Below are 115,343 nucleotides of genomic sequence, written 5' to 3'. Positions count from 1 at the left end.
AATATCTGGCATCTAAAGGCAACAGAGTCTCAATGGTGACTCTGGATTGTGGGCAAGAGGATGAGCAGGAGTTACATGGAATTCGTGTATTGAAAACGTTTCATTTACAGGATGGTGTCCCTTTCGTCCGATTTGTCTATCCACGCTGGATCAGTATATGGAATGCACTAAGGAAGGCGGATGCTGATGTCTACTACCAGCGTTGCGCTTCCATGAGTACTGGCCTGCTTGCATTGTTTTGCAGGAAGTATGGAAAAAAATATATATTTGCTTCTGGTTCGGATACGGATTTCGACCCGGGAGGACTTATAATAAACAGCAGAAGGGACAAATACTTATATAACTACGGATTGAGGCGCGCAGATCTCATAGTTGCGCAAACTCATACTCAACGGCAGTTGCTGAAAGATAACTACGGAATGGACGCTACAGTTATTCCAAATGCATGGTGGAGTGAGGTAATAGAAAAATCCGGTAATTGCAATGTGAGAGGTAGATATAACCTGTGGGTCAGTACCATGCGAAGCTGGAAGCGTCCGGACATATTCCTTGATTTGGCTGAACAATTGCCAGGCCAGGAATTCGTGATAGTTGGAGGCGCTGCATCAGGTGAGCAGGCGTTATTTGAACGTATTCGTGCCAAGGCAAAAAAAATGTCTAACGTAACGTTCAAGGGGTTTGTACCATTTAGTCAGGTTGGTGTTTATTTTGATGAAGCGAAAATGTTTGTTAACACATCCGATCCTAAAGAAGGATTCCCGAATACATTTCTTCAGGCATGGCAAAAAGGAGTTCCTGTAGCGTCGTATTTTGATCCTGATGGCCTGATCAGGAGTAATGATCTTGGTATGGTCGCATGTGACTTTAAAGAAATGGTCAGGAATCTGGCTTGCCTGGATAACGATAACGCGCTATATACGAGAATGAGTGAAAATTGCTCTGAATATTATTCAAGTCATCACCGGATAGACGTGCTAGGTGAAAAGTACCTCTCGCTTATGGCTGGACTTTTAAAGTGAGTATGCAGGCAAGGCCACGAATTATGCATGTGCTGACCTCGCTTGGTGCAGGAGGCGCAGAAACAAACCTCCTGGCATTGTTGCGAGAATTCGATCATCAGGAGTTTGAGCATGTCGTTGCCTTTGGTGGTGAAGGCGGAGTGCTTGAGCCAGAGTACATTGCTACAGGTGTGACACTTCTTAAACTCTCCCGGAAACCACTGAGTTTAAGGTCGCTGCTAAATAAAAAGGAAATAATAAGACTAATTCGCGAAATGCCACCAGATCTTCTTCACTGTCATCTTGATCTTGCAAACTTGGTAGGGCTTTTGGCCAAGAAAGACCTTGGTATTCCTTTGCTTATGCACTTCCATGGATTTGGTATTGTTCCATCGCGAATACTACCAGGAAAGTCGCACATGTATAAGGTATGGAATGTTATTTCCATGCTATATCGATACTGTGACAAGGCGATTGCAATATGCAGGTTCCAGTATCAATTCCTGGAGCGTATCCATATAACAAAGAAAAAGATTGTACTGATACCAAACGGGATTAGCTTCAATGACGCATCCTTGAATAAAACAGAAGAGAAGGATAAATATAATTTCATAAGCGTTGGGCGATTTTATCCTCAGAAAGATCATGCGTTGTTGATCAGATCATTTTGTGAGTTGATAGAACGTGTTCCTGATGCTCGACTGCTCCTTGTAGGAGACGGGCCATTACGTGGAAAGGTGGAAGAACAAGTTAAGGCATTGGGCCTTCAGGGCAAGGTTAAGTTTCTTGGAGTAAGAAGAGATATCCCTGAGCTTCTTGTTAATAGCGATTGTTTTATTCTGAGCTCCAGCTGGGAGCTTCACCCTATAACTATATTGGAAGCAATGAAAGCAGGCTTGCCGGTAGTTTCGACGAGTGTAGGCGGGGTCCCGGATACGGTGAGTGATGGGGGCACTGGCCTCCTGGTTAAGGTTGGAGACCAGGAGGCACTTACAGAAGCTATGTATACGCTGTCCAGTGACAGGGTAAAAAGCAGAAGTATGGGAGTGAATGGTAGGGCACTTGTGGAAAAAGAATTTAACAACAAAGATGTCTGTAAGAAACTGGAAGATGTATACAGAGAAATGCTGCCATCAGAATCAGCCTGATTGATAATATATAGTCCTTGCATTACAGGCTATTTAAAGTGAAATAACAAGGTGGGTTAGTTACTAATGAGGCTTTTAGATGATCTTGATGCATATGCCTTTAGAAAAGGTTGGCCAAAATGGGCTGTGGTGTTAGTACCCTTTGTATACCCCTGTAGCTGGCCAATTATTGTGTATCGTTTTGGAGCTTGGGTGGTCAGGTTAAAATACAAATGGCTGAAGATACCCCTATACATAATCTACTTCCCGCTAAAGCGATTGATGGAAGTTTTGACTACAATCGATATATCTGAGTATGCAGAAATAGGAAAAGGATTTTATATTGCACATTTGGGTAACATCATTATAGGCCACCATATCCGGATTGGCGAGCATGCTTCAATGCACCAGGGGGTGACAATAGGTGGCAGTGGTAAAGGGGGTAGGTTCCCAAGCATAGGCGATCGTGTTTATTTTGGCGCGGGAGCAAAAATACTTGGCCCGGTCGAGATAGGCGATAATGTTGTAATTGGAGCAAACGCAGTTGTTAATAGGGATGTTGCAGACCAAGCAGTTGTTGCTGGCATACCAGCAACAACAATCAGTGATCGGGGCAGTGACGATTTTATACATTTCCGTGGAAAAGAGATAACTTCCGAATCATCTGATGACTAATCATAGAGACATGGGAAGAACTTCTTCACGTTGGATAATAGTTCTCAGTGCTGCACGATCCGGCTCGACGCTGCTCAGCGTTATACTTGGTGCGCATTCACGCATTATCGCCCCACCAGAATTACATCTATTGCGCTACAAAACATTTGAGGAGTGGAGAAACAGCTATCCAATGGCGTTACGCAGTCTGTGCGTTTTGATGGAAAAACTGGGAGAGAAAAGTGATACAGGCTCTATAGAGTCAAGATTTTGCGGAATGCAGACTGTTGATATTTATAGAGAAATAGTCGGGCATGAGAATCGTGGTAAATTACTGGTTGATAAAAGCCCCAGCTATGGTCGAATGGGTGATGATATAAAGAGGCTGGAGGAAATCAAGCCGTTCTATATTTGGTTGATCAGGCATCCCCTGGGCGTGATGGCATCGAGAACTGATCGTCAGAAAGTGCAGATGAAACAACGCAGAAATGAGCTGTCATTATTAAAATATTATTTCCTTGCTCTTAAATACAAGGTGCAGACTCTACTCGGTATAACAACTCGCACCCAGCTGGAATATTGGAAGGAAGTGCATACTTGTTTTGAGAAGCATCTGTCAGGAGTAAGCGATGATAGAAAGCATGTCGTGCATTTTGAGGATCTGGTGCGTAATCCAGAGGTTGTTGTGAAAGACTTATGCAATAAGCTCCAGATAGATATACAACCCAGTATGCTGGATCCAGTCAAATCAGTAACAGATGATTTTGAGTGGGGGCTTGGAGATGAGAAAATACATAAACACAAGAAAATTGATTCTGGCGTGGCAGATGATTGGAAAGACAGATGTGATGCTTCAGTGCTTAATGGAGAAATCAGAAAACTGATGGAGCGAATCGGAGTGATCTGCTGAGTGAAGGATTTTAGTACTTGGAGATCAATACCATGTAATACACTTAGTGAGTTCTAATTATACTATTGGTACTAGATGAATGATAAAGGGTAGGAATATATCCGAAAAAAAGTTTCAGATGGACGCACTGGATGGACTTCGGGGCTTGGCAGTAATGCTAGTATTTTTGAGCCATACGAGTAATGGTGGGTATTTTCTGATTCCATTCCTTGATATGGCGAGAACTGGGAAAAGCGGTGTCATGCTGTTTTTCGTTTTAAGCTCATTCCTTCTAACCCATGCATTTCTTATAAAAAGTGAGTCTGCTTTCAGTAAGGATAGCTTGCTTAATTATTTATATCGCAGGTTCCTTAGAATATTTCCATTGTATGTGGTGTATCTCACGGCAGGCTTGGTGTCCACGTGGTTAATTCGGCAATGGCCAGGTAAAATTGACATTGGTATCCCTTTTGCGCTGAGCTTACAGGAGTATCTGGCACATATTCTGTTGCAGCAGGGTAAAGGCGTTACCTGGAGCATCATGGTTGAGTTCAGGTATTACTTTATCCTGCCAGTTACTGCATTTATTTACATAATTGCATTCAAAAAGAAGTTATTTCCATCGATTCTGTTTACCGTAGCATTGGTGAGTATGTTTTTACTTGCCTGGCCACAAAGTGAGGTTGAAAGTAATGATTCCAGGCTATGGCCATATATACCGGTATTCCTTACTGGCTCAGTTCTAGCATTAATACATTACAGCTGGCAGAAGTGCGCGCTGTCAAAAATCAAGTATATGCCGCTCGTACTCGAAACAAGCGGTATTCTTGGCATTATATTTTTGGTTTTACTGATACCTTCGGTTGCTTCAATGCTCCATTATGGAGAAAGGCAGTTTCACATGCTGCATGGGCAGTTTATTGTGCATGGGGTCGTCTGGGCTCTGGTTCTGTTTTGCTGTATCAACGGCGCAGGCCTTATGAGAAACATATTTGAGAATAATGTCCTAAGGTATCTCGGCTTTGTCAGTTTCAGTATTTACCTGATTCATCCTATGGCTATATCGATGGTGATGAGATTGCCAGTCGAGGTTGGCTCAACAGTGCGAGGTTGGCTGATGTTGATGCTGACAGTAGGGTTGGCACATATCTCGTATAAGCTTATAGAGGTGCCTACATCAAGGCTTAGGTATCCTGTGAAGATACTGCAGTATCAAAGATAGATATTTTACGCTATGAACACCCATGAGCCTGCACGATATTGGTATAAACCAGGCTGTGGACCAACTACGGATGCATTGTAATAAATCAGCATTCCTTCGACTGGGTTTGGCGCGACCCTGTTTTGTGGTGGCAAGATAATTCCAGGAATACATTCAACACCTGTAGTGTCCTGTAGTCCCATGCTAATCTTTGCGGCTGTATCTGTACTGGTAGGCCGTATTGTTGGTGTCTGACTGCTGACGTCTAGCTGGAGGCCATTTAGACTTCCGCCATCATCCAGCTGAAATCTCCCGCCCTTCTGCCCAATTTGAAGTGTTCCGTTATTAATCCACAGAGACCTGGGAAACACAGCTTCAGCGTCGCCGATAGTCGCTGGTGTAACACCATCACAACCAATAAATGTGCGGTCCCGGACTTCGCCTGCTTCAATATAGCTATTAGTGACACCTAAAACATACGCGCCAAAATAATTATTATTTGTTGGTACATTAAAGCCTGTGCCGCCGTGCTCTTCAATTATTCCTGTTTCAAGACCTTCCAGGTCAAACCCAAGAAGTGTGTTCCTGCGAGCATTTCTCAAGTGAATGCCGGTTGTGCCAGCTTTGATTACTGCGCCTCCATGAATCTCAACCTTGCTCATGAGAATATTATTTATTACAAGATCGGTATCGTCTGGACCAAGCAGTTTGATGCCTGTTGTGTTATTGGAGAAAAGGAATATATCAATGCTTGATAGTTTTGAGTCGCCATAATTAAATGGTAACTCGGTTTGCCTTGTGTTTTGGAAGATTATGCCATTTCCGGTTAACGTGTCCGGTTTGAGTGTGCTTCCCAGAAAGCCTAGTAATACATTCTCGATACGGGCCAGATTTACACCATCCAGGTTTATTGCCCAAGTTGTGATATCTCCCCCCGAGATCAATAAGTCTCTCAGGTGAATTGCACTCTCGGTTACTTTAATGCCATCACCGTTAGTATTACTGTAGTTTGGCATGGCAAGTTTTAGGGATTCGATTCCTGAATAGGAATTAGTCATGGCTATGCCATCATTTGGGTGCAAACATTTGATTGTTGTTGCCCGGCGTCCTGAGCCTTTGAGAATTACATTTAAGGGTATGGTTAATGTGTTGCTTATGCACTGGTATTCTCCCGGTGCTACAAGAACAGTTCCGCCGCCAGCAGCTCCGGCATCCTGGAGCCCTTTTGCAATTGAGCCTTCTACGCTTGGGTCGTCGTGAGGAAGCGTAGTGTCAGAAACCGGAATGACCTTGTAAAGCTCATCAAAGTTGGACTGGGCTTTGATAAAAGCATCTCGTAGAGTATCTCCGTCGCCTTGGTTTCCTGGGTCAATACCGACTTGAATATCTTTTTGTGTCATTGTTCTGTTCCTGAATTTGAAAATATATTTTGACTGATAATGTAATATTATCAGTATAGAGAGGCATGCTTCGCGCACATTTGTAATTCAGACTCCCCATACACTACAGATTATTATCAACTAAGTCGTCTTTCAGAAATAAGTGATTTTCTTATCGATGCGTAAAGAAGATTATGTTTCCGGGATCTTGAACTTTATATATGAGTTGACGATAAATATTTCCTTTAATGATTTAAAGGGTATGAGACTCACAAAAATTTCTAATGTTGACATCAGTATTGGCTTGTTCGGGAAGCGGTTTATCTGCTGAATTTCCGTTTCCCAGGGAATGCTATCAATCATTGACTTGTATTCAAAATAGGAGAGCTTGTTAACACCAGAACCTTCGATATCCTGGTAAGTTTCTACTGAGCCTGACAGGCCATAAAGATTTTTAAAGACGCTAAGTATGGTGCTTTCTGAAAATATTAGATGTATCCACGGTATCTTACACTTACTTCCAAAGTGCGGTCCATATGGGCTTTTGTAGAATGGAGAGAACCCTATATATATTTCACCGCCAGGGTTGGTGATTGAGTACATTGAATGTAGAACGTCTATAGGTGATGGGACATGTTCCATCACATCACGTGAAAAAATAATATCGACTGACTGTGCGGGAATTTTATTTATTAGATCTTTGATGTCAGTATTGTCGATATAAGTCGCATTTTCGTATCCATGTGAACTATGTAGCTTTTGCGATGACGTAAGCCGGTTCTCTGATATTTCGAGGCAATATACATGCTTGGCACCATTCTCAAGTGCATACAAACTGTCGTAACCGAAACCACATCCGTAATCAACAACGATTTTATCTCTGAAATTGGGTATTAGTAAGTCAAATCTCTCCCAGTAGCTTTCCCATTCCTTCATTTTATTGGTTTGTGTTTCTTGCTGTGGAATGTTATTGCTCGCAGCTGCATTCCATCCCTGAGTATTTCTATTGCAACATAGAGAGAAACATTTCTCTGCGAAACTAAACTGGTTGCCCATAGTTAACTTCCCGAAATAAACTGATCAAATTTTAACAAGAGAGATTTATATTCTATTACAAACCACTGCTATAGAGCCATTTTGCACAGGATGTGTGATAAGTGGTTAAAATTACATACTAAATACAGCTTGTGTGTGATTGCTTAGTCAAGAAATGAATCAAACTGTGTACCCCGCAGTGCATCTGAAACTTCTTCATAGTTCTGTATTAATTCACTTATCGGGTAGGGATTGTTCTTTACAAGCTCTGATGTTAATCGTGAAAAATTATTGATAGCGAGGAACTCTAAAATAAGCTTCGCCTGTGCATCCCTGTCTGATACAAATGATTCATAGGAGATTTCAATGTACGGATTATTTCTAAAAAGCGAGCAGTAGCTATTGATATTATCGCTTATCTTTTTCATCTCACGCATTGCCATCTCTGGGTGAATTATAACTTTTGTTTTTTCAAGAGTCTTGCTGCTGTGATGTATACCGCGAGCCTGAGCAATGCACGCAGAAAGAATCGTGCGCAAGTAGTTTTTTCTTATCAGGTGGATAATGTGGACGTTATTTTCAAGTAGCCAGTTTGTTACTTCAGGAAAGCGTTTGGCCTGGCTGTACATTAGCTTGAAACCCGCGGCAGATACATGACTGTCTGCTGAGAAGATTCCCTGCAGGTATTTGTCGACAAGCGACCCCCTGTTAAATATATCTGTAACTCTTCTTCCCAGAGAAGAGCTGCGATACATCTGGTATGAGTCACAGTTCCGGTTTTTTTGCAGGAAGATCTCTCTGTGACATGTGATCAGCGGATGACTGGCCAGGGATGTGGCGAGAAATGCAGAGCCGGATCGCTGTGTGCTAAGGATAATAAACTTTTTCATTTGTCTGATTCGTTGTAGGTATATTGAGGCCTGACCTTTTCCAGTCTACTTCTATATGTGGGCTTATCAGGCTGGTGTTATCGAGCGGCTTAAACTTCCTGTAGCACTTTATTCTGGCATATCTTCCTGGCAAGCTATCGTATCCCATGGACATAAGGTATGCCAACCGGTGGCAACCATCACCCATATAGTATTTTGCCCCTGTTGTGAGCCCGCTATCAGTTGGAAGAATGGTTTCGCCAGTGCAAGGTAATATTGGATGACGGGTGTCAAAGTCGTTCTGCTCTATCGTGTCGAATAAAATAGCAGATCGCTTTATGCGGTCTTTGAAAGCGTGTTCCAGTGCGCCTGGCGCAGAAACGAGATCGGGGCGAAATCGGTGAACAAGTACCGTGGTAAACCATTGGAAGTAGATATGTTCCTTCGCACGGATGAAGAATGTATTGAAGTCAGAGTGATACTCTGATCTGAATTCTCTATAAAGACAGAAGAATTCCTTACGTATGACAATATCGTAGCGCAGGGGGTATACCAGTGAGGCAATATCGATATTTTCGGGAGCGTCTTTTGCGTCGACCCAGTGCCAGTAATTGCCTATCCTGGCACCTCTGCAGATGGCGTCTTTGACATACCGAAGTTTTGTTCCAAATCCAAGTCCCATGGTTTGTTGACCATAAATCAGGTTATTAGTGTGGCTAAATTGGTTTACGATAGTAAATGTTCGAATGCAGTATTCTTCAATGCGTCTTCTATCTCTGAATAGTTTTCGATGATATCTCTTAGTGAGTCAGGATTAATCTTTACCAGGTCAGAGTGTAGTGGCGACTCATTGTGTAGCCCGAGAAAAGGAAGTATACGCTCTGATTCCTTCTCCCTGTCGGCTGAAAAATTTTCGTAGCTAACTTCAAGGTATGGTGCGCTGGAAAATATATTTCGCATGCGCTGAATCTGACCAGCCCGTTTCTCCAGTTGCGCCAATGTTTCAGCAGGGTCGAGGCGGATCGTTACAATCTTTATTGTGTCCCCGGTGCGAGGATGATGCATCTTGTGTAGAGGTGCAGTAATAGTTGAAATATAGGTTTTTAAGATATTTTCGCGTACGAGATGTATCACTTTAAGTTGTTCTGACTGAAGCAGCTTTACAAGTTCCGGGTATTGCTCTGCCTGTGCATAGATTAGTCGAAATCCTTTAACGCTCTTGTCAGGGGGTGAAGCAAAAATCTCATCATTCAGGAACCCCCTGATCAGATCCACGCGCTGAAAATGAAACTGAAGACGTCTTGTCAGATTTGCTGTGCGGTAAAGAAAGAACGTGCCACTATGGTGGTCGGGGGTAGGATTTTTGATGCGCCTTTCTTGCCCAAAAGCCCGTTTTACGCAAGATACATCTGGGTGGCTGGTCAGGGCATCAATAAGTAGTGTTGTGCCTGAGCGGCGATCGGAAAGTATAACGAATTTTTCCATTGTAAAATTTAACCTTGAATGCCTGTTTGGAAAATCTTTTACAGTTCGAGTTTAACTATAACCAAAATCCGGATTAAGCTGCTTCATGCACTTATCGAGATACTTTATGTCACTATTGCCGATATAGTTCATGTAGCTAGGAAGGTCCCACTTCTGCTCTACGGCAGAATCTTCTGTATAGGAGTTTAATTGAGGCCCTAATCCTGGGAGCTGTTCGTTTTCTATCAGTCTTGTAGTGTCGCTAATATTCTTCAGCGAGCCGGCCAGGATTTTGCTGTCAATCGGCGTATCCAGAAAGTTGAGAGTACGTTCAATTTCAGGTTGGGTATTTGCCAGATAATCCTCGTACCGAGTCAACATAAACTTTTTATATGTGTGACGTAATCCATACCCGGCATTCATGAAGCGAATGATGCGATCTATACCCATAACAGGGTGCCTGAGAAATTCAGGAAAACTGAGTTCTGCTGCCTCAGCTATGTTTGCCCGTTTTATAACCTGAAAATAATAGGTTAAGGCTACATTTCTTGGATCGCGAACGTGAAGGATAACAGACTTTTTTGCAAGGTTCTCCATCATCTCCCTGGTTTGCTTGAAGCTTGCCGAGCGCGGCATGGCGTGGGTAAAGATTATTCTGGGAACCTGTCTCTTTTTCCCTATTCTGACGAGTGGCGAGAATGTAATTTGGCCATGAGTAGCGTAATAATGGGAATAGTAGTCTGCAAGAGTGTTTTTTATCCAAGTTTTACCGCTTTTGGGGAAAGAAAGCGTAAAATACTCACTGCGATGCCAGAGATAAGCATTATAGATTCTTCGTATCATGGCATGGTCTGCAGAGAGTATCTTATAATGTATTGATATAAAAGAAAAAATACATATATTTTCAACGTGGTACTTCCTTTGCTCTGTTACAGAAATCTAAACGCTGTGATATCACAAAAAATTATATCACCGGGTTATTTCGGCCTAGGCATGAGAAACATTATCCTACGCAGGTATCCTCACGAGTAATCAAGTACTAAACATAAAAAATCCTTAAAGATCCTTAAAGGCTTATTGTGATTTTATATTAATAATATAATACTTTCGTTTTTGCTAGGCTGCATCAAGCAGGTTCGTAATTATCAAAACCATGTTAATAAACAATACTGCCTAGCTAATCGGGTGAAACGTGGCTGGTTTTAGATTCTAGGGATAAGGACATAGAGTATTCGTTATGTCAGTAAGCATTGTAGGCAGTAAGGTATATTGGGTTGATCCTTGGAAGAACTTGTTCTTGCTTGGCGTAGCAATTGTTTTCTTGTTACTTGCATTCAGAGAGCAGTTCGATTACCTGCTGTATATGTGGTTTAACAAGGAGGAATACAGCCACGCGGTAATGATCCCATTTATTAGTGCCTTTCTGATCTGGCAAAGGGTAGACAGATTGCGGCAAATGCCATTTGAGGGGTCATGGACCGGATTCTGGGTGGTATTGGCAGGTGTCGTGCTGATGTTTCTTGGCAGGCAGAGCGCGCTGGCTGTTCTCGTTAATTATGGGATGCTGGTTACGTTATTCGGCCTGGCACTTGGTTATTTGGGGTGGCAGGCCTTCAAGGTGGTGTTTGTCCCGCTTCTGATCCTGTTCTTCATGATACCGCTGCCGGGCTTTATCTACGTTGGGCTGTCTAACAAGTTGCAGCTGGTTTCTTCCGAAATCGGGGTATGGTTCATCCGGCTGTTCGGGATCAGCGTTTACCTGGAAGGTAATGTCATTGACCTGGGTTCGTACAAGTTGCAGGTTGTCGAAGCATGCAGCGGGCTACGTTACCTGTTTCCGCTGGTCACGCTGGGATTCATTGCAGCCTATTTCTTCCAGGGCGCACTCTGGAAGAGGCTTCTGATTTTTATCTCGAGCTTCCCTATCACGGTCCTGATGAACAGTTTCAGGATTGGTCTTATCGGTGTCACAGTAGAGTACTGGGGTATTGAGATGGCCGAAGGCTTTCTGCACGACTTCGAGGGCTGGGTGGTATTTATGTCCTGTCTACTCGTGCTGGTCGCAGAAATGTGGATACTTACCAAGATAGGGTCTGAGCGCAAGACGCTGAGGGAGGCATTCGGTCTCGAATTCCCAAGCCCTCCGGAAGAGGGTATTCCATTTGTTAAGCGCAAGCTTTCATACCCTTTGATGGCTAGCGCAGTCATTCTTGCATTTATTGCGTCGTTATCGGTTTTGATGCCTGATAAGGTCGAGGAGATTCCTGCACGCAAGTTATTTGCCGAGTTCCCGTCACATCTGGGTGAATGGCGGGGAAAGCTTAACCCGCTCGAACAGATATATATAGATGCACTCCGTTTTGATGATTACGTACAGACTCAGTATGTAAACTCTGAACAGGATAGAGTCGGATTGTTTGCAAGTTATTACGCGTCGCAGATAACAGGAAATATGCCGCATTCGCCCCGGGCATGTCTTCCCGGTGGTGGCTGGAATATTGTCGACTTGAAACAGAAGGTTATCAGCAATGTCCAGCCGGTAGGGAGCATTCAGGTCAACCGGGTTATTATCCAGAATGGTGAGTACCGGCAGTTAGTTTATTACTGGTTCCAGCAGCGTGGCAGATATATTAGTAGTGAGTACCTAGTGAAATGGTATGTTTTCTGGGATTCACTCGTTAGAAATCGTAGTGATGGTGCCTTGGTTCGGTTGACTACTTTTATCCCTCCAGGCGAGAAAATTGAAGAAGGTGACAAGCGGCTGGAAGCTTTTGCCAGAGAGTTGGTGCCTGTGTTGAAAGAGTACATACCTGATTAGTGGGGTGGAAGTGCAAGCCTGACAGGTCGCGTGTAGCGGTTCTGAATGATCCGCCTGTATGAAATTTCGACTTGTGGTATCGGTAGGCTGGAAATTCTTATGTTGTTGTTTTCTGGGTTTTTAATTTCGCTGGTATTGACCATGATGCTGATACCGCCACTGATGCGTATGGCGGTGCGGCTTTCTGTCGTTGATACTCCGAATGAAAGAAAGGTGCACACTGGCGTAATTCCACGTATCGGTGGTATGGCAATGGTGGTCGGTGCCTGTATCCCGATTCTGTTATGGCTACCGCATAGCCAAACCATCGTATCTTTTCTGTATGCACTACTTATTCTGCTGGTCTTCGGCGCCTGGGATGACAGTAAGGAAATCAATTACAAACTGAAATTCCTGGGCCAGTTTCTTGCGGTCAGCGTAGTGGTATTCGGCGGAAATCTGAATATTGCAATTTTCCCCTTTGCCGGTATGGATCCGGTGCCGATGTATTTGTCTGTTCCCGTTACAATCATATTTCTTATAGGTGTGACTAACGCGGTAAACCTTTCTGACGGCCTTGATGGTCTGGCCGCAGGTGTGGGATTGCTTTCACTTGGCGCCATTGCACTATTGGCGCAGCTGGGGGGTGGTCAGGAAATTGTCTTGATATGTTTTATTGTGGCAGGAACCATTTTTGGTTTCCTGCGCTACAACACTTACCCTGCTCGCATATTCATGGGGGATACCGGTAGCCAGTTTCTGGGATTCACGATCGGTGTGTTATCGATCATCCTCACCCAGCAGGTCAACACAGCGCTGAATCCCCTGCTTCCACTATTCCTGGTGGGCCTGCCTATTGTCGATACGCTATTTGTAATGTCCAAAAGGATCAGCGAAGGGCGCTCACCTTTCGCCGCTGACAAAAACCACATGCACCATCGTCTGCTTGCTCTGGGTATGGCCCACTACGAAGCGGTCAGCGTAATCTATATTTCCCAGCTGATATTTTTGCTGGCAGCATTCCTGCTCCGCTATCAGTCGGATGTGGTGGTGTTTCTGGCGTACCTCGGGCTAACGGGCGTGTTGCTCGGTGGGCTGTTGTTATTACAGGCCAAGAAGCCGGAAGCCGGTTGGGAGCGGCTCACCCGGAATATCTCCCGACTGGACCGCAGTAGCAAGCTCCGGGATTGGGCGCTTCGGGCTGTAGGCTGCGGGGTACCAGCCTACCTGTTGGTCGGTACACTTCTGATACCGGATGTGCCGACTGACATCGGCCTTGGCTCGTTGGCACTACTGATTATATTGCTTGTCAGGCTGGCATGGGCGCCGCATTTGCGGTTTATCTCATTGCGTCTGCTGGTTTTTCCGGGTATCGCTTTTGCCCTCTATCTCGGACTGCGCGACCCGGAGGCTACCGCGTTGTTGTCGCCGGTTGTGAGTATCGGCTTACTTATTGTACTGTTGGCGCTTATGTTGTTTGTTATCCGATCGACAAAAGATCAGGCATTTCAAACAACTCCGACGGATCTGTTGGTTATTGCACTGGCAGGTGGTACGGGTGTGCTGTATCAGCAGGGTATGATTGAAGCAACGCTGGTGCCGGTAGTGCTCGGTATTGTGGTGCTGTTCTACGCGGCAGAGCTGATTATGCGAAACATGCGAAAGACCTGGAACTGCTTTACGCTGGGTATGGTGCTTGTTTTAACAGTGCTGTCATTGAAGTTACTGTAAAATCCGGATTCGCAAGAGGTAAGTGTTTTGGCCAGGAAAGAAAAAAATAAAGTGGCGCTCATTACCGGTATCACAGGTCAGGATGGCGCGTATCTCGCAGAATTTCTCCTTAAAAAGGGCTACGAAGTCCACGGAATCAAGCGTCGCGCCTCTTCCTTTAATACAGACCGCATTGATCACCTGTACCGGGATCCGCATGAGTCGGACCGCAAATTTATACTTCACTATGGCGACCTGACCGATTCCACCAACCTGATCAGAATAATCCAGGAAGTCCAGCCGGATGAGCTGTATAACCTTGCGGCCCAAAGTCATGTGGCAGTATCGTTTGAAACACCGGAGTACACGGCCAACTGTGATGCATTGGGTACGTTGCGTCTGCTGGAGGCTATCAGGATCCTGGGTCTTGAGAAAAAGACAAAGTTCTATCAGGCCTCGACCAGTGAACTGTTTGGCAAGGTGCAGGAAATTCCCCAGAAGGAAACTACACCTTTTTATCCGCGTAGTCCTTACGCCGTGGCCAAGATGTATTCCTACTGGATCTGCGTCAACTATCGTGAGGCGTATGGGATCTATGCCTGTAACGGTATTCTGTTTAACCATGAGTCACCCCTGCGTGGTGAAACCTTTGTAACCCGCAAGATTACGCGTGCTGTTGCACGCATCAAGCTCAAGCTCCAGGACAAGTTGTATCTCGGCAACCTGGATTCAAAACGTGACTGGGGCCATGCCCGGGATTACGTCAAGATGCAGTGGTTGATGCTGCGGCAGGATGAGCCTGATGACTATTGTATTTCCACCGGCGTTCAGTATTCCGTACGTGACTTCGTCAATGCCGCTTTCAAGGAAGTCGGTATCTCCGTTCGGTGGGAAGGACAGGGTAAAGACGAGAAAGGCTATGATGCCGAGACCGGTGCGTTGCTTGTAGAAGTTGATCCGCGTTACTTCAGGCCGACCGAGGTCGAAACTCTGCTGGGTGATTCCACCAAGGCAAAAGAAAAACTGGGCTGGGTGCCAGAGATTACCCTGGACGAGATGGTAGCCGAGATGGTGCGGGGTGATCTCAGGATTGCCGAGCGTGATGAGCTGTGTCGCCGTGAAGGCTTCGAAACGTTTGAGTACAACGAATAGACAGTGCTGATGGATAAGGGCGACAAGATATATGTGGCAGGCCACCGCGGCCTGGTGGGTTCGGCAATCGTGCGGCGCCTGCAGGCCGATGGGTATGACAATCTACTGTTGCGTACCAGCAAAGAACTGGATCTTCGTGAGCAGGCTGCAGTGAGGGCGTTCTTCGCTGAGAAGAAACCGGATTACGTGATCCTGGCTGCAGCAAAGGTTGGCGGCATTCTGGCTAACGACACCTACCCGGCAGACTTCATCTATGACAACCTCATGATGGAGGTGAACATTGTTGAAGCAGCTCACCGCCACAACACGAAAAAACTCCTGGCCCTGGGTAGTACCTGTATCTATCCCCGAATGGCGCCGCAGCCGTTAAAAGAAGAGTACCTGTTGACAGGGCCGCTGGAGCCGACGAATGAGTGGTATGCCGTCGCTAAAATCGCAGGCATAAAGCTTTGCCAGGCTTACCGGCGGCAATACGGTTGCAGTTTTATTGCGGCCATGCCAACCAACCTCTATGGGCCGGGTGATAATTTTGATCTCAAGAATTCCCACGTTCTTCCGGCATTGATCCGGAAGTTCCATGTGGCCAAAGAGAATGGGGATGCCTCCGTCACGCTGTGGGGCACCGGGAAACCCTTGCGTGAGTTTCTGCATGTTGATGATTTGGCTGACGCTTGTCTCTTTCTCATGGAAAATTACGATGATGAAGAGATTATAAATATTGGCGTCGGTGAGGATCTGAGTATCGCTGAGCTTGCCGGCATTGTTCGCGATGTCGTGGGTTTTGAGGGGGAGATTGTGTACGATGCGTCAAAACCTGACGGAACGCCACGCAAGCTGGTGGATGTGAGCAAGATAACCGGGCTTGGGTGGCATGCCAAAACAGGGTTGCGCGACGGGGTGGCGCAGACCTATCAATGGTTCCTGGATAATCAGGCGGAGTTGAGAGGGGTGGGGTGATTTTTACGCACTTGTCATTGCGAGCGCAGCGCGGCAATCTCTTACAGTCTGGTGCCAGACCTAAAAAGATTGCCGCGCTCCGCTCGCAATGACGAATCAAGTATTCCCTTGAAATTAAATATTCCATAATAAGATCTGGAGATAAAGCATGAAGGTATTCAACAGCCTGTTACAGAAGCTGCTAATTGTTGCCCTGACGGTGGGCGTACTGTCTGCCTGTGGTGGTAAGGAAGAGCGCAAGGCCAAGTACCTTGAGCGAGGCAAAGCGTATCTGGCAGAGAAAAATTACGACAAGGCAAAAATAGAGTTCAAGAATGTCTTGCAGATCGACCCCAAGGACGCCAAGGGTTATTTGTTCCTGGGACAGGTCGAAGAAAAGCAGAAAAACTGGCCAAAATCTTTTAGTGCATACAAGAAGGCCCTGGAGCTTGACCCTGAGCTGGTTGAGGCACGGATTCGTCTGGCAAACTTCTACCTTGCGCAGGCATCTGTTCTGAAAGGGAGAAAGGACGAGACGGGTGCCGCCAATGCGTTGGGCCTGGTCCAGGAGCAAATCAAGGAAATCCGTGCAAGAGAGCCAGAAAATCCCGAGCTGCTGACGCTGGAGGCAACACTGTGGCTCAATGACGGAGAGAAAGAAAAGGCGATATCGCAGCTGGAAAAGGTCATTCAGCGCGAGCCGGGTCTGCAGCAAGCGGCGATACTTCTGTCCGGTCTTTATGACCAGGCGAAGCGGGCGGATGATGCAGAGGTTGTTCTGGTCAATGCAATCAAAGCCAGCACAGAACCCGTGGTTTTGCAGCAGCGACTGGCCGCACATTATATAAACCAAAAACGGAATGACAAGGCAGAAGAAGTACTGCGCCAGATCGTAGATGAGAATCCCGACGAATTGAATTACCGTGTTACTCTGGCTTCATTTCTGAGTCGGATCGAGCAGAACGACAAGGCTGAGCAGGTTCTGGCTAAGGCAATTGCAGCCGACCCGGAAGACGTCCAGCGCTACCTGTTGCTGACAGAGTTTCTGTCGTCGCGCAGGAGTAAAGAGGCGGCCATCGAAAAACTCAAGCAGTTTGTTCAGCAACATCCTCACATGACAGAATTGCAGTTGTCTTTGGTAAAGCTTTATTTGACTAATGAGCAAAAAGACGAGGCCAAACGGGTATTACAGGCCCTGATCGATAGTCAGGGTCTTGAGCCTGCCGGCGTGAGGGCGCGCGTCGTGCTGGCGCAGATTCTTGCAGGCGACAATACCAACGATAAACGAGTATCTACCTTGTTGAAAGAAGTGCTGGATAAAAACCCTCGTGACAATGATGCCTTACTGTTAAAAGGCAAGCTTGCAGCTAGCAACAAGGACTACACTGGTGCCATCAACAGTTTCCGTTCCGTCCTGAAGGACCAGCCAAACAATGCGAAGCTGCTACTGCAGCTTGCGGCTGCGCATCTGGCAAACAAGGAAAGGGAGCTGGCCCTGGATACTTTACGCCGGGGTGTGGAGAGTAATCCGAAAAGCCCAGAGTTACGCCTGTCCATGGCTCAGCTGCTTGCCCAGAATGGCGACATTGATAGTGCTCTTGAACAGCTGGATGTCATACTTAAAGTTGATAAATATAACCAGCCGGCGTTGAAGGCCAAGTTCGGTTTACTGTCACGTAAGGGTGACTCGGACGGTATGGAAGAAGTCACTAAACTGATGCAAGAAGGTGCGCCTGAAAGTGAAGATGGTTATGTGCGAGAAGCACGCCTGCGGTTTGCTCAGAAAGATTTTGAGACTGCTATAGATATTTTGGACAAAGTGCTGGCGAAAAACCCGAAAAGTGTTGCGGCGCTAATGGCAAAGTCCGACATACTGGCTGCGCAGAAACGTTACGCGGAGGCAATCAATGTGGTTGACCAGCTCATAAAGATTCGTCCAGACTATGCGGAGGGCTATTACCGCAAGGGTCGGTTACTAGCTGAGCAGGGCGATATGAGTGCTGCAATCAGCCAGTATGAAACGGCATCTGAAAAAGCACCCGACTCAGTTGACGTGCTCACTGCGCTGGTAACCCTTCAGGTGAAACAGGGGCAGATAGAGCAGGCCAAACAACACCTGCAGACTATTTTGCAAGAAAGCCCTGAGCACAAATCAGCGAATGATTTACTTGGCATGGTCTATATGGCCAGGAAGGATTTCGCTGGTGCTGAAACAGCTTTCAGGAAGCAACTTGAAATTAACCCAAACAGTTCCACCGTCTACCAACAGCTGGCGCAGGCGCGTATGGCAAAAGGAGATCTTGCTGGTGCGGCACAGGCATATGAAGACGGACTGAAACAGTTACCTGACGATCCCGGCTTGTTGATCGGCCTGGCCGGAGTGCGTGAGAAACAGCAAGACTACGATGCCGCCATCGCTGCTTACAAAAAGGTACTCGAAAAACAGCCAGGCAACGCTGTAAGCACCAACAACCTCGCCGCCCTACTCGCCGACCACCGCAGCGACGAAGCAAGCCTGGCCAAAGCAGTTGAATTGGCCGCTACGCTGGAAAAAACCAACCAGCCCGCTTTCCTCGATACCGCCGGCTGGGTCTACTACCGTAAAGGTGACTACAACAAGGCTGTCGCGATTCTCAAGACCGTAGTTGAGAAGGCGCCCCAGGTCCCTGTCTTCCAGTACCACCTTGGTATGGCGTACTACAAACAGGGCAACAAGGACGCCGCGCGCGAGCATCTTGAGAAGGCGACAAGTGGCGATTACGAGTACCAGGGCATCGATGAGGCCCGTGCCACGCTCAAGACATTGTAAAAAATAGCCTCATCGCTCGTTCTTCAGAATGGGCGATGAGGCTAAAGTCCTGAAAAAATCTGCCGAAAATCATAGTCATGCCGCAACACGGATAGATCGGCGTGGATTTTCACTTCTGCTCCGATCTGTCAGACTGGCCGACATTCCTGCGTAGCGTTATAGTCAGCAGCCTGTTTCCGCGTGGCGCCGCAGGCTATCACCAGCGCGCCACAACAACACTCGGACGATCACTGGATGGATAACATCGGGGTAATCAGTTACGCAGTCGGTGCCGTGGTTTTCCTGGTCACGGCGCTGGTGCTGATGACCGGCCAACGTAACCGGCCGCACAAGACTGCGCTGATGCTGGCCTCGTGGGTCAGCGCCTTGTGGATGGGAGCGACAGCAGTAACGACCCACGGCGACAAGCCGGCAATCCTGTCTTATCTGCTCGAACCCTTGCGAGATCTGTTTCTGCTTGTCTTTGTTGTGCGTGTGCTCAGTGCGGCATATACGGATGTCAAAGAGTCCTCCGCTTATTTCCGGCGCACGGTCAGCATGCTTTCCGGCTTCACCCTGCTGCTTACAACACTGGTCATGTACCGTGGTGTGTCCGGTAGTGCATCCACTGTTTTTGCCGGCATCGATCTTTTGCCTGCCGGGTTCCTCGTTATGGCCGTTGTGGGGCTCGCGCTTGTCGAGCAGCTTATCCGTAACGCAAGGCCAGAATCCCGCCGCTCGGTGAAATATCTTTGCATTGGTCTCGGCGCTATCTTCGCCTACGACTTTTACCTCTACTCGCACGCCTTGCTGTTTGGCGGTGTTGACCCGCTGCTCTGGGAGGCGCGTGGTTTTATCAATGCCATCGTGGTTCCCGTCATCGGCGTGGCCGCAGTCCGTGATCCGCAATGGTCACTGGATATTTTTGTTTCACGCCGTGTTGTGTTCCATACCGCCGCACTACTGGGTTCCGGCCTGTACCTGCTGGCGATGGGCGTTGGCGGTTACTTCATCCAGCAGTATGGCGGGACCTGGGGCACAGTGGCCCAGGTTATTTTCCTGTTCGGCGCTGTCCTTATGCTTATGGTATTGCTGTTTTCCGGGCAGCTGCGCGCCAGGCTCCGGGTCTTCATTAACAAACATTTCTTCCACTACAAGTTTGAATACCGTGAAGAGTGGCTGCGCTTTATCTACACACTGACATCATCCGAGCCGGATGAAAAACTCCGCGAGCGAACCATCAAGGCACTTGCCGAGGTGCACGAATGCCCCGGTGGCGCCCTGTGGCTCTACCGTGAGGCGGGACAATACCGCCCGGTAGCCAACTGGCAGATGTCGGTCGACAACAATGACATGATGGTGGGGGGAGACAGTACACTGGTCCATTACATGCGTGACCAGGAGTGGATCATCAACTGTGAGGAATACCGCCTGTCACCGCATACCTACAAGGACCTGCAGTTGCCGGCGTGGCTGGACAGGGTCGAGGATGCCTGGCTGATTGTGCCGCTGATATTTCATGACAGGTTATCCGGCTTCATTGTGCTTGCCCGTCCCCAGATGACGCACTCCATGAACTGGGAGGATTACGATCTGCTCCGGATTATGGGCCGGCAGTCGGCCGCGCATCTTGCACAGCTGGACGCGGCGCAGGCCTTGTCACAGGCGCGTCAGTTCGAGGCCTGCAGCCGCCTGTCGGCCTATGTGATGCACGATCTCAAGAATCTGATCGCACAACTGTCACTGGTGGTGTCCAATGCGGCGCGACACAAGAACAATCCACAGTTTATGGAAGATGCCATCCAGACGGTCGAAAACTCGGTAGACAAGATGAACCGCCTGTTGACCCAGCTACGGGCAGCCCGGGACCCCCAGGAAAACCTTGCCCTGGTCGATGTCTGCGAGACGTTGGGCGGTGTGGTTAAAATGATGTCGGCGGGCAAGCCGTTGCCCAAACTCGATTGTCAGGCCACGGGGCTGCAGATCCAGTCCGACCAGGACCGGTTCGGTGCCGTGATCGGTCATGTGGTGCGAAATGCCCAGGATGCGACACCGGATGACGGAATGGTGATTGTCAGACTATTCAAACAAAACGATTATGCGGTGATCGAAGTGCAGGATACCGGGGAGGGTATGGATGAGACCTTTATTCGCGATCGTCTGTTCAAGCCGTTTGATACTACCAAGGGAAAATCCGGAATGGGAATAGGAGTTTACGAGACCCGTGAATTTATACGCAGTCTCGCCGGAGAGGTTGAGGTATTGAGTCGCGTCAACGAGGGGACGACCTTCAGGTTGCGAATACCGATTAGCGAAGAGCTAAAAAATAGTGTAAAGTCGTCCGACAATAGCAATAGCGGAAGGGCAGATGACCACCGACTCAAGGAAATTGCTGGTTATTGAAGACGACCCGGGATTACAGACGCAGCTCAAATGGTGTTTCGAAGGTTACGACGTCATTATCGCGGGAGATCGCGAATCCGCTCTCGCCGAAATTGAAAAACACCATCCCCCTGTCGTAACGCTGGATCTTGGCTTGCCGCCCGATGCGGAAGGCACCCGTGAAGGCTTCCATGCGCTGGAAGATATCCTCGCCCATTCACCTCATACCAAGATCATTGTCGTGACGGGCAATAACGACCGTCAGCATGCACTCCAGGCCGTGAGCATGGGGGCCTACGATTTTTTTTATAAACCCATCGACGCCGACCTGCTTGGCTTTATCGTCAATCGCGCCTACCGCTTGCGCGAAATCGAGGATGAAAATCAGCGCCTGCATGTGACGGGTGGTGAATCACCCCTGGAAGGCGTTATCACCGGTAGCCCGCAGATGCTCAAGATGTGCCGGACCGTGGAGAAGGTCGCGCCGGCCGATGCGACGGTATTGGTGCTCGGTGAATCCGGCACCGGCAAGGAGTTGATTGCACGCTCCATTCACACGCTCAGTGGCCGTGCCGATGAACGCTTTATAGCGATCAATTGTGCGGCAATACCCGAGAACCTGCTGGAAAGCGAGTTGTTCGGTTATGAGAAAGGTGCCTTTACCGGTGCGGTGAAGACAACGCCCGGCAAGATTGAGACTGCAAACGGCGGCACGCTGTTTCTTGATGAGATTGGCGATATGCCGATGCCGTTGCAGGCCAAGTTGTTGCGCTTTCTGCAGGAACGGATTATCGAACGTGTCGGTGGCCGGCAGGAAATCCCGGTCGATGTGCGTGTGATCTGCGCGACCCACAAGGACCTGCCGCAACTGGCGCGGGAAAGCAGCTTTCGTGAGGATCTGTACTACCGTATCAGTGAAATCACCGTCCGTATCCCGGCATTGCGCGAACGGGAAGGCGATACGCTGTTACTGGCGCGCGTGTTCCTGGAGAAATTCAGTAAACAGATGGGCAAGCAGCAGCACCGCCTCAGCAAGGACTCGCTGGCCGCAATCGAAGCGTATCCCTGGCCGGGCAATGTGCGTGAGCTGGAAAATCGCGTCAAGCGTGCCGTCATCATGGCCGAGCACAAACAGATTTCAGTGTCCGACCTGGAACTGGGCGGGGCCGGTGTCGATGATACACGCACCTTCAATCTGCGCGAGATTCGTGAACAGGCAGAGCGTCAGGCTATCGTGCGCGCCATGGGTCACGTGGGCGGCAAGATCTCCCAGGCGTCCGAGCTACTCGGTGTCAGCCGCCCGACCATGTACGACCTGATCAAAAAATACAACCTCAAGTAATCCCCTCCATACCGTCATTGCGAGCGCAGCGCGGCAATCTCCCACAGTCTGGTGTCAGATTCAAAAAGATTGCCGCGCTGCGCTCGCAATGACGGGGTTTATGGCTGTCAGGGTTTTTGAACTTTCCTGATGACCTCAAGAAATTCATCCGGTTTCTTGAAGCCCACCACGCTCAAGTCTTTCCTTTCCTGTCCTTTCGCATCAAAGAACAGAATGCCCGGTGGCCCGAACAGTCCGAAGCGTTTCAGCAGTGCCTTGTCGTCGTCGTTGTTCTCGGTCACGTCCGCCTGCAGCAAAACAAAGCTTTCCAGCGCCTGCTGCACACGGGCATTGCCGAAGGTGTATTTTTCCATTTCCTTGCAACTGACACACCAGTCGGCATAGAAGTCGACCATGACCGGTTTGCCGGCGCGTGCCGCCGCATCGAGTTCACGCTGCAGGTCCGCGAGCGAGTGAATTTGTTTGAAGGAAATCTCGTGGGCCTGTACGGCAATAGCCTGGTTGCCGCCACCACTGCCGATACCCGCCAGCGGGCGCAGTGGATCACTACCGCCGCTGGCGGCGCCGACCAGTAACAGTACGCCATAGGCCAGTGACAGGAGACCAACACCTTTCCACAGGCGTGACCAGCCGGTGGCTTCAACCGGGAGACCATCCGCAGCGTGCAGGTAAACCGCGGAAACAATCAATAACGCGGACCACAAGGCCAGCGTCAGTGACGGCGGCAGTATGCGCTCCAGCAGCCAGATCGCGACGGCCAGCATCAGTACACCGAATACAGCCTTGACCCGATCCATCCAGGCGCCGGCTTTGGGCAGTAATTTACCGGCGCCGATGCCGATGGCGATCAACGGTGCGCCCATGCCCATGCTGAGGGTAAACAATGCCAGCCCGCCAAGTACGGCGTCGCCAGTCTGGCCAATGTAGATCAGTGCGCCGGCCAGGGGTGCAGCCACGCAGGGGCCGACAATAAGTGCCGACAGGAAACCCATAATAGCGACACCAACAAGGCTGCCGCCCTGCTGACGGTTGCTGACGCTGGAAAGCTTGTGCTGAATGAATGACGGCATCTGTAGTTCATAAAAACCGAACATGGAGAATGACAGCAGTACAAACACAGTCGCAAAAGCTACCAGTATCCAGGTGTTCTGGAAGGCGGCCTGCAGGTTCTCGCCGAACAGGCCTGCAACCACACCCGCCACGGTATAGGTGGCCGCCATGGCCAGCACGTACACCAGCGACAGGACGAAGCTCTTGCGAACGGTAATCGATGAACCCTGGCCGACTATGATCGAAGACAGTATGGGGATCATCGGGAACACGCAGGGTGTTAATGACAGCAACAGCCCGAAGCCAAAAAATGCCAGCAGCGTTGCGATCATGTCGCCGTCAGCCAGGCGTCGTGCAATGGCGTCCTGCTCGCTGAGAGAGGTGGTTGCTGGCTTGCCGGCAGGTTTGTTGTCAGCTGGCGCGGTTGCGGCGGCACTGCTGCCGTCGGCAGGTGGCAGCATCAGCTCGATATGTTTACTCATCGGCTGGTAGCAGACACCCGCTTCTGCACAACCCTGGTATTTCACTACCAGGGTGACCGGTGTGGCGGGACCGGCTTCGCGTCGCAGGGCCAGAGGTACATCCACCACTTCGTGATACACCTGTATTTCGCCGAAGAATTCGTCCTGTTTCAGTTCGCCCTCGGGCATCTGTACGGGGAGGAGTGAAACGCCTTTTGCAGGTTCAAGTGCGAATTCGAACTTGTCCCGGTACAGGTAATAGCCTTCCGCGATCACCCAGCTGGCGGCTATGTGGTCTGCATCCTTGACCAGTACGTCGACACGGAATGCTTCGTCTGGCGGCAGTAGCGCACTCTCGTCATCAAAACCGAGATCGGTGCCGAGTGCATTCAGTGCGCCAAGCGCTGAACCGGTGCTGGACGTTTGGGCGGCCGCTGCGTCGGGCAGTAGCAGAGATACTGTTCGGGTCTGTGGTGGATAGCAGACACCCATATCCGCGCAGCCCTGGTAGGTGGCCGTAAAATCCAGCTGATTGCCTGCGCCGGCCTGGCGTGTAACGGGAATGTCGATGCGGACCTTTTTGCGGTAGGTTTCGACCGTGCCGAAGACCGGGTCCTTCTTTATTTTGGCGGCGGGAAAGTCTGCCGGCTCCAGTACCGCCTTCCCGTCACCGGCGCTGAATTTGAACTTGTCTTTATAGAGGTAGTATCCGTCAGCGATTTTCCAGTCAGCCTGTATGTGACCGTTGGCGTCAACCGAAGCCTTGAAGGCAAATGCCTCGTCGGGAGGGAGTAATTCGTCGTCACCGAAGAGACCGGCGTGGGCGACCGACATCCAGCCGGCGAGCATCAGGGGTAACCAGTTTTTCATTTTGCCTCGTCAGGGTTTCGTACCCAGTCCAGGTACGCCGGCAAGCCGGCAGTTAATGGGACTGCAATGATTTCAGGAAGTTCGTAGGGATGCAGTGCCCGAATTCGCGTTTCCAGCAAGGGATAGTCGGCCGCACGGGCCTTGATCATGAGCAAAACTTCGGCACTCGACGTTACTTCACCTTCCCAGCGGTAGATCGATTCAATAGCGGGTAACAGATTGACGCAGGCCGCCAGTTGGTATTCCACCAGCGCAGAGGCGATACGACGCCCCGTGTCGGCGTCAGGCACGGTGCAGAACACCAGCTGGATTTCATCCGGCGAAGTCATGGCGAACACGTCATTGCGAGCAAAGCGCGGCAATCTCCCTGGGGCAGGTGCCAGACTTAGGGAGATTGCCGCGCTACGCCCGCAATGACAAGATCTGCGCCCGCAATGACAGGAATATTTCAGTTAACCCGACCCGTTGCCGGGTTACTTGTCGCCGCTCCAATGGCCGGGTATGGTGCCGGCATGAACCCCGTTGGCATCCTGTTTCTGCTGTTTCTGCTTGTTCCCATGGTGGAGATCTATTTCCTGATCAAGGTCGGGAACATCATCGGCGCCATTCCCACCATTGGGCTGGTGGTGTTCACCGCGTTGCTGGGCGCCTTGTTGCTGCGCGTTCAAGGCTGGATGACCCTGCAGCGTGCCCGCCTGAGTATGGCGCAGGGGCAGCTTCCCGCGACCGAGATGATGGAAGGGGTGCTGCTGGTATTCGCCGGTGCACTGCTGCTGACGCCGGGCTTTGTAACTGATTCCATTGGGTTTTTACTGCTGGTTCCGCCTGTCCGTAAGGCGCTGGTTCGCGGATTCATCAGTCGCACCTCGGTGCCGTTTGAGCCGCCCCGAGGGGGCGGTAAACCGCATGAACATGAGCCGCGCACCCTCGAGGGCGAGTACCGCCGCGAAGACGATTAATGCCTCCCGGGCGTATTTCTGCTTGACACTTCAGCGTTGCCGACTATTATTAGCACTCACTCAGGTCGAGTGCTAATAGTCGCTCGAAATATTACCAAGGTATTGAAAGGAGAAAGCTCAGATGAACCTTCGTCCACTTCACGATCGTGTGATCGTAAAACGCATGGAAGAGGAACGTACCTCCCCGGGCGGTATTGTAATCCCGGACTCGGCAGCCGAAAAACCCAGCCGTGGCGAAGTTATCGCTGCCGGCAATGGCAAGCGTAACGACAGTGGTGAAATCATTCCCATGGACGTCAAGGTCGGCGACACGGTGTTGTTTGGCAAGTATTCCGGCACCGAGGTCAAGGTTGAAGGCGACGATCTGCTGGTCATGCGTGAAGAAGACATCATGGCCGTTATCGAGTCCTGATGCGTCCGCAGCTGAACAGAATTGAATAGAGGAAAAGTAAAATGACAGCCAAAGAAGTGAAATTCAGTGATGAAGCCCGCCACCGCATGGTGGCCGGGGTCAATATTCTGGCCGATGCCGTCAAGGTAACGCTGGGTCCCAAGGGCCGCAACGTGGTACTGGACAAGGCGTTCGGCGCCCCCACCGTCACCAAGGACGGCGTTTCCGTGGCCAAGGAAATCGAGCTGGAAGACAAGTTCGAGAACATGGGCGCGCAGATGGTGAAAGAAGTTGCCTCGCAGACGTCCGATATTGCCGGTGATGGCACCACCACCGCAACCGTGCTGGCGCAGGCCATCGTACGCGAAGGTATGAAAGCCGTCGCTGCGGGCATGAACCCGATGGATCTCAAGCGTGGTGTCGACAAGGCTGTGACTGTGGCCGTTGGTCACCTGAAAGAGTTGTCCCAGCCCTGCGCCGATACCAGGGCCATCGCCCAGGTCGGTACCATCTCCGCCAACTCTGACGAGAACATCGGCGAGATCATTGCGGAAGCCATGGAAAAGGTTGGCAAGGAAGGCGTGATCACCGTCGAGGAAGGTTCTTCGCTGGAAAATGAACTGGATGTCGTGGAAGGTATGCAGTTCGACCGCGGTTACCTGTCGCCTTACTTTGTCACCAACCAGCAGAACATGCAGGCCGAGCTGGAAGAACCCTTCGTGTTGCTGTTCGACAAGAAGATCTCCAACATCCGCGACCTGCTGCCGATACTGGAAAACGTCGCCAAGGCCGGTCGTCCGTTGCTGATTATTTCTGAAGACACCGAAGGCGAGGCACTGGCCACGCTGGTGGTCAACAGTATCCGCGGTATCGTCAAGGTCTGTGCCGTCAAGGCACCGGGCTTCGGTGACCGTCGCAAGGCCATGTTGCAGGATATCGCTATCCTTACCGGCGGCCAGGTGATTTCCGAAGAAGTCGGCATGTCACTTGAGAAAGCCACCCTGGACGACCTGGGCAGTGCCAAGCGCATCCTGGTATCCAAGGAAAACACCACCATCATCGATGGTGGCGGTAGCAGTGACGAGATCGAAGCACGCGTTAACCAGATTCGTGCCCAGATCGAGGAAGCGACTTCCGATTACGACAAGGAGAAGCTGCAGGAACGCGTTGCCAAGCTGGCTGGCGGTGTTGCCGTCATCAAGGTCGGTGCAGCTACCGAAGTCGAAATGAAGGAAAAGAAGGCCCGCGTCGAAGACGCCCTGCACGCTACCCGCGCAGCCGTCGAAGAAGGCGTGGTTGCCGGTGGCGGTGTCGCACTGCTGCGCGCCCGCGCTGCAATGGATGACCTGAAGGGTGAAAATCACGACCAGAACATGGGTATCGACATTGCCCGTCGTGCCATGGAAGAGCCGCTGCGCCAGATCTGTTCCAATGCCGGTGATGAAGCGTCCGTGGTATTGAACAAGGTCGTGCAAGGCGATAAGCAGTTCGGTTATAACGCCGCAACCGGCGAGTATGGCGACATGCTGAAGATGGGTATTCTGGATCCTACCAAGGTAACGCGTACGGCACTGCAGAACGCAGCATCCGTGGCGGCCCTGATCATCACCACCGAGGCGATGGTTGCCGAGTTGCCGAAGGATGACTCGGCAGGTGCCGGAATGGGTGGCGGTATGCCGGACATGGGCGGCATGATGTAAGTCGCTCCATCCCGCAGTAACAAAAAAGCCCGCCGAAAGGCGGGCTTTTTTTATGCCTGTACGTTAACTCTTTGAAGGGTTAATCAGACGTTAAGGTATACCCAGCCTTCGCTTAGCCGGTTGAGGATATGCTCCAGCGCCGATGGCGTCACATTGACGTCCGGCAGGAGTTTCACCTGGGTCGTGCCACCTTCGATTTCACGCGCATGATCGATGGCGTCCTGGCAGGCCAGGAAAGTCAGGTTGATGTAGCGCTGTTGCAGTTCATGCACGCGGTCTGCGTAGGGTGAGTAGCCTGCACGCAGCATGCGGATCGCACTGGCATTCGCCACGATTTCGATTTCAGCGCCATCATCACCATAGGTTTCCAGCAAATGTTCGGCGGTCGTCAGTGCCTTGCCGAACTTGTCGGTGCTGGAGGTGTTCAGGTGCACGATAATGCGCTTGCTGCCCTGCTGTGCAGTCACCTTGTTGATATCGGTATTCTGGAACGCATTGTGTTCGTCCCAGTACATGGCGTGCAGTGACGTGTCCGCAGCATCTTCCGCCGGTTGGTGAATGACCCAGCCCAGCATGCCGCCCAGTCCGAGCAGCAATGAGGCGGCCAGTCCCTGGGTCCACCGGCTCATGCGGCGGGTGGTGGCTTTGCGGTACTGCTCGATTTCCGGTGGGTGGTCGTAGGCGTGCCTGACCAGCTCACCCAGCCGGCGCAGCTCACAGGCCTGCTGGCTGAGTTCGCGATCCGCATTGAGCGCCTCGAAGACTTCGTTTTTGCCAGCGGCATCCAGTTCGCCATCAATAAAGGCGTTGAGTGTTTCGTCTGAAATTTCGTTTCTGTTCATTTCACTGTCCCAATGTGGCAGACATTGTCCGGGTCCTGCCGTATTTCATCATTCAGTAATTTCGCCTTGAGCGCCTTGCGGGCGCGTGATAAACGGCTCATCACGGTACCGATTGGTACATCAAGGATTCCGGCAACTTCAATATAAGTGCAACCCTCGAGATCGACCAGCGAGATCACCTGGCGCTGCCCCATAGGCAGGTGCTCGATGGCACGTCGCACGCTATTGATGATCATCTGTCTATCGTGACAAAGCTCGGGCGTGTCCTTTTCGATCAGGATCACGTCATCGATATCCACCGTGTCGCGACTGCGGCGGAAATGGTCCCGCCAGCAATTGCTCAGAATCCGGTACAGCCAGGCGCGCAATGTTTTCGGGTCACGTAGCTGGCCACTGTTCTTCAGTGCCTTGGACATGGTTTCCTGTACCAGGTCATCCGCCAGCGCCGGGTTGTGGCACCATGAGTAGGCGATACGGTATAAATTTTCCCGGTAATCGCTCAGCTCTCGCTTGAACTGGCGGTTTTTGCATAAGTTTGATATCACGGGCCCACCATGGGTTGTCTGGTAATAATGTAAGACGCAAGGTTATGTCGATTATTCCCTGCCGTTATACGCGTTCTGGCTGCGTTTGAGAGGCGATCGCGTTACTCTAGCATCGTGGCGCGAAAAATAAAAAAACCTGCACAGACAGCCCCCTGGGCTGATTTGCCGGAAATCCTGCGTGATCTGGCGAAGCAACGCTGGGAGAGGTACAGCGCGGCTGCAGAGGCAGAAAATGCGCGCCAGACGCGCGATCCGGCCCTGCAGCGCTGCCAATGTCGTTTATTTGCCATCAGTGAATTTGTGGCCGACCTGTGTATCAGGCGTCCGCAGCGGGTCGTGGATTTGCTCGACAGTGGTGACCTGTTGGCTGATTCCTGGCCCGGGGTCCTGTCGGCGCGGGTGAGAGAGAAACTGGAGGGCTGCCCGGATGAGCCAACGCTGAGGCGGGTTCTGCGCCAGACCCGACAGAGAGAGATGCTGCGCATCGCCTGGCGTGACCTGGCCGGTTGGGCGCCGCTACAGGAAACGCTCGCCGATCTGTCCGACCTGGCCGACGCCTGTATTGCGGGTGCGCTGGAGCGGCTCAACGACTGGCAAGCCGCTGAAACCCCGCCGCCGTTGCGGGAAAACGGCCGCCAGCCGGTGTCGCTGGTGGTGCTGGCGATGGGCAAACTGGGCGCACACGAACTGAACTTCTCCTCCGATATTGATTTGATATTCACCTACCCGGATGCGCGCCCGGCACGCAAGCGCGGTGCGCTCAGCCCGGAACAGTACTTCACCCGCCTGGGCCAGTCGCTGATCCAGGCGCTGTCCAATCACGATGCCGATGGTTTTGTGTTCCGCGTCGATATGCGCCTGCGCCCTTACGGCAGCGCCGGTGCGCTGGTGTGCAGTTACGAGGCGCTGGAAGAGTATTACCAGTCGCAGGGCCGTGAGTGGGAACGCTATGCCATGATCAAGGCGCGCCCGGTCAGCGGCGATGCCGAGAGCCAGCGTGAACTGATGGAATTACTGCGGCCGTTTGTATTCAGGCGTTACCTGGATTTTCAGGCGTTCGATGCATTGCGCGACCTCAAGCGCCAGATCCGCAACGAGGTCGAGCGTCGCGACCAGCAGGACAACATCAAACTGGGGCCGGGTGGTATTCGCGAGATTGAGTTCATTGCACAGGCCTTCCAGCTGGTGCATGGCGGGCGCGAGCCACGGCTGCGCCAGCGTCGTGTGCTGGATGTGCTGCCGGCGCTGGTGGACCTGAAGCTGTTACCCGGGCCAAGTGCTGCGCAGCTGGAATCGGCCTACCACTTCCTGCGCCGCAGCGAGAACCACTTGCAGGCCCTGCATGACAGCCAGGTTCACCATCTGCCCGAATCCGAGACTGAGCGCGCTCAACTGGCCTTGTCGATGGATTACCCGGACTGGAAACGCTATGTGGCCGCCCTGAACGGGCATCGCCGCCGGGTTGAAACACAGTTCGAGCGGGTCTTCGATTCACCACAGCATGAAGCCCCCGACGAGGATGATCCGCTGCGCAACCTGTGGCTGGAACGCTGCAACCGCGACGAAGCGTTGCAGTTACTGAAGGAAACCGGCTACGACGATCCGGAGGAGGCGTTGCGCCGCATCAACCAGCTGCGCCAGGGCACGGCACCGCGCCACCTCGGCGTGCAGGGCCGCGTGCGGTTCGATGCCCTGGTGCCGATGGTGTTGGGTGCCGTGGCGCGCCAGCCCGAACCCGCCTGTGTGCTGGGTCGGCTGGTCAATGTGCTGGAGCATATTGCCGGGCGTACGACCTATCTCGCGCTGTTACAGGAGCACCCGCTGGTGTTATCGCAACTGGTGCGCCTGTGCGCGGCCAGTGCCTGGATCGCGGACCAGATCGCCCGTTTCCCTATGCTGCTGGATCAATTGCTCGACCCGCGCAGCCTGTATACGCCGCTGTCACGCAACGAACTGGAGGTCGAGCTGGAGCGCCGCTTCAGCGATATCGAGCACTCGGACCTCGAGCTGCAGATGGACCGTCTACGCCAGTTCCATCACGCCATGGTGCTGCGTGTCGCCGCCGCCGATATTGCCGGTGCTGCAAAAGTCATGGTGGTGAGCGATGAATTGACGGCTATCGCCGAAGTGGTGCTGGAAAAGGTACTGTCCATCGCGCGGGCAGAAATGCGGCGTCGTCACGGTGAGCCGCGCTGCAGGGTGCGGGGTAAACAGCGTCCTGTAGCGTTTGCCGTGATTGGTTATGGCAAGCTGGGTGGTATCGAACTGGGCTATGGGTCCGACCTCGACCTGGTATTCCTGCACGACAGTAGTGGTAGTGTGCAGCGTACCAATGGCCAGAAACCGGTCGATAATGCGGTGTTTTTCACCCGTCTTGGGCAGCGCATGATTCATATGCTGGAGACGTTCACCTCGGTGGGGGTGCTCTATGAGGTGGATATGCGCCTGCGCCCGTCAGGGAATTCGGGGATGTTGGTCAGCAGTGTCGAGGCATTCGAGGATTACCAGCTCAACGAGGCCTGGACCTGGGAACACCAGGCGCTGGTGCGGGCGCGGCTGGTGGCGGGAGACCGTGCACTGGAAAAACCTTTCGGCAGGGTGCGTGAGAAAGTGCTGGCGGCGTGCGCGGATCAGCCCGACCTGTGTGAGCAAGTGCGCGACATGCGTGAGCGTATGCGCCAGGAACTGGGCTCCGCGGGCTCGGGGTTTCATCTCAAACAGGACCCGGGAGGTATCGTTGATATCGAATTTATGGTGCAATACCTCGTCCTGCGCTGGAGCAAGGCCCACCCGGCACTGCTGGGTCACACCGACACCATCAATCTGCTGAAGGTGCTGGCGAGGGAAGGCCTGCTCAAGTCTGCGTATGCCCAGATCCTGATCGAGGCCTACCAGCAATACCGCAGCGTCCTGCACCGCCTGACGCTGGCAGAGGCGCGGCCGGTCATCGAGGATGATCGGCTGGAGCGGTTGCGCAACAAGATCGTGAAACTATGGCGCGAGTTGATGGAAGAGTGACAGTAATTAACCTGTCATTGCGAGCGCAGCGCGGCAATCTCCTGAAATCTGGCGCCAGGCCAAAGAGATTGCCGCGCTGCGCTCGCAATGACGAAAATATTTGAAGGAGAAGTTCGATGTCGATGGCCGATCGTGACGGTGTCATCTGGTATGACGGAAAAATGTGCCCCTGGCGTGATGCGACCACGCATGTGCTCACCCACACCCTGCACTACGGCATGGGTGTGTTCGAGGGTGTGCGCGCCTACGATGCCGAGCAGGGCACGGCAATTTTCCGCATGCGGGACCATACCGACCGGCTGTTCCGTTCTGCGCATATCCTGCAGATGCCCATGCCTTTCGACAAGGACACCATCAACCAGGCGCAGCTTGATGTGGTGCGTGAGAACGGTCTGAGTTCTGCTTACCTGCGGCCGATGTGTTTTTACGGTTCCGAGGGTATGGGTATCCGCGCTGACAACCTGAAGGTGCACGTGATTGTCGCAGCCTGGGAGTGGGGCTCTTACCTCGGCAAGGAAAACCTGGAAAAGGGTATCCGTATCCGCACCTCGTCCTATACCCGCCATCACGTCAACATCACCATGTGCAAGGCAAAGGCCAACGGTAATTACATGAATTCCATGCTGGCCTTGCAGGAAGCGCTGACCTGCGGTTACGACGAGGCCATGCTGCTGGATGCCGAAGGCTATGTGGCGGAAGGTAGTGGCGAGAATATCTTTATTGTGCGTAATGGCGTGTTGTATACCCCTGACCTGACTTCCGCGCTGGAAGGCATCACCCGCGAAACCATTATGACGCTGGCTCAGGAGCAGGGGTTGGAGATCCGCGAGAAACGCATTACACGTGATGAGGTCTATGTGGCGGATGAGGCTTTCTTTACCGGTACGGCCGCCGAAGTGACGCCAATCCGTGAAGTGGATAACCGCACCATCGGTAACGGTGGTCGCGGCCCGATTACCGAAACACTGCAGACCCTGTATTTCGACCAGGTGCACGGCCGTCGTGAGGATTACCCCGAGTGGCTGTCGCTGGTCGGATAAACGGAGGATAAAAATATGCCCAGTCCCAATACCGCGGCGGATGCCGAAGGCAGCAAGCGCTATATAGAAGCCAATGCCGAGAACTGCTACGAGGTCACGCGTGATGATTTGCCGTTGCACTGTCCCATGGATGGCATGACCCTGTGGAACTCGCACCCGCGCGTATACCTGCCCATCGAAGCCACCGGCAGGGCAAAGTGCCCTTACTGTGGCGCTGACTACATTCTCAAGGACTGAGCGGCCGCTGACGGTCGTAATATCCCGTGCAACGCTGTGCCAGCGAACCGTTCGTCCTGTGGCGGTTCAGTGACGGCAAGCCAGGCCATGATGCACAGAGTGCAGGGCTGGTACAGGCATTACAGGCGCGCTGTGAGATCGATGTTTATGAGCTGAAGGCCGAGCGGCGGGCAGCAGCGTTGGGTGCCTGGCTGACGGGACGTTACAATGCCGGTTATGAATTGCCCCGGCCTGATCTTTTGATTGGTGCCGGCCATGCGACCCACTGGCACCTGTTGGCGGCGCGCCGTGCATTTGGTGGTCGTGCAGTGGTGCTGATGCGCCCCGGTTTACCTGGCGCACTGTTTGACCTGTGCCTGATTCCCGAACACGACCAACCCGTTGCAGCCACCAATGTGCAGGTGACAAGTGGTGTGCTGAATACGCAGATCCGTTCGCAGAACAGATCACCTGATCAGGGTTTGATATTGATTGGTGGCCCATCACCGCACTACCGCTGGCAAGACAGTGAAGTACTGGCGCAGATCGATACGCTGCTGGTGGCGCGACCAAAGCTGGAATGGCGCGTACTGGTGTCACGTCGTACCCCCCGGTCGTTCACGGCCTTGCTGGGAGAAAGAGCAGGGCTGACGTTATTGTCGCCGGGCGAGTCGCATAACCCTGTAGCAGAAGCATTGGCAACTGCCGCCGAGGTGCGAGTGAGCGAAGACAGTGTATCGATGATTTATGAAGCGCTCACCGCCGGCGCGCCGACCGGATTGCTGTCCGTTACGCGGCGTGCCGGTAACCGTATAACAGCCGGTGTCGACAGGCTGGTGGCGCGTGGCTGGGTGGCTGCGCCCGGCGACTGGCAAACGCCTCCCGCCGCCCCGCCACTCGACGAGGCGGGACGCAGTGCAAAATGGATCGTGGAACAATGGCTGAACGGAAACTGACAATTCTGCAATTGTTACCGGCGCTGGAATCCGGCGGTGTCGAACGTGGCACGCTGGAAATCGCCCGTGGTCTGGTGAAAGCAGGTCATCGTTCCATGGTGGTATCCGATGGTGGTCAGCTGGTCAGCCGTCTGACCGGACAGGGCAGTGAACACATACGCTTGCCGGTCGGTCACAAGTCGGTGTGGAGTCTGCGGCTGGTATCCCGCCTGCGCCGCTTGATGGTGGAAGAAAAAATCGACATTGTGCATGCACGTTCACGTTTGCCGGCCTGGCTGGCCTGGCTGGCCTGGCGTGGTATGCCACCGGAGCAGCGGCCAGGTTTTGTGACCACGGTGCACGGTTTGTATTCTATTGGACGCTACAGCCGCATCATGACAAAGGGCGAGCGGGTGATAGCTGTGTCGGAGTCTGCACGTCGCTATATTCTCGATAACTACCCGAAAACAGACGCTTCGCACATTCGCGTGATAGCGCGCGGGATCGATCCCGATGTTTACCCGTTTGGATTTCGCCCGGGCGATTCATGGATCAACCGCTGGTACCAGGATTATCCCTTCTTGCTGGAACGCCAGGTGTTGACGTTGCCGGGACGTATCACGCGGCTGAAAGGACATGCCGACTTCCTGCACATGCTGGCCAGTCTCGTACAAGACGGTCTGCCGGTTTATGGTTTGATTGTCGGCGGGGAAGACCCGCGTCACAGGGCCTATGCTGACGAGTTGCAGCACACGGTAAAAAAACTCGGCCTGGACGGGCGGGTGACTTTTACCGGTCACCGGATGGATTTACGCGATGTGTTGTCGATGTCGAACCTGGTGTACTCGCTGTCGCGTAAACCGGAATCATTCGGTCGTACCGTGTGTGAGGCGCTGAGTCTTGGTGTGCCGGTGGCAGGTTATGACCACGGTGGCGTCGGCGAAACCCTGGCCCGCGTCTACCCGTATGGACGGGTACCCGCCGGTGATGTAAAGGCATTGACTGCCACCACGCGAAAGTTGCTGGAGCAGCCACAACAGGTTGACCCGGCAGCCTTCACCAGTGTTCAGGATATGGTGGACAGTACGCTGGCGGTATACCGCGAGGTCGCGCCTTAGTGGTCATTGCGCTTTGGAGTATACCGGTTCTGATCGCGGCCTGGTTCTCCTGGCGTTATGCGTGGTGGCGCCCGACGGTAGACACACATTACCCGCGGATTCTGATGTACCACATGATAACCGACCCGGTGGCCGGGGCACGCTTCAACGGTCTGCGTGTTTCGCCATCGAGGTTCGAGCAGCAGCTGCGCTGGCTCAGGGACAATGGCTGGCAAGGTTTTACCGTAAGCGAGCTGGTGGATCGCGGCGCTGATCTGCCTGACAAAGCTGTTGCGATTACGTTCGATGATGGATATGCCGACAACGCCACTCAGGCATTGCCGTTACTGCAACGCTATGGCTACAAGGCAACCCTCTACCTGGTCATCGACCGGCATGACCGTGACTGGTCGAGGTCGCGTAAGGCGCACCACGACGGGGATGAATTAAAAGCTGTTCCGAAGTTAAGCGACGAGCAGGTCGAGGCGCTGCTTGCTTCGGGGTATTTCGAGCTGGGCGCACACACGCTGACGCACGCCAACTTTCTCAATCTGGACGATGCAGCCTTGCAGCGCGAGCTGACAGAATCGAAGCATCAACTGGAGCAGCGCTTTGCCGTGCCGGTGCGCAGTTTTGCCTATCCCTTCGGTTTATATCGACCCGGGCAGGTCGCGTTGGTAAAAGAGGCGGGCTATGACAATGCGGTCACGGTGCGTGAGGCTGCCGATGACCCGGCAAGCTGGGAGCCGCTGGAACTGGCACGAATCAAGATCAGTGGTCGGGATAGCATGCTGGCCTTTCGCCAGCGGATGCGAACGGGCCGGCGTGGTGTCTGAGCGCAAGCGCGTCTGGTTGTTGTCCGACGGTCAGCCGGGCCATGACAGTCGCTCGCAGGGGATAGTGCATGCGCTTGCCGAGGTTATGCCGCTGGACGTACAGGTGGTTGAGCTCAAAATGCGCATGGGTCTGGCGCGGAACGCATTACGCTATCTGTTGAACCACACGCATGGCCCGCTCCCGCCCGGACTGCTGAAACTGTTCTATCGTATGAACAGCTTGCCGGAAGGACAATGCGATCTGATAGTTTCTGCCGGCGGCAAGACGTCTTTCGCCAATGCCTGGCTGGCAAGGCGAAGCGGCGCAAAAAATATCTTTGCCGGCACCCTGCGCCGTTTGCAGGCTCGCCAGTTCAGTGTGGTGATGACGCTCGAGCCTGTCCCCGGGGCAAACAACAATCTTGTTGTCCCGCTGCTGCCAACGACGATTGACCTGAAGTCGGTCGCCGAACAGGGTGAGTGCCTGCGCAAGGAACTGGCGGGTGACGGGCGGCGCTACTGGCTGATGTTGCTGGGTGGCAAGGGGGCGGGTTACGGGTACCGACAGCGCGACTGGATGTACATCGCGCGCATCATGAATAGGCTGGCAGACAGGCATGGAATTCGCTGGCTGCTTGCCACATCACGACGGACCGGTGCAGTCGGGGAGCAAATGCTCAGACGTTATATCAATACAGACTGTCTTGCGCGGGCCTGCTGGAGTGAGAGTGGTGAAAAATTTCAGGCACAGGCCTGTCTTGGCGCATCAGACCAGGTGTTTGTCACTGAAGACAGCATGACCATGTTAACCGAGGCCATGTCTGCGCAGCGCCCCGTGTACAGCCTTCGTCCCGAACACGCCCTGCCGGACAATCGTTATGAACAGGCGCTGTTGAACTATGTTGACGCCGGACGTTTGTGCCGGCTTTCGCTTGCCGAACTGGTGGAGAGGCCAGAGTTATTCGATGAGCGTCGTTATAGGCCGGAGCACTTGCCTGATAGTCAGTTGGGAAAGGACCTGGTGTGCAGGCTGGGATGGTCGGTAAACTGATTCCCGCTGTCTTTCCCTCACTCCACCGTCATTGCAAATGTAGTCCCCCGTCATTGCAAATATAGTACCTCGTCATTGCGAGCGCAGCGCGGCAATCTTTTTGAGACTGGTGCCAGTCTGAAGGAGATTGCCGCGCTGCGCTCGCAATGACGAGGGGTCGGTTGTTGTTATGCGCCGGGATATGTCAGGAATAGGGATAGGATTCTCCTGCCGGCCGTGTTTTGAAGCGCCGGTGCACCCACAGGTACTGTTCAGGCATTTCACGTATAACGCTTTCCAGCAGGGCATTCAGGCGCGTGGCGTCCTGTACGTTGTCAGTGGATGGAAAAGCTTCCAGCGCCGGGCACAGGGTAAGCAGGTAGCCGCTATCGTCCGGCAGACGTGACGGGTAAAAAGGCACAATCGCTGCACCGCTGATTTCTGCAATACGCGACAAGGTGGCGAGCGTCGAGGCCTGTACGCCGAAAAAAGGTGCAAATACAGACTGGTTGCCACCGTGGTTCTGGTCGGGTGCATACCAGACCGGCATGCCGGCTTTCAGGCTGGCCAGCAGTCCGCGCATGTCATCGCGGGCAATGGCTTTGTCGAAACGACGTTCGCGTGACGTGCGCATCACGGATTCAAACAAGGGATTCTTGTGTTGACGATACAGCACATGAAACGGCGTGTGCAGGGCGAGCAGCCGCCCGCCCAGTTCCAGTGTAGTGAAATGCGCGCTGAGCAGGATAACCCCCCGGCCTTGTGCGCGCGCCGCTGCGAGGTGTTGCAGGCCAACCAGGCGGGTAATGTCTCGCAGTGGTTTTTCACGCCCCCACCAGCACAGCGCGGTTTCTACAATGCCGCAACCCAGTGACTCAAAGTGCGCCTTCAGCAGGGCGTTGCGTTGCAGTGGCGTTTTTTCCGGAAAACATAATGCCAGGTTGACGTCGGCGATGTGCCGGCGTTGCCGGGCCAGGTGTCGCGCCAGCCGGCCGATCAGGCGGCCAATACGCATCTGCCAGCGATAGGGCAGGAGGATAACGAGGCGCAGTAACCCGAACATAAGCCAGGTCGGCCAGAAACGTGGCGCAAGGTAGCGAAGGGAGAAACTTGATGGTGGTGTTGGCACGACGGCCATTGTAACAAAGCGGGCGGCTGTTATGATCGCAGCGTGCTGCGCCTTTATACCTTTCTTTTATATCTTGCCTTGCCGTGGGTTCTTTTGCGCGCAGGCTGGCGTGGTTTTTCTCGGCCGGGCAGCCGGCGACACTGGCAAGAACGTCTGGGCTACATCAGCAAGCCAGCCGGGAATGTGCCTGTAACCTGGTTGCATGCCGTGTCAGTGGGCGAGGTGCGCGCCGCTGCACCACTCATAGAGGCTCTGCTGCAGTCTGATCCACAAACGCCGTTGCTGATAACGACCACAACCCCGACCGGGCGTGAAATGGCAAAGCGGTTGTTCGGCGAACGTGTCAGCTATGCATACCTGCCCTGGGACTTGCCGTTTGCGGTCCGGCGGTTTCTGGCACACGTCAGGCCGGTAAAAGCCATCGTTATGGAAACCGAGCTCTGGCCAAATCTTTTTCGTGCCTTGAAGCGGCGTAACATTCCGCTCTACCTGGTCAATGCCAGGCTTTCGGATCATTCACTGCGGGGCTATCGTCGCGTGCCCTCGCTGGTGAGGGAAACACTGGCCTGCGTGACAGGCGTTGCGGCACAGAGCGAAACCGATGCCGAACGGTTTGTACAAATCGGTATGGCCGCGCAAAAGGTGATCCAGGCCGGAAACCTGAAATACGAAATCGATCTGCCGGCTGACTATGAGCAGCGGCTGGCGTGTTTGCGCCAGCGTTTTAACGGGCGCGAACCGGTCTGGGTTGCCGCCAGTACACACGCCGGAGAGGAAAGCATGGCGCTCGTGGCGCATGAGCAGTTACTGGAGCGCTACCCGGAAAGCGTGCTGTTGCTGGTACCGCGCCATCCCGTTCGGGCTGCCGAAGTGGCCGGCCTTTGCCAGCGCGCGGGTCTGGCCGGGGTGTTGTACTCCGGTCTGGAAGGTGATGCACAGGCGGCGGGTTGTGAACCGGATCAGGCGCTGAATGCAAGCCAGGTCGTGGTGGTGGATGTACTGGGTGAGTTGACGTATCTCTATGGACTGGCGCCGGTGGCCTTTACAGGTGGCAGCCTGGTAGCGCACGGCGGACATAACCCGCTGGAAGCGCTGCAGGCAAATTGCGCTGTGATTACCGGCAGCCACACCGGCAACTTTGCGGATATTTACCGGCAGCTGGAAATGGCCGGTGCCGTAACCCGGATAGAGGGAAAAGGCGCGCTGGCCGGTGAGCTGGAGAAAGTGCTCGGTGACAGTGAATTGCGCCAGCATCAACTGACGGCAGGTCGTCAGGTGCTGGACAGGAATCGTGGCGCACTGGCGCGAGTGATGGCCTTGCTGGAGGCAGACGCCGACTCGACAAACTGATTCGTCGCTTTACACCAAGCCGTCATTGCGAGCGCAGCGTGGCAATCTCCGTCAGTCTGGTGCCAGGTCAAACAGATTGCCGCGCTGCGCTCGCAATGACGACAATGCAGCGGAAATAAAGTGTAGTTTTTCCTGGTCTGTCACTCGGAAGCAGGCGTGAGCGTGCGATTGACTTCGACCAGGTCGTCACGTGCCAGGATACCGGTTGCGCGTTTCAGGCGCAGCTGGTCCACCACATACTGTGAACGTGCGCGCGCATAGTTGAGTCGTGCCAGGTAGTGTTCACGCTGCGCGTTCAGCACATCGACGATGGTACGGGTTCCGACTTCGAAACCGGCCTCTTCCGCTTCGACCGCGACACGGGTGGACTCCAGTGATTCACCCAGTGCCCGCACCTGGGCGATGTCGGTGCGGATGCCGCGCCAGGCATTACGTGTGGCCAGCTCGGCAGCGCGTACCGCTTCCTGCAGGCGCTGGGTGGCTTCTTCGAACTGGCTGCGTGCCTGGCGGGTGCGCGAGCTGACCGAGCCACCCTGGTAGAGTGGTATGTTGAGTTGGACGCCGATTTCGCTGTCCTGCCGCTTGATGGGTGCGATACCACCAAAGTTAACATCCTGGTAGCTCGCACTGGCGTTAAGGTCGAGTGTCGGCAAATGTCCGGCGCGCTGGCGACGCATTTCCTGTCTGGCGGCTTCACTGGCAGCTTCTGCCGACAGGACCTGCAGGTTCTGCTGTTTTGCCTGGGCGATCCAGTGTTCCGGTGAATCGGGATCGGGGCGAACCAGTTTCAGGTCCTCGCGCAGCAGGTCAAGCTTGTCGAAGTATTCCCCGGTCAGTTCGCGCAGGGCATCACGGCTGCCTTCCAGTTCGCTGACAGCGCGAATTTCCTGGCTGACGGCAATGTCGTAGCGCGCCTGTGCGGCCTTGACGTCGGTAATGGCAATCAGTCCCACATCAAAGCGCTGTTTTGCCTGATCCAGCTGGCGGCCTATGGCGCTTTTCTCCGCCTGGGCAAATTCCAGGTTGTCCTGTGCGTCGAGAACGGCAAAGTAGCGTTCCGCCACATCGACCATCAACGTCTGCTGTGCCGCAGCATAGTCGGCTTCTGCAGCGGCGATGGTGCTGTCAGCCTGTTTCAGTGCAATCCAGCGGTCGTAGCGAAACAGCGGCTGGACCAGGTTGATGCTGGCCTGTTTGTCAGTGCTGTAAGTGGCATCCTGCGAAGGGTCAGTGTTCTTGAAGCGTGAACGGCTCATTGAGGCGCCCGCGTTCAGGTTTGGCAACAGCCCTGCGAAGGCCTGTGGATGACTTTCCCTGCTGGCATCCAGGCTTGCGGCGGCAGCCGACAGTGTGGGGTTATTGCGCGCGGCAACCTCATAGACAGTTATCAAGTCGGCGGCGCTGGCAAAACGGCTTGTCAGCAGTAGAAACACAGATAGCAATAGTATTTTCATTGGCACTCAGTAGGTAGGCATCTGGCAATCGACATCTTTTGCCCAGGCAGCGATACCGCCGGACAGGTTGATGACATTGCTGAAACCTTCACTTTCCAGGAAACGGCATACCACACGACTGCGGATACCGTGATGACAGATGACGACAATTTCGTCATCGCTGTTTAACATATGAATGTGTTCGCCGATCTGGCGCATGGGCACCAGGGTCGAGCCCTCGATGCTGACCTTGTCGAATTCCCAGGGTTCACGCACGTCGAGTAGCAGCGGTTTGCAGTCCGCATTGCACAGATAGGCACTCAGTTCACCGGCGCTGAACTCGCGCATGTTCAGAACCTGAACGCCTCGGGTTGCGGGGCGTTGATCAGTGGCGGAAGGGAAATCTCGAACAGGCTTTCCTCGTTCCATTCCTGCTCACCGGTGCGGGTGATGAGCAGCGCCTGCATGATCGGCGGCTTGCCGACAATGACGAACAGACGGCCACCCGGGGTCAGCAGTTCGTGAAAGCCGTGATGCAGTATCGGTAAAGAACCGGTCACGGCAATGGCATCAAAGCGCTGTGGTGTATCCAGCCCGCTGGCGGCATCGGTGTTCTCGAACGTGGCGTGGTTAATGCCGTGCTGCTCGAGTTTGCTACCGGCTTGTTCGATGAAGTCGGCAAAAATGTCGACCGAATGCACGCTGCCGGCCAGCTTTGCCAGGCAGGCGGTGAGGTAACCGCTGCCGGTACCGATCTCCAGCACGCTGTCGGTGGGTTTCAGCAGCAGGCTTTGAAGCAGCCGGCCTTCCAGCTTGGGCGGCATCATCACCTGGTCGTGCGCCAGCGGTATGCTGATATCGGAGAAGGCCAGCGCGTGATAACGCTGCGGCACGAAATTCTCGCGCGGTGTAGTGGCGAGTGTTTCAAGTACCTGATCATCAAGCACATCCCAGGGACGGATCTGCTGTTCGATCATATTGAAGCGGGCTTCTTCCAGATTCAGTGCATTCATCAGGGTTATTTCCTCCGTCGGCGCACAAAGGGTACTGGCGTGAGGGTGCGCTTGCAATACTTCCACCCTTTAGCTACTTTGTTCGCGCAGCTAGGGGTGCTCCTGTGTCAACGGGGCTGAGAAACACCCTTCGAACCTGAACCGGTTAATACCAGCGCAGGGAAGCTGAATTCTGCAATCAGCCTTTCCCCGCTACCTACCACCACCCGAGAGAGGGGGACGTCCATGAGCGCCATTCCGGAAGAATTTGTCCAGAAAACCACCGAACTTTCCGGGGAAGTCACCCGGCCGTTTCCCGGTTCACGAAAAATATACGCACAAGGTTCGCGCCCGGACATTCGTGTCGGTATGCGCGAGATCGAGCAGGCCGAGACGGCCGCCAGCTTTGGTGCCGAGGGTAATCCGCCGATTACCGTGTACGACACCTCCGGTCCCTACACTGACCCGGACATAACCATTAACCTGCTGGAAGGCCTGCCTGCATTGCGCGCCGGCTGGATCGAGGAGCGTAGCGATAGTGAGTGCCTGGAGGGGCCAAGTTCTGAATTCGGACGCCTGCGCAGCAGCGACCCGGAACTGGCCAAACTGCGCTTCGAGCATATCAGCAAGCCACGACGCGCCAAAGCCGGCGCCAACGTGTCGCAAATGCACTACGCGCGTAAGGGCATTATTACCCCGGAGATGGAGTATGTGGCCATCCGCGAGAACCTGCGGCTGGAAAGGCTTAAGGACAGTGGCCTGCTTCGCCAGCACAAGGGTCAGAGTTTCGGTGCCAGTGTGCCGGAGCGTGTAACGCCTGAATTTGTGCGCGACGAAATTGCCCGTGGCCGCGCTATCATCCCTGCCAACATCAACCACCCGGAACTGGAGCCGATGATTATCGGCCGCAACTTCCTGGTGAAGGTCAACACCAATATCGGTAACTCTGCCGTGACCTCATCGATTGCCGAAGAAGTGGAGAAGATGGTCTGGTCGACGCGCTGGGGTGGCGATACGGTGATGGACCTGTCTACCGGCAAGAACATCCACGAAACGCGTGAATGGATCCTGCGCAACTCACCCGTACCGGTTGGCACAGTACCGATCTACCAGGCGCTGGAAAAAGTCGACGGCAAGGCTGAAGACCTGACCTGGGAACTGTTCCGCGACACCCTCATCGAACAGGCCGAGCAGGGTGTGGACTACTTTACAATCCATGCCGGTGTGCGGTTGAAATATGTGCCGCTGACAGCGGATCGTGTGACAGGCATTGTGTCGCGCGGTGGCTCGATCATGGCGAAATGGTGCCTGGCGCACCACGAAGAAAGTTTCCTGTATACCCGTTTCTCTGAAATCTGCGAAATCATGAAGGCCTACGATGTGTCCTTCTCGCTGGGTGATGGTCTGCGCCCGGGTTCACTGGCCGATGCCAACGATGCTGCCCAGTTCGGTGAACTGGAGACGCTGGGTGAGTTGACAAAAATTGCCTGGGAGCACGATGTACAGGTGATGATCGAAGGGCCGGGTCATGTTCCGATGCACCTTATCAAGGAGAACATGGACAAGGAACTGCGTGATTGCTACGAGGCGCCGTTCTACACACTGGGGCCGCTGACGACAGATATTGCGCCGGCCTATGATCACATTACTTCAGCTATAGGTGCTGCGCAGATCGGCTGGTATGGTACGGCGATGCTGTGTTACGTCACACCCAAGGAGCATCTGGGGCTGCCGAACAAGGAAGACGTTCGCGTGGGTATTATCACCTACAAGATTGCCGCACATGCCGCGGACCTGGCCAAGGGTCACCCCGGTGCGCAGGTGCGTGACAATGCCATGTCCAAGGCACGTTTCGAGTTTCGCTGGGAAGACCAGTTCAATCTTGCGCTCGACCCGGAACGTGCGCGTGAATACCACGACGAAACCCTGCCCAAGGATTCCGCCAAGGTGGCGCACTTCTGTTCCATGTGCGGGCCACATTTCTGCTCCATGAAGATTACCCAGGATGTTCGCGAGTATGCGCGTGAACACGGTATGTCGGCAGACGATGCCCTTAAACAGGGTATGCAGGAAAAATCCGTCGAGTTCGTGAAGGGCGGTGCGGAGATATACAAGAAGGCGTAAGCCAGGCTGGCTGAATCCCGGTTCGTCATTCCGGGCGTAGCGCAGTGGAGACCCGGAATCCAGTGCGTGGCGGACAAGCTTCTGGATTCCGGCATGCGCCGGAATGACGAGTCTGTGAGCCTTTGTGCTATTCAGGAACCAGCCGTACCAGAACCCGGTTGTTGGCAGCGGCAGCACGATTCCATTCAGCCGCTGTAGTGGTCGGTTCCCGTGGCGGGTAGGGAACCAGTGGCTCATTGCGCGGGGCGGCAACTATCTCCACTTCGATTGCGCCATCCTGTAGCCAGGGTGAGCTGGAAATCAGGTTCGCAAATGCCAGTGACTGGTGTGTCGATGGTGAATTGGTAGGCTGCACCGGGTTCATAATGGCACTGCACTTGTCCAGTGGCATATCATCCGGAGCGGGTTCAAAGCCCTTTTCCTGACTGCCTTGCAGGCAGAATTCTCCTACGTGTGTTTCCAGAATCAACTTGCCCGCGAAACCGGAATTGGCGAGTTGATAAAGCAATTGTGCAATGGTTTGCATGCGCGCCCCGTCGAGCGCAATTTCATCCCAGCTGTAATTCATGTCCTGGTTGAGTGCCCAGCCTACGCTGTGCCATAACGCATTGGCAGGGCCGGTGTTGTCTGCCGGTTTCCCCGGGGTGCTGGTGCGTTTTGTATCCGCCGGGGTTACGGCAGGGTTCTGCGTTGTGCTGGCCGCAGCAAGCTCCATTGTTTTGTGCTGTTGCGTCCCCGGGGTGGACTGACGGGAGGAAAAATTCCAGGCCAGTGAAAGAAATAACAGGATCGCCAGCAACACAGTTGGGAAAATAGATGGCTGTACAGGGACCGGTAATGCCTGTCGAAGGGCATCGATCTTCTCATCCAGCAAGCGATCAATTTTTTCACGACTCTGCCTTGCAATCGTATCCAGACCAAGTAGCAGATCCTTGCGGATTTCCACGCGCTGCTCGTCCAGCATTCGACGCAGCTGTATCGGTACGGGGGCATCTTCATCTGTCTGTTTGTCACCGGCTGTAGCCGTTACAACCGGAATATCCAGGAAGTCTCGTGAACGCAGGTCGTCCAGGCGTTCGGAGGCATATTCACCGTCTGCTTCATCTGCATCTTCAATGTTACGCCGCTCATCGACCAGGCCGATGCGTTTCAGTGATTCATACAGTTCGGCAGGAGCCACAGTTTTTGGCAGTACACCTACAGCACCCAGTGCGCGTGCCTGGCCAAGGTACAGGTCACCGCCTTTCGAGGTATACATCATCACCGGGATGGTGGCTGTCTGCGGGTTTCCCTTTATGGCACGTACCGCCTCGAATCCGTCCATGCCGGGCATCATGTGGTCCATGAAAATGGCATCCGGGCGATTAACGATAAGGTATTCCAGTGCCTCGGTAGCTGACTCGGCGGTGTCGACGATCAGTCCGTGCTTTTCCAGCATGCGGCGTAGCACCAGCCGGGCAGATTTTGAGTCGTCAACAACCAGTACGCGTTTCTGTCTTGACATCACTGTCTCCCGGGTCTCGATGACGGGTGTTTTTTAGTAGACAAAAAATTCCTTTAGTGCCTTGTACAGGTACTCTGTATCCTGGCTGCCGGCCAGTTCGCGAATGGAGTGCATGGCAAAGGTCGGAACACCTGCATCCAGTGTGCGAACACCGATATTGCTGGCGGTTACAGGTCCGATGGTGCTGCCACAGGCCATGTCACTGCGTACCACGAAAGACTGGACGGGTACACCTGCGCGTTCGCACAGCAGGCGAAACAGTGCTGCCGTTTCACTGTTGGTGGCGTACCGCTGACTGGCATTGGTTTTAATGACCGGGCCGTGGTTCAGCAATGGACCATGGTTACCATCGTGTTTGTCGGCGTAGTTCGGGTGAATGCCGTGTGCGTTATCGACAGAAACCATCCATGAACGGTCAATGCAACGCGCCATTGATTCGCTGTCGCTACACAGGCGTTGTAAAACCGACTTCAGGAACGGGCCGTCTGCACCGCAGGCCGAAGTGCTGCCAACCTCTTCATGGTCATTGCAAACCAGCAGCTTTGAGCGGCTGTTGTCACTGTCGAGCAACGCCCGCAGTCCGATATAGCAACTGAGCAGGTTGTCCAGTCGTGCTGCAGCAAGAAAGTCTCCGTTGAGCCCGATTTGTGCGGGAGGCTGACAGTCGTAGAGTGACAGCTCGAATTCAAGGACCTCTTCGATATCCAGCCGGGGGTGTTGCTTGCGAACCGTGTCACGCAGCAGTTTCCTGAAACCTGGCGGGGAGCCCTCCTCATCAGTTTGCATCAGGATCGGCGGCAGGTGCTTTTGTGCATTAATGCTGCGTGATTTATTGGCATCCCGATCAAGGTGTATGGCCAGGCTGGGTATGCTGGCGACGGCCTGTTTAAAGTCAACAAGTACATGTCCCAGTTTTTTGCTGGAATCCTGGTAGCTTACCCGGCCGGCAATAGACAGGTCGCGGTCAAACCAGGGGTTGAGCAATGCGCCGCCGTATACTTCAACACCCAGCTGGTAGTAACCCTGCTGCACTGTCACGGGTTGTGGCTTGATGTGCAGGCAGGGGCTGTCCGTATGTGCGCCTGCCATGCGGAAGCCATGTTCCGATGGGGGTTGTTCGCCCAGTGTAAAGGCAACAAGAGAGGACCCGTTGCGGGTAACAAAGTAGCGTCCTCCCGTAACGGTTTGCCAGCGCTCGGCTTCGTGCAGTTCTTCAAAACCGGCATCCAGGAGTGGTGAGCGCAGATTGTCTGTGGCGTGGAAAGGGGTCGGTGAGCGCTGGATGAAATCGAGCAGGCTTGAGTTCAGGTTACTGTCCATCAGGTATTTCCCGGCGAGTTGTGACCGCGTTGTTGTTTGCGTTGTGTGGCATTGTGCAGAATTTTCAGACGTTGTGCATCGTCGGCTTCACCCCAGGCGCAGATTTCCGTCAGGCTGCGGTAACAACCCAGGCAGATATCATCTTCATCGAGACAGCAGTTGCGAATGCAGGGTGAATTAATGGCGGGCGGCTGTGCGGGTGAGCCATCCCGGTCAGGCATAAAGATTCAGGCGTACGCGCCGGGGACGCTGATCGGAATTATTGTCGGTGGCATCAATCGTGCGACGATTGTCGATGGCGCGCCGGTCGTGTTTGCTGCGTGTGTCGAGCAAAACCGGAACCTGTTGTTTGCGTCGCTCGGCGCCTGCACGACGCTCATCGGCACGGCGTTCCCCATGCGGCGCAGATTCGCGGCGGTTGCCTTCGCCGATACGCAGGGCATGTGCAGACGGGTAGGGCGAAACGGCGTCGACATTACGAGTAATGACGGGGCGCCTGTTATCGGCCTTGAGGCGTTGTACGCCTGCATCTTCCGGAACGAGAGTGATCCATTGCATGCGTCAAAGTATAGCGTTTTTGTAGCGCCCGGGGTACTGCAAGGTTGTTTCAGTGCCAGGTGTGGTGGTATTCACTGCTAGTTAATTATTTGAAGATAAAGAGCTTTTCCCGATCGGGACAACGTTGTTGTCATCGACCAGCGGTTCTGGCCGACTGAAATAGTAACCCTGTGCATAGTCCACCCCGATGTCTCGTAGCTGCCTCACAATAGCCTCGTTCTCGACAAATTCGGCAATGGTGCGAATGCTCAGCGCATGTCCGACCTGGTGTATTGCCTCGACGATTGCACGATTCATCGGGTTGGTATCCATATCTTTCACAAAGCTGCCATCAATTTTAAGAAAGTCCACCGGCAGGTTTTTCAGGTAACCGAAAGAACTGAGTCCACTGCCAAAATCGTCGAGAGAGAACCTGCAGCCAAGTTTTTTCAGGGTCTTGATAATGTGGCTGGCCCTGGCCAGGTTGAAGACTGCGGCCGTTTCCGTCACCTCGAAACACAGAAGTTCGGTACGAATCCGGTATTCACGGATCTTCTGTACGATGTATTCGGAAAAGTTTTCGTCGTTGAGTGAATTTCCGGACAGGTTAATCGAGTAAATGCCCTCGTCACCTTGCTGCTGAAATAATTTCAGCTGCTGGAAAGCCTTGTCGATGACCCACCGGTCAAGGCTATTCATCAGGTTGTAGCGTTCTGCAGCAGGGATAAAATTGCCGGGTGGGATAATGGTGCCGTCCACGGAACGCATGCGTACCAGTAATTCGTAGTGCGGTGTTGTTTCCATTTCATCCAGCGAGGTGATTTCCTGCCGGTAAAGTACGAAGCGGTCTTCCTCCAGTGCCTCGGTGATACGGGATACCCAGTGCATTTCGTTGTGTCGTTGACCAAGGTCGATGTCGCTTTCTTCATAGACGTGAATGCGGTTTCTGCCGGACTCCTTGGCAACGTAGCAGGCCACATCAGCCGCGCTGAGTATCAGTGAGGCATTGCGGGTATCACGCTGGATGGGCACCATGCCGATACTGACCCCGATATCAAACCGTCGTTCTTCCCACTGGTAGGTGAAATGACTGAAGGTTGTCAGCAATTGGTTGGCAACTTCCCTTGCCTGCTCCATGGAGACATTTTCAAGCAGCACCCCGAATTCGTCACCGCCCAGCCTCGCCAGCGAGGAGTTGGTGGGTACATTCTGCAGCAACAGGCGACTGAGCTGCCTCAGCAGTTCATCGCCGGCATCATGACCGCAGGTGTCGTTGATTACCTTGAACTGGTCAAGATCGAGGTACAGCAGGGCGTGCTCCTGTTCACTCGATGCGAGCAGGTTGTTCAGTCGTTCGGCAAATTCACGTCGGTTGACCAGTCCGGTCAGGCTGTCATGGGTCGCCTCCCAGGTCATCTGCCGTGCCATACGTCGTTCGCGAGTCACGTCGTGGAATACCAGTACCACGCCGATGACACGGTTATCCCGGTCGAAAATCGGGGCGGCAGAATCTTCGATATGAAATTCCTGCCCATCACGATTGACCAGCAGACATTGTTCGCTGAGGCTGACGACCTGCCTGGTGCGCAAGCTGATGGAGGCGGGACTTTCTATTGAGATACGTGTGGCTTCGTTGGTCAGTGGCAGCACTTCCATAAGCGGGTGGCCCTGGGCTTCGTTGCTGCTCCAGCCAGTGACGCGTTCTGCAACCGGGTTCATGTAGTCGACACGCCCGTCTGCATCGGTGGTAATGACGCCATCGCCAATGGAGTGCAGGGTAACCAGTGCGCGTTCACGCTCCTGGTACAGTGCTTCCTCGGCGCGCTTGCGGTCAGACCTGTCACGGACATCGCGCAATTCACGGTCGATAGCGGGCACCAGCCGTGTAAGATTGTCTTTCATGATGTAGTCATTTGCGCCTAAGCGCATGGCTTCAACGGCGATTTCCTCACCAACAGTGCCGGACACCAGGATGAACGGGGTATTTCTGTTATGTTCACGCAGGATGCGCAATGCCTCAAGGCCACTAAAACCCGGCATGGCATAATCCGATACGACAATTTGCCAGTCGTGATCCTGCAGTGCCTGTTTCAGTGAGTCGGCATTATCGACGCGTATGTAGTCTGGCGTATACCCGGCACGCCTGAGTCTGACCAGTAATAGCTGGGCATCATCGTCGTTGTCTTCGACAAGTAACATCCTTATTGGTGCTGTCATATCGCTTCCATTTGCTGCATTTTTATATTTATACGACGCACGGGTTGTCAGAGTTCAGTGCGTTGCCAATGACCTGATTTTCCGCCCTGCTTCTCCAGTAGACGCACCTCGTGCAAAATCATGCCGCGATCAACGGCCTTGCACATATCGTAAACCGTTAACAAGGCAATCTGTACGGCGGTCAGTGCCTCCATTTCAACGCCTGTCTGCCCGCGTGTTTCCACCGTGGCGCGGCAGTAAACCGAGGCCGGTTCGTCACGGGTTTCAAATTCCAGCTCTACGCGTGTCAAGGCGAGTGGGTGACACAGTGGTATCAGGTCGGCGGTTTTCTTGGCGGCCATGATGCCGGCGATGCGCGCCACGCCAAGAACATCGCCTTTCCTGTTATCGCCATGACGGATGTGCTGCAGCGTAGCGGGAAGCATGGCGATCCAGCCATCGGCAGTAGCGCAGCGACTCGATACAGCCTTGTCGCCGACATCGACCATGTGCGCTTCACCGGCTGCATTGAAGTGAGTAAGTTTGCCCATACCTGCCTGTTCGCCATTCCACATCTGCCCACGTTGTCCGTGGTAAACTTGTATCGGTAGATTTCCCGGAATCTTTTCGTGTGGTTACCTGTCACTATAGGTGGCCGCTGAGCATGCCGCAACGCAGGATGGAATTAAAGTGCAGATTACAGTCAGGTTGTTTGCCGGTTTGCGTGAGCGTTATGGCATGGATGTGATGACAGTTTCGGTGCCCGGAAATATTACGGTAAGCGAGGTGTGGAGTCTTGTGTTGCCGGAAGAACCCTTGCCTGACAACGTGTTAGCCGCACAGAATATGGAATACGTTGATTATGAGTCTGCTGTTGCCGATGGCGATGAAATCGCTTTTTTCCCGCCAGTGACCGGGGGCGCTTCGTGAACGTTGTCATAACCGACCAGCCATTCGACCCCTGGCAGCAGATTCAAACCTTGCAGATTGGCGGGTTAAAAGGTGGTGCGGCAGACTTTGGTGCGACCGCAGTATTTGTCGGCACCCTGCGCGATTTCAACGAAGGTGACGCGGTCGAAGGCATGTTCCTTGAACACTATCCCGGTATGACCGAGCGTTACCTGGAAAAAATCAGTGCCGAAGCGGCTGACCGTTGGCAGCTGGTCGATACCCTGATCGTGCATCGTGTCGGGGAGTTGCGGCCAGCCGATCCGATTGTGCTGGTTGCCGTCTGGTCCGCACACCGCAAGGCAGCGTTTGATGCCAGTCGCTGGCTGATGGAAGCGCTTAAATCACATGCGCCGTTCTGGAAGAAAGAACAACTGAAAGAAGGCAGTCGCTGGGTCGAACACAATACACCGGGCTAGGCGGGCAGGTATCAGGAAGCCGCCTGTGTATCCGCAGTGGTGTCGATCTCTACATCGTGAGCCGTGAACGTCATCGTATCCAGGTCGCCCATCACCCAGGTCGCCGGTGCGGCAACACCGCCAACTGTGCCGGGGTTGACCATATGGGTTTCGCCGCCTTTTATGTTGGCTACGGTTTCTATCCGTATTTCGTGATCGTGTCCGCAGCACACCAGGTCCCAGTCACCGGTGGTTGCCATGGCGCGTGCATAATGCGGATAGTGCACCATAAAAATCTTGCGCCCGCCCAGTTCGATGCCGGCATCCTGCCCGTAAAAAGTGATCAGATTGCCCGGCTGGCTGGCGATGCGCGCCATCATGTACAAGTCACCACTGTTATTGCCGTGGATGACGTGTATCGGCAACCCGAAGGGTTTCAGCACGCCCAGTGTGCTAGGTGCGACCACGTCGCCACAGTGCAGCACGGCCTCGGCACCGGCGTTTTTGGCCGCGCTAACGGCGGCTGCCAGCAGCAAGCGATGGTCGTGACTGTCGGATACGATGCAAACCTTCATGGCGATACTCAGAAATGGGGTTTTTCGGGAGCTTTCTTGAACAATTCGACACTGTCGAGAATTTCCTTGCGAGCTTCGTCGATACCGGCCCAGCCGTCAACACGAACCCACTTGCCTTCATCCAGGTCCTTATAGTGTTCGAAGAAATGCGCTACCTGCTCAAGAATGCTCGGCGGCAGGTCACGGAAGTCCTGAACCCGGCGGTATTCCTTGCACAGCTTGTCGATTGGCACGGCCAGTACCTTGGCATCGTCCCCGGATTCATCGGTCATTTTCAGCACCCCGACCGGTCGGCAGCGTACCACGGAACCGCTGATCAGGGGCACAGGCGTGAGCACAAGCACATCAACCGGGTCGCCATCAGGTGATAGCGTGTGGGGAACGTAGCCGTAATTGCACGGATAGTGCATGGCGGTGTTCATGAAGCGATCGACGAACATGGCGCCGGTTTCTTTATCGACTTCATATTTCACCGGATCGGCGTGGGCCGGGATTTCGATAATGACGTTAATGTCATTGGGCAGATCCGTACCGGAGCTGACGCGATCAAGATTCATGGGAGTCTCCCATCAAGAGCATAAAAAGGCCAGTGATTATAGCGGATCTGTATTAGGAAAGCCTGATTTAATTATTCAGGTGGTGTGGTTCGGGGCGGCGGGGGTGTACCCGTTTCGACGGTTTGCCCGCTACGCAGGTTCCCTGTGCTTCTCGCAAAACGCGGCGTTTGCCCAAACTCGCGGTACGCGCCGTGCGCGAACCGCTCAAACAGGGCTCTCTTCTTCCGCGTTTCGCTGCGATGCTCGGCTGCACCGACTCACCGGGTACACCCCCGCCGCCCCGAACCAGTCAGTGTGTGGCAGATTCCGTGTGGCCGGCACATGCTGTTGATAGCTACCTACGTCATTCCGGCGAATGCCGGTATCCATCTCATTGAAACCAATGGATTCTGGCATACGCCAGAATGACGGTATATGAATTAATCAAATGCTCTTCAAGTTCGGTACAGGCTTTTGCTATTCGGTGAGCGTGAAATTCGCACAGATCCAGTCAGCGAGGCGGCCAAGAAGGTTCAGGCATCGATGCAGCCGAGCATCGCAGACGTTTTGCGATCAAGCGAGCGTTGTCTGAGCGGTTCGCGCACAGCGCGTACCGCGAGTTTAGCGAGCGCGCAAAATGTCGAGAAGCGCAGGGAACCCGCGCAGCGGGCAAATCGCAGCCTGAACCTTCTTGGCCGCCTCACTGACGATAAAAACCACCAGAAACAAAAACGCCCCCGGCCCTGGAAGAGCCGGGGGCGTCACACCCGTTAAAACTACAGCAGCGGCACAATCATCAATGCAACAATATTGATGATCTTGATCAACGGATTGATCGCAGGTCCCGCCGTGTCCTTGTACGGGTCACCCACCGTATCACCGGTTACCGCAGCTTTATGAGCATCGGAGCCCTTGCCGCCGAAGTTGCCGTCCTCGATATACTTTTTGGCATTGTCCCAGGCGCCACCACCGGTGGTCATGGAAATCGCCACAAACAGACCGGTGACGATGGTGCCGATTAACAGGCCGCCCAGCGCTTCCTTGCCCAGTGTCAGGCCAACCACTACCGGTACCAGTACAGGCAATAGTGACGGAATCACCATTTCCTTGATGGCCGACTTGGTGAGCATGTCCACTGCCCTGGAGTAATCCGGCTTCTGGGTGTAGTCCATGATGCCCGGCATTTCGCGGAACTGGCGACGTACTTCGTTGACGATGCCACCGGCAGCACGGCCCACGGCTTCCATTGCCATAGCGCCGAACAGGTAGGGTACCAGGCCGCCAATGAACAGGCCGATGATGACCATGTGGTTGTCCAGCGAGAAGTTCAGTGCTTCGCCGTTACCCTGTCCCGCCAGCGCGTGGGTGTAATCGGCAAACAACACCAGGGCTGCAAGACCTGCGGAACCGATGGCGTAGCCCTTGGTTACGGCCTTGGTGGTATTACCGACAGCATCCAGCGGGTCGGTAATGTTGCGGATTTTCTCATCCAGTTCGGCCATCTCGGCAATACCGCCAGCGTTGTCAGTGATAGGACCATAGGCGTCCAGCGCCACAATGATGCCGGTCATGGACAGCATGGAGGTTGCAGCAATGGCAATCCCGTACAGGCCGGCCAGTTCGTAAGCACCCCAGATAGACGCGCAAACGGCGAGAACCGGGGCAGCGGTGGATTTCATGGAAACGCCCAGGCCGGCAATCACGTTGGTGCCGTCGCCAGTGGTGGAGGCTTCGGCGATGTGGCGAACCGGGGAGAATTCCGTGGCCGTGTAGTACTCGGTGATTACCACCATGGCGGCCGTCAGCGCCAGTCCGATCAGTCCGCAATAGAACAGGTTCATACTATCGACACTGACACCATCCAGCATGACCGAGTCACCCATAACCTGCTGAGTGACGAAGTAGAAGGCGCCTGCCGCCAGCACACCGGCCACGATCAGGCCCCGATACAGGGCATTCATGATCTTGCCACCGTCGCGTGCCTTGACGAAGAAGGTGCCGATAATAGAAGCAATAATCGACACACCACCGAGCACCAGTGGATAGGTTGCTGCAGCCGAACCCATGTCCTTCAATAACAGGCCGCCCAGCAGCATGGTAGCCACTACGGTTACTGCGTAGGTTTCGAACAGGTCGGCTGCCATGCCGGCACAGTCACCGACATTGTCACCGACGTTGTCGGCAATGACCGCCGGGTTGCGCGGGTCATCTTCGGGGATACCGGCTTCCACCTTGCCGACGATATCCGCGCCGACATCCGCGCCCTTGGTGAAGATACCGCCACCAAGACGGGCGAAAATGGAAATCAGCGAACCACCGAAGGCCAGCCCGATCAGTGGGTGGATGGGGTCTTCAACGCCGCTGACCAGTAGTGCTGTATAAAATCCGGCAACACCCAGCAGCCCGAGCCCAACCACCAGCATGCCGGTAATGGCGCCACCGCGGAAGGCAATCTGCATGGCAGCGTTGAGACCGTCGTTGGCGGCTTCGGCGGTACGCACATTGGCACGGACCGACACGTTCATGCCGATGTAGCCTGTCAGTCCGGAGAAGATGGCGCCAATGGCGAAACCGCCTGCGGTTATCCAGTCAATAAAAATGCCGATCAGCACCAGCAGCGCGACACCCGCCATACCGATGGTGGTGTATTGCCGGTTCAGGTAGGCCTTTGCGCCTGCCTGAATGGCTGCGGCAATTTCCTGCATGCGTTCATTACCGGCCGGCTTGGCCAGTATCCATTGTGTAGACACAATGCCATACAGGATGGCAGCGGCCGCACAGGCCAGTACAAAAATCAGTTCAGCGGACATGTTAGTTCCTCCAACAACAGTTTCTACGGTGCGATACGCGGTACTTTACGGGGGAGACTGTATTTGTTTCTTGCCGTGCTTTTTCCAGCGTCATCCCGTCACCACAAAAAAAGGGGTGCGTTTCAGCACCCCTTGTCTAGCCGTTTTTACTTGACCTTGAAGTCGGCAAGTTTTTTTCTTGCCGGCGCGTTCTTGAGTTGAACGTATTTCGGCATGCCGTCCTTGCCATAAGGCGGGTAGTCTTCACCCGCAATCAACGGTTCCAGGTACTCGCGACACTTTTTGGTAATGCCGAAGCCGTCCCTGCTGATAAAGCCCTTGGGCATCATCTTCTCGACGTTGGCGACACGCGACAGCTTGGCCTCGCCGATCTTCCAGCGGTAGGGCTTGCTGGATGTGCGTTTGATAGTCGGCATCACCGAGTTCTTGCCCTGCAGTGCCATCTCCACGGCCGCCTTGCCCATGGCGTAGGCCTGCTCCACGTCGGACTTCGAGGCAATGTGGCGTGCGGAGCGTTGCAGGTAATCCGCAACCGCCCAGTGATATTTGTAGCCAAGCTTGTCGCGGATCAGACCAGCGATAACCGGTGCCACACCACCCAGCTGTGCATGACCAAAGGCATCCTTGAGGCCCTGGTCGGCAAGGAAGTTGCCGGAACGGTCCTGTACGCCTTCGGATACGACAATCGAGCAGTAGCCGTACTGCTTGACCTTTTCTTTTACCAGTTTCAGGAATTTGCCCTGGCTGAATTTTACTTCCGGGAACAGGATGACGATAGGCAGGTCGACGTTCTCGGTGGCGGCCATACCGCCGGCGGCAGCGATCCAGCCGGCGTGGCGCCCCATGACTTCCAGCACGAAGATCTTGGTTGACGTTGCGCACATGGATGCAACGTCAAAACTGGCTTCGCGAGTGGATACGGCAATGTACTTGGCGACAGAGCCGAAGCCGGGGCAGTTATCGGTGATCGGCAGATCGTTGTCGACGGTCTTGGGTACGTGTATCGCCTGGATGGGATAACCGGTTGCCTTGGACAGCTGCGAGACTTTCAGGCAAGTGTCAGCGGAGTCACCGCCACCGTTATAGAAAAAGTAACCGATGTTGTGTGCAGCGAAGACCTCGATCAGCCGATCGTATTCGCGCTTGTTGGCTTCAAGGCTCTTCATCTTGTAGCGGCAGGAACCGAAGGCACCGGAAGGTGTGTGACGCAGCGCGGCAATAGCGCGTGCGGATTCCTTGCTGGTGTCGATGAGGTCTTCGGTCAGCGCGCCGATGATGCCGTTACGTCCGGCATACACTTTGCCGATCTTGTCCTTGTGTTTGCGTGCGGTTTCGATCACGCCGCAGGCACTGGCGTTGATGACAGCGGTTACGCCGCCTGACTGCGCATAAAATGCGTTTTTCTTTTCTGTGGATCGTGCCATGTATCAATACTCCTGAAGCAGTTTTGTAAAATTCGGCTGTGAGGCTGTCAGCCCGGTACGGGAGCGGCCAGGATGCCGTTCGGTTTCGGCCGGCCGGAGCTCTGGCGTTCCGCCATAACGCTCCTGTAAGGTGGACCTGATAATCCACAATTCATTGTCTGTGAAGTCGGGAACCCGGTTCATTCTGGTGCTGTTTAATCCCTGCGAGCTTCGAAAAGGCGCCCAATCATAGAGCAAAAAGCAATGAAATTCAGGTGCTTTGTTTGACTTGGGGCTTGTAGGGGCGGTAGCTTAATCACTGGACGGTGTTTCAGCTAAGAAAACTATTGTATGTCCCTATGAAAAAACTTTTATTTGCCAGCGCTTCCCGAAAACCATGGGTTGGCTGATAAATGCAATAAAAATCAATGACACAGCGAGTGTGAGAGGACTATGAGGATTGTGCTATTGGGAGCGCCCGGGTGCGGAAAGGGCACGCAGGGACATCGATTGGCAAAGCATTACAAGATTCCGGAAATCTCTACCGGCGACCTTCTGAGGGAGGCCGTGGCGGCCGGAACGCCGCTTGGCAAGGCGGCGAAAGTCGTAATGGACGCCGGTCAGCTGGTTTCCGACGAAATCGTGCTGGGCGTCATTCGCGAGCGACTTTCCCGCAGCGATGCCCGCAAGGGCTTCATTCTGGATGGTTTTCCGCGAAATCTGGCGCAGGCCGAGCAGCTGGATGAGTTGCTTGGGCAGCTGAGCCAGCCCATTGACCTGGCACTGCTGATCGATGTCGATGTCGATACCATCATGCAGCGCCTGTTCGGGCGACGTACCTGTGTGTCCTGCGGCGCCAGTTACAACATTTTCTATGCTCCGCCGAAAATGGATGGCCGTTGCGACGAATGCGGCGGCCGTTTGCGACGCCGTTCGGATGACAATGAAGAAACCATTGGCAATCGCCTGAGAATCTATGAGCTGCAGACCCTGCCGGTGGTGGAGTATTACCGTGAACAGGAAATTCTGCGGCAGGTGCAGGGGACAGGTGAGCCGGATGATGTATTTCAGGCGGTGCTGAAAGTTGCGGAGGAGGCGAGGAAGACATTTCCAAGCCGTGACCGTTCCGCAGCCATACGTCGTGCTGTGGCGCGCAAGCTGCTGGAACAGCGTGAGGGTGATGCTGCACCGGTGCTTGAAGAGGGCAAGGCACGGGCAAAGAAGGCCCCGCCTGAGAAGAAGCCGGTCGCCAGCAAGAAAGCTGTTGCGAAGAAGACGGCGAGCAAGAAAAAAACAGCGGTAAAAAAGAAAGCCGTGGCAAAAAAAGCGCTAGTGAAAAAGAAGGTCGGCAATAAAAAGGCTGTCGCCAGAAAGGTGCCTGCAAAAAAGAAAGCCACAGCGAAGAAGAAAGCAGTTGCCAGCAAGAAGACTGTCACGAAGAAGCTGGTCAGCAAGAAAAAAACAGCAGTAAAAAAGAAAGCTGTGGCAAAAAAGAAAACGGCGGTAAAGAAGAAAGCCACAGCAAAGAAGAAAACTGCAGCAAAGAAGAAAGCTGTTCGCAAGCGACGCTGAGTACAATTATCCGGCTTCCGTCATTCCGGCGAAGGCCGGAATCCATGACTCGTGAAGCGGATCCCGTGCTGCCCTGGTGGAGCACCAATAGCAAGAACGCAGTGCATCGCAGGATGGGCCTGTCAAGATTGTGGTTGTAGAAAATGAAGAGTAGCGAGATACGTGACAGCCTCTGGTCATGGTTACAGCAGTGCCTGCTGAGACGGACACCACAGGATGACCCGGTTTCTTATGCTGCGCTGATCCAGGCGCTGACAGGTTATTTGCTGATTGATCTGATACAGGCCAGCGCAAGCTCCAGCCTGATGATTGCCCTTGGCATGACGCTGGTCGATACATTGCTGATGGTGGTGTTTGCCTGGGTGGTGCTGCGTGTCACCGGGTACACGCAGCGTTTTGTGCAGACACTGACTTCGCTGGCCGGGACCGGGATGATACTCGGGTTACTGGCGCTGCCGCTGGTACAGCTGGCGGCCAGTGCACACCGTAACGATGAACCCATGACAAACCTGGTACTTGGCTGGCTTATGTTGCTGGTCTGGAGTGTCAGTGTTCAGGCGCATATTTTCCGTCATGCACTGACAGTGCGATACGGTAGCGGGCTGTTGCTGGCCGGGTTGCATACCGTGCTGGGGATTGGTTTGATTGAAACCCTGTTTCCGCAGACGCAGGGCTGAGCGAGCAGGGAATCCGATGAAACTACATATACTGGGTATTTGCGGTACATTCATGGGTGGGCTGGCGATTCTCGCCAGGCAGGCCGGTTTCGAGGTGGAAGGCTCGGATGCCAATGTCTATCCGCCCATGAGTGACCAGCTGCGCGAGCAGGGCATTGTGCTGAAGGAGGGCTATTCGCCCGAACACCTTGACCCGCCACCGGACCAGGTGGTGGTGGGTAACGCCATGAGCCGCGGTAACCCGGCGGTGGAAGCCATGCTGGATCGTGGCCTGCGGTATACCTCGGGTCCGCAGTGGCTGGAAGACCACCTGCTGCAGGATCGCTGGGTGCTGGCCGTGGCCGGTACCCACGGCAAAACCAGTACGGCGAGTATGCTGGCCTGGATACTGGAATATGCCGGATTACAGCCGGGTTTCCTGATTGGCGGTGTGCCGGGTAATTTCGGGGTCTCGGCCAGGCTGGGCGAATCCCCTTTCTTTGTGGTCGAGGCCGACGAATACGATACGGCATTCTTCGACAAGCGTTCCAAGTTCGTACACTACCGGCCGCGCACGGTGATACTGAACAACCTCGAATTTGATCATGCGGATATCTTTCCGGACCTTGCAGCAATCCAGCGCCAGTTCCACCACCTGGTCCGTATCGTGCCTGCTAGCGGCTTACTGGTGGTAAACGCCAACGACGCCAATCTTGCCGAAGTACTGGAAATGGGAAGCTGGACTCCGGAAGAAACCGTCTCGGTGGGTGATTTCCCGGCCCGCTGGCAGGCAAACTTGCTGGCGGCGGATGGTAGCCATTTCGGTGTGCTGCTGGACGGCAAGTCGCAGGGTGAGGTCAACTGGTCACAACTGGGTGAACACAATGTGCACAATGCATTGTCCGCCATTGCGGCTGCCCGACATGCCGGTGTACCGGTCGTACAGGCTATCGAGGCACTGGCCGGGTTTGCCGGGGTGAAGCGGCGGCTGGAAGTGCGTGGTGAAGTGGGCGGCATCACGGTCTATGATGACTTTGCCCATCACCCCACGGCCATTGCAACAACACTGCAGGGCTTACGGCAACATGGTAACGGGCGTTTGCTGGCCGTGTTCGAGCCGCGATCCAATACCATGCGTATGGGCATACACCGTGAGTCACTGGCGCAGTCTCTGTCGGGTGCCGATGCTGTGTGGCTGTTTGAACCGGATGACCTTGGCTGGAATATTGACGAGGTGTCGACACATGTTATGGCACCGGTTGAAGTGGCCGGTAGCGTAGACAGGCTGGTGGAATCAGTGGTTGCCGCTGCGCAGCCCGGAGACCGCCTGGTGGTCATGAGCAATGGTGGTTTTGGTGGCATCCACGAGAAACTGCTGGCCGCCCTGGGAGAGGCTTATGTCTGAAGAAAAACCCTACGCCCTGGCACTGACCGGTGCATCCGGTATGCCCTACGCATTGCGCCTGCTCGAAGTCATGCTGAAGGGCGGTCACCGCGTCGACCTGATGTTGTCTGCACCGGGACAGATTGTGATCGGTATGGAAACGGCGTTGAAGCTTCCCGGTCGTTGTGCGGGGATCCGCCGTTACCTGGCGGAACATTACGCCGTTGACGAGGCATTGTTGCGTGTCTTCGGGCGTGAAGAATGGACGGCGCCACTGGCCAGTGGTTCCAGTGCCCCGAAAGCCATGGTGGTGTGTCCGTGCACTACCGGCACACTGGCCTCGATTGCCGCTGGCACCAGCGGCAACCTGATCGAACGCGCCGCTGACGTAGCGATCAAGGAGGGCCGCAAACTGGTGCTGGTGCCACGCGAAATGCCGTTCTCTGCCATACACCTGGAGAACATGCTCAAGCTGGCAAGGCTCGGCGTAGTGATCATGCCGCCCAGTCCCGGTTTCTACCAGGGCGTGACGTGCATCGATGACCTGGTGAACTTTGTGGTGTCGCGTGTCCTCGACCAGATCGGTATCGATAACGACCTGTCGCCGCGCTGGGGGGAGGAAAGCCCGGGTGATGCAGGGTGAAAAATACGGGCGAAATATCGCTGTTTCCGCTCAATACTGTGTTGTTCCCCGGCGGTCTGCTGCCACTGCGTATTTTCGAAGCACGTTACCTGGACATGATCAGTGACTGTATGCGCACACAGAGCGGCTTCGGAATATGCGCTATCCGCTCCGGCGCCGAGGTCGGCAAGGCGGCGCGTTGCCACACGGTCGGGACGCTGGCCGTGGTCACTGATTTTGATCGCGGTGAGGATGACCTGTTGCGGGTAATCGTACAGGGAGAGCGGCGCTTTCGTATTGAGGAATCCCGGGTCGAGCGTAACCAGTTGCAACGCGCCCGCGTCAGCTGGCTGGAAGAGCAGGATGCACCACTACCCGATGAACGAAAACCCCTGGCGGACCTGCTCGGTCGCCTGTTACATCAGGCTGAATCCCCGGTTTCGGAAATGACGCCGGAATTTGACAGCGCGGGCTGGGTCGCCGGTCGTCTGGCGGAGTTATTGCCCTTTGCCCTCAGTGACAAGCAGCGGTTACTGGAAACAGACTCCGCGCTGGAGCGACTGGAAATTCTCTACCATGACTTGCTGGCGGAAGATATTACTCGCTGAGTTGCCCCGGGCTGACCAGCAGCACCGTTCCGTCCCAATCTATATCGGCGATGTCGGCCTTGTCGATATGTCGCTGCACCTTGCGTACCTCAAATTCACCCAGGTCTGCATCGAGTTGTTGCAGTGGTGTATTGAAGTCCGTGTCGGTGCGCAGAAAACGTAACAGCCAGAAACGGTCCTCAAGTCGCAACAGGGAGGCACTGCCTGTCCACAGCGTTGTGTTGTCTTGCGGGTCGTAATATCCGCTTTCCCACAGGCGCAGGGTAAGAATGCGGGCTTTACCGGGCAGCTGTCGGGTCAGCAACAGGCGCTGTGGCTGTCCACGGTGCAGCTGCGGCAAAATCGGCATGTCATCAATAACGACCTCGGTATTAAAGAGATCTACCAGGCGAACAACACCGGTATTACGTGGTGTCTGCCAGCCCTGTGTTTCCAGTGCAGTACGCAGTTGTTCCAGGCTACCCATCCATTGCACGGTCAGCGGATGATGGTGGCGGCCTTCCAGGTCATCGCGGAACGCAGGCAGTGCCTGCCAGCCGTCGGCCAGCCAGTCACTGCGCGATAATGCAATGGCTTCAGGTTGTGACGGCTGGTAGAAGGCCAGATCTTTTTGCAGTGACCGGGCGCTGTGAAAACTGGCGACGGCAAACAGGACCAGTAATGCAACAGGGGCAATGGTGCGTGTCGATATCGCGGGTGCCGGGTGGTGGCGGTAGGCGATACCCATGGTTGCAACCCACACCAGCCCCAGGCTCCAGCCCGCCAGTACATCGGACAACCAGTGCGCGCCCAGGTAGAGGCGCGAGAAGCCGATGGAAACGACAAGAAAAACAGTGATCGAGTAAGGGACCCAGTGCCAGTTGCTGCGCAGTTCACGGGCTATGGCAACCGCCAGAAAACCGAATACGGCGACTGACAGACCGGCGTGCCCGCTCGGGAAAGCGTAGCTCAGAAGTGAAGTGTCGAGCAGGGGTGGACGTTCAACTGCCGTGTGCAGTTTCAGTGCCCAGGTGAGCAGGCTGACGGCTGCCACAGTAATGGCCCAGTGCAATGCCATGCGCCAGTCGCGACGCCATACCAGCCACAGACTCAACAGCAGGGTAAACCCGTACAGTACCTCGGCGTCTCCCAGTTCAGTGACCATCACCATCAGGCGGTCCCCCAGGGGACTGCGTAGAGACTGCAATGCATTGAACAGGTACAGGTCAACGTTGGACAGCAGGCTGCCACTGGTAATGTGGCGCGGTATTACGAACAACGCCCAGCTGGCGACAAGTAACAGGCCGGTGAGCACTGACATGCCGCGTGCTTCCGGGTGTTCCGGGTCGAGCAGCGCAGCTGTCAGGGGTTCGATCATGGGGTGCTGGCGAGACCAGGTCAGGATGCGCGTCTGTACACTTTCGGCATGCGGCTGAAAACTGCGTGCAATGCGCCTCACCAGCCACCACGAGAACCACAGTAATGCGAGCAGGATGATGAGTAACAGTGCCAGCCGGCCGGCAATCTCCGCCGCCACGCCCAGTGAAGCACCAAACAGCATGCCGGGCAGAATATAGGCCGGGGCCCACAGGATGGCTGACAGGATGTTTACTGCAAAGAAGCGCGACGGCGGCATGTCGAGCATACCGGCAACGGCGGGCAGCAGGGGGCGCACCGGACCGACGAAGCGTGCCAGCACAACGCTCTTGCCGCCATGGCGGTGGAAGAAATCCACGCCACGGCTGATCATGGTCGGATATTTCCTGAACGGCCAGATCACCCGTAATTGCTGATGATAGTGTCGGCCGATGAGATAGCTGGCACCGTCTCCGAGCACTGCACCGACAGCAGCCCAGGCCAGGGTCGGGTAAAGCGGCATGCCGCCCGCCACGATGATTGCTCCAATGCCGAACATGACCACCGTGCCGGGGACAAACAGGCCGACCACCAGCAGGGATTCCAGTGCTGAAACCAGCAGCACGATAAAGCCCGCCCAGTTGGGGTGGGCCTGCATCCATTCAAGCAATTGGGTAAACAGGCTTTCCATGTTTTCGGTTTACATGACCTTCGGTTTAAATGACTTGTGCCTGATAGTTTGTTGTTATGTCGTCAGTGGTTGTGCTTCAGGACAGGCTGGCAAAGGCCTGTTCTGCCGCATCCAGTGTGGTTTGAATGGCTTCATCATCGTGTGCCGAGGAGACAAAGCCTGCCTCGAAAGCTGATGGCGCAAGGTATACACCATGTTCCAGCATGGCGTGGTAAAACGCCTTGAAGCGCTCCAGGTTGCAGTCATTCACGCCGGCAAAGTCACACACCTGATCAGCCTCGGTGAAGAACAACCCGAACATGCCGCCGACCTGGTTGCTGGTCAGTGCTATGCCGGCGCTGGAAGCACGGGTTTTTAATCCTCCGACAAGCTGTTTTGCGCGCTGGTCGAGTCCCTCGTGAAAACCGGGCTGTTGTACCAGCGCCAGGGTGGCCAGTCCGGCCGCCATGGCTACCGGGTTACCCGACAGGGTGCCGGCCTGGTACACAGGGCCGGTAGGGGCGATATATTCCATAATGTCGCGGCGTCCGCCAAAGGCGCCGACGGGCAGGCCACCGCCGACGACCTTGCCCAGTGTGGTGAGGTCCGGGGTGACGCCGTAGCGTTGTTGAGCACCTCCGGGAGCCACACGGAAACCGGTCATGACCTCGTCAAAGATCAGTACACTGCCATGCCGGTCGCAGACTTCACGCAGGGTCTGCAGAAAGCCTTCCGCCGGCGGGATGCAGTTCATGTTGCCGGCGACGGGTTCCACGATTATGGCGGCCACCTGGTCACCGATTTCCGAAAAGGCCTTGCTGACCTGCTCTGCGTCGTTGTACGACAGTGTCATCGTGTGCTGTGCCAGGTCGGCTGGTACACCGGGTGAGGTAGGTACACCGAGTGTCAGCGCCCCGGAGCCGGCCTTGACCAGAAGGGAGTCCGAGTGACCGTGGTAACAGCCCTCGAACTTGACGATCTTGTCGCGATTGGTAAAGCCGCGTGCGAGACGGATGGCGCTCATGGTGGCTTCGGTTCCGGAGCTGACCATACGCACCAGTTCCAGAGACGGCACCATGTTGCACAACAGTTCCGCCATGCGGGTTTCGATTTCGGTGGGTGCGCCGAAACCGAGCCCGTTGGCAGCAGTTTCCTGCACGGCGCGAACCACGTCTGGATGACAATGGCCGGCAATCATCGGTCCCCAGGAGCCGACATAATCGACATAGCGCCGGTCGTCTGCGTCATACAACCATGCCCCTTCGCCGCGCGTGAAAAATAGCGGGTCACCACCGACCCCTTTGAATGCGCGTACCGGTGAGTTGACACCCCCGGGTATGACTTTTTGTGCCTGTTTGAAAAGTTGTTCCGACTTGCTCATGCCCTGTTTTCCCCGTGTTGTCCTGCATCACACGGGCTGTGTTCGTGTGATGCGAATAATGCCTGGTAGCGTTGTGCAGCCGCACGTACATCGGTGGCGGCGAATACATCCCGCACCACGGCCAGCAGATCAGCGCCGGCCTCGATCAGGGCGGCGCCGTTGTCCGCGGTGATGCCGCCGATGGCAGCCACTGGTATGTCGAGTTCGCGGCGTGCCTGTGTCAACAAGGCCGGCGTTGCCTGTACGGCGTCCGGTTTTGTCTGCGAGACAAAAAAGCGCCCGAAAGCGACGTAGTCGGCGCCGGCTTCAGCGGCCTGCTGCGCCAGTGGCCACTGGTTGTAGCAGGAAATGCCGATAAGGGCTTTTTTGCCCAGTTGTTCGCGCGCCCTGCCGATGGTCAGGTCATCGCGCCCGAGGTGCACGCCGTGTGCGCCGACCTTCGCGGCCAGCGCTACATCATCATTAATGATCAGTTTTGCATTTTGTGCGTTGCACAGTTCAACGAGTTCACTCGCCTGTTGTTCCCGCCGTGCCGGGTCATTCGATTTGTCCCGGTATTGTACCAGCACAGCGCCACCCTCGATGGCTTGCCGAACGCCTGGCACCAGCCGGGCAGGCGTTTGCAGCCCGGCATCGGTAATGACATAAAGCCCGCGCAGCATAATGCTCCCGTCATTGCGGGCGCAGCGCGGCAATCTCCCGGGCCCTGGCGCCAGCCCAAAGAGGTTGCCGCGCTGCGCCCGCAATGACGGGTTTTGTTATGTGCAGTCGTCGATTCACTCCTGTTCCTCACGTGCCCAGAACAGCCGGTTGGGTAACTTCTGACCCATGCCGATGCGGTAACCTTCGGCCAGTGATTGCCAGGTATATTCCTGGGCTTCGTGAATCGCCGAGAAAGGCTCCATGCCTTGCGCCAGCAATCCTGCAATGCTTGAAGCCAGTGTGCAGCCGGAACCGTGGAACTCGCCTTCCAGCCGGTCCCAGGTAAAAGTCTCGATCAGGCGGCGATTGCTGTACAGCGAATTGACGACGCTCGGGGTGTTTTCGTGGGTACCGGTAAGCAGAACAAACTCGGCGCCCTTGTCGAGTAACGCCATGGCGCAGGCTCCGAGTGAGTCGGCCTCCGGGGCCAGCAGGCGCGCTTCGTTACTATTGGGTGTGAGTACGGTGGTCTGGGGCAGCAGTAACTCGTTGACGGCATCGATGACATCCTCGTCAGCCAGCAGGGTGCCGCCACCGGTCGCCAGTACCGGGTCGGTAACAACGGGGATTTCCGGGTAATCGTCGAGAATGGCGTGTATGGCTTCAACGGCCTCGGTGCTGGTCAACAAGCCCAGCTTGAAGACGCTGACAGGAATATCCTCGAGCACGGCACGCGCCTGTTCTGCGATCAGTGCTCCATCCAGTGGTGTGTAACCGATTACATCCTGGGTGTCCTGGATGGTGAGGGTGGTAATAACCGGCGTGGTGTGACAGCCGTGGCTGATCAGTGCCTCGATGTCGGCCTGTACGCCGGCGCCACCACTCGGGTCGTTGCCGGAAAATACCATGACAACCGGTACAGGACTGTTCTGTGCTGTCATGACGGTAGCACCGGTCGTGCAGGTTGTGAAATTTGTTCCAGACGGCTAACGCGTTGTTGCATTGGATTTTACCTTGCTTCGGACAGGTTATTGTAGCACTGCGGTTGGCTGTTGTGGCGCGGCTTGCAAGGGTATTATGCGGGCCTGAATTTCAGGCAGGAGTCAGTCTATGAGTGAATACAAGCGCTGGATGTGTGTTATTTGCGGATTTATCTACGATGAAGAAAAGGGTTTGCCCGAAGAAGGCATCGCGCCGGGCACGCGCTGGGAGGATATTCCACTGAACTGGGTTTGCCCGGATTGCGGTGCCGGCAAGGAAGATTTTGAAATGGTCGAGGTTTGACGGGAAAATTCGCCAATCCCGTCTACACTTGTTTTAAGGCGCGCGTTTGTCGCTGTTGTCAAGTGTTGAGAGGTAGGGGCAATGATAGACCCCGAACGTGTTCAGTTTATGGAATTAATTGATACGGCACGCCATTACTGCCGAATCATTGAATCAAGTGCTGATCATACCGACTGGCTAAGGCCTATGGTAAAGGTACTGCCGAAGCTGCACGCCGGTGTTGTTGTATTGCATGACCCGGGTGGAAGCTCTTTTCCGCCGCAGCTGGCTGATTTCGATGACCGTTTCGACCTGTTCAGCCAGCTACGGGCAAAGCTCGGTGAGCTCGATATGTACTGGCTGGAATATGATGAACCCGGTGAACTGGCGTCTGATGTCGATCACCGCTCGGGCAGTCTCGCCGATGATCTGACCGATATCTATTTCGAGCTCAAACGGGGACTCAACATGCTTGATGCAGCCGGTATGGATGAGGTCGCACACCTGTGGGAAATCGGTTTCAGGCAGCACTGGGGGCAACACCTAGTGGATGCGGAGCGTCATTTGTATACCCTGAGGGCCAATAACCGGCTTGCCTGAGGTATCTTTAGTTCTGGCCCCGTCATTGCGAGCGCAGCGTGGCAATCTCGCCACTTCATGGTGCCGGATCTGAAAAGATTGCCACGCTGCGCTCGCAATGACGGTATTTCGGATTCTGCGATACCTGCGGGAATTTTCCTGCTGTTCTCTCGTCTAATGGCCAAATTTGTGCTGTAAACGGTACAATATGACACTGCCTGGCGCCCCGGGCCCGGCCCGTAGCGACCGTAGCCCGGTAACCAACGGACGATGTTTCACAATTCCAAGAGTAAACTATGAATATTTATTTTAATAAACAACGCGTTGGGGGCTTTACCCTGATAGAGGTCATGGTCGTCGTGGTCATACTCGGCATTCTTGCCGGCGTGCTGGTGCCAAAGCTCATGAGTCGGCCTGAAGAAGCGCGTATCACAGCGGCCAAGTCCAATATCCGCGCCATCGAAGGTGCGTTGAATATGTACAAGCTGCAGAATTACGACTACCCGACTACCGAGCAGGGCCTGGAGGCGCTGGTTACCAAACCGGATACCCCGCCGGAGCCGGCCAATTGGGGCGATGGATACATGGATCGCATACCGCTTGATCCCTGGCAGCAGCCTTACCAGTATCTTTCACCGGGTGTTCACGGTTCGTTTGATGTGTATTCAATGGGACCGGATCGCAAGCCGAGTGACGATGACATCGGGAACTGGAATCTGAACTGACGTTACCGTGATCGTACTCCCTCGTCACGCTGTCCATCAGCCTGCCTCCGGCAGGCTGTTTGCGTTTGGCCGGCTGCAGCGATCGCGCGGTTTTACCTTGCTGGAAGTCATGGTAGTGGTGGTGATCATCGGCATTATGCTGACCGTAGCGACCCTGTCACTGCGCGGTGATTCACACGCCGAACTCATGCAACGGGAAGCTACCCGCCTGATGGCATTGCTTGACCTGGCCAGTCAGGAGGCGGTAATGCGCAGCGAGCAGCTTGCAGTCCGCTTCTCCGATGAAGGGTATGAGTTCATGCTGTTACAAAACGGTCACTGGGTAGTATTGGACGATGACCGGTCGTTACGCCCGCGCAAGTTGCCCGATGACATTGAGTTACGCCTCGAACTGGAAGACAACCCGCCGCCATCGCTGGGCAGTGAGGAATCCGATCTGCCACAGGTATACCTGTTGTCGAGTGGGGAGATGACACCTTTTGTGGTGACCCTGTACTCACCGGGTACCGAACGGCGTTTTGTTCTCAAGGGTAGTCTGACCGGTCACCTGGAGCTTGAACAATGAACCGCATGCACGGGTTCACGCTGCTGGAAATTCTGGTTGCGCTGTTGGTGGTCAGCCTGTCGATGGGGGCAGTCGTCCAGACGGTAGGCAGCTATACGCGAAACCAGGCAAACCTGCGCGATCGCGTGTTTGCGCAATGGGTAGCGCGTAACCAGCTGGCTTCGGTACAGATTGCCGGCGACTGGCCATCGGTTGGCCAGAAAAAAGGAGATACCGATTTCCCGGAAGATGCCGGCGGTAGCAAAAGCCGGGAATGGCGCTGGGTAATGCAGGTGACCCAATCCCCTGAAGAAGATATGCGCCGTCTCGATATCGATGTGTTTCGTGCCGACGCCGATGACGATGCCGAGCCGATCGCCCGTCTGAGCGGGTTTGTGGAGAAACGCTGATGCGCGGTATGCGTGGTTTTACCCTGCTGGAACTGCTGGTGGCATTGTCCATCTTTGCCGCTATCGGTGTGATGGCGTATAGCGGTCTGGCCAATGTCATGCGGCAGCAGTCCCAGACAGAAGCCTATGCGGATCGTATGCAGGATCTGCAACTCGCCTACCGTGTGCTCAAACGTGACTTCGAACAGATTATTGACCGCAGTATTCGCAACGAATTTGGTGATGTAATGCCGGCGCTGGTCACGGGCGGCGACTATGCCGGTGTGGAATTCACACATGCCGGCTACCCGAACCCGGCAGGTTATCTGCGCAGTAATCTGCAGCGCGTGGCTTATCTGGTAGATGACGATCGCCTGGTGCGGCGCAGCTGGCGTGTGCTGGATCGTTCACAGGACAGTCAGCCGGACGAGCAACAGCTGGCAGAAGGTGTGCGCGCTTTTTCCGTGCGCTACCTGGATCTGCAGGACAACTGGCAGGAGCGTTGGCCACCGGCCAGTCAGGCCGCTCCCCCGGCTGGGGCCAGCGCATCGACCCAGTGGCCCCGTGCGGTGGAAGTGCAGCTTACCCTGGATGATCTGGGCGTCTTGAAATGGCTGTTTCGCCTGCCTGACACTTACCAGCCCGCGCCACCTGGGGCCGCGGCTCCGGGTGGCGGTCAGCCGCAACAAGGCAAAGCGCCGGGAAACACGTGAAAGCCGGTAACCGACAATCCGGTGTGGCGCTGCTGACCGCCCTGCTGGTTGTGGCGCTGGCAACAGTGGCCGCTGTCGCCATGACCACCCGTCAGCAGCTCGATGTACGTCGTACCGGTAACCTGCTGCACAGTGAACAGGCATGGGCCTACGTGCTGGGTGCGGAGAGCTGGGCACGCGTGGTGCTGGCTCGCGATGGCAAGGACAACAAGGTGGATAACCTGTCCGAAGACTGGGCGAGCCAGGTGCCAGCCTCATTTGTGGAAGGGGGCTCGGTGATCGGCCGGGTGGTCGATGTGCAGGGGCGCTTCAATGTAAACAGCCTGGTTGTCAACGGTGAGGCGGATAATGCTGCAATAGAACGATACAAACGTTTGTTACGGACGCTGGAACTGGATGAATCACTGGCTGATTCGCTGGTCGACTGGCTGGACTCCGATATCAACTCACGTTTTCCGGGCGGTGCTGAAGATGGAGTATACCAGCTGCTGCAGCCTGCCTACCGTGCCGCCAACCGGCTGATGGCGGATATCAGTGAGTTACGCCTGGTCAAGGGCTACGATAAAAAAGTCATGGACAAGCTGCTGGGCGCATCGTCCGGGGCTCCGCTTGTCACCGCGCTGCCGGAGCCCACGTTGATTAACGTTAACACCGCAAGTGCCGAGGTATTAACCACGCTGGCGGATGGTTTGTCACTATCCAGCGGGGAGGCCATTATCGAAGCGCGAGGTGAAACCGGTTTCGAAAAAGTTGAGGATCTGCTGCAACTTTCTGTACTGGCGGGGCCTCAGCAACCTGACCCTCAGTCGCTGGCGGTGCAGAGTCAGTGGTTTTTACTGCTCGGCGAGGCCAATGTTGGCCAGGGCCGGGTAAAACTGGCCAGCCTGATACAACGCACCACGCAGGGCACACGCGTCATACGTCGGCAACGAGAATTTTTCGACCCGGTACAGGCGCCGGTCGTGCAGACGGATGAACCCTGAGACGATCATGATACGATGTATGCCGGAAAACAGGATAAAGGACGAATGGCGGATACCTTACTGATTCGACTGGCAGTGGCCGGTGCGGGTTTTCGAGACTGGTTGCTGATCGATGAAGCAGGCGGTGCGCGTACCCCCGTGCGTGAAGGTGAGCCTGAAGCCGGCGTGGTAGCGGGCGCATTGCGTATTGTGGTTATTGTGCCGGGTACGGAAGTATTGCTCAGCGAGGCGCGGGTGCCCGGACGGAATCGTCAGCGGGTACTGCGCGCAATTCCCTATGCCCTGGAAGAACAACTGTCCAGCGATGTTGAGTCGCTGCATTTCGCCCCTGGTCCGGTACAGGATGACGACACTTACCCGGTCGCCGTGGTGGATCGTGCGCGGATGGATGCCTGGGCTGAACTGCTGGCCGAACATCATATTGTTGCCAACCAGTGTCTGCCGGAGATGCTTGCGCTGCCGTTGACTGAAGACGGCTGGAGTTTGATGGTCCAGGGCAGCGAGGTGCTGGCGCGCAGCGGGCCCTATGCCGGCTTTGCCTCAGACAGGGAAACATTCCCGGCGCTGGTGGCGTTGTTTGTTTCACGCAACGAGGCCCCCGCGCATGCCCGTCTGTTTGGTGATGGCAACCTCGATATTGACGGCATGTATCTTGATGCCGTTGACCCGGAGTTGCAGTCACTGGAAGTTCTGGGGCGTGGATATGTTCAGGGTCCGACACTCGACCTGCTGCAGGGGGATTACAGCCGCAGAGAGGAGTGGGGTCGCATCCTCCGGCCCTGGAAGGCAACCGCTGCATTGCTGCTTGCAGGCTTGCTTCTGGCCGGTGTCTCGACCGGGATAAATTATTATCGATTGTCGAAACAGCAGGCACAGCTGGCCAGCGAAATCGAAACGGTGTACCTGGAAACTTTTCCGAAAGCGCGACGCATCGTCAATCCGCGCGCGCAGATGGAACAAAAGCTCAAGGAACTGCAACGCCAGGCCGGTGGTGGCGGGCAAACCGCTTTTCTTGCGCTGCTTGCTGATGTGGGGCGTATCCTGCGCAGTAAAAAAGGTGTGCAGATACAGGGTGTGACCTATCGGGATGGCAGGCTGGACCTGCAGTTACTTGCCGACAATGTGCAGGTGCTCGATCAGTTGAAACAGGCGCTGGTTGGCGAAGGCAAACTGCGCGCGGAGATCCAGTCAGCCACCACGCAGAAGGACGGCAAGGTCAACAGCCGCGTCCGTGTCGAAGGAGGCCGCGCATGAAGGACTGGTTCATGGGGCTGGACATGCGCGAGCGCAAGCTGGTGGCGGGCGGTGCAGCGATCCTGCTGTTATTGATGTTTTACCTGTTGGTGTGGGAACCCGCTGCGGTTGCCTACAAAGACCTGAAAAAAAATGTTGCCGCACAGCAGGAAACACTCGACTGGATGAAACAGGCGAGCCGCAAGGTGAAAGCCCTGCAGGGTAGTGCACGAGGCGGTGCGCGCAGCCTGGGAGGCAGTTCTTTGCTGGCAGTTGTCGACAAGTCGGCCCGCTCAGCCGGGCTGGGGCCGGCTATCAAGCGCGTTGAGCCGGACGGTAGCAAGGGTGTCAAGATCTGGTTGGAAGGCGCCGCATTTGACCCGATGGTGTTGTGGCTGGGCAAGCTGAGCAGGACCTACCGCATCGATGCCACGGTCGTTACTATCGAGCCGCAGGGTGACGGGCGCGTCAATGCACGGTTGACCCTGGCGGGGCCGCCGGCCTGATGACAATGTGGCGAACGGTTGCACTGGGCCTGGTTGCATGGCTGGTTTTTCTGATCGCGACCCTTCCCGCGGATCGTGCGCTTGCGCTTGCGCCGCAGATGCCGGGTGTCACTATTGGTCACGTACAGGGCACCTTGTGGCACGGCAAAGCCGGTAGCCTTATTATAAAAGGCATACAGCTGGATAATCTGCGCTGGGGTTTCAGGCCCTTGTCGCTGTTTACCGGCCGGTTCGAATTTGATCTGAAGGCAGGGCTGGGCAGTAAGCCGGTGCATGCGATTGCGGGCACCCTGTTTTCAGGTGCCCGCTACCTGGGCGATGTTCAGCTCAGCATGCCGGCATCCGATGTATTGTATCGCCTTGGTATAAAACAGGTGGGTGTCAGTGGTGACCTGGTGATGGATCTTGATGATGTACGTTTCACGCCAGGCGGTATCCCGATGTTCAGTGGCGTAACGCGCTGGGCGCCGGCCGAGGTCGAGGCGCCGCTGGTGTTGTCACTGGGTACGGCCACGCTGACGACACAGCACGACGGTAGTATCACGCAGGGTGACCTGGTGGCGACTGGTGGTGTGTTGCAGGTAAAAGCTGATGTTGCGCTTGAAGCTACGGGTGCCTATCGACTGAATGCCGTCATTACACAAAACGGAACAGTGCCCCAGGCGGTGACAAAATTTCTTGCTACCTTTGCAGAATATGAAAACGGGAGTTACCGGCTGGAATGGTCGGATAACCTGTTGTAGTTGCCTGTCGTCATGAGTTTGATTTTAACCACGCCGGAGCAGCACGACTTCCAGGACCCGACGCTGGAGCTTGATGCCGGGCGCCTGTATGAACGACTGTCCGCCATGCCGGCGATGAATGCCGGTGAATCGGTGCGCCAGCTGCTACTGACGCTGGAACCGCTTAATGAGCAGCGTCTCGATGCCGGTCTGCGTCTTGAACTGCTCGACGTATATCGACCTTTCGTGCAGCGATTGTTTGATGGCGCTGAGCCGATTCGCTTGCGTCAGCAACCACTCGGCAGCCAGCAGCGCAAGAACACAGTAGACGATATCGAGCGGCTGTGCCTGGCGATGGCGAATGGTTACAAGCTGGTCATCAAGGCGATGCATTCGGCTGGTCAGCATGAAGCTGACCGGGTTGCCTTTGGCCGTGTGGTACGTGCAGCCGTGCGCCAGTTGGCGGCCGCGCTGTTGCACAGTTATCGCTACTATCGCCCCGAGCCGCCATTTGTGTTCCTTGAGTTGAACCAGCTCTATCGTCTGGCCCGGCATCATGGTATTCATGACTGGCTTGATGAAAATGAAACCGGCAGTACGGTCAGCCTGGCAGCAACCTATCAGGCGGTCTGTCTGCTGTCGCTACTGGACCCCTTTGCCGCCGAAGAGGGGCAGGCGGACCTCTATTACCGCACGCTTCTGCAGTATGCCGGCAAGGTCCGCATTGTGCCCGGCAACAGCTGGCAGGGTGTGCCGGAAGGCTTGTTTTTTATTGACTTGATGAGTGACAGCAGACCACGGCACTGTGTGTTCCTGACATCTCCGGTGGAGGCTGAAGACCCCTACCTTATCGATGCCCGCGTTGTTTTGCAGTCGATGCATAAGATGTTGCTGGCACTTTCAGCGGAGCGGCGGCGCCAGCGCAGTGAGGCGGCGATTTTGCGACACCTGTTGCCGGAAGTGACGCCACGCGACAAACGTCGTAGCCGGCGTCTGCCAGGCGGGAGCTGGATTCATGTGGTGGTCGGCCTGGAAGCCATTCACGACTGGTTACTCAGTAACATGAATGATGAGGCGCCGGAGCCACAGCGCTGGGTCATCCGGGATCGTAGTGAGCAGGGTTATCGACTGGGCTGGAGCCAGAGCTCGGCGAGCGCCCTGCAGGTCGGTGACCTGGTCTGTGTGGTTGCCGATGGTGAGAAACCGGATATGGCTTTACGGCTGCTGGCAGTGCGCTGGGTGCGTGATGAACGTGAAAAGGGCACCGAGCTGGGTGTTGAGGCCTACGATGGTGTGCCGGCACCGGTCGAACTTGAACTGGAAGATGATGAAGGTGAAACGATACGCCGCAGTGCCCTGTTTCTACCATCCTCCGGTGAGCAGGGATCGAGCGCACGTCTGGTTGCACCTGCGGGGCTGTGTGCGCCTGGGCGAGAGGTGCTGATCCACGTGGGAGATCGTGAGGTGAAGGTGGTCTGTGCGGCGCATGTCGAGCAGTCACCGGGATTTGATTGTTTTGAGTTTACAGCAGCAGGTTGAATGATGAGTGCAAAGCGAAAGAAAAGCATGCGTGGGAAAAGTCGCAAGATTCCGGTTGAAGTCGAGATGACGCCAGAGACCAAGTGTGGTTTCTGCACCAACACCAAATGCTGTACCTATATCAGCCAGGAAATCGATGCCCCGCGTTCCAAGGAGGATTTCGATTTTCTGCTCTGGCAGATATCGCATCGCGACATCCGTGTTTATAAGGACGAAGGAAGCTGGTACCTGCTGGTCGATAATGCCTGTACGCATATTCTGCCGGATGGTCGTTGCGGCATCTACGACGACCGCCCGCAGATCTGCCGGGACTACTCCAATGATTACTGTGAATTCGATGCCCCGGCAGAAGAAGGTTTCGAACTGTATTTCGACGGCTACAAATCATTGCTGAAATATTGCAAAAAACGCTTTAAACGCTGGGGTCAACGCCCCTACTAGCCTGCCCCGTCAGGGCAGCCCATCCAGCAACTCATCGAAACTTCCTATCGCAATAAAATCCTCAGTCTGTTTCGGTGGCGCGGTGGTGTCCGGCAGGCGCACCGCCCGAAGGTGGCGAATGCCATAATCACGCGCGGCATGCAGAACCGGAAGGCTGTCATCGACGAATAAAGTCCGCTCCCGGTGGAAAGGGTCTTCCTCGGCAAGACGTGGCCAGAAGCGCACGTCTTCTTTCGGTATGCGGAAGGTATGCGCACAGATAAAATGATCGAAGTGTTCCGCCAGCCCGGTGCTGGACATTTTCAGCTCCACGACTTTGTGGTGTGCGTTGGTCAGCAGGGCAACCCGCTTGTCCATTACGCGTAATGCCTGCAGAAATTCGATAACCTGCGGGTGTACCTGGATCAGGTGCTCCAGTTCACGTTTCAGGGCATTGATATCCAGGCCCAGTTCCCGGCTCCAGTAATCAATGCAGTACCAGTCGATGGTGCCTTCCACGGCGCGAAAACGCGGAAACAGTTGCTGTTTGGCCTCGTCCACGCTCAGACCGTGTTTTTCGGCGTAGCGCAGGGGGACGTGCTCCAGCCAGAAGTGGTTGTCAAAATGCAGGTCCAGCAGGGTGCCGTCCATGTCCAGGAACACAGTGTCGATATCTTGCCAGGGCAACGGGTGGGTCATGGTGCTTAATCGGGCCGCGTGGATGGCGTATGATACGGCCTTCCTACCCATGCGTGAAGCAGCGAGATATGTCGATGAATGTGTGTGATTACCTGAATGACGTGCGCCAGTTGGCGAAACAGGCCGGAGAGAAAATTCTCGAGGTGTACGGCACCGAGTTTACCGTGCAAGACAAGGACGACAAGTCGCCGCTGACTGCCGCGGATATGGCATCGCACAATACCATTGTCGCGGGCCTGAAGGCGTTGACCCCGGATATTCCTGTGCTGTCGGAAGAAGATGCAAAGATCCCCTACGAGAAGCGATCCTCCTGGAAGACCTACTGGCTGATCGATCCTCTCGACGGCACCAGGGAGTTCGTCAAGCGCAATGGCGAGTTCACGGTCAATATCGCACTCATTCACGAAGGTGAGCCGGTGCTGGGCGTGGTGTACGTACCGGTTACAGGAGTCACCTACGCAGCCTGCGAGGGTCGAGGGGCCATCAAGGAGTCGCCTGAAGACGGTGAGCGGGAAATCCACGTGCGCAAGCTGTCTGGAGGCCCTGTAGCCGTGGTCGGCAGCCGCTCTCACCAGGGCGACTCGCTGAAGGCGTTTCTTGAAAAGCTGGGTGAGCACGAAATTGTCAGCATGGGCAGTTCGCTGAAAATTTGCCTGGTGGCGGAAGGGGCTGCCGATGTGTATCCCCGACTGGGTCTGACTTCGGAATGGGACACTGCGGCAGCACACTGCGTGGTGGTGCAGGCGGGTGGCAAGCTGACAGATCTCGATATGCAGCCGCTGCGTTACAACACCAAGGATTCCCTGTTGAACCCGTTCTTCTTCGTATTCGGGGATGACTCGCGCGACTGGTCGTCGTATCTCGCGGACTAGCCCCGTCATGCCAACCCCCGTCATTGCGAGCGGAGCGCGGCAATCTCTTTGGCCTGGTGCAAAACCGAAAGAGATTGCCGCGCTCCGCTCGCAATGACGGGGGAGTCAAGAAGCGCGTGTTGAGTAAGTCCGGGTCAGGTGGGCCAGCAACAGTGCCGCCAGCAGCGCACCCGTGCTGTCCGCCACCCAGTCCAGCACTTCCGGGCTTCGGCCGGGTATAAAAGACTGGTGGAATTCATCACTGATGCCGTAAACACTGGCGACGAAGGCGACGAATAGCGCCTGGTTGCCGGTATACCCCGAAAAATCCGGACGCATGGCGCCCAGCAACAGGATGCCAAGCAGTCCGTATGCGCCGGCATGAAACAGTTTGTCCTGGCCGCTAAACAGGGAAGGGGCGTCAAGGCTGGGCTGGTGGGACAGCCAGAACAGCACGCCCATCCAGAGCACAGCCAGTACCAGTGACAGGCGATGAATGTTCATGCTTTTCAGGCGACAGATTGTGGTGCGTGTGGCACCAGGGAAAACAGTTTCTCGCTGAGTTTGCGGCCGTATTCTTCACGGTTCGGTTGCGAGAGGCTGGCCTCGGTTGCCAGGCTGTCGTTAAACAGCACCGGTTGTTTCCAGCTTTCCAGCAAGCTGTAGAGTTCGTCGTTGATCTGGTCGGGTTGCTGATCAAGCTCCACCAGCAAGGCATCCAGCTCCATACCTTCCAGGCTCTTCAGGCTCTGTGCTGTCAACGGAATTTCGGCGACAGCCGTGATGCTATATTCCGACAGCAGGCGTGACAGGTAAATTCTGAGCAACTCGGACTCCGCCGCGATAGCGATACGCAACTGTCCGTTCTTACGGGGTTGCGGGTTCGATGCCCCGACCGGTTGCAGTGTTTTAACGGCGGCCGGCACGGCGCTGACCTGGCGCTCGGGTGTAACCGTGGACTTGTTTTGTGCGAACAGGCCGCCCTGTTGCTTGTCTCTCGCCACGTCGCTGACCAGTCTGGCATCGATGTGTTCGCGTTGTTCGGCATAGCCATAGACCAGCGTGGTATCACACAGCAGATTGATCAGGCGCGGTACGCCGCCGGTGGCTTCATAAACCTGGTGGCAGGCTTTTTCCGTGAACAGGTCAATGCTGCCACCCGCTTTCTCGCAACGATGGCGGATGTAATCAATCGTTTCCTGCTCATCCAGTGGTTCCAGGTGATAGTCGACCCCGATACGTTGCGCGAATTGAACCAGGTCGGGGCGTCTCAGCGTGTCGCGCAGTTCGCGCTGGCCAACCAGAATGATCTGCAGCACCTGATCCTTGTCAGCGTTGACGTTGGACAGCATGCGCAGTTCTTCCAGCGTTTCCGCGGACATATTCTGGGCTTCATCGACGATCAGTACGGTACGCCGGCCGCGGGCGTACTCCTTGATGATGAAGTCCATGAAGTCCTGGTACAGCTCCACCTTGTTTTTATCGTGGTGGGGCAGGTCATAGGCGAGCGCGATCCACTGCATCAGGTCGCCGAAGGTCTGGTGGGTGTTGGAAATCAGCCCTACACGGATACTGTCATCGATCTGGTTGAGCAGTTGTCGAATGAGCGTGGTTTTGCCGGTGCCGATGTCGCCGCTGATCACCGTGAAGCCGGCCTGGTTCATCAGACCGTACTCCAGCAGGGTAAGCGCCATACGGTGCTTGTTACTCAGGTACAGGAAGCCGGAGTCAGGTAGCAGGGAAAAGGGTTTTTCCCTGAAGTTGTAAAAACTCTCGTACATCGTGGGCGTTCCGCCTAGCCGGCATTGCCGGCCTTGTTGAGTACCGTTCCGAGTACGTTGGTGCTCGACAGCAGTTCGAGCGCATTCTCGACTTCCTGCCGCGAAGTCTTGCCTTCCTCGATAACCAGTAGTGCAGCATCGACATAAGGGGCAAACGCCAGTGCGTCAGCTGCACTCAATACCGGTGGCAGGTCGAATACAATAATGCGCCCGGCGTAGCGATTCTTCAACTCATCGACCAGGTGTGTCATCTTGGGCGAATTAAGCATTTCTGCTGAATTAAGCATGGCAGCACCCGCCGGCAGGAACGTCAGGTGCTCAATATCCTTTGGATGAACAAGCAGTTCACTGAGCGGCGAGTCTTTTGTCAGGTAATCGTTCAGGCCGGGGCCGTCCGGCAGGCCCAGGTGCTGGTGCAGGCTGGGGTGGCGCAGATTCGCGTCAACCAGCAACACCGTATGGTCGATTTCCATGGCTATGCTGGCCGCAAGATTAAGGGCGGTCAGTGACTTGCCCTCGCCGGAACCCGGGCTGGTAACGGCCAGCACATTCCAGTCGTTTTCATCCAGACGCTGCAACACCTGGGTGCGCAGCATTTTGTAGGCATCCGTGAAATCGCAGGGATCAAAGCCGGTGATGACACGGTTCTTGCGCAGCGTGGTTTTGGAGACATCGACATTACGGGTCTGGGAATAGGTAATGTCTTCCGCCGGTACATGTGCAGGAGCATCCCGGGTCGGGATACTCGCCGGCTGACCCTGGCGTTCGGCGCGTGCGCGTTCAAGAGCTTGTTTGATACGTTCCATTATATAATTACCTTGATGATCGCATCAGGTGTTGATGACGACGTCAGCCTTTCTCAGCGCCTTGTACCAGAATACATCGAGCGGCATCCAGAAATTGTGTAACAGCGTGATGGCGATGATGATGGCACCAATCAGCGCGGCGGCCCGCCGGTAAGATTTCCCCTTGCGGCGGGATTTCTCGCGGTCGCTTTCGAGATAGGGAATGACAGCCAGTGGCGGGGCGCCGGCTGCGGAAGCAACGCCCTTGCTACCCCGGACTGAACTATCGAGACTTTCTGCGACCGCGGCATAGCCGATACCGCTGCCCAGTGCCAGTACGAAGCTGAGGAACAGGATGGCCGGACGATTGGGACTGATCGGTTCTTCCGGCAGGATCGGCGGTTCGACAATTTCGAAGCGCTCGCCCTTGCTGTCTTTCTCCAGCTCCTGTGCGATTTCGGCGGAGGTGAGTTTCAGGCGGATGTCCTGGTAGCGTGCTACGGCGTTTTGCAGGTCGCGCTGCAAGGTTGAGTATTTACGCTCGACCTGGGGAGTCTCGGTCAGGCGCTGTTCATAGTCGTCGAGTTTCTTCCTTAAGTCTTCTTTCTTGGCGCGCAGAGAGCGAATCTGGTTCTCGGCGGCTTCAATCTGGGTCTGTATCTGTATATAGGCCGGGTTATCCGGGTTGTCGGCTGCTGCTGTAGCCAGATTGGCAGGTGCCGGGCTGCTCTCTACCGATTGCTCCAGGGCCTTGATCTGGCGTTCCAGCTTGACCACGTCCGGGTGCTCCGGGGAATATTTTTTGCGGAGTGTGCCGAGTTCGCCGTGCAGCACTTCGATCTGCTTCAATTGCTCAGCCGAGCTGTCGACCAGCCCGGTTTCCTTCTCCAGGCCTTCAATTTCCCGCTTTGTACGGATGACATCCGGGTGATCGGTGGAGTAGCGCGCGAGCAGGCGCAGGTATTCGGTGCGCAGGGCTTGCAGGCGGGTTTTGGGGTCGAGCACGGCATCGGCGCCAAACGGCTTCAATTGAGCAAGCTGGCTTTGCAGGTATATTTTGGTTTGCTCCTGGGCGCGAATCTGATTATCGATATCGGACCTTTCACTTTCGGTCCGGTTCAATATGCTCAGATTGAGTTCCTGAAGCTCTGGCAGTGCGTTCGCGTGTTGTTCCTTGAATGTGGCGAGCTTTTCCTGAAGATCTGCAATTTCCTTGTTCAGGCGATTGGACTCCTGATCGAGAAATTCGTACGTTTCACTGGCCTTTTCCGAGCGTTCCTTGAGATTTTCCTTAAGGTAAAGGCTCATGAGTTCGTTGGCCACTTTCTGAACCTGGACCGGATTTTCGCCGGAAAAACTCAACTGGAAGGCGATAGTGGCTGCTGTCGGTCGGCCGGTACGAGGATCCACAACATTTGCATCAATGAGATCCAGGCTGATGTTGTCACGCATCTCTTTGATGATTTGTTCAGTCGTCAGACGCTTGCGTTCATCTTGATATAAATTATATTTATCAATGAGTTCAAGAAGGTTCGGGCGTGCCATAACTTTCTGGCTGATGGCCTGGATGCGTTGAGAGGCGAAACTAGTCACCGTTGAACGCACCATTTCCGGGGGTATGTCCTGCTCCTTGATGAGAATGGTCGCAGAAGATTTATAGGTTGCAGGCCACAGCCATGCAGCCAGTGCTCCCATCAGGAAAACCGACAGGGTAATAACCAGTATGCTGGTACGACGCCTTTTAAATGCGCCTAAATAATCTGAAAAATCAAGTGCTTGTTCTTCCATTGTTTTCCCTTTCGCGCCAGGGGAACTGCGACAACGCACACATGACCCTCCCCCAAACACAGGCCACTAGCGGGAAACAGCGATTTTAGGCCAGCGGTAGGCCAGCGTCAAATACGCGGCGTTCTGCGTCGCGTCATCCTTGATGTCATCAAAAGTCTGCTTTCTGTAGCGGTAACTGCCGGATAAACTCCAGAATTTTTTCATTGCCCAAGTGAATGTGGGTTCAATCTCGTAGTAATTGCGGTTCAGGCTGTTACCGACATTATTGCTGGATTGGCTGTTGAAAAACGCCAGGTTCAGGTTGGCTGACAGTATTTCACTGAATCTATAGAGGCTGGTGGCGCGCACGCGGGTCGTTTCGATGGGCTGTCCGTTAATATCGTTGCTGATATCGCGGGAGGCGGAGAGGCCGATGTTGCCAAGCAGAAAAGCTTTGTCGATGCTGGCGCTGTAGGTCGAACCCCAGTCGCTGTTGGATATGTCCTGAGTCAGCGGTACAAAGCCGATGATGGTGTTGCCGGAAAAAATGGGTATCTGGCTGGTTTGTGAAAAATCGACTTCAGTTCGTCTAACGCCGATGAACAGTGATGCCGATAGGGTTTCACTATATCGATACGAGACACCGCCTTGCAGGTTAGCATTGACTGATTCAATGTCGTTGTCGTTGCTGGACTTGCTTCCCGATAACGTCAGGGAGGCGGTCGTCTTTTCATTGAGCACACGGTTTAGTGCCAGTTGGCCACTATTCAGATTGTAGTTTACAAAGGCGGTGTTGCTACTGTTGTTGTATTCGACATCCGTATAACCATAGCTGGCGCTTAGCCGGGTGCGCTCATTGAATGAGTAGCTCCAGTTCGGACTGACGGTAATGCGTCGCCGGGGTATTCGATCGAAGGCCAGGCCGGTTGCTTCGAGCTGACTGTCAAGCGTAGTGTCCTTGATAAAGCCAAGATCCAGACCCAGGCGAGAGCGCTCCATATTATGGAATGTATTCAGGTCAAGACGTGTATTGTTGTCGTCAAGATCGCTGTCTTCTTCATATCGGCGAAAATCAAAGCCTACTTTGCCGCTTGCGCCAGACGTGGGTGTCGTGACGCTGAAGACTGCGTCCGGACTGAAGGTGGCCTCTGCAGTAGATATTTCGTTGTTGGTGCTCAGGCGTAGGTTGTCGTTATAGCCGGTACGAAGGCGCAGGGTGGGGTCAATTTTCCATTCAGCACCAAAGACTGTTCCCGCGTTGCTAATTATAATCAAACCAGCTGTTATATTGCGAAACGTCGCTCGCATTGCAAATGCCTTTATTAATATAATTTTGATTATTACGTCGCGAGAGCCTGACAAGCTTTTAGGGCACAACTACGACATCGCCGGCGTGTAAAATAATATTCTGATCCAGGTTCTTGCCTTTTTCCACTTCTCCGTACTCAAATGGGATGGCCATAAGCGAGCCGTTTTTCCTTCGGAGGATTTTGATTTTGTTGAGTGCTGCATACGTAGATGTTCCACCTGCCATGCTCAATGCCTGCATTACATCGACATTGCGCACCATCGGGAATTCGCCCGGCCGGTTAACCTTGCCTATGATATAAACCTTGTTGCCAAGTAGTTGCGTTACTGAAACAGTCACGACGGGGTCTGGAATAAATTTTTGAAGTCGAGCCATAATCTCGTTACGTAACGATTCAACACTGCCCCCTGCTGCATCAACCTCTCCTGCCAGTGGGAAGGTTATTTTCCCATCAGGTCTGACAATGACGTCCGAAATCAGGTTTTCTTCCCGCCAAACCGAAATGCGTAGGACATCGCCCGGCTGAATCTGATAAGAAGTTGCTCCATCAGTGTGTTCAGCGGCGGTTGCGTTGGCGCCCATGCATAAAAGGAATGGTACTAACAGGTGCCGGACAAATTGCCGCAAGAACCCATACCTGTTTGATAACCTTTCAGAATTTGATTTCATGGTCTCATCTATAATTGTGCGTTAACTAGCGATCCTGCGAGGGAGTCGCGATATTGGAACAGATGGCCGTGTAACGGTCAAGGTAGCTTATGGTGCGTGTTTTCGAACGTGGCATAGCGCTTCCGGAGAAGTCGTAGCACCACCGCTAAGACAAGCAATACCACCATGTCTATTGGACGCGAAGCCTTGTTTCTTGGCGTGGTGAGGCTGCATCCGCCACCGCTGGAGCTGGAGCTGCTGCCAAGATTGATGCTTGCAGGGCCCCCGGGATCAAAAATTCTGCCATTTGGAGTTAAATCGGCATCTCCGAACCCACCATCTACAAAATGCAGGATGATCTGGTTCTCCTGTATTTCAGCACCTGTACGTCCATCGAAATCAAATTGATACCAGTGCTTGGAAACAATTAGGGGATTGTCGCCGGGGATCCATCCATATTTAAAATAACTGTTCACCGATGGATTGTTTGTGGGAAGAAAAATCGATATGGCGGTATTGCTACCTACCGGGATACCATCGAGTAAGAAGCTAACAAAGCCATTGGGGAAAGTTATTGTTGTTCCGCCAGCCGTTGGTGTCGTTTCCGGTGCAGGGTTAGGGTCAATGCTAACACCGAGAAACTGTGTGCCTGGGTCTGCCGCTACAGTGACATAGTTTCCATTTAAATCTAACAGGGTGGTAACGTTAGCTTGTTGACTATCAGGAGTACCATCCTGGTTCCCGTCACCACGATTTGGGCCGGCAGCCTCGATATCATCGGGAACCCCGTCACTATCAGTACTTGATGTTGCGATTATAGGAACAGTGGAAACAGGTGTGTCTGGGTCATTGGTCGATACTTGTAGTGTGGCCGAACTTGTTCCTGTAGTGGAAGAGGTGAAGGTGATTAGTTCCTGACAAAACTCATCGGGTGCCAATAGATTACAGTTATTCGTTGATGTGAAATTTTCAGCATCTGTGCCTGATATGCTGATGTCTGTAAATATCAAGTCCAGAGTCCCTGCGTTTGCGAGCGTGACAGTGGCTGTTTTTGGTGTGCCTGCCTGTGTATCCCCGACGTCAATTATGGACTCTGATATTAGTAAATCAGGCTGTGGAAGAATTACATCGCCGATGAGACCTAGCTGGTTAAGTTGTCCATTGGGCGAAGCATTGATAAGTAACGTTGCACTTTTAGGGCCTACGGTATCAGGAGTCAATCGTACCGTGAATGAACAGCTTTCCGTAAAGGCTAATTGAGCACCCTCACAGTTACTGGTGCTGGCATCTATGGTAAACAAAGAAGCATTGGCACCTGAAAATTCTATTGCGCCCGGCTGCAGGATGCCGCCGCCGACATTGCGTATAGTAATCTGTTGATCCGCAGTGCCGGCGATGTCAACGCTGCCGAAGTCGATCAATGAAACTGGATTAGTTTCAAGGCTGGCTGTTGTAGGTGCACCGCTACCAGAAACGCTAAAGACAATGCTCGGGTTTGTTGGGTCATCAGAAGGGATGTTGATGGTATCTTCAGATAGCCCTGGTGTTGTGGGGGTATAGCTTATCTGCAGGGTGCAAAAAGAGGATGGTGTAATAATCTGACTAGAGCAGCTATCAGCTGCAATGGAATATGGCGGTACAAGCACATCCAAACCACTAATTAATCCAAAGGAAAGATTTTTATTGCTTATGTTCTGGATGGTGACTGTTTGTTCAACTGGCCCAGTATTGATTACACGTAATCCAAAATCCAGCGGTGCGGGGGTAATAAAAAAAGGAGGCGGGTATGGTGAGCTTGTTGTGTTCACTGTGACCAGGTTGGCGGCTGTGACAGGGCTTCCCGAGGTATAATTAAACACCGGAAGATCCTGGAAAGTGCCACCGAGGTTTTCGGTTGCTAGCCCTGCAATTGAGTCGATAAGATCCATTCCGTTGCTGAGCACCTGTCCAAAAACAGTAAAACCACCGTTTTGAGAGTCAAGGTCTGCAGCGTTATCGACCAGGTTAAAGAACCATTCTGATGTTGCGCTATTAGCATCGCCGTCAATTTTCGCCATGGCGATTGTTCCGCGTACATTAGAGCGCGAGCTGTCAAACTCATTCGTTATTGGAGGATCTGTAATTATGTGCGGCGCAGAGGTCGTTCCGAAATCGCCCAGGCCGGGGTCGTATGAAAATCCGCCGCCCTGTATAACGAACCCGGGAATGCTGCGGTGTATAAAACTACCGTCATAGCGTTTTTCGCCACTGGTATTTTCAACATAGTTCAGGAAATTGCTAACGGTAATGGGTGCGGCGAAATCGAATAACTCGATATAGATGTCGTTGGCCGGTTGATCACCAAAGGCGATACTCATGCGGACTACAGATGCGTGTGCAGTTGAAATAGCAGCAAAGAATATGAGTGCGGAACGTAGATGGTTGTAGTAGCTATACATAATTGCTATTGGCTGTCCGGTATATGGTCAAAACGCGATTGGTTACATAATTAGCAAGTAATATGCCTGTATTTAACACATTGAATACTAACGTTTTGGATGGTTGCGTGGAAGTGTTAATGTAAATAAATTCGACGAACTGACCATGCCATGATGGTTATAAAAGTACTGAATAACAATAAATTGGCGATAGAATAGATGCGAATTAGCAATAAATACCTATGTAAATAATCCCGTCAAATATAGTAGCTGATTCGTGTAGATTCAAAATATATATTCCTGCCACAAAGAGACTCGGCTTGTAGTTTCCGGCCACGTTAATGCCTGGTGGGTAGCTCGGTTACCTTAACGTCTTGCTGTCCACGAGCATGCAGTTGTAGTTATTATGTCGGATCTCATCAAACCGGTCGTGTACTCGAATATCGTTGGCAATTAAAATACGTTCGCCTGACCCCGTGAATGGGTGGGAGAAATGTACCTGATAGCAAGGAAAAATCACTAGATCGCCCGCGTGCGGGTAAAATTTAGCGTGGCCGTAAGTGCCGTGCTGGCTGCTGATCTGGTTCGGGTTATCGAGTTGCAGCGCGCCTTCCGGTGGTGGGCTATCCGGTGTTCGTACATAATAAACTGCGCTTAGGCGGAAGTTTGGCGTGATGTGATTGTGTGGTGCATTCCACTCGCCAGCGCGCATGACATTGGCCCAGCCCTGGAGGCTTAGCTTATCCGGTGTGAGTGTAGTGGGGGGTACGCCCATTAAATTGTAATAATTGGCCATGTAGTGCTGTACGCCTGGAATAAGCACTTTTTCACGGAACCTGGTAACCACGGGATCCTTGCGATTGACGAACGCGGGGCTGGTATGGAACCCACCCTGGGTTGCAGTAGGCTTCATGTCCGCCCGGGATTTATCCTCCATCTCCAGTATCAGTTCAGCCAGATCTTTGTTTAACTGGTTTACCTTTTCACCTGAGTAGTGACGCAATAGAAGCCCCATAGGGAAAGTGACTGTGAACTGGCCTTTATTTGGTAGTTCTTTCAAGTAATATCTCGCTCTTAATAGCCTGAGTCAGGAAAAATATGAGGCGTTGGGTTCAGGCAAGAAAACTGACGATCGAATCGTAAGTATTATATGATTTAAAAAGCTTGCCTGCGTTGGTGGTTGAAAATTGAACTCACGTGTTAAAGTTAACATGCTTAAATGGCTTTAGGTAGATGTAATTTACTAGGCGCTTACTGCAAGGTAAAGTTATCCGGTTGATATAAAATGAAAATATAGATTGTATCCATTCTAAGGTAATAACATGCAGAAAAATTCATCGCTGCAACAAATCAAGCAATCGATTAAAGACTGTATCCATAGAAAAGAGCTGGGCAAGGCCAGGCAGCTACTCGAACAGGCATGCAAGTCGGACACCAGGGATATTGAGCTATGGGTGCTTGCTGCAAATGTACATACGGCGCTACGTGATTTCGATGCAGCCATAGTTGACTATAACCAGGCGCTTGAAATAGGGGTGCTAAATGCAGATAGCTGTAATAATCTTGGCTATTTGTTACAGGCGCGGGGTCGATACCCAGAGGCGATCATCGCCCTTAACAAGGCACTGGATCGTGAGAAGAATCACCTCGGCGCCCTTTATAATCTGGCGCTCGCTTATGCTACGGTGGGCGACTTCAGCAATGCCGAACATTACTATAAAGCCGCTCTTAAACAGAGGCCTGACCTGACTGAAGCGCATATTAATTTAGGTAATGCGCTGCGAAAACTAAAGCGACCTGAGGAAGCTATGTCATCATATCAGGCGGCTATTGCGTCTGATCCAAAGTCATTTTTGGCGAATTTGAATCTCGCCAGTTTGCTTGAAAAAATGCACGATCTTGATCAGGCGGCAACTCACGCTGAGTTGTCTTTGAGCCTGCATCCCGAATCTTATGCAGCGACTCTGCTGCTTTCCAGGATAAACAGACGTGTCGGGAAATTGCATGAGGCGAGAGCGTTAGCGACCAGGTCGATTGAGTTGGCGGCGCGGCCTGTCGACAAGGCGCAGGCTTACAACGAACTTGGGAGGGTGCTGGAGGGGCTGGAAATCTACAGTGATGCTTTTGATGCCTTTTCCAGAGCAAATCAGGTCTGGACGGATGTTATATCCAGTACTCAATTGAGTGCTGACGCATTCAAGGATCGAGTCAGTAGTTACTCCGGATTGTTAACGCATATCGGGGAGCAGGAGCGGTCACAGCCTCAACTGGAAGCATGTGATCGAGCGCCTGTGTTTCTGGTGGGTTTCCCAAGGTCGGGTACAACACTTACGGAACAGATTCTGGCGGCCCATCCAAATGTGATATCAAGCGATGAGGCTCCTTTTCTCCAGCAACTCATCGACAAAATACCAGAAATAATGCAATCAGATACAAGTTACCCGGAGTCTGTCCCGGGTCTGACTCCTGAAAATATCGAGGTACTGGTGGAAGAGTACTGGCAGCTCGTTGAAAGCCATGTGGGTGCAAAAATCGGTGACAGGTGTTTCGTTGATAAGCTTCCGCTTAATATCGTGGATTTAGGCCTGATTTATCGCCTGTTTCCGACTGCTTCTATTGTCGTACTTATTCGTGATCCGCGTGATGTCTGTCTGAGTTGTTTTACGCAATCGTTTGTGCCGAACCAGGCGATGGCGCATTTCCTGGATATTAAAAATACTGCGTTATTGTATGCTGATGTTATGTCGCTCTGGATGAAATACCGGGAAACATTACCTGTAAAATGGATGGAGCTTCGGTATGAAGACCTCGTTGCGGAAATGCCCGCTGTTGTAAGTCGTGTACTGGACTTTCTTGGTGAGGAGTGGGATGAATCTGTTCTCGATTACTTCCAGAACTCCGGTCAGCGCTATATCTCTACCCCCAGTTATGAGGGTGTTGCCGAACCTGTCTATACCCATGCCATTGGCAAATATCGGAATTATAGCGATGAAATCCAGGCGGTATTGCCAATTCTTGATCCGTTTATAAAACAATTTGGATATGCATAGAATGATTGCCCGCGTTTCTTATTGAAGGGCCGCAGTTACGCCCGTTATTTGTGCGCCCTGCGCATCGAAACCCTTAACTGAGTTTATCTGCAAGTTCTGAATACCGCCGGTTACGTAAAGTTTTAAGGCATCCCACCGATCTAACGTCGATTCAGTTGCCCCGGGTACCAGCTCTGTTGTCCCGGCTCCAAGAACTATTATGCGCAGGAATTGACCGTCATCTTTCCAGTTGATGGTTTTTCTGTCACCGGCAGGGTTGGCAACAAAGGCTCTCCCGACGCCACCATGTAAAGAATCCGCGTCATGTTGTAGTTCAAGCTCGACTGCGGCCGGTAATGTCGTGCCAGAAAAGGCAACGGTATAGTGAGTACTGCGTTCCATTGCTTCCAGATGGCTTTCGGATAGTGGGAATACTCCGCCTGCACCCAGTGGGTCGGTGTTGAACTGGAATGCCTGGCCAATTCCTGCATCAATAATATTTACCGGCACAGGGCCATAAGAGGCGCCCGACAGACTCGTTATAGTTACCTGCGCCGTCCCGGTGCTGAGTCCGGACGGTAAATCGAGAAACACTACTGTCTGCCACCAGTCCGGGTCATCTCCAGTATGATATTGTTCAATGACATCGGCGTAAGAGGCGGCCTCGCCGTATTTTGTCCCGCCATCACTTCCGATGACGCCGCCCACAGCCATCCAGGAAACAGGATCAGGGTAGAAATTTACTGCAGCACGTATTGCCGGGTCACCGGGGCTATAGGTGTACACGGCGCCATCTGAAGAATTTATGGTGACGCTGATATTCTTTCGTGTATATCCCTGCTTCCATCCTGTTGCCAGGGCAATAGTGTCACCCGCTCTTGCAGATGTCGGGAATGTTTCTATTCCAGAGCACCCGGACAAAAGAAGTGCGATAGAGCAGCAGATAATAAAAAGGCGGGGGAGCTGGAGGTGTGATTTTTTTTGCATTAGAGTTCATCTCCATGGGTAAAACGAACAGATAGGTAATTGTAGAGCAGAAGTGAAGGAATCACACGTTAAGGCGTGAATTTTCTAACCTCCTCTATCAAGAATAATAAGACTACAATATTCTAATATAGTGAAAGTATTCTGTTTGGTGCTATTCTCATTGGTGGCAGCTTGCCAGCCCCGTAACTTGCGGATTTAAGAGAGTTTGATTGATGGCGAAGAAAAATATCCGGGCCGGTAATCATGCCCGGTCAAGGAAACGGCAGATTAAACTAAAGGCTGCTGCAGCGTTTCAGGCTGGGCACTTTAAAAAAGCCCGGTTACTGTATGAAAGAATATGCAAAATCAGCCCGGGAGATGGCGAGGCGTGGTATCTGTTAGGAAAAACTCATATAGCGCTTGGTTCGTTACAGGAAGCTGAAAAGTGTCTCAGGAAAGCTGTAGCCATCACTCCGGATAGCGCTCATGCAATGATGACTTTGGGCGAATTGCTTGATTCGACAGGAAAGCTTGGGGAATCCATAGGTTGCTACGAGCGTGCACTTTCAATCGAACCGACCAACGTAACCCTTATTCACAAGCTGGCCTCAGCCATGATGAAGCAGGGGCGTGTGACCGATGCGATCCCCCTGTTGCGCCAGGTCCTTTCTATAAAGCCGGAGGCGATGGGTGCGCGCTCATGTCTGTTAAGCGCTTTAAACTACTGTCAGCAGGATGTAGAAGAAGTTTTTCATGCGCACGTGCAGTGGGGGCAGGCAAGGGAGAGACAGTCTGTCCCTGCGGCCAGTGTAAAAAATGATCTGGCAGCAGATAAGCGGCCGTTACGCATTGGCTATGTATCGCCGGATTTCTGTGCGCACCCGGTGTTCTTTTTTATCGTAAATCTTCTGGCGAATCATGATCCAGCCAATGTTAGGACATTTTGCTACTCTGATGTCCTGAAGCCAGACGCGATAACCACGCAATTGCATACAGTGGCGCACGTGTGGCGCGATATTCAGCTAATGACAGATGACGAAGTGGCTGATCTGGTCAGACGTGACCAAATCGATATACTGGTTGATCTGGCCGGTCATACTGCGCGCAACCGGTTGTCTGTATTTGCCCGAAAAGTGGCGCCGGTGCAGGTCAGTTACCTCGGGTATCCCAATACGACCGGCTTGTCGGCAATGGGTTATCGTTTCACTGATGCCTGGGCAGACCCCCCCGGGCAGACCGAGCATTTACATACCGAGGCGCTGGTACGCCTTCCCGGCGGTTTTCTATGTTACAACCCCTTGCAAGGTAGTCCGGCTTCACCGCCACTCACTCCGTCACCCTGTCAGGTAAATGGATACATTACCTTTGGATCGTTCAATAACCTGGCCAAGATTACTCCGGAGGTTTTAGAGCTATGGTCAGAAATTCTTTGCGCGGTACCGGGGTCACATCTGGTATTGAAGAACCGCCCGCTAAGCGATGCAGTAACCCGCGAGTATTTTTACAGCTTGTTTGAGGGCCATGGTATTGGGCGGGAGCGTCTGGAGTTAATTGGCTGGATTCCCAATATGGGCCAGCACATGTCCACTTATAACAAGGTAGATATTGCGCTGGATACGTTTCTCTATAATGGTACTACAACGACCTGCCAGGCAATCTGGATGGGTGTGCCAGTAATTACACTGGCGGGACAGGCGCATGCAGGACGAGTCGGCGTGAGCCTGCTGTCGCAGTTAGGTCTGGATCAGTTCATTACACATGGTGCTGAACAATACAGGGCCTGTGCAACCGCATTGGCTCGCGATACTAAAACGCTTGGTGTGCTCAGAGCAGGGTTGAGGGAGCGCATGGCAACTTCACACCTTTGCGACGGGAAACAGTTTGCCCGGCAGATCGAATCAGCTTATCGCGATATGTGGGAAACTGTGGCTGAGGGGATATCCCAAGCTTAAGGTCGCCTTAGGGTATATTATTTCTGGTACATAAAAAAACGGGTGGCCAAATGGCCACCCGCTCTGCTTACTCTTACTTGTCTTCCGGTGTTCAGGCAGACTTGCGACGACGTGCTACGCCAACCAGTCCTACCAGGCCAGAACCAAACAGCCAGACTGCTGCCGGAACCGGAACAGCAGAAGGTGCGGGTTCAAATCCGGACAGGCTCATAGTGGCAACATCGAAGTTGGCATTGAAACCCGGGAACGGACCATTGTCCATGCGGATGCCTGAAAGGCCGTCCTGGTGGCGGTTGCCGGTAAATACGATATCATCGGCTGTACCCAAAATACCGTCTGCACCAGGCTGAGTAATGGTTACATTTTCTGATGCAAACGGGTTGCCATCAACTGTAGCCATAAAGCGTGGACCGCCGGTTATGAGTGTTGTCTGACCGAATGCAGATGCATCGTTTACAACGTTACCGCTGGTCTCATCTACCCACGAAGTGGCACCTCCGGCAGGATCATCGAGTGCGATAGTACAAACACCAAACGATACGTCGATACAGCGTGATTCATAGTCCGGAGCAACAGCGCCCGGCCCCATGGTTAGTGCATCGCCGATGCCAACGCCTGTCATGTCAGCTGTGAAGAAACCGGCTGCATCCAGAACGATTTCCACAAAAATGTTTTGAGTGCCATTCCAGTCAAACAGCATAGTGCCGGCTACCAGGGTGCCTGGTCCTGCACCACTGCCATCGCCAATCGCCTGCATGGTGATGTCGTGGGCGACTGCAGGGCCGCCACCGAAGAAGTCAAATGTGTTTACAGTCGCAGCGCCAGCGCCGGGGCCATAGGTCACAGTGCTGCCGTCAAAGGTCGTTGACTGCGAATCAGTCTGACTGGTGTTGAATACCATGGTACCAGTGATCTCGGTTTGTTTGCCTTTTGTACTGTTGCCAGCAAAATCCGAGTTGACCAGTGTCTGGTCATTCGGGTTGATCATGGTAAAGGTGCCAGTCCAGTCAAATTTAACGATATCAGCTTGAGCGCTCCCGGCGCCCATTGCCAGTACCAAAGCTGCGCTAAGGGCAGTTTTATTCATTTTCATAAATCCTCCAACGATTCATAAGGAAGTAATTTAAGGTGGCCAAAATACATAAAGTTTTTAGACCGCTAACAAGTACTTGTTACAGACTTGAATTTAATTGCCAAATTGCTTGTATGGTTTTCTGGCTTCTAGGCCTCCCCAAACGACTACTTGGCATCCAGAGTGAAGGCAATATTCAGGCCAGCTAATAAAAATACATGTTTATCAATCTGTTGAGTTCGGAGTGGCCCTATGCAAGATCGAGCGCAAACCAAGGAATGTAAAGTTGATCGACGGTGCCAAGTTGTATTCAGCGTGCATCTGCTTGTCCAATACAATTTACAAACAACTAGTTACTTGAAGATCAGCATCAGAAACAAAAGGGTTGGGGGTTGTTAAATAAATCGACATCCTGTTGCAGGTTCTAAAGAATCGTATTTGTCTCTTTAAACTTCAATGCTGTGATGGATTATTGCGGCAAATGTATCCTTGACAAAATAAAGTCCGCCAGTGATGATGGCGCCGTCATTACGACAAGCATATCGTGTGACTCAGTCGAAATACACGTGGCCATATTCTTTAAAGAAGGTATATATATCTCGCCTGAATGTGGTTCGATTTTGAATGTGATGTTGTGTCAGCTGCTGCTCAAAGTACGTATGCAGTGGTGGTTGACAAGCTAAATACAAATAATATTTTGTTGTTTTGGTATCCAAGCAACACTGGAGGAGTTGAACTATGAAAGTGCTATTCAGGCGCTTGTCTGTACCGTTTTGTGTTTTTTTGATTTTAGCACCTGCGGCTGCATTTGCCACCAATGGGTATTTCCTTATCGGGTTTGGGGCGAAGTCCCGCGGTATGGGCGGAACGGGCGTAGCCTACGGCACTGATGGTCTGGCTGCGGCGGCCAATCCCGCTACCATGACCGATGTAAAAATGGATACGATGCGCGTTGATGTCGGTGGTGAATTTTTTGTTCCGAGACGGGCCGCATCCCACAATAGCGCTCTGTTACCCGCGGATGAGGTGAGTGGTTCCAATCTGTTTCTGATCCCCAATATGGGCGGTATTTACAAATTTAATCGTCGCATGACGATAGGCATGGCAGCTATCGGCGCCGGACTGGGTACACGTTACCAGCAGGTGGTTCCGGGGACGACTGGTTGTATCAACGGAGATAGCAGCGGTGTTCCTGCCGGGGTCAATAACAGTTATTTCTTTAACTTTGCCTGTAATGCGGATTCCACCACCGTGGGTGTCTCGTTGATGCAAATGCAGATGTTGCCCAGCGCAGCGTATAAAATTAACAAACAGCATTCGGTGGGGGCTTCACTCGCGATAGGTGTGCAGCAGTTCCGTGCATATGGTCTTGGCGCATTTGAAAGCCTGGGATTTGCGGGCAGCAACAGCAATGTCTCGGGTGAAGGTAACGACTGGTCCTACGGTGCAGGTATCCGGCTGGGCTGGCTGGGTAAGTTTTTTAATCAACGACTTAGCCTGGGAGCCAATTACGCCTCACGCGTTTATATGACTAGGTTCAAAAAATACAAAAATCTGTTTGCTGAACAAGGAAGCTTTGATATCCCGGAACACTTTGCGTTCGGGCTGGCATTCAAGGCAACTGATGCCGTGACGGTTGCTGCGGATGTGCAGCACATTCTTTATAGCTCCGTCAGGTCTGTCGGAAATCCTGGCCCGACACTGGACCCGTCTTTCTTTAATCCGGACCAGGCGTGTAAAGACGCGTTGCTGGCGACTGGCAATGAACCAGCGGAATGTAAGCTTGGTGGTGACAAAGGGCTTGGTTTCGGTTGGCAGGATCAGTGGGTCTACAAGCTGGGTGTAAATTATCAGTACAACAGCAAATGGGCATTCCGGGCGGGTTACAATTACGGTAAATCACCCATTGATGAAAATTCACAGCTGTTATTCAACTTATTGGCTCCCGCCACTGTGGAGCACCATATAACTTTGGGTGCAAGTTATGCGCCAAACAAAAACATGGAATGGTCGGCTAACTTTATGCACGCCTTCAAGAACACCCTGAAAGGTCCGACCCGTTTCCCGCCAGCAGGTGCTACAGCGCCTGTGGATAACGCAGCGATATCTATGTACCAGTATTCTGTTGGTATAAGCTTCGCTTACAAGATGTAAAGTAGCCGTCATCCCGGTATCAGGGGTATGTGAGAGCTGCGAAAATATTATGTTGGAGGATTATTTCATGCATTCTGCTCAATGTTTTAAAACTAAAAAAAGAATCCTGGCTGCAGCAGTTTTGACTGCGCTGAGTGCCGCTGCGGTTGGTCCCGCGAGGGCGGACGTGCAGGTTTACGACTGGACTGGCACGTTCACCATGATCAATCCGGCGAACGTCACGCTTGTGAATACCGATGTGGCTGGTAATCCCACGAAGGGGAACCAGACGGAAGTTACTGGTACTTTCACTTACCGGACAGGCAGCGATGATCTCGTGAACGGGGGGGGCGGTAGTGGCGATATTGCGATTGACGCATTCAATTTCTTTGGCGGCGGCCCTGCAGTGGCGCACGATGCCACCTTTATCGCTATTGGTGACGGGCATGGGTTTAACGGAGACAGCTCTGGTATTTCAAACGGTCCGGGGGATCTTCTGAAAGGCGATTTATTGTTTGACTGGAATGGTACAAATAATATTGTTGTTGAGATCATCTGGAATGCGGGCGGATTTCTTACCAGCGATATGGGGCTTGCCGGAGGCGTCGGAAGCAGTGTTGTTGCTGGTGCGGGGGCTATTGCACCTGACTATGAATCACGTTGTGTTGACATCACCTTTGGCGTTTGTACTATTGCGCTCGACGATCCTGCTGCAGGTGCAACTGAATGGATAAACCCCGCTGACGGCACCCTGGTACCGGATGCGAGTGCGTTTGGTTTAACCACGGACGTGTCTGGCGGTCCGATATTGCTTGCGACGGTGGATGGGAATCCATTTGCGCAGGAGTCGGTGGATCCGGATGGCCCAGGCAATCCAATTCCGCCGGTTAATCGCCACATTGACGGGTTATCAGGTATAGCCATGGACAACGGCCCATTCCCCGGATTCGGTGCAAATTTTGACGTACGCACCATGATGCTTACTGCATTCACTGACACCACGCCACCGGTGGTTACCCTTAGCCCTAATTCGATTTCCATTAATCAGGGGGATGCATTTGATCCACTGGCACCGCCGGGGGTTACTATTACGGTAGTGGACGTTGTCGATGGTACGCTTGATGTTGCGACTGATTGTTCTATTACGAACGGTGTGCTTACGGGTGCAGCGGGTAACTATACAGTCACCTATAATTGTAGCGACTTGTCTGCTAATGCGAATGCTGATAATGGCTCCGAGGGCGTGCTGAATGTTCAAGTGGTCGCAGCGGGTGCCCCGATCATTACCTTGAGTGGCAACGCCTCCGTAACGCAGGAATGTGGCGTGGCTTATACAGATGCCGGAGCCAGTTGTACAGATGCTTTGTTGAACCCCATTACTGCGCCGGCAGATTTCTTCCTGGACACATCGGCTCTGAACGTAAGTACTCTGGGCGTGCAGTCAGTGACATGGAGTTGTACGGACACAGGAGGCGGCGGCACTACGACAGTAGATCGTGTGGTGACTGTGGTTGATACCAGTGCTCCAGTTATCTCTCTTAATGGAGCGGCCTCAGTAGCTATTGAGGAGGGCAGTGTTTACACAGATGCCGGGGCTACTGCGACTGACGGGTGTGATGTCGGTTTGCCGGCGTTGACAGTAGTTAATACCGTAGACACATCAGTACCTTCGACCTACCTTGTGACCTATAGCGTTTCCGATGCATCCGGGAATCCTGCAACTGCCAGTCGTACGGTAGAAGTGCAGCCGTCAGCACCAGCAATTGTGTTGCAGGGCAATCAGACAGTTAACCTGAATGTGGGTGATACGTTTGATCCTAATAATCCAGGGGCTGTCTGTAGCGATGCGCAAGATGCTACTGCCCCGGTCGTAAGTGTAGCCAGTAATGTTGATGTAACGCAGCCAGGTACTTACGAGGCTGTGTATTCCTGTACTGACACTGACGGAAATACGGCATCTGTTACTCGAAATGTTATTGTGCAGGGTGCCGGTTTCTTCTCGGCGGTTGACAGTAATTTCACGATGTTGACTCCTACGGGTGATTTTCAGAACGGCGCTAATGATATCGTCGCAACCTGGGATGGTACGTTCAATACCTCGGTCAGTGATTCTAACTTCAACATGACTCTTGCAACGGCAACGCCGACACCTTATGAGGGTTCAGTGTGGACGGCGCATAACATACGTGTATTTGGTCCTGGCTCGTACCAGTTCGATGTTGACTGTACTCCGGCCCAGATTCAGGCAGGTATAACTGACTGTCCGGTTACTGATCTTGATAAACCGGAGGGGCGCGTTCTTACGCTGGATGTGGGGCCGAATCAGTTGGGCGCTCATATTCTGTTTGACTGGAGTACCACGAGTAATATTGATGTAGTCAACCTGTGGAATATTGATGGTGCGTTTACCAGTCCATCCGGGTTTCTGGGTGTAACAGGCCGGATCTTCAACCTTGTATCTATTGACGCTAATGGGAATAACTTCTCGGGTGTGCCAATGGTTGATGGGCCGTTTATAGGCTTCCATGCCAACTTCAACCTGGATTTCAATCCGCCTATTCAGCCTGCAGCTGGTGTGCGGGCGCCGATCCTTGGCGCGATTCAAAATGGCGCTACACGAAGAGCGGTGCTTGTTACCGACGGTATAGTTACTGTATCAACTGATATTGGTACGACATTTGACTGGAGTGCCACGGACGACGCGCTTGATGGAGGTGCCACGGTTACTACGTCTTCTTTGAGCTTTGATCCGGCCAGTGTGGCCCCCGGGTTTTATTCTGTGGGTGTCACTATTGATTCCGGGCTTTCCAGTGAGGCGACTGGCAGCTTGATACTCGAAGTGGTCGCTAGCGTACCTTCTGTCGGTCTGGATGACAGTGATAATGACGGTATTCCGGATAGCGTGGACGATAGTGGCCCGGCAAATAGCCTGCTGGTGGATGCAGGCGATGCCACATTGGGAAGTATTATATCCAGTCCCGGAACCAGTCTAAGCGTTGGGAATAACGCTTATATTGCCGGAATTTTCGGTGGGAGCATACCCAGTACTGATTTGCCTTCAGACAGTGGAGTCGAAGAGAGTTGTATTGGCGGGTGTTTTGACTTCCAGGTTTCGGGTGTATCCCCGGGTGGCTCTGTTATGGTGGTGTTGCCCTTGTCTGAACCACTCCCTGGAGGTAGTGTTTACCGGAAGTACAATCAGAGCGCTGGTACGTGGGTCGATTTTGGGGTCGGTGCAGGTAATGCAATCGCTTCTGCCGGCAAGATTGCAGGTGGACTCTGTCCCGATGAATCCAGTGCGTCATATGATGATACGCTGGGCCTGGTGGCAGGTGATGAATGTATCAGGTTAACCATTGTGGATGGTGGTGCTAATGATATGGATTCTGCAGCAAACCCGGCTAACGGTATCGTGTACGATCCTGGAGGGGCAGGCGTGCCAGCTACACCAGTGTTTGCATCGCCAAGTACAAGTCTGGGTAGTGCAAGTGGGTGCACCGTTGTAACTGCACCAATTGATCCGAGGCAACGTGGCGACTGGTGGTTGTTGGCTATGTTGCTCGGTTTGCTAGGGTTCCATGCTCATATGAGGCGATCCAGGCATTAAGAATATAGCTTGGGTGGTGAATAGATAGCCGGAGAAGCGCAACCTGGAATGGGTTGCGCTTCTCCAGTTTTGCTAAAGGCTTGTTTTGAAAATCGCAGATATGACATGAAGAAAATGGATAAACTGCTTACTCTTAACGGCCCCAACCTGAATTTGCTTGGTACACGCGAACCTGCGAAGTACGGGCTAGCCACACTCGAAGAGCTTAATAGTCATTTGTTGGAGTATGCAAAAAAAGCTGAAGTGGATTTGCAGGTATTTCAGTCAAATTCTGAAAGTGAGTTGATTGATCGTATCCATGCTGCCGCTCAAGAAAATATTACTTTCATCATCATCAACCCCGCCGCCTTCACTCACACCAGCGTCGCCCTGCGCGATGCCCTGCTGGGCGTAAAGATCCCGTTCATCGAAGTCCACCTCTCAAACGTCCACGCCCGTGACGACTTCCGCAAGAAATCCTATTTCTCCGATATCGCCGTCGGTGTCATTACCGGTCTGGGGCCCATCGGCTACGAACTGGCCCTTCAGGCGGCCCTGTCGTATCTCGGCGACAAAAACAGCAAAAGCTGATCTTTCAGCGGATTTCGCGGATTTTCGCTAACATTTCACCGCAAGTAGCGGTATACTGCCGCGCAAATTCATGACCTGTGGAACGTTTCTGGATGGATATTCGCAAAGTCAAAAAACTGATCGAGCTGCTGGAAGAATCCGGCGTGGCGGAAATCGAGATTCACGAAGGCGAGGAATCGGTGCGTATCAGCCGTTATGCCGCCAATGCACCGGTTGCCGCGGCGCCGGTCGCCCTGGCTGCCGCCCCGGCGCCTGCAGCGGCACCGGCCGCAACGCCCGAGCCTGCGGGTGGCGATGAGGCAGACAATATTCCTGCCGGGCACATCGTCAAGTCGCCGATGGTCGGTACCTTCTACCGCGCCGCTTCACCGGGTGCTTCAGCTTTTGTCGAAGTCGGGCAGAGCGTCCAGCTTGGTGACACCCTGTGTATCATCGAAGCCATGAAGATGCTCAACCAGATCGAGGCGGACAAGACCGGTGTCATCAAGGCGATCCTGGTCGAGAACGCGGAGCCGGTAGAATTCGGCCAGCCGCTGTTTGTCATCGAATAACGGTTTGGCGAAGACGTATGCTGGATAAAGTTGTTATCGCCAACCGTGGCGAAATTGCCCTGCGAATCCTGCGCGCTTGCCGCGAGCTGGATATCAAGACCGTTGCGGTCCATTCCGAAGCAGACCGCAGTCTCAAGCACGTGCTGCTGGCCGATGAATCGGTGTGTATCGGTCCTGCGCCGTCGGTGGACAGTTACCTCAATGTCCCGGTCCTGATTGCCGCGGCCGAAGTCACCGACGCCGTTGCTATTCACCCCGGCTACGGGTTCCTGTCCGAGAATGCCGATTTTGCCGAGCAGGTGGAAAAAAGCGGCTATATCTTCATCGGTCCACGTGCCGACACGATCCGCACCATGGGTGACAAGGTTGCCGCCATCCGTGCCATGAAAGAAGCCGGCGTACCCTGTGTGCCGGGCAGTGACGGGCCACTCGGCGATGAGGACGAAGCCAATATCAAAATGGCGCGCAGCATCGGTTACCCCATCATTATAAAAGCGGCTGCCGGTGGTGGCGGACGCGGTATGCGCGTGGTGCATGCCGAAGCCAACCTGCTCAATGCCGTCGCCCTGACCCGCACCGAGGCACTAACGGCTTTCGGTGACGGCACAGTGTACATGGAGAAATTCCTGGAAAAACCGCGCCACGTGGAATTCCAGGTAATCGCCGATGGAGAAGGTGGCGCCATTCACCTCGGCGAGCGCGACTGCTCCATGCAGCGCCGCCATCAAAAAGTCGTGGAAGAAGCGCCGGCGCCCGGCATCAGCCTGGAGCGCCGCCTGGAAATGGGCGAACGCTGTGCCGAAGCGTGCCGCCGTATCAACTACCGCGGTGCAGGTACCTTCGAGTTCCTGTACGAAAACGACGAGTTCTATTTCATCGAAATGAACACCCGCGTACAGGTCGAGCACCCGGTCACCGAAATGGTCACCGGCGTGGACATCGTCAAGGAACAACTGCGTATTGCTGCCGGCGAGGGTCTGACTTACAAACAGGAAGACATCAGCTGGACCGGCCACGCCGTGGAGTGCCGCATCAATGCGGAAGACCCGGTCAATTTCCTGCCATCCCCCGGTCCTATCACCCAGTACCATGCGCCGGGTGGTCCGGGTATCCGCGTCGACACTCATATATACAATGGGTACAACGTACCGCCGTATTACGATTCAATGATCGCCAAGCTCATTGCCCACGGGGATGACCGTGCTTCGGCCATGGCGCGTATGCGCGGTGCGCTGGCGGAAATCGTGATCGACGGCATCAAGACCAATATCCCGTTGCACCAGGATATCTGCAGCGATGCAGCCTTCCTGGCCGGTGGTACCGATATCCACTACCTGGAGAAGAAGCTCGGTCTGTAATTTGCCAGCCACGTCATTGCGATGCCTCGACCCAGAGGGTGAGGTACTCATAATGAACCCTGTAAGGGTTCTTTGAGCGTAGCGAAGCAATCTCCCAACTATCATGCCCTGGCTACAACTCACTCTCGAAGCCGGCGACCTCGACGTAGAAACGCTCAGCGACTGGTTCGAGCAGCGCGGGGCGGTGTCGGTCACGCTGGTCGATGCCGCCGACCAGCCCCTGTTCGAACCGGATCCCGGCACCACGCCACTGTGGTCTGCCACGCGGCTTACGGCGATGTTCGAAGCAGACGCCGATGCGGATACCTTAAGCGCACAATTACGCCAGGATTTCGGGGCCGCGGCTGTAAAGCGTCTGGGCAGAAGCCTGCTGGAAGACCAGGACTGGGAACGGGTCTGGCTCGACCAGTTCCATCCCATGCAGTTTGGTGAGCGTCTCTGGGTTTGTCCGGCGGGCAAGTTACCGCCGCAGGGTGAGAAGCCGGTGATTGTTAATCTTGATCCCGGGCTGGCATTCGGTACCGGCACGCATGCCACCACTGCACTGTGTCTTGAATGGCTGGATGCCAACCCGCCGCGGGACCAGGCTGTGCTCGATTACGGTAGCGGTTCGGGTATCCTGGCAGTTGCTGCGCTGAAACTGGGAGCTGCAGCATTGTGGGCTGTCGATATCGATGAACAGGCGCTCCTGTCGACGCGGGACAATGCTGCGCGTAATGCGGTTGATGACAGGCTGCACACCCTGTTTCCGGCACAGTTACCGGAACAAGCCTTCGATCTGTTACTTGCCAACATTCTTGCTAATCCGCTGATCAAGCTGGCCCCTGACCTGGCCGGACGGGTTCGATGCGGGGGAAACATCGTGTTGTCCGGTATCCTTGCTGACCAGGCCGATGCCGTGCGCGAGGCCTATGCGCCCTGGTTTCGACTGTCCGACACAATCGGTAAAGAGGGCTGGGTGCGCCTGCAAGGTGAAAGAATTTGACCGCCACCCCTGTCCTGTGGTCTGTTAATGCGTATGTACGCTGCCTGCCCAGCCTGTAAAACCGTTTATCCGATCACTGCTGACCAGCTGCGCATGGCCGGCGGCCGTGTGCGCTGCGGAAACTGTCATACCGTTTTTGATGCGACCGCTGCGCTGTTCGATGATCCGCAGCAGGCGCTGGAATTTGCCGAACAGCAGTTGAGTGCTGTCAGCCAGGAAATCGACGACCTGGTGGATCGTGCGCTGGATGAAGTTCCGGCAACCGATGCTGACGAACCGGTAGAAGATTCGCGCATCGAAGCTGACGCGGTTGAGCCCGATGCGGAAACGCAGGCCGATGTGCCTGACCGCTATGCGCCGGTCGCCAGCGCCATTCCTGAAGCGGTCCAGACAGACCAGCCGGTTTCTCGTGAACAGAAGGAGCCAACAGCCGATCTCGTTGATATTGCGATCGGGCGTCCAGGCGCTGGCCCCGGGGCTGACAGGGACACCTATGCGGCGCCGGTGTCTGCCGAGTTTGTATCTGCCGCGAGCGCCAGTGAACAAACTGGCGAAGCGCATGCAGCAGCACTGATGTTTGATACCGGAACTGACGGTGCGCGCACATCCTGGGGCGCCATCGCCGCTGCACTGTTTCTGACCGTGTTACTACTCGGTCAGTATGTATGGGCCGAACGCTACCGTTTGTCCGCTATCCCGGCTTTTCGACCGTATCTCGAAACGGCTTGTTCTGTCCTGGGTTGTGATTTGCCGTTACGTCACGAAACGGCCAGGCTGGAAATTATCGAACGTGAAATTCGTAACCACCCGAACGTCAATGATGCGTTGCTGGTGAATGCCACGTTTATCAATCGCGCTGATTTTGCACAGAGTTACCCGGTTTTCGAAGTCGCCTTTTCCGATGTTTCCGGTACCCCGGTTGCCGTGCGCCGGTTTTTACCGGATGAATACCTTAAGGAAGTTGATCCCTCGCGAGGTATGGCGCCGGGGCAGCAGACACGCGTGATGCTGGAGATTATAGACCCGGGTAACCGCGCCGTGTCGTTCCAGTTCGATTTTCTCTAGACAAGACATTATTCATTCCCCCGTCATCATTGCGAGCGCAGCGCGGCAATGACGTGTAAGTCAATACTTGTCCGTTAAATACATCCTTTAATCCGCCTGTCAAGACTTGACTCCCAGCAAATCGCTTAAAAATAGGGGTTCCGGCAATTTTCGGGCCACCTCAAAAAAATCATTTCAGTGCTTTTCCCCGTTGAAAAGTGCGCGTATGATTGGCAGCCCTTTCGCTGAAAACCGTCATCAAGGAGCACGTGCGCTGTATGCAGATTGGTCCGTACAAGTTGCGTAACCCGTTAGTGCTGGCGCCCATGGCGGGAGTAACAGATCGGCCCTTCCGCCAACTGTGTAAAAAACTCGGCGCGGGTATGGCGGTTTCTGAAATGGTATCGGCCAATTCGGCGTTGTGGGGCAGCAAACAAACGCTGCGGCGAATGGATCACAGTGGCGAGGTCGAACCGCGCATTGTCCAGATAGCCGGCGCCGACCCACAGTTGATGGCTAACGCGGCACGCTTCAATGTTGAACGCGGTGCGCAGATCATCGACATCAACATGGGCTGCCCGGCGAAAAAAGTCTGCAATGTCATGGCCGGCTCTGCGCTGTTGCAGCAGGAAGACCTGGTAGCGCGGATTCTCGATGCGGTGGTCGCGGCCGTCAACGTGCCGGTCACGCTGAAAATCCGTACCGGCTGGGAGCCGGAGAACCGTAATGCACTGAGCATTGCGAAGATCGCAGAACAGGCCGGTATTCAGTCGCTTGCCGTGCATGGCCGCACCCGCGCCTGTGGTTATTCCGGTGAAGCGGAGTACGACACCATTCGTTGCGTCAAGCAGCAAACCGGACTGCCGGTTATCGCCAACGGCGATATCGACAGCCCGCAAAAAGCCAGGAAGATACTGGAGTACACCGGCGCGGATGCAGTCATGATTGGCCGCGCGGCACAGGGACGTCCGTGGATCTTTCGTGAAGTTGAACATTTTTTGCTGACGGGTGAAGTGTTGGAAGCGCCCGGGGTGGAGGAAATACGTGCTGTCATGATAGAGCATCTCAATAATTTATATGCATTTTACGGGGAGTACACCGGCGTGCGTGTGGCACGTAAACATATTGCCTGGTACAGCAAACGGCAGCCGGGTGGTGCCGCATTCAGGGCATCAATCAACCGCGTCGAGTCGCTCGACGAGCAACTGCGCAAGACGCACGCCTTTTTCGACCGGCTGGCAGAAAAGCAGGAGCTTGCGGCATGAGTGCCGTGATCCGCGAAGGCGCGGCCGTTGCTGCGTCGCTGCCAACACGCGAGCGTCGCAGCCAGCCGTTGCGTGCCTGCGTGCAATCCGCACTGGAAATCTACTTCAAGGATCTCGACGGACACGATGCCGAAGGGATTTACGACATGGTCATTGGCCAGGTCGAGCAAGCCATGCTGGAAAGCGTTATGCAGCAGGTGCGCAGTAACCAGACGCGTGCAGCCGAGGTGCTGGGGATCAACCGCAGTACCCTGCGCAAGAAATTGAAATTGTACGGCTTACTCTAGGAATACATCATGGCAGTCATTCAGCGCGCGCTGATCAGTGTGTCGGACAAAACCGGCATCGTTGAGTTTGCACAGCAATTGCACCAGGCGGGCGTCGAAATTCTGTCGACCGGTGGTACGGCCAGTTTACTGGCAGAGCGTGGTGTACCGGTGATCGAGGTGTCGGACTACACCGGCTTCCCGGAAATGATGGCCGGGCGTGTCAAAACCCTGCACCCGAAAATTCATGGTGGCATTCTCGGCCGGCGCGGTACGGATGACGCTGTCATGCAGGAACACGGAATCGGCCCCATCGATATGGTGGTGGTCAACCTCTATCCCTTCGAGCAGACCGTGGCCAACCCGGATTGTGATTTGCCCACGGCGATCGAGAACATCGACATTGGCGGCCCGACATTGATTCGTGCTGCTGCCAAGAATCACGCCGCCGTCACCGTGATTGTCGACAGTGGCGATTACGGGCGTGTGATGGAAGAGATGGCGGCCCGGGGCGGCGAAGTGAGCGACGCCACCCGTTTCCGGCTGGCGGTAAAAACCTTCGAGCACACGGCGCGTTATGACGGTGCCATTGCCAACTACCTTGGCGCGCTGGGTGAAGACGGTGAAAAGCGTGCTTTCCCGCAGACGCTCAGCCTGCAGTTTCGCCAGCTGCAGACCATGCGCTACGGCGAGAACCCGCACCAGTCAGCGGCATTTTTCGTCGAGCATGCCGGGTCCGGGGCCAGTGTTGCCACGGCAAAACAGATCCAGGGCAAGGAACTCTCCTATAACAACGTCGGCGATACCGATGCCGCGCTGGAATGTGTCAAACAGTTCGACGAAGGTGCGGCCTGCGTCATCGTCAAGCACGCCAACCCCTGTGGTGTGGCCTATGGTGAAAACCTGCTCGATGCCTACGACCGGGCCTACAAGACCGACCCGGAATCGGCCTTTGGCGGAATTATTGCGTTTAACCGCACACTCGATGCCGACACGGCGCGGGCCATCGTCGATCGCCAGTTCGTGGAAGTCATCGTGGCGCCTGCTGTTGACGAGGCCGCATTGCCGGTGCTGGCGGAAAAGAAGAACGTGCGCGTCCTGAGCTGTGGCGAGTGGCCTGCCACGCCGGCACCACGTCTCGACTTCAAACGGGTTAATGGTGGCCTGCTGGTGCAGGATGCCGACCTGGCGTTACTCAATGACACCCGCGTAGTGACCGATCGCACGCCGGATGATGAAGAGATGAAAAGCCTGCTGTTTGCCTGGCGTGTTGCCAAGTTTGTGAAATCCAACGCCATTGTCTATGCCAACGACAACATGACGATCGGTGTCGGCGCCGGCCAGATGAGCCGTATCAACAGCGCGCGCATTGCCGGTATCAAGGCTGAACATGCCGGTCTGACGGTAAAAGGTTCGGTCATGGCCTCGGATGCCTTCTTCCCGTTTCGTGACGGTATCGACCAGGCGGCCGAGGCCGGCATCATCGCCGTGATCCAGCCCGGCGGTTCCATGCGCGATGAAGAGGTTATCGCCGCCGCCAACGAACACGGCATGGCCATGGTGTTTACCGGCATGCGCCATTTCCGGCACTAACCTGTCATTGCGAGCGCAGCGCGGCAATCTCCGTCAGCCTGGTACCAGACTTTAAAAGATTGCCGCGCTACGCCCATAGAATCCCTACGGGCTTCATTACGGGTACCTTACCCTTGTGGGTCAAGGCATCGCAATGACGGATTGATCATGAGGTTGCTCAGGTAGTGAAAAAAGTACTGATCATCGGTGGCGGTGGCCGCGAACACGCGCTGGCCTGGAAGGCGGCGCAGTCGAACCAGGTGGACACCGTGTTTGTCGCGCCAGGTAACGCCGGTACCGCGCAGGAACCCGGTTTGCAAAATGTCGCCATTGCTGCGGAAGACATCGATGCGTTGCTGGATTTTGCACGGCGCGAAGGCATCGACCTGACCATCGTCGGCCCGGAAGTGCCGCTGGTGGCCGGTGTGGTCGACCGTTTTCGTGACGCCGGCCTGCGTATCTTCGGCCCGGATGCGGCTGCGGCGGAACTGGAAGGCTCCAAGGCGTTCACCAAGGATTTCCTCGCCCGCCACAATATTCCGACGGCGGCTTACGGCAATTTCACCGATCTCGATGAAGCGATCGCTTATGTCAGGGCGAAGGGTGCGCCCATTGTCATCAAGGCCGACGGGCTGGCGGCAGGCAAGGGTGTCATCCTCGCGCAGACCGGGGAGGAGGCCATTGCTGCCTGCCGCGACATGCTTGCGGGTAACGCATTCGGTGAGGCCGGTCACCGTGTGGTGATCGAGGAATTCCTCACCGGTGAAGAGGCGAGCTTTATTGTCATGGTCGACGGTGAACAGGTGTTACCGCTGGCCACCTCGCAGGACCACAAGGCGCGCGACCAAGGTGATACCGGCCCCAACACCGGTGGTATGGGGGCCTATTCACCGGCGCCGGTCGTCGACGAAGCCATGCACCGGCGCATCATGGACGAAGTCATCCTGCCTACCGTGCGGGGAATGGCGGCAGATGGCAAACCCTACACGGGTTTCCTCTACGCAGGCATCATGATTGCGGCCGACGGTACACCGAAAGTGCTGGAATACAATGTACGCTTCGGTGACCCGGAGACGCAGCCCATCATGTTGCGCCTGCAATCCGACCTGGTGGCGCTCTGCGAGGCGGCGCTGGATGGCCAACTCAACAACGTGACAGCCGACTGGGACCCGCGAGCCAGCCTCGGTGTTGTGCTGGCCGCCGGGGGATATCCCGCCAGCTACCGCAAGGGTGATGAAATCCGCGGTCTGGACAGCGACTTCGGTGAAGGTGTGAAAGTCTTTCATGCCGGCACCGCGCTGGACGGTGACAAGGTCGTGACCGCAGGCGGTCGTGTGTTGTGCGTCTGTGCGCTCGGCGACAACGTGGCCGAAGCGCAGCGCCGGGCCTACCAGGCCGTCGACAAAATCAGCTGGGAAGGTATGTACTGCCGTCGCGATATCGGACATCGCGCAATCAACCGCTAACCTCCACCCTAATTACACACCCTCCCGTCATTGCGAGCGCAGTTGCCTCAACAGCAGCGTCACCGGGTGGATGACTTCCACCTCGATGCCACGCGCACGCAGTCGTGCCTGCAGCTGAATCGAGCAGCCGATGTTGGTCGTCACCAGCGTGCGCACAGCGCTGTCGATAATGCGTTCCACAACCGCATCACCCAGCGCATCGGAAAATGCCGGCTGGGTCACCATATAACTGCCTGCTGCACCGCAGCATCCGCCTTGCGGGTTGATGTGGCGTGTTTCCAGTCCCGGAATCCAGCGTAAAACGTCAAACAGGGCTTGCGACTGGCGCAAGGCATTACGCTGGGTGCACGGCACATAAACGCCCACCGGTTCCTCGCAGGGGTCGAAGCGCACGGTGGCCGCATCCTGTTCCGCGAGGAAGGCCATGATTTCGCTGACGCGCGATGAAAAGGGCGCGGACGCGTCAAGGGTGTCCACCGCATCGTAGCCTTGCAGATGTGCTGCACAGCCACTGGCGATACTGATCACCGGCACTTCATCATCGCCCAGCGCGGTATGGTTATGCCGGGCAAGTGCGGCCGCCCTGTCCGCTTGTCCGATGTGCTGCTGCAGTGCCCCGCAACAGGCCGTTTCGCGGCTGATCACGGCATCGTAACCCCGTGCCCGCAACAGCTGTTGTGCATCGTAAAGCGTTTGCCGGTCCAGCGCATGGCCGGTGCAACCGGGAAACAGGTGCAGGCGGGGCAGGTTGCCGGCCGGCCGTGCCAATCGGTGCCCGGCACCGGTTTTGCGGCTCAGCAAACGATTGAGCCGCCCCACCGTACCCGGCAGTTTTCCCAGTAAGGCCGGTAACCCCAGGCGGCGGTAACCTCCCAGCACCGGGCCGGCCAGCCGCAGTGCGCGGGGCGAAGCCAGCACCCTTGAGCCAATACCGGCCAACAGTCTGTTGCTGAATCCCTGCCGGTGCTGCGGCGCAAGCCTGGTCCGCGCGGTATCCATCAACGCGCCGAACGGTACTTTGGACGGGCACATCGCCTCGCAGGCGCCACATTGCAGGCAGCGGTCGATATGGTTCAGGAACCCCTGGGAGATTTCCGGTGATGCTTCCAGCCACTGCATCAGGCTGATGCGCCCGCGCGGGGAGTCGGCTTCATTGCCGGTGAGTGTGAAAGTCGGGCAGTGCGGCAGGCACAGACCGCACTTCACACAGCGGTCTGTCGCGGAGAGGTCGTCCATATATACAGGAATACCGGCACTCGTCGCGGGATACAAGCACCATTGCTTTTTTTTTGCGTGATCGGCTAAGGTGCGCGCATGTCCTATTACAAACGTCATGTCTTTTTCTGTACCAATCTCCGTGAGGACGGCTCGGCCTGTTGCCAGCGTTTCAATGCCCAGGCCCTGCGCGATTACGCCAAAAAGCGCAGTAAAGAACTGGGAATTGCCGGGAAAGGCAAGATCCGGGTCAATAGCGCCGGTTGCCTGGACCGTTGCAGTGAAGGGCCAGTGCTGGTCGTTTACCCCGAGGGCGTCTGGTACAGCTATATCGACCAGTCGGACATCGATGAAATCATCGATGAGCACCTGGTGAACGGGCGGGTGGTCGAGCGGTTGAAGATCTAGGCAAATATTTCAAAAAGAGGGTTGACAAGTAAAGAAGCATATTAGAAAATACTTACAAGCTGATCGGGCGACCCCCCAACCGTATGCCTGATCAGTCTCCTCCAATCCTCCTTTGGTGGTATTTTAGGCGCAACGACCCCCGTTGCGCTTTTTTTTGTCTGGAATTCGGGTGCCTCAAGTGCTTGAATCCCCCCGAAGCTTTCTGTACTATTCCCGCTCTTTTGAAGCAGTACCGGATTTTCGGAGCAGATTCCAATGAAAACCTTCAGTGCCAAGGCGCATGAAGTGCGGCGCGACTGGTATGTCGTCGACGCCGCCGACAAGACCCTCGGACGCCTCGCCAGCGAGATTGCACGACGCCTCCGTGGCAAGCATAAACCGGAATATACGCCGCACGTGGATACGGGCGACTATATCGTGGTGGTCAACGTGGACAAGATCCGCGTCACCGGGCGCAAGGCGACCGACAAGATGTACCACCATCACACCGGTTACATCGGTAACATGAAGTCCATCAGCTTTGAAAAGCTGCAGGCCAAGGCCCCTGGCCGGGTGCTGGAACTGGCGGTCAAGGGCATGCTGCCCAGGAACCCGCTGGGACGCGCCATGTACCGTAAACTGAAAATCTTCGCAGGCGCTGAACATCAGCACGCTGCCCAGCAGCCCAAAGCGCTGGAAATCTAGACGTTTCGAGGCGATAGAGCAACATGAGTGATACATATTACGCAACCGGCCGCCGCAAGAGTTCCACGGCCCGTGTCTTTATGAAGAAGGGCAGTGGCGCCATTACCGTTAACCAGCGTCCGCTGGACGAGTACTTCGGTCGCCCGACCGCACGCATGATCGTGCGCCAGGCGCTGGAAGTGGTAAAGCTCGATGACCAGTTCGATGTGAATTGCACCGTCAAGGGTGGTGGTACCACCGGTCAGGCCGGCGCCATCCGTCACGGCATCACGCGCGCTATCATGAAGCACGATGGTGAGCTACGCAGCCCGCTGCGCAAGGCAGGCTTCGTCACCCGCGATGCCCGTGAAGTGGAGCGCAAGAAGGTCGGTCTGCGCAAGGCACGCCGCGCTACGCAGTTCAGCAAGCGTTAAAGTTTGTTGGCGGATCGTCTAACGGCAGGACAGAGGCCTCTGACGCCTCTAATCTAGGTTCGAATCCTAGTCCGCCAGCCATAAAACCAGGAACCCGCCGAAAGGCGGGTTTTTTGTTTGTTGTTTTTTTGTCCTTCCCTAAAGAATCCCAGCAAATGGACGCCAATAAACTGACGATTTTTCAAACTATCTGATTAGGTGCTATTTTCTCTATCTATAAGTTGAGTGGGAAGCAAACAGGGCAAGAATGTTGTAAAAAAACATCATTAATTCGCTAATGTTGTTTTTTTGAAAAAAGTTGTTGCATTTATGTTTTTCCTTGCGATAGAGTAGCGCCTCGTAACGATAATCTTGTGTTGCTTATAGCTATGAGTAAGAGGAGTTCTCTCATGAACAAAAAATTAATTGTAACGGCAATGGGTCTGGTGCTGGCAGGCGGTATGGGTCTGGCCAACGCAGACGTGAAGCTCTACGGTCAGCTTGACGTATCCATCGATTCCACTGATGTGGATGGTGGTGATGACGATGTAAACATGGGTTCCAACCGTTCCGCCATTGGCGTGAAAGGTAGCGAGGATCTGGGCGACGGCATGTCAGCCTTCTTCAAGGTTGAGTGGCAGGTTGATATCGATGACTCTGAACAGGGTCCTGGTACCAACGAAGATGATACTGTTGGTCGTAACAACAGTGAGTGGAAGGGTCGTGACATGTACGTCGGCCTGAAATCCAAAGGCTTTGGTAAGATTGCTTTCGGTAGCATGTCCACCGCCTACAAATCACCGGCTTCCAAGCTGGATCCGTTCTACCGCACCCGTAACCAGGCCCGTAACATTGGCTTGCAGTCTTCACTGCACAAGGGTCGTGGCGAAGAAGGTCAGGGTCGTGCCACCAACACCATCCGCTATGACTCCCCGACGTTTGCCGGTGGTGCGAAAGTGTTTGGTACCTACACCCTCGACAACAACAAGAACGATGCAAACGATGACGATCCCTACAGCCTGGGTGCCAGCTACAAGGCCGGCAACATCTATGCATTTGCTTCCTACCTGACCACGCAGACTGGCGGTGATGATGACGCCACCCAGTTCGGTCTCAAGTACACCTTCGGTGATGTTGCCGTGTGGGGTATGTATGAAATCGACGGTGGCCTGATCTCCGGCGACCAGGATGCCAATATCTTCGATGTTGGCGCTTCCTACACCATCGGTAACAACCTGGTTTCCTTCGACTATGCCGAAGGCGACGAGTCTGATGATGGTGTCAGCATGGATGATTACACCACCTGGCGTCTGGGCGGTTATCACAAGTTCAGCAACCGTACACGCGTCTATGCGACGTATGCTCAGCAGGACTTTGATAACACAGGTGAGATTGACATCTTCTCACTGGGTCTGCGTCACAACTTCTAAACGAAACCTTGTTTCGTGACGAAGTAAAAACGGGGTCTTCGGACCCCGTTTTTTTATGCCTGCGTTTTATTTCGCTGGCATTACTCTTTCTGGTGTCTGGTTGTTCGGTTACAAAAAGCCAGCCGCCGACACATCTGTTATCCGGGGTTCATCCCGGTGGTGCGCAGCGCATTGCTTTCTCGCCCTCCGGGCGCTTGCTGGCCAGCGGTGGATTGCATGGCGAAGTTATCATCTGGTCGGTTGGCAGTGGTATGGAGCAACGCCGCCTGCCTGCACACCGGTCAAGGGTGCAAGGGCTGGCCTGGCAAGATGAGCTGCATTTACTCAGCGTGGACAGGACGGGTGAATTGCGCCGCTATCATGTGGGCACCTCCGACGTAGTGTCGCGCTTTTTTCCAGGGCCCGTTCGGGCAATGAAGATATCAACGGACCGGCGCTATGTGTTGCTGGGGCAGGCCAACCGTGTGCTGCGGGTCAATACCGGGAGTCTGGGTGTCGAAGCGCAAGGCGAAATCGGTGGCCGGATTATTTCCGTCGCGGTTGATGCAGGAGGCGGGCAGGTGGCTGTTTCCACCGCAGATGGGCGCGTGCTTGTGGGAGATCGTGATCTGTCACACTGGCGCGAGCTGGAGCGACCCTCATCCGATGCAAATGATCTGCATTTCTCTGCGGATGGCAGCAGGCTATTGGCGGGAGGCTGGTTCAGGCTTTGGGTCTGGGATGTAACCAGCGGTGTGCTTGAGCCAAGGCCGACCGCGCACCTTGGGCAGGTCATTTCGGTGGACATCAACCCCGACAAGCAAACCTGGCTCACGCTGGGTCGGCAAACGGATTCTTCGTTGTACCTCATCGACGCACAGAGCAACCGTATCTTGCGCCGCCTGCAGGCGCACAACCTGTGTGGATGGCAGGCGCGTTTCAGTCCGGACGGGCGTTACGCGGCCAGCGCAGGGGAAGAGGGTTCAATACACCTCTATGATATGAAGGCGCCGTATCGCCCTGTAACGGTCTGGGGTGAAGAAAGCGAATAGTGTTACAATGCGCTCCTGTTAAAGCACCAGCGCGGCCCGGCATGCCCCATCGCATACGCGAAATCCCCTATAACTATACGTCTTTCTCCGATCGCGAAATTGTATTGCGCTTTCTCGGTGAGGAGATGTGGGGCGTTATCGAAACGCTGCGTGGCGAACGCCGGACCGGCCGTTCTGCGCGCATGCTGTTCGAAGTCCTGGGCGACTTGTGGGTCGTCACGCGCAACCCTTATATCCAGGATGACCTGCTGGAAAACCGTAAACGCTTCGAGCAGCTGATCCATGCCCTGAATCATCGACTGGATCAGGTGGTCAGTCGTGCCAAGGGTAATGTCGAAGCGTTGCGACTGGTGGAGCGGGCGCGAGACGCCGTCAGTGCCTTTGCCGCCTGGTTCCCCAAAACACGTGACTTGCGTGCGCGCATTCGCAAACGTCTGGCGCGGGTAACGCGGGCAGACAATATCGACTTTGGCGGGCTGGCGCGTGTGTCGCATGCCACCGATGCGACAGACTGGCGCGTCGAATTACCCTTTGTGGTGATCAGCCCCGACAGTGAGCAGGAAGTGCGGGAGATTGTGCACGCCTGTATCGACCTCGGGCTGACGATTATTCCGCGTGGTGGTGGTACCGGTTATACCGGCGGCGCCGTGCCCCTGCATGGCGATGCTGCAGTGATCAATACCGAAAAGCTCGAAGCGCTCGGCGAACTGGACATGCGACAACTGGAAGGTGTCAGCCAGCCGGTGCCGACGATTCGCGCCGAAGCCGGGGTTGTGACGCGCCGGGTTTCGGAGCGTGCCGAGGCAGCCGGTTATGTTTTTGCGGTTGACCCTACCTCCCAGGACGCTTCCACCATCGGCGGTAATGTTTCCATGAATGCCGGTGGCAAGAAGGCTGTGCTGTGGGGTACCACACTCGATAACCTGGTGTCGTGGCGGATGGTGACGCCGGACGGTGACTGGATGGAGGTGGAACGCCTCGACCATAACCTGGGGAAAATTCACGATCAGGAAACAGTGCGCTTTCGTGTTCACCGCTATGAGGCCGATGGTGTTACGCGCAAGAGTGAGCCGGCGTTGCTGCAAATGCCGGGTGTGTCCTTGCGCAAGGAAGGCCTTGGCAAGGATGTAACCGACAAGTTTCTCGGTGGTCTGCCGGGTATCCAGAAAGAAGGCTGCGACGGCCTGATTACCTCGGCGGTATTTGTGGTTCACCGCATGCCCGAACAGATCCGCACCGTGTGTCTGGAGTTTTTCGGTTCGGATCTTGCGCGCGCCGTCCCTGCCATTGTTGAAACCAAGGATTACCTGGACGCACGCGACGGGGTGGTGTTATCCGGCCTGGAGCACCTCGACGAACGCTATGTGCGCGCCGTGAAATACAGCACCAAGTCGCCACGCCGCGAGTTGCCGAAGATGGTGCTGGTCATGGATATCGCCGGCGAGGACGAAGCGGCGGTTGCCGAAGCGGCCTCGGCGGTTGTGCGGCTGGCCAACCAGCGCGGTGGTGAAGGTTTTATCGCGGTCAGTCCTGAAGCGCGCAGGCAGTTCTGGCTGGACCGTGCGCGTACCGCGGCCATCGCCGCGCATACCAATGCTTTCAAAATTAACGAAGACGTGGTCATTCCGCTCGACAGACTGTCCGAGTACAACGAAGGAATCGAGCGCATCAATATCGAGTACTCGATCCGCAACAAGCTGGCGATGATCGACGCAGTACGCGAATACCTGGGCGCTAGCCTGCCCGAACTGAAGCAGTACGATGACTACGAAGACAGCGAAGAGAACCGCGCTATTCTCGCTGACAAGCAACGCGCTGCCTGTGAGCGCCTTGATGCGGTCAGCGCGCGCTGGAAGACTATACTGGAAAAACATGAGCAGCCGGTGGCCGAATGTCGTGAGCTGGCCGAAGGGGTGGACGCGGATGCAATCCGTGACAATGACCGGTTGATTGATTTGTTGCTGCGGCGTGACCTGCGCATTTCCTACCGGGAGACCATCGAACGCCCGCTCAAGCACAGTTTCAGTGGCCGTGAATTCGAACCGGTGCGCGAACGGCTGGATGAAATCCATGCGCAGGTGCGTTCCGGTCGTCTGTTTGTCGCTACCCATATGCACGCGGGCGACGGCAATGTACATACCAACATACCGGTTAACTCCAATGACTATGTCATGTTGCACGAAGCCGGGCGTATCGTGGACCGTGTTATGGCGCTGGCCCGTTCGCTGGATGGTGTGATTTCCGGCGAGCACGGTATCGGTCTTACCAAAATCCAGTACCTCGATGATGCAACACTGGAGGCCTTCTCTGACTACAAGCAGCTTGTTGATCCGCGCGGGGTGTTTAATCGTGGCAAGCTGTTAAAAGGCTCGGGGCTGGAGAATGCCTATACGCCCTCGTTAAGACTGGTGCAGCAGGAGGCCTTGTTGCTGGAAGCCAGTGAGCTGGGTGAGTTGAATGACGATATCAGCAACTGTCTGCGTTGCGGCAAGTGCAAACCGGTGTGTACCACCCATGTGCCGCGCGCCAACCTGCTGTACTCGCCGCGCAACAAGATACTCGCCACCGGCGTGGTGATCGAGGCGTTCCTGTATGAAGAACAAACCCGGCGTGGTATATCCACCCGACACTTCGACGAAATGAACGATGTGGCCGAT

At 54.5% G+C, this 115,343-nt stretch carries 102 protein-coding genes, 1 tRNA gene, 1 pseudogene and 1 riboswitch (2 of these 105 running past the window's edge); of the genes and pseudogenes, 64 read left to right on the top strand and 40 right to left on the bottom strand.

Annotation, left to right across the window (positions count from 1 at the left end; translation table 11 throughout):
- The 5 genes from DFR30_RS13660 to DFR30_RS13640 form a co-directional block, all read left to right on the top strand.
- Positions 1-1,019, top strand: partial view of a glycosyltransferase family 4 protein gene (locus DFR30_RS13660; protein ID WP_132974166.1) — the 3' portion only. The gene continues 100 nt to the left of window position 1, outside the view; the window shows 1,019 of its 1,119 coding nt (coding positions 101-1,119); the start codon falls outside the window, past its left edge; it ends in the stop codon at positions 1,017-1,019.
- A gap of 2 nt (positions 1,020-1,021) precedes the next feature.
- Positions 1,022-2,146 (top strand): glycosyltransferase, encoded by a 1,125-nt coding sequence (locus DFR30_RS13655; protein ID WP_243640771.1) that lies wholly within the window; start codon positions 1,022-1,024, stop codon positions 2,144-2,146.
- A gap of 66 nt (positions 2,147-2,212) precedes the next feature.
- Positions 2,213-2,800: a serine O-acetyltransferase gene (locus DFR30_RS13650; RefSeq protein ID WP_132974162.1), complete on the top strand. Its 588-nt coding sequence runs from the start codon at positions 2,213-2,215 to the stop codon at positions 2,798-2,800.
- On the top strand, positions 2,793-3,689 hold the full coding sequence (locus DFR30_RS13645) for a sulfotransferase family protein (protein WP_132974160.1): 897 nt from the start codon (positions 2,793-2,795) through the stop codon (positions 3,687-3,689). The genes DFR30_RS13650 and DFR30_RS13645 overlap by 8 nt, the downstream gene beginning before the upstream one ends.
- A 118-nt stretch (positions 3,690-3,807) precedes the next feature.
- Positions 3,808-4,890 (top strand): acyltransferase family protein, encoded by a 1,083-nt coding sequence (locus tag DFR30_RS13640; protein WP_165869219.1) that lies wholly within the window; start codon positions 3,808-3,810, stop codon positions 4,888-4,890.
- A 5-nt stretch (positions 4,891-4,895) separates the two neighbouring features.
- Here DFR30_RS13640 and DFR30_RS13635 read toward each other — a convergent pair whose 3' ends face one another.
- From DFR30_RS13635 to DFR30_RS13610, 6 genes are all read right to left on the bottom strand, one after another.
- Entirely contained in the window at positions 4,896-6,269 is a 1,374-nt protein-coding gene (locus DFR30_RS13635) for a right-handed parallel beta-helix repeat-containing protein (protein WP_132974156.1), read from the bottom strand.
- Between the two features lie 171 nt (positions 6,270-6,440).
- The gene (locus tag DFR30_RS13630) at positions 6,441-7,304 is read right to left on the bottom strand and encodes a class I SAM-dependent methyltransferase (RefSeq protein ID WP_132974155.1); all 864 of its coding nucleotides are present in this window, start codon (positions 7,302-7,304) and stop codon (positions 6,441-6,443) included.
- Between the two features lie 143 nt (positions 7,305-7,447).
- Positions 7,448-8,173: a sulfotransferase gene (locus tag DFR30_RS13625; RefSeq protein WP_132974153.1), complete on the bottom strand. Its 726-nt coding sequence runs from the start codon at positions 8,171-8,173 to the stop codon at positions 7,448-7,450.
- Positions 8,151-8,834 carry a hypothetical protein gene (locus DFR30_RS13620; RefSeq protein ID WP_132974151.1) on the bottom strand — a complete coding sequence of 228 codons (684 nt, stop codon included), beginning with the start codon at positions 8,832-8,834 and terminating at the stop codon, positions 8,151-8,153. Before DFR30_RS13620 ends, DFR30_RS13625 begins: the two co-directional genes overlap by 23 nt.
- 44 nt (positions 8,835-8,878) lie before the next feature.
- Positions 8,879-9,637 carry a sulfotransferase gene (locus DFR30_RS13615; protein ID WP_132974149.1) on the bottom strand — a complete coding sequence of 253 codons (759 nt, stop codon included), beginning with the start codon at positions 9,635-9,637 and terminating at the stop codon, positions 8,879-8,881.
- A gap of 51 nt (positions 9,638-9,688) precedes the next feature.
- The gene (locus DFR30_RS13610; protein WP_132974147.1) at positions 9,689-10,459 is read right to left on the bottom strand and encodes a sulfotransferase domain-containing protein; all 771 of its coding nucleotides are present in this window, start codon (positions 10,457-10,459) and stop codon (positions 9,689-9,691) included.
- A 394-nt stretch (positions 10,460-10,853) separates the two neighbouring features.
- Between DFR30_RS13610 and xrtD the strand changes: the two genes are divergently transcribed.
- From xrtD to prsR, 7 genes are all read left to right on the top strand, one after another.
- Positions 10,854-12,434 (top strand): VPLPA-CTERM-specific exosortase XrtD, encoded by a 1,581-nt coding sequence (gene xrtD, locus DFR30_RS13605; RefSeq protein ID WP_132974145.1) that lies wholly within the window; start codon positions 10,854-10,856, stop codon positions 12,432-12,434.
- A 99-nt stretch (positions 12,435-12,533) separates the two neighbouring features.
- On the top strand, positions 12,534-14,144 hold the full coding sequence (locus tag DFR30_RS13600; protein WP_165869218.1) for an MraY family glycosyltransferase: 1,611 nt from the start codon (positions 12,534-12,536) through the stop codon (positions 14,142-14,144).
- Positions 14,145-14,171: 27 nt separating this feature from the next.
- Positions 14,172-15,275, top strand: coding sequence for a GDP-mannose 4,6-dehydratase (gene gmd, locus DFR30_RS13595; protein WP_132974141.1), 1,104 nt, complete (start codon positions 14,172-14,174; stop codon positions 15,273-15,275).
- Between the two features lie 9 nt (positions 15,276-15,284).
- Complete coding sequence (gene fcl, locus DFR30_RS13590; protein ID WP_132974139.1) at positions 15,285-16,232, top strand: GDP-L-fucose synthase; 948 nt, start codon at positions 15,285-15,287, stop codon at positions 16,230-16,232.
- A gap of 148 nt (positions 16,233-16,380) precedes the next feature.
- Positions 16,381-19,020, top strand: coding sequence for a tetratricopeptide repeat protein (locus tag DFR30_RS13585; protein WP_132974137.1), 2,640 nt, complete (start codon positions 16,381-16,383; stop codon positions 19,018-19,020).
- A 180-nt stretch (positions 19,021-19,200) separates the two neighbouring features.
- Entirely contained in the window at positions 19,201-21,402 is a 2,202-nt protein-coding gene (gene prsK / locus DFR30_RS13580; RefSeq protein ID WP_132974135.1) for an XrtA/PEP-CTERM system histidine kinase PrsK, read from the top strand.
- Positions 21,368-22,723, top strand: coding sequence for a PEP-CTERM-box response regulator transcription factor (prsR, locus tag DFR30_RS13575; protein WP_132974133.1), 1,356 nt, complete (start codon positions 21,368-21,370; stop codon positions 22,721-22,723). Before prsK ends, prsR begins: the two co-directional genes overlap by 35 nt.
- 107 nt (positions 22,724-22,830) lie before the next feature.
- Here the strand turns inward: prsR and dsbD are convergent, their stop codons facing one another.
- Positions 22,831-25,104: a protein-disulfide reductase DsbD gene (dsbD, locus tag DFR30_RS13570; RefSeq protein WP_132974131.1), complete on the bottom strand. Its 2,274-nt coding sequence runs from the start codon at positions 25,102-25,104 to the stop codon at positions 22,831-22,833.
- Positions 25,101-25,466, bottom strand: a complete 366-nt coding sequence (gene cutA / locus DFR30_RS13565) for a divalent-cation tolerance protein CutA (protein WP_341539295.1) — start codon at positions 25,464-25,466, stop codon at positions 25,101-25,103. Before cutA ends, dsbD begins: the two co-directional genes overlap by 4 nt.
- A gap of 72 nt (positions 25,467-25,538) precedes the next feature.
- Between cutA and DFR30_RS13560 the strand changes: the two genes are divergently transcribed.
- The 3 genes from DFR30_RS13560 (at position 25,539) to groL (ending at position 28,154) form a co-directional block, all read left to right on the top strand.
- Positions 25,539-26,063 carry an FxsA family protein gene (locus DFR30_RS13560; RefSeq protein ID WP_243640742.1) on the top strand — a complete coding sequence of 175 codons (525 nt, stop codon included), beginning with the start codon at positions 25,539-25,541 and terminating at the stop codon, positions 26,061-26,063.
- Positions 26,064-26,184: 121 nt separating this feature from the next.
- On the top strand, positions 26,185-26,475 hold the full coding sequence (gene groES / locus DFR30_RS13555; RefSeq protein WP_132974129.1) for a co-chaperone GroES: 291 nt from the start codon (positions 26,185-26,187) through the stop codon (positions 26,473-26,475).
- 41 nt (positions 26,476-26,516) lie between these two features.
- Entirely contained in the window at positions 26,517-28,154 is a 1,638-nt protein-coding gene (gene groL / locus DFR30_RS13550; RefSeq protein WP_132974127.1) for a chaperonin GroEL, read from the top strand.
- Between the two features lie 83 nt (positions 28,155-28,237).
- On the opposite strand, the gene DFR30_RS13545 is transcribed toward groL, so the two are convergent.
- Together DFR30_RS13545 and DFR30_RS13540 are read right to left on the bottom strand one after the other, a co-directional pair.
- On the bottom strand, positions 28,238-28,996 hold the full coding sequence (locus DFR30_RS13545; RefSeq protein ID WP_132974125.1) for a hypothetical protein: 759 nt from the start codon (positions 28,994-28,996) through the stop codon (positions 28,238-28,240).
- The gene (locus DFR30_RS13540; RefSeq protein WP_132974123.1) at positions 28,993-29,541 is read right to left on the bottom strand and encodes an RNA polymerase sigma factor; all 549 of its coding nucleotides are present in this window, start codon (positions 29,539-29,541) and stop codon (positions 28,993-28,995) included. Before DFR30_RS13540 ends, DFR30_RS13545 begins: the two co-directional genes overlap by 4 nt.
- A 114-nt stretch (positions 29,542-29,655) precedes the next feature.
- Between DFR30_RS13540 and glnE the strand changes: the two genes are divergently transcribed.
- The 7 genes from glnE (at position 29,656) to DFR30_RS13505 (ending at position 37,713) form a co-directional block, all read left to right on the top strand.
- A complete protein-coding gene (glnE, locus tag DFR30_RS13535; protein WP_165869217.1) occupies positions 29,656-32,559 on the top strand; it encodes a bifunctional [glutamate--ammonia ligase]-adenylyl-L-tyrosine phosphorylase/[glutamate--ammonia-ligase] adenylyltransferase in 2,904 nt (967 codons plus the stop codon).
- 116 nt (positions 32,560-32,675) lie between these two features.
- Entirely contained in the window at positions 32,676-33,599 is a 924-nt protein-coding gene (locus DFR30_RS13530) for a branched-chain amino acid transaminase (RefSeq protein WP_132974119.1), read from the top strand.
- Between the two features lie 15 nt (positions 33,600-33,614).
- Entirely contained in the window at positions 33,615-33,836 is a 222-nt protein-coding gene (locus DFR30_RS13525) for a zinc-finger domain-containing protein (RefSeq protein ID WP_132974117.1), read from the top strand.
- Between the two features lie 26 nt (positions 33,837-33,862).
- Complete coding sequence (locus tag DFR30_RS13520; RefSeq protein ID WP_207891907.1) at positions 33,863-34,771, top strand: mitochondrial fission ELM1 family protein; 909 nt, start codon at positions 33,863-33,865, stop codon at positions 34,769-34,771.
- A complete protein-coding gene (locus DFR30_RS13515; protein ID WP_132974115.1) occupies positions 34,753-35,868 on the top strand; it encodes a glycosyltransferase family 4 protein in 1,116 nt (371 codons plus the stop codon). Before DFR30_RS13520 ends, DFR30_RS13515 begins: the two co-directional genes overlap by 19 nt.
- 104 nt (positions 35,869-35,972) lie before the next feature.
- On the top strand, positions 35,973-36,683 hold the full coding sequence (locus DFR30_RS13510) for a polysaccharide deacetylase family protein (protein ID WP_132974113.1): 711 nt from the start codon (positions 35,973-35,975) through the stop codon (positions 36,681-36,683).
- Positions 36,676-37,713 (top strand): ELM1/GtrOC1 family putative glycosyltransferase, encoded by a 1,038-nt coding sequence (locus DFR30_RS13505; protein WP_165869216.1) that lies wholly within the window; start codon positions 36,676-36,678, stop codon positions 37,711-37,713. Before DFR30_RS13510 ends, DFR30_RS13505 begins: the two co-directional genes overlap by 8 nt.
- A 184-nt stretch (positions 37,714-37,897) precedes the next feature.
- On the opposite strand, the gene lpxL is transcribed toward DFR30_RS13505, so the two are convergent.
- On the bottom strand, positions 37,898-38,830 hold the full coding sequence (gene lpxL, locus DFR30_RS13500; RefSeq protein ID WP_132974109.1) for an LpxL/LpxP family Kdo(2)-lipid IV(A) lauroyl/palmitoleoyl acyltransferase: 933 nt from the start codon (positions 38,828-38,830) through the stop codon (positions 37,898-37,900).
- A 33-nt stretch (positions 38,831-38,863) separates the two neighbouring features.
- On the opposite strand from lpxL, the gene waaA reads away from it, so the two are divergent.
- Entirely contained in the window at positions 38,864-40,171 is a 1,308-nt protein-coding gene (waaA, locus tag DFR30_RS13495; protein WP_132974107.1) for a lipid IV(A) 3-deoxy-D-manno-octulosonic acid transferase, read from the top strand.
- Positions 40,172-40,311: 140 nt separating this feature from the next.
- Here waaA and DFR30_RS13490 read toward each other — a convergent pair whose 3' ends face one another.
- The 3 genes from DFR30_RS13490 to DFR30_RS13480 are packed head-to-tail and all read right to left on the bottom strand — an operon-like array spanning position 40,312 to position 42,617.
- Positions 40,312-41,625: a TolC family outer membrane protein gene (locus DFR30_RS13490; RefSeq protein WP_132974105.1), complete on the bottom strand. Its 1,314-nt coding sequence runs from the start codon at positions 41,623-41,625 to the stop codon at positions 40,312-40,314.
- A gap of 6 nt (positions 41,626-41,631) precedes the next feature.
- Entirely contained in the window at positions 41,632-41,952 is a 321-nt protein-coding gene (locus tag DFR30_RS13485) for a rhodanese-like domain-containing protein (protein ID WP_132974103.1), read from the bottom strand.
- 2 nt (positions 41,953-41,954) lie between these two features.
- Positions 41,955-42,617 (bottom strand): protein-L-isoaspartate O-methyltransferase family protein, encoded by a 663-nt coding sequence (locus DFR30_RS13480; RefSeq protein WP_132974101.1) that lies wholly within the window; start codon positions 42,615-42,617, stop codon positions 41,955-41,957.
- Between the two features lie 82 nt (positions 42,618-42,699).
- Positions 42,700-42,797, top strand: a riboswitch (TPP riboswitch).
- Positions 42,798-42,842: 45 nt separating this feature from the next.
- On the opposite strand from DFR30_RS13480, the gene thiC reads away from it, so the two are divergent.
- A complete protein-coding gene (gene thiC / locus DFR30_RS13475) occupies positions 42,843-44,720 on the top strand; it encodes a phosphomethylpyrimidine synthase ThiC (RefSeq protein WP_132974099.1) in 1,878 nt (625 codons plus the stop codon).
- 127 nt (positions 44,721-44,847) lie between these two features.
- Here the strand turns inward: thiC and DFR30_RS13470 are convergent, their stop codons facing one another.
- From DFR30_RS13470 to moaC, 6 genes are all read right to left on the bottom strand, one after another.
- The gene (locus DFR30_RS13470; protein ID WP_132974097.1) at positions 44,848-46,224 is read right to left on the bottom strand and encodes a response regulator; all 1,377 of its coding nucleotides are present in this window, start codon (positions 46,222-46,224) and stop codon (positions 44,848-44,850) included.
- Between the two features lie 33 nt (positions 46,225-46,257).
- A complete protein-coding gene (locus DFR30_RS13465; RefSeq protein ID WP_132974095.1) occupies positions 46,258-47,544 on the bottom strand; it encodes a M18 family aminopeptidase in 1,287 nt (428 codons plus the stop codon).
- Positions 47,544-47,765: a DUF1289 domain-containing protein gene (locus tag DFR30_RS13460; protein ID WP_132974093.1), complete on the bottom strand. Its 222-nt coding sequence runs from the start codon at positions 47,763-47,765 to the stop codon at positions 47,544-47,546. Before DFR30_RS13460 ends, DFR30_RS13465 begins: the two co-directional genes overlap by 1 nt.
- Positions 47,758-48,102 (bottom strand): hypothetical protein, encoded by a 345-nt coding sequence (locus DFR30_RS13455; RefSeq protein ID WP_132974091.1) that lies wholly within the window; start codon positions 48,100-48,102, stop codon positions 47,758-47,760. Before DFR30_RS13455 ends, DFR30_RS13460 begins: the two co-directional genes overlap by 8 nt.
- Positions 48,103-48,183: 81 nt before the next feature.
- A complete protein-coding gene (locus DFR30_RS13450) occupies positions 48,184-50,298 on the bottom strand; it encodes a GGDEF domain-containing response regulator (RefSeq protein WP_132974089.1) in 2,115 nt (704 codons plus the stop codon).
- 47 nt (positions 50,299-50,345) lie between these two features.
- Entirely contained in the window at positions 50,346-50,828 is a 483-nt protein-coding gene (gene moaC / locus DFR30_RS13445; protein ID WP_132974087.1) for a cyclic pyranopterin monophosphate synthase MoaC, read from the bottom strand.
- Positions 50,829-50,967: 139 nt separating this feature from the next.
- Here moaC and DFR30_RS13440 point away from each other — a divergent pair, with 139 nt between their 5' ends.
- Complete coding sequence (locus DFR30_RS13440) at positions 50,968-51,207, top strand: MoaD/ThiS family protein (protein ID WP_132974085.1); 240 nt, start codon at positions 50,968-50,970, stop codon at positions 51,205-51,207.
- A complete protein-coding gene (locus DFR30_RS13435) occupies positions 51,204-51,644 on the top strand; it encodes a molybdenum cofactor biosynthesis protein MoaE (protein ID WP_132974083.1) in 441 nt (146 codons plus the stop codon). Before DFR30_RS13440 ends, DFR30_RS13435 begins: the two co-directional genes overlap by 4 nt.
- A gap of 11 nt (positions 51,645-51,655) precedes the next feature.
- Here DFR30_RS13435 and DFR30_RS13430 read toward each other — a convergent pair whose 3' ends face one another.
- The 4 genes from DFR30_RS13430 to DFR30_RS13415 form a co-directional block, all read right to left on the bottom strand.
- On the bottom strand, positions 51,656-52,198 hold the full coding sequence (locus DFR30_RS13430) for a metallophosphoesterase family protein (protein ID WP_132974081.1): 543 nt from the start codon (positions 52,196-52,198) through the stop codon (positions 51,656-51,658).
- A gap of 8 nt (positions 52,199-52,206) precedes the next feature.
- A complete protein-coding gene (gene ppa, locus DFR30_RS13425) occupies positions 52,207-52,755 on the bottom strand; it encodes an inorganic diphosphatase (protein WP_132974079.1) in 549 nt (182 codons plus the stop codon).
- A gap of 755 nt (positions 52,756-53,510) precedes the next feature.
- Complete coding sequence (locus DFR30_RS13420) at positions 53,511-55,544, bottom strand: sodium-translocating pyrophosphatase (protein WP_132974077.1); 2,034 nt, start codon at positions 55,542-55,544, stop codon at positions 53,511-53,513.
- A gap of 146 nt (positions 55,545-55,690) precedes the next feature.
- Positions 55,691-56,968 (bottom strand): 6-phosphofructokinase, encoded by a 1,278-nt coding sequence (locus DFR30_RS13415; RefSeq protein ID WP_132974075.1) that lies wholly within the window; start codon positions 56,966-56,968, stop codon positions 55,691-55,693.
- A gap of 432 nt (positions 56,969-57,400) precedes the next feature.
- On the opposite strand from DFR30_RS13415, the pseudogene DFR30_RS14610 reads away from it, so the two are divergent.
- The 5 genes and pseudogenes from DFR30_RS14610 to DFR30_RS13390 form a co-directional block, all read left to right on the top strand.
- Positions 57,401-58,048, top strand: a pseudogene (locus DFR30_RS14610) (adenylate kinase); the annotation flags it as partial.
- A gap of 614 nt (positions 58,049-58,662) precedes the next feature.
- The gene (locus tag DFR30_RS13405; RefSeq protein WP_132974071.1) at positions 58,663-59,196 is read left to right on the top strand and encodes a hypothetical protein; all 534 of its coding nucleotides are present in this window, start codon (positions 58,663-58,665) and stop codon (positions 59,194-59,196) included.
- Between the two features lie 16 nt (positions 59,197-59,212).
- Positions 59,213-60,580: a UDP-N-acetylmuramate:L-alanyl-gamma-D-glutamyl-meso-diaminopimelate ligase gene (gene mpl / locus DFR30_RS13400; RefSeq protein WP_132974069.1), complete on the top strand. Its 1,368-nt coding sequence runs from the start codon at positions 59,213-59,215 to the stop codon at positions 60,578-60,580.
- Positions 60,573-61,202 (top strand): flavin prenyltransferase UbiX, encoded by a 630-nt coding sequence (locus tag DFR30_RS13395; protein ID WP_132974067.1) that lies wholly within the window; start codon positions 60,573-60,575, stop codon positions 61,200-61,202. The genes mpl and DFR30_RS13395 overlap by 8 nt, the downstream gene beginning before the upstream one ends.
- Entirely contained in the window at positions 61,199-61,789 is a 591-nt protein-coding gene (locus tag DFR30_RS13390; protein ID WP_132974065.1) for an LON peptidase substrate-binding domain-containing protein, read from the top strand. The genes DFR30_RS13395 and DFR30_RS13390 overlap by 4 nt, the downstream gene beginning before the upstream one ends.
- On the opposite strand, the gene DFR30_RS13385 is transcribed toward DFR30_RS13390, so the two are convergent.
- The 4 genes from DFR30_RS13385 to thiD form a co-directional block, all read right to left on the bottom strand.
- Complete coding sequence (locus DFR30_RS13385) at positions 61,779-63,815, bottom strand: bifunctional DedA family/phosphatase PAP2 family protein (RefSeq protein WP_132974063.1); 2,037 nt, start codon at positions 63,813-63,815, stop codon at positions 61,779-61,781. The genes DFR30_RS13390 and DFR30_RS13385 overlap by 11 nt on opposite strands.
- A gap of 76 nt (positions 63,816-63,891) precedes the next feature.
- Positions 63,892-65,175 (bottom strand): glutamate-1-semialdehyde 2,1-aminomutase, encoded by a 1,284-nt coding sequence (gene hemL / locus DFR30_RS13380; protein ID WP_132974061.1) that lies wholly within the window; start codon positions 65,173-65,175, stop codon positions 63,892-63,894.
- Positions 65,172-65,837: a thiamine phosphate synthase gene (thiE, locus tag DFR30_RS13375; RefSeq protein WP_132974059.1), complete on the bottom strand. Its 666-nt coding sequence runs from the start codon at positions 65,835-65,837 to the stop codon at positions 65,172-65,174. Before thiE ends, hemL begins: the two co-directional genes overlap by 4 nt.
- A gap of 114 nt (positions 65,838-65,951) precedes the next feature.
- Positions 65,952-66,758 (bottom strand): bifunctional hydroxymethylpyrimidine kinase/phosphomethylpyrimidine kinase, encoded by an 807-nt coding sequence (thiD, locus tag DFR30_RS13370; RefSeq protein WP_132974057.1) that lies wholly within the window; start codon positions 66,756-66,758, stop codon positions 65,952-65,954.
- A gap of 169 nt (positions 66,759-66,927) precedes the next feature.
- Between thiD and DFR30_RS13365 the strand changes: the two genes are divergently transcribed.
- From DFR30_RS13365 to DFR30_RS13310, 12 genes are all read left to right on the top strand, one after another.
- Complete coding sequence (locus DFR30_RS13365) at positions 66,928-67,101, top strand: rubredoxin (RefSeq protein WP_132974056.1); 174 nt, start codon at positions 66,928-66,930, stop codon at positions 67,099-67,101.
- An 81-nt stretch (positions 67,102-67,182) separates the two neighbouring features.
- On the top strand, positions 67,183-67,680 hold the full coding sequence (locus DFR30_RS13360; RefSeq protein ID WP_132974054.1) for a DUF5063 domain-containing protein: 498 nt from the start codon (positions 67,183-67,185) through the stop codon (positions 67,678-67,680).
- A gap of 275 nt (positions 67,681-67,955) precedes the next feature.
- Entirely contained in the window at positions 67,956-68,384 is a 429-nt protein-coding gene (gene gspG / locus DFR30_RS13355) for a type II secretion system major pseudopilin GspG (RefSeq protein ID WP_132974052.1), read from the top strand.
- A gap of 7 nt (positions 68,385-68,391) precedes the next feature.
- A complete protein-coding gene (gene gspH, locus DFR30_RS13350) occupies positions 68,392-68,949 on the top strand; it encodes a type II secretion system minor pseudopilin GspH (protein ID WP_132974050.1) in 558 nt (185 codons plus the stop codon).
- The gene (gene gspI / locus DFR30_RS13345) at positions 68,946-69,338 is read left to right on the top strand and encodes a type II secretion system minor pseudopilin GspI (RefSeq protein ID WP_132974048.1); all 393 of its coding nucleotides are present in this window, start codon (positions 68,946-68,948) and stop codon (positions 69,336-69,338) included. Before gspH ends, gspI begins: the two co-directional genes overlap by 4 nt.
- Positions 69,338-70,030, top strand: a complete 693-nt coding sequence (gene gspJ, locus DFR30_RS13340; RefSeq protein WP_132974046.1) for a type II secretion system minor pseudopilin GspJ — start codon at positions 69,338-69,340, stop codon at positions 70,028-70,030. Before gspI ends, gspJ begins: the two co-directional genes overlap by 1 nt.
- Positions 70,027-71,013: a type II secretion system minor pseudopilin GspK gene (gspK, locus tag DFR30_RS13335; RefSeq protein ID WP_132974044.1), complete on the top strand. Its 987-nt coding sequence runs from the start codon at positions 70,027-70,029 to the stop codon at positions 71,011-71,013. Before gspJ ends, gspK begins: the two co-directional genes overlap by 4 nt.
- 45 nt (positions 71,014-71,058) lie before the next feature.
- Positions 71,059-72,267, top strand: coding sequence for a type II secretion system protein GspL (gene gspL / locus DFR30_RS13330; protein ID WP_165869215.1), 1,209 nt, complete (start codon positions 71,059-71,061; stop codon positions 72,265-72,267).
- Positions 72,264-72,752 carry a type II secretion system protein GspM gene (gene gspM / locus DFR30_RS13325; protein WP_132974040.1) on the top strand — a complete coding sequence of 163 codons (489 nt, stop codon included), beginning with the start codon at positions 72,264-72,266 and terminating at the stop codon, positions 72,750-72,752. The genes gspL and gspM overlap by 4 nt, the downstream gene beginning before the upstream one ends.
- The gene (locus DFR30_RS13320) at positions 72,752-73,495 is read left to right on the top strand and encodes a type II secretion system protein N (protein ID WP_132974038.1); all 744 of its coding nucleotides are present in this window, start codon (positions 72,752-72,754) and stop codon (positions 73,493-73,495) included. The genes gspM and DFR30_RS13320 overlap by 1 nt, the downstream gene beginning before the upstream one ends.
- Before the next feature lie 12 nt (positions 73,496-73,507).
- The gene (locus DFR30_RS13315) at positions 73,508-75,013 is read left to right on the top strand and encodes a hypothetical protein (RefSeq protein WP_132974036.1); all 1,506 of its coding nucleotides are present in this window, start codon (positions 73,508-73,510) and stop codon (positions 75,011-75,013) included.
- 3 nt (positions 75,014-75,016) lie between these two features.
- Entirely contained in the window at positions 75,017-75,454 is a 438-nt protein-coding gene (locus DFR30_RS13310; protein WP_243640741.1) for a YkgJ family cysteine cluster protein, read from the top strand.
- Between the two features lie 9 nt (positions 75,455-75,463).
- On the opposite strand, the gene yrfG is transcribed toward DFR30_RS13310, so the two are convergent.
- Positions 75,464-76,132 carry a GMP/IMP nucleotidase gene (gene yrfG, locus DFR30_RS13305; RefSeq protein ID WP_132974034.1) on the bottom strand — a complete coding sequence of 223 codons (669 nt, stop codon included), beginning with the start codon at positions 76,130-76,132 and terminating at the stop codon, positions 75,464-75,466.
- A 68-nt stretch (positions 76,133-76,200) separates the two neighbouring features.
- On the opposite strand from yrfG, the gene cysQ reads away from it, so the two are divergent.
- Positions 76,201-77,004 carry a 3'(2'),5'-bisphosphate nucleotidase CysQ gene (gene cysQ, locus DFR30_RS13300; protein WP_132974032.1) on the top strand — a complete coding sequence of 268 codons (804 nt, stop codon included), beginning with the start codon at positions 76,201-76,203 and terminating at the stop codon, positions 77,002-77,004.
- A gap of 105 nt (positions 77,005-77,109) precedes the next feature.
- Here cysQ and DFR30_RS13295 read toward each other — a convergent pair whose 3' ends face one another.
- From DFR30_RS13295 to DFR30_RS13260, 8 genes are all read right to left on the bottom strand, one after another.
- Positions 77,110-77,487 carry a VanZ family protein gene (locus DFR30_RS13295; protein WP_132974030.1) on the bottom strand — a complete coding sequence of 126 codons (378 nt, stop codon included), beginning with the start codon at positions 77,485-77,487 and terminating at the stop codon, positions 77,110-77,112.
- A 5-nt stretch (positions 77,488-77,492) separates the two neighbouring features.
- Positions 77,493-78,764 (bottom strand): ExeA family protein, encoded by a 1,272-nt coding sequence (locus DFR30_RS13290; protein ID WP_132974028.1) that lies wholly within the window; start codon positions 78,762-78,764, stop codon positions 77,493-77,495.
- A 14-nt stretch (positions 78,765-78,778) separates the two neighbouring features.
- Positions 78,779-79,570 (bottom strand): CpsD/CapB family tyrosine-protein kinase, encoded by a 792-nt coding sequence (locus tag DFR30_RS13285; RefSeq protein ID WP_132974026.1) that lies wholly within the window; start codon positions 79,568-79,570, stop codon positions 78,779-78,781.
- A 24-nt stretch (positions 79,571-79,594) separates the two neighbouring features.
- Positions 79,595-81,337 (bottom strand): GumC family protein, encoded by a 1,743-nt coding sequence (locus tag DFR30_RS13280; RefSeq protein WP_132974024.1) that lies wholly within the window; start codon positions 81,335-81,337, stop codon positions 79,595-79,597.
- A gap of 66 nt (positions 81,338-81,403) precedes the next feature.
- Positions 81,404-82,624 (bottom strand): porin family protein, encoded by a 1,221-nt coding sequence (locus tag DFR30_RS13275; RefSeq protein ID WP_132974022.1) that lies wholly within the window; start codon positions 82,622-82,624, stop codon positions 81,404-81,406.
- Positions 82,625-82,682: 58 nt separating this feature from the next.
- The gene (locus DFR30_RS13270; RefSeq protein WP_243640740.1) at positions 82,683-83,252 is read right to left on the bottom strand and encodes a polysaccharide biosynthesis/export family protein; all 570 of its coding nucleotides are present in this window, start codon (positions 83,250-83,252) and stop codon (positions 82,683-82,685) included.
- A gap of 119 nt (positions 83,253-83,371) precedes the next feature.
- Complete coding sequence (locus DFR30_RS13265) at positions 83,372-85,630, bottom strand: choice-of-anchor D domain-containing protein (protein WP_207891906.1); 2,259 nt, start codon at positions 85,628-85,630, stop codon at positions 83,372-83,374.
- Positions 85,631-86,051: 421 nt separating this feature from the next.
- On the bottom strand, positions 86,052-86,750 hold the full coding sequence (locus DFR30_RS13260; RefSeq protein WP_132974016.1) for a putative 2OG-Fe(II) oxygenase: 699 nt from the start codon (positions 86,748-86,750) through the stop codon (positions 86,052-86,054).
- A gap of 262 nt (positions 86,751-87,012) precedes the next feature.
- Between DFR30_RS13260 and DFR30_RS13255 the strand changes: the two genes are divergently transcribed.
- Entirely contained in the window at positions 87,013-88,740 is a 1,728-nt protein-coding gene (locus DFR30_RS13255) for a tetratricopeptide repeat-containing sulfotransferase family protein (protein WP_132974014.1), read from the top strand.
- 18 nt (positions 88,741-88,758) lie between these two features.
- Here the strand turns inward: DFR30_RS13255 and DFR30_RS13250 are convergent, their stop codons facing one another.
- Positions 88,759-89,706, bottom strand: a complete 948-nt coding sequence (locus DFR30_RS13250) for a hypothetical protein (protein ID WP_207891905.1) — start codon at positions 89,704-89,706, stop codon at positions 88,759-88,761.
- 212 nt (positions 89,707-89,918) lie between these two features.
- Here DFR30_RS13250 and DFR30_RS13245 point away from each other — a divergent pair, with 212 nt between their 5' ends.
- Positions 89,919-91,637 (top strand): O-linked N-acetylglucosamine transferase, SPINDLY family protein, encoded by a 1,719-nt coding sequence (locus tag DFR30_RS13245; RefSeq protein WP_132974010.1) that lies wholly within the window; start codon positions 89,919-89,921, stop codon positions 91,635-91,637.
- Positions 91,638-91,728: 91 nt separating this feature from the next.
- Here DFR30_RS13245 and DFR30_RS13240 read toward each other — a convergent pair whose 3' ends face one another.
- Positions 91,729-92,724: a VPLPA-CTERM sorting domain-containing protein gene (locus DFR30_RS13240; protein WP_207891904.1), complete on the bottom strand. Its 996-nt coding sequence runs from the start codon at positions 92,722-92,724 to the stop codon at positions 91,729-91,731.
- 723 nt (positions 92,725-93,447) lie between these two features.
- Between DFR30_RS13240 and DFR30_RS13235 the strand changes: the two genes are divergently transcribed.
- From DFR30_RS13235 to purD, 11 genes are all read left to right on the top strand, one after another.
- On the top strand, positions 93,448-94,863 hold the full coding sequence (locus tag DFR30_RS13235; RefSeq protein ID WP_132974008.1) for an OmpP1/FadL family transporter: 1,416 nt from the start codon (positions 93,448-93,450) through the stop codon (positions 94,861-94,863).
- Between the two features lie 67 nt (positions 94,864-94,930).
- Complete coding sequence (locus DFR30_RS13230) at positions 94,931-98,449, top strand: DUF5011 domain-containing protein (RefSeq protein WP_207891903.1); 3,519 nt, start codon at positions 94,931-94,933, stop codon at positions 98,447-98,449.
- Between the two features lie 114 nt (positions 98,450-98,563).
- The gene (aroQ, locus tag DFR30_RS13225; RefSeq protein WP_132974004.1) at positions 98,564-99,019 is read left to right on the top strand and encodes a type II 3-dehydroquinate dehydratase; all 456 of its coding nucleotides are present in this window, start codon (positions 98,564-98,566) and stop codon (positions 99,017-99,019) included.
- A gap of 92 nt (positions 99,020-99,111) precedes the next feature.
- Positions 99,112-99,570, top strand: a complete 459-nt coding sequence (gene accB, locus DFR30_RS13220; RefSeq protein WP_132974002.1) for an acetyl-CoA carboxylase biotin carboxyl carrier protein — start codon at positions 99,112-99,114, stop codon at positions 99,568-99,570.
- A 17-nt stretch (positions 99,571-99,587) separates the two neighbouring features.
- Positions 99,588-100,928 (top strand): acetyl-CoA carboxylase biotin carboxylase subunit, encoded by a 1,341-nt coding sequence (gene accC, locus DFR30_RS13215; RefSeq protein ID WP_132974000.1) that lies wholly within the window; start codon positions 99,588-99,590, stop codon positions 100,926-100,928.
- Positions 100,929-101,031: 103 nt separating this feature from the next.
- Complete coding sequence (gene prmA / locus DFR30_RS13210) at positions 101,032-101,913, top strand: 50S ribosomal protein L11 methyltransferase (protein WP_132973998.1); 882 nt, start codon at positions 101,032-101,034, stop codon at positions 101,911-101,913.
- A gap of 27 nt (positions 101,914-101,940) precedes the next feature.
- Positions 101,941-102,978, top strand: a complete 1,038-nt coding sequence (locus DFR30_RS13205; protein ID WP_132973996.1) for a DUF3426 domain-containing protein — start codon at positions 101,941-101,943, stop codon at positions 102,976-102,978.
- Between the two features lie 257 nt (positions 102,979-103,235).
- Positions 103,236-104,222 (top strand): tRNA dihydrouridine synthase DusB, encoded by a 987-nt coding sequence (gene dusB / locus DFR30_RS13200; protein WP_132974482.1) that lies wholly within the window; start codon positions 103,236-103,238, stop codon positions 104,220-104,222.
- The gene (fis, locus tag DFR30_RS13195) at positions 104,219-104,509 is read left to right on the top strand and encodes a DNA-binding transcriptional regulator Fis (RefSeq protein ID WP_132973994.1); all 291 of its coding nucleotides are present in this window, start codon (positions 104,219-104,221) and stop codon (positions 104,507-104,509) included. The genes dusB and fis overlap by 4 nt, the downstream gene beginning before the upstream one ends.
- Positions 104,510-104,518: 9 nt before the next feature.
- On the top strand, positions 104,519-106,081 hold the full coding sequence (gene purH, locus DFR30_RS13190) for a bifunctional phosphoribosylaminoimidazolecarboxamide formyltransferase/IMP cyclohydrolase (protein ID WP_132973992.1): 1,563 nt from the start codon (positions 104,519-104,521) through the stop codon (positions 106,079-106,081).
- 164 nt (positions 106,082-106,245) lie between these two features.
- Positions 106,246-107,526 carry a phosphoribosylamine--glycine ligase gene (gene purD, locus DFR30_RS13185; protein ID WP_132973990.1) on the top strand — a complete coding sequence of 427 codons (1,281 nt, stop codon included), beginning with the start codon at positions 106,246-106,248 and terminating at the stop codon, positions 107,524-107,526.
- A gap of 27 nt (positions 107,527-107,553) precedes the next feature.
- Here purD and DFR30_RS13180 read toward each other — a convergent pair whose 3' ends face one another.
- Positions 107,554-108,762, bottom strand: coding sequence for a (Fe-S)-binding protein (locus tag DFR30_RS13180; protein ID WP_165869214.1), 1,209 nt, complete (start codon positions 108,760-108,762; stop codon positions 107,554-107,556).
- Between the two features lie 78 nt (positions 108,763-108,840).
- On the opposite strand from DFR30_RS13180, the gene DFR30_RS13175 reads away from it, so the two are divergent.
- The 7 genes from DFR30_RS13175 to DFR30_RS13145 form a co-directional block, all read left to right on the top strand.
- Positions 108,841-109,149, top strand: coding sequence for a (2Fe-2S) ferredoxin domain-containing protein (locus DFR30_RS13175; RefSeq protein WP_132973985.1), 309 nt, complete (start codon positions 108,841-108,843; stop codon positions 109,147-109,149).
- Positions 109,150-109,404: 255 nt separating this feature from the next.
- Positions 109,405-109,833: a 50S ribosomal protein L13 gene (gene rplM / locus DFR30_RS13170; RefSeq protein WP_132973983.1), complete on the top strand. Its 429-nt coding sequence runs from the start codon at positions 109,405-109,407 to the stop codon at positions 109,831-109,833.
- A gap of 23 nt (positions 109,834-109,856) precedes the next feature.
- On the top strand, positions 109,857-110,246 hold the full coding sequence (gene rpsI, locus DFR30_RS13165) for a 30S ribosomal protein S9 (protein WP_132973981.1): 390 nt from the start codon (positions 109,857-109,859) through the stop codon (positions 110,244-110,246).
- A 7-nt stretch (positions 110,247-110,253) separates the two neighbouring features.
- Positions 110,254-110,327 (top strand) — tRNA-Gln (locus tag DFR30_RS13160).
- A gap of 308 nt (positions 110,328-110,635) precedes the next feature.
- Complete coding sequence (locus DFR30_RS13155) at positions 110,636-111,655, top strand: porin (RefSeq protein WP_165869213.1); 1,020 nt, start codon at positions 110,636-110,638, stop codon at positions 111,653-111,655.
- A 92-nt stretch (positions 111,656-111,747) separates the two neighbouring features.
- Positions 111,748-112,686 carry a WD40 repeat domain-containing protein gene (locus DFR30_RS13150; RefSeq protein WP_165869212.1) on the top strand — a complete coding sequence of 313 codons (939 nt, stop codon included), beginning with the start codon at positions 111,748-111,750 and terminating at the stop codon, positions 112,684-112,686.
- Positions 112,687-112,727: 41 nt separating this feature from the next.
- Positions 112,728-115,343, top strand: the 5' portion of a protein-coding gene (locus DFR30_RS13145; protein WP_132973975.1) for a DUF3683 domain-containing protein. It continues 1,227 nt past the right edge of the window; the window shows 2,616 of its 3,843 coding nt (coding positions 1-2,616); it begins with the start codon at positions 112,728-112,730; the stop codon falls past the right edge of the window.

This window comes from Thiogranum longum (assembly GCF_004339085.1).
Classification (GTDB): domain Bacteria; phylum Pseudomonadota; class Gammaproteobacteria; order DSM-19610; family DSM-19610; genus Thiogranum; species Thiogranum longum.
This window is presented reverse-complemented; position numbering and strand designations above follow the sequence as displayed.

Excerpts from the sequence above, each read along its gene's own strand:
- purH (WP_132973992.1), top strand. The coding sequence starts at position 104,519 with ATGGCAGTCATTCAGCGCGCGCTGATCAGTGTGTCGGACAAAACCGGC.
- rplM (WP_132973983.1), top strand. The coding sequence starts at position 109,405 with ATGAAAACCTTCAGTGCCAAGGCGCATGAAGTGCGGCGCGACTGGTAT.
- DFR30_RS13530 (WP_132974119.1), top strand. The coding sequence starts at position 32,676 with ATGTCGATGGCCGATCGTGACGGTGTCATCTGGTATGACGGAAAAATG.
- xrtD (WP_132974145.1), top strand. The coding sequence starts at position 10,854 with ATGTCAGTAAGCATTGTAGGCAGTAAGGTATATTGGGTTGATCCTTGG.
- DFR30_RS13625 (WP_132974153.1), bottom strand. The coding sequence starts at position 8,173 with ATGAAAAAGTTTATTATCCTTAGCACACAGCGATCCGGCTCTGCATTT.
- DFR30_RS13385 (WP_132974063.1), bottom strand. The coding sequence starts at position 63,815 with ATGGAAAGCCTGTTTACCCAATTGCTTGAATGGATGCAGGCCCACCCC.
- yrfG (WP_132974034.1), bottom strand. The coding sequence starts at position 76,132 with ATGACCCACCCGTTGCCCTGGCAAGATATCGACACTGTGTTCCTGGAC.
- DFR30_RS13245 (WP_132974010.1), top strand. The coding sequence starts at position 89,919 with ATGGCGAAGAAAAATATCCGGGCCGGTAATCATGCCCGGTCAAGGAAA.
- ppa (WP_132974079.1), bottom strand. The coding sequence starts at position 52,755 with ATGAATCTTGATCGCGTCAGCTCCGGTACGGATCTGCCCAATGACATT.
- DFR30_RS13635 (WP_132974156.1), bottom strand. The coding sequence starts at position 6,269 with ATGACACAAAAAGATATTCAAGTCGGTATTGACCCAGGAAACCAAGGC.
- DFR30_RS13280 (WP_132974024.1), bottom strand. The coding sequence starts at position 81,337 with ATGGAAGAACAAGCACTTGATTTTTCAGATTATTTAGGCGCATTTAAA.
- accB (WP_132974002.1), top strand. The coding sequence starts at position 99,112 with ATGGATATTCGCAAAGTCAAAAAACTGATCGAGCTGCTGGAAGAATCC.
- DFR30_RS13585 (WP_132974137.1), top strand. The coding sequence starts at position 16,381 with ATGAAGGTATTCAACAGCCTGTTACAGAAGCTGCTAATTGTTGCCCTG.
- thiE (WP_132974059.1), bottom strand. The coding sequence starts at position 65,837 with ATGCTGCGCGGGCTTTATGTCATTACCGATGCCGGGCTGCAAACGCCT.
- DFR30_RS13205 (WP_132973996.1), top strand. The coding sequence starts at position 101,941 with ATGCGTATGTACGCTGCCTGCCCAGCCTGTAAAACCGTTTATCCGATC.
- prsR (WP_132974133.1), top strand. The coding sequence starts at position 21,368 with ATGACCACCGACTCAAGGAAATTGCTGGTTATTGAAGACGACCCGGGA.
- dsbD (WP_132974131.1), bottom strand. The coding sequence starts at position 25,104 with ATGAAAAACTGGTTACCCCTGATGCTCGCCGGCTGGATGTCGGTCGCC.
- DFR30_RS13490 (WP_132974105.1), bottom strand. The coding sequence starts at position 41,625 with ATGAAAATACTATTGCTATCTGTGTTTCTACTGCTGACAAGCCGTTTT.
- DFR30_RS13230 (WP_207891903.1), top strand. The coding sequence starts at position 94,931 with ATGCATTCTGCTCAATGTTTTAAAACTAAAAAAAGAATCCTGGCTGCA.
- DFR30_RS13465 (WP_132974095.1), bottom strand. The coding sequence starts at position 47,544 with ATGGACAGTAACCTGAACTCAAGCCTGCTCGATTTCATCCAGCGCTCA.
- thiD (WP_132974057.1), bottom strand. The coding sequence starts at position 66,758 with ATGACAGCACAGAACAGTCCTGTACCGGTTGTCATGGTATTTTCCGGC.
- DFR30_RS13630 (WP_132974155.1), bottom strand. The coding sequence starts at position 7,304 with ATGGGCAACCAGTTTAGTTTCGCAGAGAAATGTTTCTCTCTATGTTGC.
- DFR30_RS13480 (WP_132974101.1), bottom strand. The coding sequence starts at position 42,617 with ATGAATGCACTGAATCTGGAAGAAGCCCGCTTCAATATGATCGAACAG.
- DFR30_RS13620 (WP_132974151.1), bottom strand. The coding sequence starts at position 8,834 with ATGGGACTTGGATTTGGAACAAAACTTCGGTATGTCAAAGACGCCATC.
- rpsI (WP_132973981.1), top strand. The coding sequence starts at position 109,857 with ATGAGTGATACATATTACGCAACCGGCCGCCGCAAGAGTTCCACGGCC.
- gspI (WP_132974048.1), top strand. The coding sequence starts at position 68,946 with ATGAACCGCATGCACGGGTTCACGCTGCTGGAAATTCTGGTTGCGCTG.
- DFR30_RS13600 (WP_165869218.1), top strand. The coding sequence starts at position 12,534 with ATGTTGTTGTTTTCTGGGTTTTTAATTTCGCTGGTATTGACCATGATG.
- DFR30_RS13395 (WP_132974067.1), top strand. The coding sequence starts at position 60,573 with ATGTCTGAAGAAAAACCCTACGCCCTGGCACTGACCGGTGCATCCGGT.
- DFR30_RS13175 (WP_132973985.1), top strand. The coding sequence starts at position 108,841 with ATGTCCTATTACAAACGTCATGTCTTTTTCTGTACCAATCTCCGTGAG.
- DFR30_RS13655 (WP_243640771.1), top strand. The coding sequence starts at position 1,022 with ATGCAGGCAAGGCCACGAATTATGCATGTGCTGACCTCGCTTGGTGCA.
- groES (WP_132974129.1), top strand. The coding sequence starts at position 26,185 with ATGAACCTTCGTCCACTTCACGATCGTGTGATCGTAAAACGCATGGAA.
- cysQ (WP_132974032.1), top strand. The coding sequence starts at position 76,201 with ATGTCGATGAATGTGTGTGATTACCTGAATGACGTGCGCCAGTTGGCG.
- DFR30_RS13265 (WP_207891906.1), bottom strand. The coding sequence starts at position 85,630 with ATGAGTATCGCCTTTGGTGATCAACCGGCCAACGACATCTATATCGAG.
- DFR30_RS13545 (WP_132974125.1), bottom strand. The coding sequence starts at position 28,996 with ATGAACAGAAACGAAATTTCAGACGAAACACTCAACGCCTTTATTGAT.
- DFR30_RS13275 (WP_132974022.1), bottom strand. The coding sequence starts at position 82,624 with ATGCGAGCGACGTTTCGCAATATAACAGCTGGTTTGATTATAATTAGC.
- DFR30_RS13645 (WP_132974160.1), top strand. The coding sequence starts at position 2,793 with ATGACTAATCATAGAGACATGGGAAGAACTTCTTCACGTTGGATAATA.
- gspM (WP_132974040.1), top strand. The coding sequence starts at position 72,264 with ATGAAGGACTGGTTCATGGGGCTGGACATGCGCGAGCGCAAGCTGGTG.
- DFR30_RS13485 (WP_132974103.1), bottom strand. The coding sequence starts at position 41,952 with ATGCGCGAGTTCAGCGCCGGTGAACTGAGTGCCTATCTGTGCAATGCG.
- DFR30_RS13310 (WP_243640741.1), top strand. The coding sequence starts at position 75,017 with ATGAGTGCAAAGCGAAAGAAAAGCATGCGTGGGAAAAGTCGCAAGATT.
- DFR30_RS13315 (WP_132974036.1), top strand. The coding sequence starts at position 73,508 with ATGAGTTTGATTTTAACCACGCCGGAGCAGCACGACTTCCAGGACCCG.
- DFR30_RS13235 (WP_132974008.1), top strand. The coding sequence starts at position 93,448 with ATGAAAGTGCTATTCAGGCGCTTGTCTGTACCGTTTTGTGTTTTTTTG.
- DFR30_RS13240 (WP_207891904.1), bottom strand. The coding sequence starts at position 92,724 with ATGAATAAAACTGCCCTTAGCGCAGCTTTGGTACTGGCAATGGGCGCC.
- hemL (WP_132974061.1), bottom strand. The coding sequence starts at position 65,175 with ATGAGCAAGTCGGAACAACTTTTCAAACAGGCACAAAAAGTCATACCC.
- DFR30_RS13320 (WP_132974038.1), top strand. The coding sequence starts at position 72,752 with ATGACAATGTGGCGAACGGTTGCACTGGGCCTGGTTGCATGGCTGGTT.
- DFR30_RS13365 (WP_132974056.1), top strand. The coding sequence starts at position 66,928 with ATGAGTGAATACAAGCGCTGGATGTGTGTTATTTGCGGATTTATCTAC.
- DFR30_RS13250 (WP_207891905.1), bottom strand. The coding sequence starts at position 89,706 with ATGCAAAAAAAATCACACCTCCAGCTCCCCCGCCTTTTTATTATCTGC.
- DFR30_RS13460 (WP_132974093.1), bottom strand. The coding sequence starts at position 47,765 with ATGCCTGACCGGGATGGCTCACCCGCACAGCCGCCCGCCATTAATTCA.
- DFR30_RS13470 (WP_132974097.1), bottom strand. The coding sequence starts at position 46,224 with ATGTCAAGACAGAAACGCGTACTGGTTGTTGACGACTCAAAATCTGCC.
- DFR30_RS13405 (WP_132974071.1), top strand. The coding sequence starts at position 58,663 with ATGAAGAGTAGCGAGATACGTGACAGCCTCTGGTCATGGTTACAGCAG.
- accC (WP_132974000.1), top strand. The coding sequence starts at position 99,588 with ATGCTGGATAAAGTTGTTATCGCCAACCGTGGCGAAATTGCCCTGCGA.
- aroQ (WP_132974004.1), top strand. The coding sequence starts at position 98,564 with ATGGATAAACTGCTTACTCTTAACGGCCCCAACCTGAATTTGCTTGGT.
- DFR30_RS13415 (WP_132974075.1), bottom strand. The coding sequence starts at position 56,968 with ATGGCACGATCCACAGAAAAGAAAAACGCATTTTATGCGCAGTCAGGC.
- groL (WP_132974127.1), top strand. The coding sequence starts at position 26,517 with ATGACAGCCAAAGAAGTGAAATTCAGTGATGAAGCCCGCCACCGCATG.
- lpxL (WP_132974109.1), bottom strand. The coding sequence starts at position 38,830 with ATGGCCGTCGTGCCAACACCACCATCAAGTTTCTCCCTTCGCTACCTT.
- DFR30_RS13640 (WP_165869219.1), top strand. The coding sequence starts at position 3,808 with ATGGACGCACTGGATGGACTTCGGGGCTTGGCAGTAATGCTAGTATTT.
- DFR30_RS13295 (WP_132974030.1), bottom strand. The coding sequence starts at position 77,487 with ATGAACATTCATCGCCTGTCACTGGTACTGGCTGTGCTCTGGATGGGC.
- DFR30_RS13615 (WP_132974149.1), bottom strand. The coding sequence starts at position 9,637 with ATGGAAAAATTCGTTATACTTTCCGATCGCCGCTCAGGCACAACACTA.
- dusB (WP_132974482.1), top strand. The coding sequence starts at position 103,236 with ATGCAGATTGGTCCGTACAAGTTGCGTAACCCGTTAGTGCTGGCGCCC.
- DFR30_RS13155 (WP_165869213.1), top strand. The coding sequence starts at position 110,636 with ATGAACAAAAAATTAATTGTAACGGCAATGGGTCTGGTGCTGGCAGGC.
- DFR30_RS13510 (WP_132974113.1), top strand. The coding sequence starts at position 35,973 with ATGTACCACATGATAACCGACCCGGTGGCCGGGGCACGCTTCAACGGT.
- gspL (WP_165869215.1), top strand. The coding sequence starts at position 71,059 with ATGGCGGATACCTTACTGATTCGACTGGCAGTGGCCGGTGCGGGTTTT.
- DFR30_RS13610 (WP_132974147.1), bottom strand. The coding sequence starts at position 10,459 with ATGATACGAAGAATCTATAATGCTTATCTCTGGCATCGCAGTGAGTAT.
- DFR30_RS13515 (WP_132974115.1), top strand. The coding sequence starts at position 34,753 with ATGGCTGAACGGAAACTGACAATTCTGCAATTGTTACCGGCGCTGGAA.
- prmA (WP_132973998.1), top strand. The coding sequence starts at position 101,032 with ATGCCCTGGCTACAACTCACTCTCGAAGCCGGCGACCTCGACGTAGAA.
- DFR30_RS13560 (WP_243640742.1), top strand. The coding sequence starts at position 25,539 with ATGACAGGAATATTTCAGTTAACCCGACCCGTTGCCGGGTTACTTGTC.
- DFR30_RS13255 (WP_132974014.1), top strand. The coding sequence starts at position 87,013 with ATGCAGAAAAATTCATCGCTGCAACAAATCAAGCAATCGATTAAAGAC.
- DFR30_RS13290 (WP_132974028.1), bottom strand. The coding sequence starts at position 78,764 with ATGTACGAGAGTTTTTACAACTTCAGGGAAAAACCCTTTTCCCTGCTA.
- DFR30_RS13360 (WP_132974054.1), top strand. The coding sequence starts at position 67,183 with ATGATAGACCCCGAACGTGTTCAGTTTATGGAATTAATTGATACGGCA.
- DFR30_RS13455 (WP_132974091.1), bottom strand. The coding sequence starts at position 48,102 with ATGCAATGGATCACTCTCGTTCCGGAAGATGCAGGCGTACAACGCCTC.
- DFR30_RS13650 (WP_132974162.1), top strand. The coding sequence starts at position 2,213 with ATGAGGCTTTTAGATGATCTTGATGCATATGCCTTTAGAAAAGGTTGG.
- gspG (WP_132974052.1), top strand. The coding sequence starts at position 67,956 with ATGAATATTTATTTTAATAAACAACGCGTTGGGGGCTTTACCCTGATA.
- DFR30_RS13430 (WP_132974081.1), bottom strand. The coding sequence starts at position 52,198 with ATGAAGGTTTGCATCGTATCCGACAGTCACGACCATCGCTTGCTGCTG.
- DFR30_RS13450 (WP_132974089.1), bottom strand. The coding sequence starts at position 50,298 with ATGACAGCACCAATAAGGATGTTACTTGTCGAAGACAACGACGATGAT.
- fcl (WP_132974139.1), top strand. The coding sequence starts at position 15,285 with ATGGATAAGGGCGACAAGATATATGTGGCAGGCCACCGCGGCCTGGTG.
- DFR30_RS13285 (WP_132974026.1), bottom strand. The coding sequence starts at position 79,570 with ATGGAACGTATCAAACAAGCTCTTGAACGCGCACGCGCCGAACGCCAG.
- gspJ (WP_132974046.1), top strand. The coding sequence starts at position 69,338 with ATGCGCGGTATGCGTGGTTTTACCCTGCTGGAACTGCTGGTGGCATTG.
- DFR30_RS13180 (WP_165869214.1), bottom strand. The coding sequence starts at position 108,762 with ATGGACGACCTCTCCGCGACAGACCGCTGTGTGAAGTGCGGTCTGTGC.
- thiC (WP_132974099.1), top strand. The coding sequence starts at position 42,843 with ATGAGCGCCATTCCGGAAGAATTTGTCCAGAAAACCACCGAACTTTCC.
- fis (WP_132973994.1), top strand. The coding sequence starts at position 104,219 with ATGAGTGCCGTGATCCGCGAAGGCGCGGCCGTTGCTGCGTCGCTGCCA.
- moaC (WP_132974087.1), bottom strand. The coding sequence starts at position 50,828 with ATGGGCAAACTTACTCACTTCAATGCAGCCGGTGAAGCGCACATGGTC.
- DFR30_RS13420 (WP_132974077.1), bottom strand. The coding sequence starts at position 55,544 with ATGTCCGCTGAACTGATTTTTGTACTGGCCTGTGCGGCCGCTGCCATC.
- DFR30_RS13525 (WP_132974117.1), top strand. The coding sequence starts at position 33,615 with ATGCCCAGTCCCAATACCGCGGCGGATGCCGAAGGCAGCAAGCGCTAT.
- mpl (WP_132974069.1), top strand. The coding sequence starts at position 59,213 with ATGAAACTACATATACTGGGTATTTGCGGTACATTCATGGGTGGGCTG.